Source organism: Pseudomonas sp. NY15437 (assembly GCF_048068435.1).
Taxonomy (GTDB): Bacteria; Pseudomonadota; Gammaproteobacteria; order Pseudomonadales; family Pseudomonadaceae; genus Pseudomonas; species Pseudomonas nitroreducens_B.
The window spans coordinates 225901-339963 of record NZ_JBLUQC010000006.1 but is presented as its reverse complement, the minus strand read 5'-3'; the positions used below and the strand labels follow the sequence as shown (position 1 = coordinate 339963).

Below are 114063 nucleotides of genomic sequence, written 5' to 3'. Positions count from 1 at the left end.
TCGCAGGCCCCCGCGCGCTGGAGCGACCACACCCGATACGACTCGGGCGCCTGCTTCATAGCAGGCCTCCTTCTCCCGCCAAGGTTCTGCTCGCATACCTACGCACTACCGCCCTTCACGGTTTCTTCCAGCTCAGTCCTTCGCCTGAAAACCTCTGAAATCCTGGAATCCATACGCCCGGATACCGCTCCGCGCGCCGTCGAATCGGCACGCGGGTACCGCTTTTTGTTCTTGCCAGTAAGAATTATTTGCAAATAACATTCCGCCGCACATGGATCAACCTGCACGGTAGCTCGCAAGTCCCCACCCGACGCTTCGTCATGGCCCCGCACAGCTGGCGGCCCATTCCAAAAACAAGAGACAAATCATGGAATTCGTTCACGTAGTGACTTCGCTGCTGCAGCGCGAAGCAGTCATGGAGTTCGTTCGCCTGGGTGTGGTCTACACCCACCTGATCGCCTGTTGCGTCGCGATTGGTCTGGTCCTGACCAGTGACTTCGCCATGATCAAGCAGCTCCTGAAAGGTTCGGATTCGATTCACCTCGAGCAGGCGCCCATGGAGACGCTCAAGCGCACCATCACCGTGGCGCTGCAGATGCTCTGGTTTTCCGGCGCGCTCATCGTGCTGCTGGATATGTGCGCCAAGGGGCTGGAGTACCTCCTCAATCCCAAGCTGCAAGCCAAGGTCCTCATCGTCGCCCTGCTCACGGTCAACGGCAGCCTGTTGCATTCAGTGATCATGCCCGCCCTGATGCGGGCGGGCTCCTTGCTCCAGCTTGAACCGGGCATGCGGGCCCTGAGCATCTTTGCCGGCACGGTCTCGGCGGTTTCCTGGTTCTACGCAGCCTTGCTCGGTGTCGGTCGCCCGCTGGCCTGGAAGTACAGCCTGGGCGAATTGCTTTACGCCTACCCGATGCTGATCTTCGCTGGCTTCATCGCCATGAGCCGGCTGGTCAAATGGGCGCGCAAACGCCAGGCACACCCAGTGCCCCAACAGGCTCCGAGTGCGCGGGAGAGCGGGCCGGCGCTGGATGAATCACGCGGGTACTGACGCTCGAACCCGATCCCCCTGCTGCAGCGGCTGGTGAACAAGCGTGCGGCGGTTCCAGTGGCGGAAGCGCTGGCTTGACCTGAGAAACGGACCGCCAGCGGCGCGAATGCCGCTGGTGGTTCTGCTGAGCAATTGCACAACACCCCCCGCCGATGCCCCCGGCCGGTGCTGCTTAGCCGTGCCTAAGAAGGGACTGTGGAGCCGCAACGGCTCAATCGTCGTGCAAGCACCGTTGTCCCCGAACCGGTTCGCCGCCGGGAGCAGGATGACGAAAAGTATTCTTCGTTGTGAAGCCTGATCTTCCGCCATAGGGGGGAGACGCGTGCGCCCCAGAGGCTCAGCCCCAATTAGCGCCAGCCGCTAGGCCCGTGCCTGCGCTGCCCTGAGCAAGGCCAGGGCCATCTCCTCGATATCGTCCCGCTGATGCAGTCGCGCCAGCCAGTGGGCGGGAATACCCTGCTTGCCGTAATAGGCACCGGCGATCTGCCCGGTGATGGCGGCAGTGGTGTCGGCATCGTCGCCGAGGTTGGAGGCTTCCAGCACGGCGGCAGCGTAGCTGTTGGTGGACCAGAAGCACCAGAGCGACGCTTCCAGCGAGGCAATGCAGTAGCCAGTGCCGCGCACGTCTTCCCTGCGCTTGTGGCGGAAGCTGCCGGCGGCAAGTTGCCGAATGGCGGGTTCGCTGTAGCGCTCCGGCGAGAAAGTCAGCAGCTCATCCTTGGATTGGCCGGCCAGGGCATTGGCCAATACCTGCGCCAGCAACTGGCAGGACTCGACCGCCTCCGTCGCACCATGGGTGGTGCGTGAACTTTGGGCGGCGGCCGCTGAGACCTCGCGCAGGTCCGGGTAGTAATACAGCACGACCGGCGCCAGCCGCATGATCGAGCCATTGCCGGCAGTGGCCGGATCGGTAGAACCGGCGAAGGGCTCGCCGGTCTCCTGGAAGGTGCTCAGCGCCTGGCGAACGGTCATACCGATGTCGAAGCACTCCCCGGTCGCGCTCCAGTAGCCCCACTGCCACCAGTTGAGGTAGCGGGTCATCTGGTCCCTGGCGTCGAAGCCATTGCAGGTGAGCAGGCTTTCCCCCAGGCACAGGGCCATGGACGTGTCGTCGGTCCACTGCCCCGGCTTGAGGCCGAACGGCCCGCCGCCAACCATGTCACTGATCGGCGTAAGGCTCGCGCGGTTGGTGAATTCCAAGGTGGTGCCGACGGCATCGCCACAGGCCAGGCCGAGCAGGCAGCCGGTGTAGCGGTCCGAAAGTTCGAGTTGAGCGCTCAAAGGCTGCCTCCAATGCAGAACGGTGTCCTAGGCAGCCATCATAAGATGGGCGTGGAGTGCCGCACCATTCCCGGCGCGCGTCATGCTGATTCGTGCAGCCCCTCAGTTTTCATTCCCACACCCCTGCCCCCACACCGGATACCGCAGCCTGTGCCGCTGCCCGGCGCTGTCTTCGTAGGTCATCTCCACCTCGCGTATCCCGCAGAAGCCCAGGTCCGGCTGTTGCACTACCCGTTTGATGTCGAGCTGCTGACCGTCGTGGTAGTCCTGCGGCGGTGGTGCGTCCTGCGCGGCGAGAACCGCGCAGGGGGTGAAGAGGCAGGCGACAGCGAGCCATGCCTTCATGGTCGATCCCCGGTGGAACGGCGCGGCATGGGGGCGCCGGTCATGCTGGGGAGGACTTCGTCGCGGCGGATGAGCCCGTGGAACAACGCGGCGGCGAGGTGCAGGAGGATGGTCGCGAGCAAGGCGTAGGCGATGAGGGTGTGGGCGCCGCGCAGAACGGTGTGGAGCTGTACCGAAGGCGAGACCAGCGCGGGCAGTTCGACGCCGCCCCAGAGCACGACGGGGTAGCCGCCGGCGGATTGCATGGTCCAGCCCACCAGTGGTTGGGCCAGCAGCAGCCCGTACAGCACGAGGTGCGAGAGGTGCGCGGCGCGGCGTTGCCAGCTGGGCATGTCGCTGGGCAGTGCGGGGATGCGGCTGGTCAGGCGCACCAGGATGCGCAGCAGTACCAGCACCAGCAGCGCGGCGCCCAGGGGTTTGTGGATGGCGACCAGCGCGGCGTGCCGCGGGGAGACGCAGGCGACCATGCCCAAGCCGATCAGCAGCATGGCGAGCACCAGCACGGCCATCAACCAGTGCAGCACGCGCAGGGGGAGCGGGAAGTAGGTCGGTTTCATCAGTGGGTCTCCTGGGCCTGCTCACGGGTGCGGCGGTTGAAGGACTCCGAGTAGGCGGCCGAGCGCGCGCTGAGCAGCGGGTCGTCGGAAGCGCGAATGCCGTCGGGGAGGATCAGCGGGTCGTAGTTGACGTCACGGCAGTCGCCGCCGATTTCCGGTTGCAGGCGCTCGATCACCAGTTCGCCGGCGTCCACGGTGCGGCGGCTGGCGGGCCAGGCCTGGGTGGGGTCGACGGTGCTGTCGCCGGGTTCGCCAAGGGTGAACTGCAGGCGCCAGCGCAGCGGGCCGGCGGCGATGCGCTGGGCCAGTTCGTCGGCGAGGAAGTCGGCGTCGCCACGCTTGTCGGCGGCCAATGGCTCGACCGGCGCTTCGGGCTGCACGGACCAGCGCACCGGCTGTTCCTTGCCTTCCTTGTTCACCAGGTAGAAGGCGTTGAGGCTGTAGTAGGCGCTGTTGGCGTAGCTGGAGGACGGTGTCGAGGACTTGGCCCACTGCAGGAAGGCCTGGGTCTCGGGGTGCGACTTGAAGAAGGCGCCGGCCTTTTCCGGGTCGGGCTTGCCGGTGCCCGGCTGCGGCGCGGTGGCCTGCTGCAGGGCGTAGAAGCTGGCGACGTCGCGCACGACGAAGACCGGCATGGCGTTCATGCCGGTGCGCCATTCCTGGCCGTCGGCCGGCTGGAAGCGCAGGGCCAGGCTGCGGATCGGCGCGGCGCCGTCGCTGGCCTTGGGGTTGCCGCCGGGGATGGCGAGGCGCCCCACCACCGGCACGCGGCCGACGGAGAACAGGCTGGCGCGGGAGAGGTCGGCGGCGCCACCGTTGCTGTCGAAGTGGCCGATCACGCACAGGCCCTTGGCGTGGTTGCGTCGGTAGCCGGGGTAGACGCCGCCGTTGTGCTCCAGGGTGTCGATCACGCCGGCCGGGGTGAGGCGTTGCGGGTCGAGCCAGCCGGCCACGTAGGCGAAGACGGCGGCCACGCCGAGCACCACGGCGCCGATGGCGGCCAGGCGCAGCGGCACGTTGGGTGGGGTTTCTGTCATTTCCAGCTCCTCAGGCTTAGGCTGAATGCGTTGAGCCGGTACGACGCACCGTGCGACGGGTTATTCCCGCCCACCGCGAGAAATTTATTTTTTCGCCTGGCGGGAATAGATCGCCGCAACATTCGTCTTTCACGCTCGAACCCACCCATTCCTGGCGCCCCGATGCATTCACTGGACGACCATTCACTGCGCGAACTGCTGCCCCGGCTGCGGCGCTTCGCGCTGTCGCTGACCCGCAGCGCGAGCAGCGCCGACGACCTGGTCCAGGCCACCCTGGAGAAGGCGCTGTCGGCCTGGACCGGCCGCCGCGACGACGGCGACCTGCGCGCCTGGCTGTTCTCGATCCTCTACCGGCACTTCATCGACGGGCAGCGTCGTGCAAAACGCTATGCGCGCCTGCTCAGCCTGTTCGGCGCCGACAGCGAGGTGAGTGCGTCGCCGGAAGACATCGTCAGCGCGCGCTCGACGCTGGAGGCCTTCGAGCGTCTGCCCGCCGAGCAACGCGCGCTGCTGACGCTGGTCAGCGTCGAGGGTCTGAGCTACCGCGAGGTGGCCGAGGCGCTGGCTATTCCCATGGGCACCGTCATGTCCCGCCTGTCGCGCGCCCGCACGGCGCTGCGCGCGCTGAGCGAAGGACAGGCGGCGACTCCTTCTTTGCGGGTACTGAAATGAACGAACGCATCCCCGAGGGCACTCCCCAGGAACAGGATCTGCACGCCTACATCGACGACCAACTGGACACGGCACGCCGCCAGTGGGTGGAAGCCTGGCTCGCCGCCCACCCGGACGACGCCCGCCGCGTGGAAGGCTGGCGACAGGATGCCCAGCAATTGCGCGCGGCCTTCGCTGGGCAAGCACGTGGTGCGCTGCCGGAGCAGCTCGATCCGGCGCGGATTCGCCGACAGATCCAGCAACGGCGACGTTCGCGGCTGGCCACGGCGGCAGCCTTGCTGCTGGCCTTGGGCGTCGGCGGCATGGGCGGCTGGCAGATGCGCGGCGACGCGATGATGCGCGGCATGCTGCCGATGCAGGATGCGGTGCAGGCCTATCGACTGTTTGCCGATGCCGGCCAGACGGGATTGGACCTGCGCGACGGCGGCGATTTGCGCGGCTGGCTGGCGCGCTACCTGAAAGACGCCACCCCGCCGCCCGCGCTGGAGCAGGTCGGCTTGAAGACGGTGGGCGCACGCCTGCTCGCCACCGAACAGGGCGCGGCGGCGCTGGTGATCTACGAGGATGGCCAGGGTCGCCGGTTGACCTTCTTCATCCGCCCGCCGGGCCCGCGCCACGAGATGTTGCCGCAGGGGCAGCGTACGGACGGCGACCTGCTGGCACGCTACTGGAGCCAGGGCGGCTACAACTACGCGCTGGTCAGCCGCAGCGACGACCCGCAGGCGCAGGCCGTGGGGCAACTGGTAGGGTTCTGAGCGCGGACCTTGTCCGCGGTTCGCGGTTCGCGGGCATGGCCCGCTCCTACACGGGAGGCGCGGTATCAGCCTGTAGGAGCTGGCCATGCCTGCGACCGGCTTCTGCGCAGAAATATCTCGGACGGAGTCCGCTGGCGCGAACGTACGGTGGAACGCAGACGTTGTCCGCGGTTCGCGGGCATGGCCCGCTCCTACAGGAGACATCGTGCCGGCCCGCCCTCTCCCCCGCCCTCTCCCTGAAGGGAGAGGGAGCTGTCCGTGCCGGCTGACGCAATGATTTCACCCTGCGCCGAACGGTCCCCTCTCCCTTCAGGGAGAGGGTTAGGGAGAGGGATGTCCGGGTACAAGGGTCGCAGAATGGCAGTTGCTCCCGCATATGGAATGCCGCCTATGCGTCCCTGAACGCAGGAGCGGACTCCGTCCGCGATTGTCATCCGGCCCTCACGGGCCGGAACGTTACGCCATCAGAACGCAAAGCACGAACAGCCGAAGGCGCCCCAGAAGCCCTGGAAATCACTCACCGGCACGCTGGACTGGCGGGCGCGTTCGTGGCTGTGGCCGTGCACGCCGCAGGAGCCGACGCACTGGTGCACGGCATTCTGCAGCGGCGCCTGCGGGCGCCAGTGGCCGGGGACCTTGGCTACCGGCGACCAGTCCGGCAGCACCGGAATCGCGGTGGGCGCCTGGCGCTCGAAATCGCCGCTGCCGAACACCACACGGCCGTCCACCACGGTCAGCACCGACTCGATGGCCTTGATCTCTTCCTCCGGCACGTTGAAGTAGTCGGCCGAGAGCACCGCCAGGTCGGCCATCTGCCCGACCTTGATCATGCCCTTCCTGCCCTGCTCGTTGGAGAACCACGCGCTGCCGTGGGTGTACAGCTCCAGCGCGGTGGCGCGGGACAGTCCTTCCGGGTACAGCTCCAGGCCGCCCACGGTCTTGCCGCTGACCATCCAGTACAGTGAGGTCCAGGGGTTGTAGCTCGAGACGCGGGTGGCGTCCGTGCCGGCGCCCACGGGCACGCCTTCGGCCAGCATGCGCTTGATCGGCGGCGTAGCCTCCGCGGCCTGCTTGCCGTAGCGATCGACGAAGTACTCACCCTGGAAGGCCATGCGGTCCTGGATGGCGATACCGCCGCCCAGCGCCCTCACCCGCTCGATGTTCATCGGCGAGATGGTTTCGCAGTGGTCGAAGAACCAGTGCAGGCCGTTGAACGGGATGTCGCGGTTGACCTTCTCGAACACGTCGAGCATGCGCGAGATGGATTCGTCGTAGGTGGCGTGCAGGCGGAACGGCCAGCGCTGCTCGACCAGATGGCGCACCACCGGTTCCAGCTCGGCCTCCATGGTGCCGGGCAGGTCCGGGCGCGGTTCGAGGAAGTCCTCGAAGTCCGCCGCCGAGAACACCAGCATCTCGCCGGCGCCGTTGTGCCGCAGGAAGTCGCTGCCCTGGCCGTACTGGACGCTGCTGGTCCAGTTCTTGAAGTCGGCCAGTTCTTCCTTGGGCTTCTGGGTGAACAGGTTGTAGGCGATACGCACGGTGAGCTGGTTGTCTTTCTCCAACTGCTCGATCACCTGGTAGTCGTCCGGGTAGTTCTGGAAGCCGCCGCCGGCATCGATGGCGCTGGTGACGCCCAGGCGGTTCAGCTCGCGCATGAACTGGCGGGTGGAATTGACCTGGTAGTCGAAGGGCAGCTTCGGCCCTTTGGCCAGCGTGGCGTAGAGGATCATCGCGTTGGGCCGGGCCACCAGCATGCCGGTGGGCTCCCCCTTGCTGTCGCGGACGATCTCGCCGCCTGGCGGATTCGGGGTGTCTTTCGTGTAGCCGACGACGCGCAGCGCGGCACGGTTGAGCAACGCGCGGTCATACAGATGCAGGACGAAGACAGGCGTGTCCGGCGCGGCCTGGTTCAATTCCTCGATGGTCGGCATGCGCTTCTCGGCGAACTGGAATTCGTTCCAGCCCCCCACCACGCGCACCCATTGCGGCGACGGCGTGCGCAGGGCCTGCTCTTTCAGCAGGCGCAGGGCGTCGGCCAGGGACGGCACGCCTTCCCAGCGCAGTTCGAGGTTGTAGTTCAGGCCACCGCGGATCAGGTGCAGGTGCGAGTCGTTGAGGCCGGGGATCGCCGTGCGCCCCTTGAGGTCGATGACGCGGGTGGCGCCGGCGCGGAAGGCCATGGCCTCGGCTTCGGTGCCGACGGCGATGAACTTGCCGTCGGCGATGGCCACGGCGGTGGCTTCGGGTTTCTCGCGGTCGACGGTGTGGAAGCGGCCGTTGGTCAGGATCAGGTCGGCGTACATGGCGAAGTTCCTCTTTCGATCAGCGGGCGTTGAGCCAGGCGGAGAACAGGCGCGTGGCCCGTGGCATGAAAACGTAGACCACCAGCAGGACGATGGTCGCGACGATGAGCATGTTGGCGGGCACGAAGCTGCCCAGCAGGGGGATCTGGGCGAACAGCGGGCGCCAGAGCTGCGGTACCAGCATCACCAGCGGCAGGATCACCAGGTAGGAGATGGCCGCCTGCTTCCAGCGCGGCGGCTGCTTCTGCGGGTTGTCCGGGGTGGTGAACCAGAATTCGTGGGCGGTGTGCAGCTCCTTCTGCTCCAGGTCGATCAGGTGCGGGTTGGCGCGTTCGATCAGGTCCCGGCGCTGCGGCGAGTCGAGCCAGGCCTGCAGTTCGTCGGCGCTGGCGAAGCGCAGGACCGAGGTGAAATGGTCGCCCTGGCGCATCACGTCCACCCCCAGATGGCCGGGAAACTCGCTGGCGGCGCGGGTCAGTTCGCGCAGGATGGCTTCGTAGGCGGCGACGCTGTCGGGGCGGGCGCGGTGGCGGATGATCAGGGTGACGGATTCTTGCTGCGTGGGCTGGTTCACGTGGGTTCCCTCCAGAGAAGTGGCCTCCCCCGCCCTGCGGCGAGGGAGGAATGCGGTTTACTGCAGGTGAACCTTCAGCTCCTGGCCGGCCTGGCGCATGGCGGCCTGTACTGCCGGCACCTGGCTGACCACGTTGAGCAGGCCATAGTCGTGGATCATTCCGTTGTAGCGCACGGACGTGACGGCCACACCGGCGGCGTCGAGTTTGCGACCGTAGGCTTCGCCCTCGTCACGCAGCACGTCGGATTCGGCGGTCTGGATCAGGGTCGGCGGCAGGCCCTTGAGCTGGTCGACGGTGGCGCGCAGCGGCGAGGCATAGATTTCCGCACGCTGTTTCGGGTCGGTGGTGTAGCTGTCCCAGAACCACTGCATCATCGGCTTGGTGAGGAAGTGCCCCTGGGCGAACTGGTTGTACGAGCCGGTTTCGAAGCTGGCATCGGTCACCGGCCACAGCAGGGCCTGGAAGCGCAGCTTCGGCGTGCCCTTGTCCTTGGCCATCAGCGCGACCACCGCCGCCATGTTGCCGCCGACGCTGTTGCCGGCCACGGCCAGGCGCTTGCCGTCGACGTTGAGCTCCTTGCCGTGCTCGGCGACCCACCGGGTCACGGCGTAGGCCTGGTTGATCGCCACCGGGTAATGCGCCTCGGGGGACGGGGTGTAGTCGACGTAGACCGCGACCGCGCCGGAATTCACCACCAGGTCGCGGATCAGGCGGGCGTGGGTCGGGTAGTCACCCAGCACCCAGCCGCCGCCATGGAAGTACATGAACACCGGCAGCGTGCCCTTCACGCCGGCCGGGCGGACGATGGTCAGCTTCACCGGGCCGACGTCGGTCTGCACGGTCTTCTCGCTGACCTGGGTGCCGGAGAGGTCGACCTTCACCGACGCCTGTGCGCCAGTCAGCACCGCACGGGCGTCCTTGGGCGAAAGAGTTTCCAGCGGCTGGCCCTTGCCGGCCTCCAGGGCTTCGAGGAAGGCCTGGGTGTTGTGTTCGACGGTGGGGTTGCCCGCGGCGAACACGTTGCCGATGGCCAGGGCGAGGGAAGCGGCGAGCAGGGATTTCTTGGCGTTCATGATTCGGTTCCTTGAAAGTGGGGGGAGGTATTCCGAAAGGACGAACGAATCTTGATCCATGCCCGCAAAGCGCGGAATAGACAGGGTTGCAGGGTCACTTTGCAGTTTTGCAAGGGCCTCGGCAGTGGCGTTGCAGCGCTGCCGGGCTTGGTAATTGCCGGTAGGAGCGCCCACGGGCGCGATCGCGGGCATGGCCCGCTCCTACAGGTCACGTTTCACGCCGCTTTTCGTAGGATCGAGACAGGTTGGCTGCCAAGCCGAGCTGCGGAGTGCACCGCACGGGATTTCGCGGACAAGGTCCGCTCCTACGAAAGCCATCACGCCGGAGCAGACCTGTATGAGCGTGCCATGCACGCGATGGCGGACAAAGTCCGCTGCTACAAGGGGAGACCGGTGTTAGGCGGTTCGCGAGCAAGCTCGCTCCTACGAAAAGCCCGACATCCGCGCCGGGCTCTACCTCTGGCTCACCCAGCAGACTTCCAGAGAAATATCCGCACGCGCCGAACGCCCCGTTCAGGAGGCCGAGAGGAATCGGAGTTCCAGGGGTTGAGCGGCATGGATGCCGCGAGAGCCGCGATGGGCCAGGGATGGCCCTTCGCGGCGTGCCCCTGGAACTTCGATGGAGCAAGGGAACCCCGGCGAAGCCGGGGCCGGATGATGGGGCAAGACCTTTGCCCACTTTGGGTCGTTTGCCAAAGTGGGTCGCCCGAGGGGGCGAAACTGGAAGCCAGCGCGCACGCCGAAGCGGCGCCTAACCCCTTAACCGACGCAGCAGCCCTGCACCACCAGCACAACAGAAAGCGCCGGCCCAGCCGGCGGTTCGCGGGCATGGCCCGCTCCTACACGAACCGCAACCAACCTGTAGGAGCGTGCCATGCACGCGATGGCGGACGAAGTCCGCTGCTACAAGGGGCGTTCACTGTTGGGCGCTTCGCGAGCAAGCTCGCTCCTGCAGTCGAGCGGAGCTGTCTGGCGACCGGGGGTTACGCCGCCCGGCACGCCACGGGTGCCGGCGCGGCGTTTGGCCGGTACAATGCGCGATTGCCCGCTCCATACCTGATAAGCACGCCTGATAAAGAAGAAACCATGTCCTTGCCCAAACACCATCTGGAACTGCTCAGCCCTGCCCGCGATGTGTCGATCGCCCGCGAGGCCATCCTGCATGGCGCCGACGCCGTCTACATCGGCGGCCCGAGCTTCGGCGCGCGGCACAATGCCTGCAACGAAGTGAGCGATATCGCCCAGCTGGTGGAGTTCGCCCATCGCTACCACGCACGGGTGTTCACCACGATCAACACCATCCTCCACGACAACGAGCTGGAGCCGGCGCGCGCGCTGATCCACCAGCTCTACGACGCCGGCGTCGACGCGCTGATCGTGCAGGACATGGGCATCATGGAGCTGGACATCCCGCCGATCGAACTGCACGCCAGCACCCAGACCGACATCCGCACCCTGGAGCGGGCGAAGTTCCTCGATCAGGCCGGCTTCTCCCAGCTGGTGCTGGCCCGTGAGCTGAACTTGCAGGAAATCCGCGCCATCGCCGACGAGACCGATGCCGCCATCGAGTTCTTCATCCACGGCGCGCTGTGCGTGGCCTTCTCCGGCCAGTGCAACATTTCCCACGCCCAGACCGGCCGCAGCGCCAACCGCGGCGACTGCTCCCAGGCCTGCCGCCTGCCCTACACCCTGAAGGATGACCAGGGTCGCGTGGTCGCCTTCGAGAAGCACCTGCTGTCGATGAAGGACAACAACCAGAGCGCCAACCTCAGCGCCCTGGTGGACGCCGGCGTGCGTTCCTTCAAGATCGAAGGGCGCTACAAGGACATGGGCTACGTGAAGAACATCACCGCCTATTACCGCCAGCGCCTGGACGGCATCCTCGCCGAACGCCCGGACCTGGCCCGCGCGTCCAGCGGCCGTACCGACCACTTCTTCGTGCCGGATCCGGACAAGACCTTCCACCGCGGCAGCACCGACTACTTCGTCAGCGAGCGCAAGATCGACATCGGCGCCTTCGACTCGCCGACCTTCACCGGCCTGCCCGTGGGCACCGTGGAGAAAGTCGGCAAGCGCGATCTGCTGGTGGTGACCAAGGACCCGCTGTCCAACGGCGACGGCCTCAACGTGCTGGTGAAGCGCGAAGTGGTCGGCTTCCGCGCCAACATCGCCGAGCCCAGGGGCGAGTTCGAGGAAGACGGCGAGAAGCGCTACCGCTACCGCGTCGAGCCCAACGAGATGCCGGAAGGCCTCTACCGCCTGCGCCCGAACCACCCACTGTCGCGCAACCTCGACCACAACTGGCAGCAGGCGCTGCAGAAGACGTCCGCCGAGCGCCGCGTCGGCCTGTCGTGGGTCGCCACACTGCGCGAAGAACGCCTGGAACTGACCGCCACCAGCGAGGAAGGCATCAGCGCCAGCGTCGCCCTGGACGGCCCGTTCGGCGCGGCCAACAAGCCGGAGCAGGCGCTGGAGCAACTGCACGACCTGCTCGGCCAGCTGGGTACCACCCAGTACCACGCGGACAAGATCGAGCTGGACGCCCCGCAGGCGTTCTTCATTCCCAACTCGCAGCTGAAATCGCTGCGCCGCGAGGCCATCGAGGCGCTCACCGCGGCGCGCGTGCAGGCCCACCCCCGCGGCGGCCGCAAGGCCGAGACCAGCCCGCCGCCGGTGTACCCGGAATCGCACCTGTCCTTCCTGTACAACGTGTACAACGAGAAGGCCCGCGCGTTCTACCACCGCCACGGCGTGCAGCTGATCGACGCGGCCTACGAGGCCCATGAAGAGACGGGCGAGGTGCCGGTGATGATCACCAAGCACTGCCTGCGCTTCTCCTTCAACCTGTGCCCGAAACAGGCCAAGGGCGTCACCGGCGTGCGCACCAAGGTGCAGCCGATGCAACTGATCCACGGCGACGAAGTGCTGACCCTGAAGTTCGACTGCAAGCCGTGCGAGATGCACGTGATCGGCAAGATCAAGGGTCACATCCTCGGCCTGCCGCAGCCGGGCAGCGAAGGCGTGAACACCATCGTCGGGCAGATCAGCCCGGAAGACCTGCTCAAGACCATTCGCAAGCCGGCGCATTGATGTCATCCACCTTGGCTTCGGCGCGACGCTGAAACCCCCTCACCCTAACCCTCTCCCCATGGGAGAGGGGCCAGTCCGAGCGATGGGCGAAGGGGGAGTAAGCCGGGTAGTGCCGAAATATGCGCTCGCGCCGAACAATCCCCTCTCCCCTTGGGAGAGGGTTAGGGTGAGGGGGCCGCAGGCCACAAACGGACACCCCCTGCGCAATTTCCCGATCCCCCGCTATGATCGGGACATGCCCACCACGCCCCCGCTCCGCCAGCAATGCCCGCCCGGCGCCTGCAACTGCGACCGGGAACGCCTGCTGGCAGACCCCATCGCCGACCTGCGCATCCTCCTGCTGACCCGGCACGAGGAACAGCGCCTGCTCGAACGCCTGGAAAACCTCAAGGACCTGGCAGACCTGCAGCGCATGCAGCACAAGCTCTTCGAGCAGCTCGGCATCCGCCTGCACATCGCTCCCGGCTTCAACGAAGTGCGCAGCATGCGCGGCATCGAGTTCGAGTTCGACGATCAGCCCGGCCTTTGCCGTAAGACCCGCCAGGCCATCCCCGCCGCGATCCGCCGCGGCCTGGAGAAGAACCCGGAAATCGCCTGGCGCCTGCTGGACTCCCACGATCTGCTGGGCGGGCTCTGAGCACGTAGATCCTGTAGGAGCGGGCCACGCCCGCGACGGGCGGACAAGGTCCGCCCACAGATTCAGGCTCTAGACCCGGACAACCTGTAACGCCGGACATCCTGGGCAGGCGCGCCCTTGGGCGCTGATCGCGGGCATGGCCCGCTCCTACACAGCCCGCATCGCACCGGCCAGCGCCGTGCTCCCGAGCTGCTCCAGCCGCTCGGCGGCGCCCAGCCGATCGCGGTCTTCCTTGTTCTGGCTGAGCTTGGACTTGCCGACGATCTCGCTGATCTCCACCTCGATGCCGACGATGTTCGCCAGCATGCCGCTGATGAACTCCGGGGTGGAGTCGCTCATCTTCCACGGCTTCGCCTCGCCGGCCTCGTGGGTGCGGGTCAGGCGGCCGACCACGCCGCGTACGAAGCGCTCCTCGTCCATCACCTTGAGGCGGCCGCGCACGTGCACCACCTGATAGTTCCAGGTCGGCACCTGGCGGTGCGCCTCGTGCTTGCTCGGGTACCAGTTGGGCGAAACGTAGGCATGCTCGCCACGGAAGATCACCAGCACCTCCTCACCGTCGGCTTCCTGCCATACCGGGTTGTTGCGCGCGACATGGGCACGCAGCAGCGGCGTCTCGCCGGCGAGCTCCAGCTCGAACGGCAGGTGGTTGGCATCGAGCAGGCCGTCGCGGCCAGTGACCAGGATGCCCAGGGGATGCTCGCGGATCAGCCGGTGCAGCTCGTCCGAGCGGGTTTCCTCGAAATGCGCAGGTACGTACATGGAAAGCCTCGACAGCAGGTAATGGCGGTCATCATGCCGCTGCATTGGCACCCTATAAAGATCCATTAGTAACGATGGCGACAGAGCCAATCGGCGGCTGGCGATGTTTTGCCACGGCCCACGCCTCGCCCCGCTGGACGGCGATGGTGCCGCACCCTAATCTAGCCCTTGGCCAGCATTCGCCCCGGATGGCAGACACAGGCTCCCACTCTCGATGACCGCGCACGAGTTCCCCGCCGCTCCTCCCCGGCAGTCCCAGGGGAGAATCCCGCCGCGCCTGCAGGATGCCTACCAGGCGTACGTGATCCAGCATTACCGACGCTTCCTGCTGGCGATCAACTTCATCGCCATGGCCGCCTACGACTCCTACGTCGTGGCCGATGCCCTGCTCATTCCGGACATGGCCCGGGAGTCGCTGCTGCTGCGCACCGGCCTGAGCCTGATCGGCCTGATCAACATCTTCCTGGTGTTCCGCTTCAGCCGCAGCGTGCTGCTGATGGACCTGCTGATGCCGCTGCACGACATCATCTCCACCATCGCCTGGTTCGAATTGCTCAAGCGCAGCGCCTCGCCGGACGTGCCGTTCTTCCTCTATGCCTCGGTGGTCTTCGTGCTGCTGGGCAACCTTGGCGTGCGCTACTCCTTCAAGGGTATCGCCCTGGTCTCGGCGATCATCACCGCCATCATTTTCTACAACGTCTGGCTGATCCACGGCGGCGCCGCCAAGCCACTGCTGATATTCACCCTGGTCTACCTGCCCATCGCCCTGTTCAGCCTGTTCATCAGCTGGACCAACATCAAGGGCGTACGCCGCGCCTTCCTCGCCGACCTCGAGGAGCGCCGCCAGCGTGCGGAGCTGGCCGCGCTCAACCTGCGCCTGCAGGAGCTGGCCGCCACCGACGGCCTGACCGGCGTGGGCAACCGCCGCGCACTGGACCTGCAACTGAACGAGAGCTGGCACGGCATGCGTGCCCATGGCCGGCCCTTCGCCCTGCTGATGGCCGACATCGACTACTTCAAGCCCTATAACGATCACTACGGCCACCAGGCCGGCGACCGTTGCCTGTGCCAGGTCGCCGAAAGCCTGGTCGGCACCCTGCGCGGCGGGCAGGCCAACGTCTATCGTTATGGTGGAGAGGAGTTCGCCATTCTGCTGGAAGCGACCAACGCCGACGACCTGCGCTGCGTCGCCGAACGCCTGCGCGAGCAGGTGGCGAGCCTGGGCATCGAGCACCTCTACCGGCCCGACAGCCTGCGCCACCTGACCATCAGCCTGGGCGCGGCGATGGCCAGCGAGAGCGGCCTGCACGAGCCCCGCGAATTGCTCGCGCGCTGCGACCAGCACCTGTACGTCGCCAAGCAAAAAGGTCGCAATCGCGTGCAACTCAGCGGCATGCCCGGCGTCTGACCAACGACACGTAACCCGGCACGCGCGGCCGGCGTCTCCCTGCTCTGCCGCCGGGCGATGTCCGCGACGCCTGGCAACCCACAGGGGACGCCCCAACGAGGTCAGTGTGAAACGCGACATCCGCCTAGCCATCCTCCTGCTGTCGATCATCAGCCTCGCCGTGGCCACCGCCACGGCCTGGGAGCTGTGGTCGGCGCGCGAGCGCACCCTGGCGGATGCCACCACCCACAACCTCAACCTGACCCAGGCGCTGGATACCTATGTCGAAGGCGTGGTCACCCAGAGCTCCATGCTCCTGCTGGGCCTCGCCGAACGCCTGGAGAGCGAAGGGACCGGCGCCGCCAACCTGCAGCGCCTGAACGACCTGGTGAAGCGCCAGCAGCACCTGCTCGGGCAGCTCAACGGCGTGGGCATCTACGATGCGAAGGGCAACTGGCTGATGACCTCCACCGGCCCCTTCCCGCCCGGCTCCAACAGCGCCGACCGCGGCTATTTCATCCACCACCGCGACAACCCTTCGCTGGACGCGTACATCGGCGGGCCGATTCACAGCCGCGCCACCGGTGTCTGGGTGATCACCGTCAGCCGCCGCTACAACGACGCCCACGGCAACTTCGCCGGAGTGATCGTCGCGGCCCTCGGCGTGCAGGACTTCCTGCGCCTGTTCGGCAAGATCGACATCGGCAAGACCGGCGCCATCGGCGTGGCCATCAGCAACGGCCAGGTGCTGGTGCGCTACCCGTTCCGCGAGAGCGACATGGGCCAGATCCTCTCGCGCTCGCCGATCTTTACCCGCTACCTGGACAACGCCATGGTCGGCAGCGCGACCTTCACCTCCTCGCTGGACGGCGTCGAACGCATCTACGCCTTCCGCCAGAACGAGCGCTACCCGCTGGTGACCTCGGTCGCCCTGGGCAAGGACGAAGCCCTGGCCGCCTGGCGCGATGACGCCCTGCGCACGGTCGTCATCGCCTTCGGCCTGCTGATGGTCATCGTGGTGATCGGCAGCCTGCTGATCCTCGCCATCCAGCGCCGCATCGGCACCGAGCGGCTGCTGCGCGATGCCCGCGAAGACCTGCTCAAGGCCAACCGCCAACTGGAAGTGCTCGCCTCCCGCGACCCGCTCACCGGCCTGGAGAACCGCCGCAGCTTCGACGACCACCTCGCCGCCGAGCTGCGCCGCGCCCACCGCGAGCGCGCGCCGCTGGGGCTGCTGCTGATCGACATCGACCACTTCAAGCGCTTCAACGACACCTACGGCCACCCGGCCGGCGACGACTGCCTGCGCCGCATCGGCCGCGTCCTGGCCGACAGTGTGCGCCGCCCTGCCGACCTCGCCGCGCGCTACGGCGGCGAGGAGCTGGCGGTGATCCTGCCCAACACCGGCGCCGAGGGCGCACAGGCCGTGGCCGAGCAGTTCATGCAGCGCCTGCAGCAGGCCAACCTCACCCACGCCGGCAGCCCGCTGGGCCGCATCACCGCCAGCATCGGCATCGCCACCCTGCCCGCCGGAAGTGACAGCAGCCCCCACGCCCTGATCGAAGCCGCCGACCGCGCGCTGTACCGCGCCAAGGCTGCCGGGCGCAATCGCCTGGAACGTGCGACCACTGCCCCGGAAGCCGCGCGATGACCGTCGACCCGACGCTGCGCGACGCGCTACGCACTGCCCGTCATGTCGTGGTATTCACCGGCGCCGGAGTCTCCGCCGAGAGCGGTATTCCCACCTTCCGCGACCGGCTCACCGGGCTGTGGGCGCGTTTCGACGCCGCCTCCCTGGCCACCGCCGAGGCTTTTCGCGCCGACCCGGCGCTGGTCTGGGGCTGGTACGAATGGCGCCGCAGCGTCGTCCACCGCGCGCAGCCCAATCCCGCGCACCGCGCCATCGCCGCGCTGGCGGACAAGGTGCCCAAGCTCACAGTGATCACCCAGAACGTCGATGACCTCCACGAACGCGCCGGCAGCCGCGACGTCACTCACCTCCACGGCCAGCTGGAGCGCCCGCGCTGCTTCCACTGCCAACGCGAGCCGGATGCAGCGCTGCCGATTCCGGATGAACCCGAGGCTGGCCGCCGTGTGCAACCGCCGGCCTGTGCCCATTGCGGAGGCCCGCTTCGCCCTGGCGTCGTGTGGTTCGGCGAAAACTTGCCGCGAGACGCCATCACCCATGCCTTCCAGGCCGCCGAACAATGTGACTTGCTCATCTCCATCGGCACCTCCGGCGTGGTCTACCCGGCGGCAGAAATTCCCGAGATCGCCTGGCGCCTTCGAGCGACCGTCGTCCACGTCAATCCCACCCCCGGCCCGCTGCACGGCGAACGCGACTTCGCCCTGCCCAACGCCGCCGGCGAGGCCCTCCCCGCCCTGCTCGCCGCGGCGTTTCCCTGACGCAGCCCCACCAGGACAACCCATTCAGCGGACAGCGTCCGTGATGATGTTCCCCGTGATCTGTCGCAGGCATGGCCAGCTCCTACAGGCAAACTCCGCGCGCTCCGTGTAGGAGCGGGCCATGCCCGCGATCCGCGGGCGAGGCCGGCGTCACACCACCGGTATCTGCAACGTCACACAGTGAATGCCGCCGCCTCCTGCCGCAATCGGGTCGATGTTCAGCTGCACGATCTCCCGGTCCGGGTACAGCTCGCTGAGCAAGGCATGGCAATGTTCATCGGCCGCCGCATCGCCGAACCTGGGCGCGATCACCCCGCCGTTCACCGGCAAATAGTTGATGTAGCCGGCGGCGAAGTCCGGGTTGTCGCGGTTGTAGGCGCTCGGCTTGGGCTTCGTCGGCGGCGGCAGGGTGTGCAGCTGGAGCGTGCGCCCATCGGCATCGGTGGCGTTCTTCAGAATATCCCGGTGCTGGCGAGTGACTTCGTAGTCGTAGGAGCGCTGGTCATTGTCCAGGTTGACCACCACCACGCCCGGCTCGACGAAGCGCGAATAGAAGTCGACATGGGCATCGGTGATGTCCTTGCCGCGGATGCCCGGCAACCAGATCACCTTGCGCAGCCCCAGCACGCGCTTGAGCTCCGCCTCGATGCGCGGGCGCGTCCAGCCCGGATTGCGGTTGTCGTTGAGCCAGGAGCTCTCGGTGAAGATCGCCGTGCCGTGGCCGTCCACCTCGATGCCGCCGCCCTCCCCGCACAGCTCGCTGACCAGGGCTTGCGCCTCCAGGTCCTCGGCCAGCGCCGCTGATACGTGGCGGTCGCGCTCAGCGTGCTGCTTGCCGCCCCAGCCGTTGAAGTTGAAGTCGGCCAGCGCCAGGCCGCCCGGCGCATCGTTGACCAGGAAGCAGCCGCCGTAGTCGCGCACCCAGATGTCATCCACCGGCACCGGCAGCACATCGATGTTATGCCCGGCGCACGCGCGCCTGGCTTCGGCCTCCTGCTCTGGCCGGCACAGCACCGTCACCGGCTGGAACTCGGCGATGGCGCGGGCCAGCCGCGCCACAGTAGCGTTGACGTCTGGGGCGATGTCCCCCCAGACGTCAGGACTCGCCGCGTAAGCAACCAGCACACGCTCCTGCCTGCGGTGCTCGTCCGGCATGTACCAGGGCTTCGCCGCCAGGGCCACACGCCCCAGACCCAGCCCGAGGCCCGTCGCCAGCGTCATGCCGGCGCCGAGCAGGTTTCTGCGCGTCATCATTCTCGCCTCCTCAACCACCGGTCCCGGTTTTGAAACGGGTCCAGGTGCGCATCCGCGAGCGCATGTCGCGCTGAGGGATGTCCTTGCCGGGGATCAACCGCGCGTAGGTCGCTTCGTCGACATAGATATCCGGGTTGTCGCGCATGCTCGCCTCCACCATCGGCCGCGCCTTGGCATTGGACGTCGGGTAGCCGGTGGCATTGCTGATGGCGGCCATCACGTCCGGGCGCATCAGGTAGTTGATCAGCGCGTAGGCATATTCAGGATGGGCCGCGTCGGCGGGAATCGCCATGGTGTCCATCCACACCGTGGTGCCTTCGCGTGGCACGCGGTACTCGAAGCGCTCCGGTTTCTTTGCCTCATCGGCGGCGCGCTGCGACTGGGTGACGTCGCCGCTGTAGCCCAGCGACAGGCACAGGTCGCCGTTGACCAACTGGGTGACCGGCTGCGACTGGAACTTGCGGATGTACGGGCGTATGCCATTGAGCAGCGCCAGGGCATCGGCCAGATCCTGCGGCTTTCCGCTGCGCGGGTCGCGGCCGAGGTAGTTGAGCACCACGGCAAGCACTTCGTCCGGCGAGTCGATCATCGAGATGCCGCAGTCGGCGAAACGCTTGGCCAGTTCCGGCTTGAACAGCAGGTCGAGGCTGTTCACCGGCGCATCGCGCATGCGCTGGTCGATCTTCTCGCGGTTGAAGGTCAGGCCGATGCTGCCCCAGGTGTACGGCACCACGGCATGCCGGGAGTACGGGTACTGCGTCTGCAGGTTCTGCAGGCCCGGCTCGATATCGCCCAGGTTCTCCAGCTTGCTGTCGTCGAGTTTCTGCAGCGCACCGGCGCGCATCAGGCGCTCGGCGACGGTATCGCCGGGGAAGATCAGGTCGTAGCCGCTGTGCCCGGCCATCATCTTGGCCTCCAGCGTCTCGCTGCTGTCCATCACGTCGTAGATGACGCGGATGCCGGTTTCCCGGGTGAAGTTGGTCAGCGTATCGGGGGCGAAGTAGTCCGCCCAGTTGAACAGGCGCAGGACCTTCTCGTCGGCCGCAGCGGCTTGCAGCGTGCACGCCAGGGACAACCCCAGCGTGCCAATCAGCAGGTGCTTGAGCATGGTCAGATTCCTTGCCAGCGCGGGTGCCGATGGCGGCCGTCGAGGCCGAGCAGCGGGCCGTACATTTCCGGGCGGCGGTCGCGGTAGACGCCCCAGGTCAGGCGCTCCTCGCGAGCAAGGCCAAGGTCCAGTTCGCGGACCAGCACGGCCGCTTCGTTGCGCCCGGCCTCGGCCAGCAGCGCGCCCTTGTGGTCGGTGATGAAGGACGAGCCGTAGAAGTGCATGCGCAGCGCGTCGTCGCTGGGCGCCACCTCTTCGCCGATACGGTTGGCGGCCAGCACCGGCAGCAGGTTGGCAGCGGCATGGCCACGCTGGGCAGTCTGCCAGTGGTCGCGGGAATCCAGCTGTTCGGCGCCCGGCTCGGAGCCGATCGCGGTGGGGAACAGCAGCATCTCCGCGCCCTGCAGTGCCAGGCAGCGGGCGGTCTCGGGGAACCACTGGTCCCAGCAGATGCCCACGCCGATGCGGCCGACGGCGGTGTCCCAGACGCGGAAACCGGTGTCGCCGGGGCTGAAATACTCTTTCTCCTGGTAGCCGATGGCATTGGGGATGTGCGTCTTGCGGTAGACCCCGAGCAGGCGGCCGTCGGCGTCGGCCACGGTGAGCGAATTGAAGTAGGCGTAGCCGGCGCGCTCGAACCAGCTGATCGGCAGGACCACGTTCAGTTCCGCCGCCAGCCTGGCAAAGCGCTGCAACAACGGGCTGTCGTCATAGGGCTGGGCCAGGGCGAGGTGGACGTGGTCCTGCTCGATGCAGAAGTACGGCGTGGCGAACAGCTCGGGCAGGAGGATCAGCTTCGCCCCGGCAGCCGCCGCCGCGCGCACGTGGCGCTCGGCTTCGGCGAGGTTGCGCGGCAGGTCCCAGCTGCAGGCGAACTGCAGGACAGCGACGGTCAGCTTGCTCATCACAGGCCTCCCAGCGGCCAGGCCGGCTGCTGCTGGGTGATGCAATGCACACCGCCACCGCCGTGTGCCAGGTTGTTGATGCGCACCGGCACCACCTCGCGACCGGGGAAGGCAGCGGCCAGCACCGCGGCGGCTTCGTCGTCGGCGGCGATGCCGTAGGCCGGCATGATCACCGCCCCATTGGCGAGGTAGAAGTTGGTGTACGACGCGCAGAAGACTTCCGCCTCCGGGTCCACCGCGGCGCTGGCTTCGAACAGTTCGATCAGCTCGAAGGAACGGCCCTTGGCGTCGGTGGCCAGCTCCAGCGCGCGACGGTTCTCCCGCGCCACTTCGGCGTAGGCGCTGGAAGCGTCGCGGGTGGCGTCCACCAGCAGCACGCCGGGGCGGGCGAAGGCGCACACGCCATCGACGTGGCCGTCGGTCATGTCGCCGGTGACGTACTGCGGGTCGCCGGGCAGCCAGATGGTCTTGGTCACGCCCAGCAGGCGGCTGAAGATCTCCTCCATCTCGCGCTTGCCGACACCGGGGTTGCGGTTGGAGTTGAGCAGCACCGACTCGGTGGTGATCAGCGTGCCCTCGCCATCCACGTGGATCGCCCCGCCTTCGTTGGCCAGCGGCGTGCCGAAGCAATCGAACCCGAGGTGATTGAGGATGCGCCGGCCCAGGCCTTCGTCCAGGGTGTGTTCGGACTTGCCGCCCCAGGCGTTGAAGCGCCAGCTCACGCCGGCCACGCCGTGCTGCGGATGGCAGACGAAGGTCGGCCCGGAATCGCGGCACCAGCTGTCGTCGATGGGTAGCGGCACCAACTCGACATTGGCCCCGCACAGTTCAGCGGCGCGGGCCCTGGCGGACGGGTCGACCACTAGCTTTACCGGCTCGAAGCGGGCAATGGCATTGGCGACGCGGGCAAAGTCTTCCTGCACCTGCTCCAGGGTCACGTGCCAGCCGCCCTCCCAGAGCGGACGGTTATGCGGGAATGCCATCCAGGTTGCCGCGTGGTTGATCCATTCGGCGGGCATGCGCCAGCCGTTCTGCCTATCGTCATTGCGATGCATATTCGAACCTTTGGTAAGGAATTTTTATCGGAAGGAAAGGATTCAGCGGCGCCTGACAACCATGCTAGGCCTGTGAAAATGTCAAAACAAACGATAGATTTTGCGCAAAACTGATTAGGCGAACTTATCGATCATGCTCAAGCACTGGCCCCCCCTGAACGCCCTGCGCGGCTTCGAAGCCGCCGCGCGCCTGGGCAGCTTCCACAAGGCTGCCGAGGAACTGCACCTCACCCAGTCGGCCATCAGCCAGCAGATCCGCAGCCTGGAGAGCTTCGTCGAGCAGCCGCTGTTCTACCGCTCCGGGCGCAAGGTGGCACTGACCGACGCCGGCGCGGACCTTCTCAGCACCACGCAATCCATGCTGCAGCAACTGGCCGTGGGCATCCGCCGCCTGGACCAGTACCGCAAGCCCAACCAGCTGGTGGTCAACACCACGCCGGCCTTCGCCCGCCACTGGCTGGTGCCGCGCCTGGGCGACTTCCACGCGCGCCACCCGCAGATCGACCTCTGGCTGCTGACCACCGACGAAACCCCGGACCTGGCCACCCAGACCATCGACATCGCCGTGCGCGACGACCTCACCGCCCAGGCCGAGTGTCGCTTCCGTGTGCTGCTGGAAGACCGCCTCTACCCTGCTTGCCACCCGTCATTGCTGCGACAGCCGCAGACATCGCGAACAACCTTGCATGGAGAGCGGGAAATGGACTGGGCGCACTGGCAATTGCAGGGCGGCGCCGAGGTCGGCCAGCGCAGCGAGGGCCTGAACTTCTCCGACCCCGGTCTGCTGCTGGACGCAGCCAGCCAGGGCCTGGGGATTGCCCTGGTGAGCCGGTTGCTGGCCGGCGATGCCCTCGGCCACGGCCTGCTGGCGCCGCTCAGCGAGCAGACCGTGCGCGGGCCGAACTGGTCGCTGCTGGTGCATCAGCAGAGCGAGCGCACTGCACAGGCAGTGGAGTTTTGCGAGTGGCTGTCCACGGCACTGAGCGTCTCCCTGTAGGGCGCCTAAAGCCTCAGGCGTTATCCGCCAAGCCGGCGGATGACCCGTTCCGGGTTATTCGCCCTACGGGGCAGAGCGCTTCTCTGTAGGAGCGAGCTTGCTCGCGAACCCGCCCAACGTCGGTGCTGCCGACAGCTCCTGTTCGCGAGCAAGCTCGTTCCTACGAAGAGCCCTTCAAGCCGGAAGAGGGCAAGCCCTGCTCCAGCCCCATCAGACAGCACCCCGCCCCTTCCTCAACCTACCCCGCTCCTTCTTCCCTTCCAGTGCACTCTCGCCCGCCGCCTTCACCAGCTTCTGGAACGTCGGGCACCCCGCATGACTGGGCGCCGGGCACGTCGCCGCATGGCGCAACCCGCGGCTCATCGCGCGCAGGCGTCTGATCGTGGCGTCCAGCTCGTCCGCCTTGGCCGAGAGCATCTGCCGGTCGATGTTCGTGGTGCCGTCGCCGGTGAACATCGAGCGGATTTCCTCCAGGCTGAAGCCGGCCGACTGCCCCAGGCTGATCAGCGCCAGCTGGTCGAGGATCTGCGGCGCGAACTGGCGGCGCGCACCGGGCTTGGCCAGCGAGACGATCAACCCCTTTTCCTCGTAGAAACGCAGGGTCGATGCCGGCACGCCGGAACGTCGGGCCACGTCAGCGATATCCATGGAACACCTCTTGACCTCAAGTTCGCTTGAACTTGTAGGTTCACGCCAAAGGCCGCCGAGGTCAATCCACACGCGGCCTTCCCCTTGCGTGAAAACAGCGGAGAAACCATGAAAACCATTGCTATCGTCTACCACAGCGCCAGCGGCCGCACCGAACGCATCGCCCAGACCATCGCCAGCGGCGCGAGCCGGGTGCCAGGCTGCGAAGTCCACCTGCTCAAGGCGCAGGAGCTGATCGAACAGCCGCAGGCGCTGCTTGCCTATCACGGCCTGATCCTGGGCTCGCCCACCTACCTGGGTGGCGTTTCGGCGCCGCTGAAGGCGCTGATGGACGCCACCGGGCCGCTGTGGCGCCAGCAGAGGCTGCGCGGCCGCCTCGCCGCCGGCTTCACCGTCTCGGCGCTGCCGGCGGGCGACAAGCAGTCCACGCTAATCTCGCTGTTCACCTTCTGCATGCAGCACGGGATGCTCTGGGCCGGCAACCCGATCCTCCCCGAGCAGCACCTGGGCGTGCCGGTCGAAGAAGCGGCCAACCGGCTCGGCTCCTGGTCCGGGCTGATGGCCCAGGCCGACAAGACCGCCACGGATTTCTGCCCCGGCGACCTGAAGACCGCGCGACTGTTCGGCGAGCACTTCGCCCAGACCCTGGGCCGCCTGCACTCGCCACAGCTCGAGCATGCAAAGGAGGCCCAGGCATGATCCCGCGCCGCTACGGCCCGCTGCTGTTCGCGCTGATCCTGTCCGGCGTGATGACCTTGCTGGTGTCCGGGCTCTCCACCTGGCGCGCCATCGGCCTGGCACCGGCCTTTGCCCAGCTCTGGCTGGGTGCTTGGCTCACCAGCTGGAGCATCGCCTTCCCGCTGGTGCTGGTCATCGCCCCGCTGACGCGGCGCCTCGTCGAAAAGCTGGCCAGGGCCTGAGATACCCGTGAGCCTCGCCGCAGGGTGGCGTGGCGTGCAGCGATACCCATCCGACAAGGAGCCGGATGCCTGCTCAATGGCGGCCTGGGCAGAGCTACTCGCGCATTCCGTCCGCCAGGCGGCAGAAGCCCTCGCGCACCACGCCGTCGGTGGTGTACATGCCGCCGGAGGTGGTGAAGATGTAGCTCACCTTGCTGCCCTTCCCGGCCTCCTCCACCACGACGCTCATCGGCGCGGTGCGGCTGCTGAGGATGACGCCCTGGTGGGCGGAGATGATGCCGCGCTCGTCGTCTGCGGTATCGATGGAGAAGCCTTCCTTCAGCAGCGCCTTCTGCGCGTTGTGGAAGGCCTTTTCGGGGGCCAGGTGGTCGAATACGACGCTGGAGTTGTAGGTCTTGCCGGCCATGAAACCACCCGAAGTGTTGAAGTTGTCTTCGCACTGGTTGCCGGTTTTCTGGTGTGCGCAGCCTTGCAATAGCGCAGCCGCGAGCAGAATCATCGTGACTCGTCGCATCATCGTTCCTTGATCTCGTGGGGCCGCCATCCCTGCGGGTCTGCAGCGGCGAAGGGGTTTTATAAGCCGAGGGCGCAGGCCCTGGCCAGACTTTTCCGCGTCCGGTGAGACAGCCGGCACGCAGGAAATATCCCCTCGCTCGCTCAAGCACGGGTGTTCACGCCGTTCGTCCTGGCGTGTCCCCCGCGGGTGTCCGGGCCTGCCTGCGCAGCGCCCGGACACCCGTGGGGCAAGCCTCCGATCGCCAAGGACCGGGGGCCCGCCACCCTTACCAGATCGGCAGGGTGTAGCTGACGATGAAGCGGGTTTCGTCCATGTCGTTGCCGAAGCTGCTGCGGAAGGTGCTGTTGCGCAGCTTGAAGCCGACGTTCTTCAGCGCACCGCTCTGCACCACGTAGCCGATGTCGGTATCGCGCTCCCACTCCTTGCCGTTGCCCTGCCCGTTCAGCAGGTCGATGTGGTCGCCGCGCAAGTAGCGCGTCATCAGGCTCAGCCCGGGCAACCCATAGGTGGCGAAGTTGAAGTCGTAGCGCAGCTGCCAGGAGCGTTCGTCCTTGTTGGCGAAGTCGCCGATCTGCACGTAGTTGACCAGGTAAGGGTCGGTGCCGGACAGGTAGGCGAAGCCGGTGTCGCCAGACATACGCTGCAGGCCGAGGCCGAACGCCTGGTTGCCCAGCTTGTAGGTGAACATGGCGTTGAGCGCGCGGTTGTCGACGTTGCTGCCGCCATCGTCGGTGGAGCGTGCCCAGCGGATGTCGGACTTCAGCGACTGGCCCTCGGCGATCGGCAGCGTGTGCACCAGGCTTACGTAGTACTGGCGGTAGAGGTCTTCGAGGTTGGCGTAGTGGTAGCTGGTGCTGAGCTGGCTGTTCCAGCGATAGGTGCCGCCGGCGAGGTTGAAGCGGTCGCTGCTGAGGTGGCTGCCGGCAACGATGTTGCGCTTGTTGCCACGGGTCATCGACAGGTCTTCGTCGTTGGTCGAATCACGCTGCTTCACCTGGCGCAACTGGCCAAGCTGCAGGTCGAGGTCGTCGAGCTCCTTCGACTCCACCAGCGCGCCCTGGAAGGTCTGCGGCAGCAGGCGGGTGTCGTTGTACTGCACCACCGGCAGCTTGGGCAGCAGCGTGCCCACCTTCAGGGTGCTGTTGGAGGCACGCAGCTTGGCGGTCAGGCCGAGCGCGCTGTAGTCGTCGGCGGCGCGGCGGTCGCTGGCGGAATACGGCAGCAGGCCGGAGCCGGAGCGGTCCGGGCTGGAGTCGAGCTTCAGGCCCAGCAGGCCGAGGGCATCCACGCCGACGCCAACGGTGCCGTCGGTGTAGCCCGATTCGTAGCGCAGCAGGAAGCCCTGCGCCCATTCCTCGGCTTTCGACTGGGCGGCGCCGCTCTGGCGGTAGTCGCGGTTGAAGTAGAAGTTGCGCGTTTCGATGCTGGCCTTGCTGTCGGCGAGGAAATCGGCGAGGGCGAACGGGGGCAGCAGCGCCAGTCCGGAGACCAGCACAGGGAGTCGACGAGTATTCATTGTTCTTGTTTCTATCTACGTGAGGTGTTGGCAAAACGCCGGGCCGATGTCGGCTGGCCCGGCACGGGAATGCGCGGGCTCAGACGACCTTTTCCAGCTCCGGTGCGGCTTCGAACAGGTCGGCGACCAGCACGTTCATTCGGTTTTCCTGTGAGTGGCGCCCTCCGGCGTCGGCGCCGGAGGGCAGTGGATTCATGAGCAAGCTCGCTCCTACGGATCGAGGCTTGCGTCGGCGCGCTCTTCAAAGGCCTTGCTCGCCCACGGACTCAACGAGCCTGGGGCACCTGACCGCTTGCGGCGATCCGCCGTCATTCGCGCACGGCGTCAGCCCTGGCCCAGTTGCTCGATCACACCCTCGGCCTTGAGCGCCGCCAGGCGCGCATCGTCCAGCCCGAGGCGGCGCTTGAGCACCTCGTCGGTGTGTTCGCCGAGCATGGGTGCGGGGCGCTGGTATTCCACCGGCGTCTCGGACAGCTTCAGCGGACTGCCGACCATGCGGAAGCCGGGGTTCTGCGCGTGAGGTATGTCCACCAGCATGTCGCGGGCGACCACCTGGGGCTCGTCCAGCGCGCGGCCGATATCGTTGATCACGCCCACCGGCACCTTCATCGCGTGGATGCGGCGCACCCAGTTGTCCGCGGTGTCGCCCTGGAAATGCTCGGCCAGCTTGCCGACGATGATGTCGCGGTTGCGCACCCGGTCGGCGTTGCGGGTGAAGCGCGGGTCCCTGGGCAGCTCCGGCAGGCCGATGGCCTCGCACAGCGAGACGAACTGGCTGTCGTTGCCGCAGGCGATGATGAAATCCATGTCCTTCGCGCTGAACACCTGGTACGGCACGATGTTGACGTGGGCGTTGCCCTGGCGCCCCGGCGAGCGGCCGGTGGCGAGGTAGTTCTGGCTCTGGTTGCCGAGCATGGCGACCTGCACGTCGAGCAGCGCCATGTCGCAGTGCTGGCCGCGGCCGGTCCTTTCCCGCGCCAGCAGCGCCGCCTGGATGGCGACCACCGAGTACAGGCCGGTCATCACGTCGGACACAGCGACACCGACCTTCTGCGGGCCGGCGCCGGGGACGCCGTCCTTCTCGCCGGTGATGCTCATCAACCCGCCCATACCCTGGATGATGAAGTCGTAGCCGGGCTCCTCGGCGCGCGGGCCGGTCTGGCCGAAGCCGGTGATGGAGCAGTACACCAGGCGCGGGTTGAGCTTCGACAGGCTGTCGTAATCCAGCCCGTACTTGGCCAGCGAGCCGGCCTTGTAGTTCTCGATCAGCACATCGCACTCGCAGGCCAGCGCGCGCACCAGCGCCTGGCCTTCCTCGCTCGCCAGGTTCAGCGCCACCGACAGCTTGTTGCGGTTGGTGGACTGGTAGTACGCGGCCTCGGAGCTGTCCGAACCGTCGGCGGTCTTCATGTACGGCGGGCCCCAGCCGCGGGTATCGTCACCCACGCCGGGCCGTTCGATCTTGATCACTTCCGCGCCCAGGTCGGCCAGCACCTGGCCGCACCAGGGGCCGGCCAGCACGCGGCTGAGGTCGAGTACGCGGTATCCGCTCAAAGCACCCATCTTCAACTCCTCGCAGGCGCGCTCACGCGCGCTCGATAACCATGGCGAGCCCCTGGCCCACGCCGATGCACAGGCTGATCACCGCATAGCGTTGACCGCTGCGCTGCAGTTGCCGCGCCACGCTCAGCGCCAGCCTCGCGCCGGAGGCGCCCAGCGGATGGCCCACAGCGATGGCGCCGCCATTGGGGTTGACCCGCGCATCGTCGAAGTCCACGCCCAGGCCGTGCAGGCAGCCGAGCACCTGGGAGGCGAAGGCTTCGTTGATCTCGATGATGTCCATGTCGGCCAGGGTCAGTTCGGCGCGCGCGAGCGCCTTGTTGATCGCCTCCACCGGGCCGACGCCCATGATGCGCGGCTCGACGCCAACCGCCGCCGCCGAGAGAATCCGCGCCAGTGGCTTGAGGCCGTGGCGCTCACCGGCGGCCGCAGAGCCGATCAGCAGCGCGGCGGCGCCATCGTTGACGCCGGAGGCATTGCCGGCAGTGACCACGCCGCCATCGAACAGCGGCTTCAGGCGGGCCAGTGCGGCTTCATCGGAAGACGGGCGCGGATGCTCGTCCTGCTCGATAACGTTCGGCGGCGTCTTGCGCCCGGTGGGCACGCTGACCGGGAGGATTTCCTCGGCGAAGAAGCCGGCCTGGCGGGCGGCCTCGTAGTTGGCCTGCGAACGGGCGGCGAAACGGTCGGCCTGCTCGCGGCTGATGCCGAACTCGCGGGCTACGTTGTCGCCGGTCTCCGGCATGCTGTCGTTGCCGAACCCGGCGATGATCTTCGGGTTGGGGAAGCGCGCGCCGATGGTGCTGTCGAACACGGTGAGATCGCGGCTGTACGCGGCCTCGGCCTTGGCCATGACGAAGGGCGCGCGGGACATGCTCTCCACGCCACCGGCGACGAACAGCTCGCCTTCGCCGCAGGTCACGGCACGCGCTGCGTCGATGACGGCGGCCAGGCCGCTGGCGCACAGGCGGTTGACCGTCTGCCCGGGCACGGTGACGGGCAGGCCGGCGAGCAGCGCGGCATGGCGGGCGATGTTGCGGCTGTCTTCACCGGCCTGGTTGGTGTTGCCGAGGATCACGTCCTCGATGGCATCGCCAGGCACGTGGGTGCGGGCCAGCAGCTCGCGGATCACCTGGGCGACGAGGTCGTCCGGGCGCACCGGCGCCAGGGCACCGGCGTGACGGCCGAAGGCGGTGCGCAGGCCGGCGTAGATATAGGCGTTGAGCATGGAAGTCTCCTTGAAAACGGTGGACGCCGGGTCTCAGCCCAGCGCGGGCTCGGCGTGGCGCAGCGACAGCCCCAGCGCGGCGCGGCGGCGCAGCCAGGGGCCGGGGCGGTAGCGGGCATCGCCGGTGAGGCCGGTCATGCGTTCGAGAATGTGCAGCAGGCGCGCCGGGCCGACGCTGTCGCCCCAGGCCAACGGGCCCTGCGGGTAGCCCAGTCCACGGCGCACACCTTCGTCGAGGTCGTCGACGCTGGCGATGCGCTGCTGGACGATGTCGCCGGCCAGGTTGACGATCAGCGCCAGGACACGCTGGGCAACGAAGCCGACGCTGTCGTTGATGACCGTGACGCCGACGCCGTCAGAGGCGAGCAGCGCGTGAGCCGCATCGCGCATGGCGCTGGAGGTCGCCGGGTTCTGCATCAGGCAGCGGTGGCGCTGCAGGTCCAGCAGCAGGTCGATGCACAGGGTGCGCGCCGGGTCGGTGCCGAAGTGCTGGCAGGCGGTGGTCGCATCCACGCCATAGGGAGCGAGCAGGCACAGCGCCTCGCTGCTCGGCTCGGCGCCCTGCTCCAGGTTCGCGCCCAGGCTTTTGAGCAATTCGCCGAGGCGTTGGCGATCGGGGTCGTTCTCCGCGCCGATCCACACCGGCGGCATGGCCGTCACGCTCGGCACCGGCTGCGGCGCGGGCGGGTCGATCATCTTGCCGTCGGCGTAGCGGTAGAAACCACGGCCGGCCTTGCGTCCGACGAAGCCGGCCTCGAGCATCTGCCGGGTCAGCGCCGCGGGGCGATAGCGCGGCTCCTGGTAGAACTGGTTGTAGATGGATTCGATCACCGGGTGCGACACGTCCAGCGCGGTCAGGTCGAACAGCTCCAGCGGGCCCATGCGGAAGCCCAGGCCCTCACGCAGGATGCGGTCGATGTCTGCCGGCTCGGCGATACCTTCCTTGAGCATCTGCAGTGCTTCGGTGCTGTAGGCACGGCCGGCGTGGTTGATGATGAAGCCGGGGGTGTCCTTGGCGCGGATGCCGCGGTGGCCCATGCGCGTGGCCAGCGCTATCAGGCAATCGCCGACCTGCGGGTCGCCGGCCAGGCCGTCGATGACCTCGACCACCTTCATCAGCGGCACCGGGTTGAAGAAGTGGAAACCCGCCACCCGCTGCGGGCGCTGGCAGCCACGAGCGATGCTGGTGACCGACAGCGACGAGGTGTTGGTGGCGAGAATGCAGTCGGCGCTGACCACCGCCTCCAGCTCGGCCAGCAGCGCCTGCTTGGCGTCCAGCCGTTCGATGATCGCCTCGACCACCAGGTCGGAATCCGCCAGCTCGCCCAGCGAGCCGGCAACCTGCAGACGCGCCAGGGTGGCGTCGGCCTCGTCGGCGGTGATCTTGCCCTTCTCCGCCAGCTTGGCGAGGGTTTGCCCGAGGTGGTCGCGGGCGGCTTGCGCGGCGCCCTCGCGGGCGTCGAAGAGTTTCACCTGGATGCCGGCCTGGGCGGCGATCTGGGCGATGCCGCTGCCCATGACGCCGGTGCCGACGATGGCGATGCGCTGGATGCGCTCGCTGCCAAACGAAAGGGTCATGCTCATTCTCCCAGGAAGCTGGCTTGGCGTTTTTCCAGGAAGGCGGCGGCGCCCTCCTTCTGGTCCTTCGAATCGAACAACAGCTGGAAGGCCTTGCGCTCCAGGGTCAGGGCGCTGTCCAGCGGCAGGTCGGCGCCGGCGAGCATCACCTCCTTGATCTGCGCCACGGCCAGCGGCGGCAGCGCGGCGATCTCGGCGGCCAGTTCCAGCGCGCGGGGCAGCGTACGGGCGTCTTCCACCACTTCGCTGAGCATGCCGATGGCCAGGGCTTCGGGCGCATTGATCAGGCAGCCGGTCAGGGCGATGCGCATTGCCTGGAACTTGCCCACGGCGCGGATCAGCCGCTGGGTGCCGCCGGCGCCGGGCATCAGGCCGAGCTTCACTTCCGGCTGGCCGAAGCGCGCCGATTCACCGGCGACGATGATGTCGCAGTGCATCGCCAGCTCGCAGCCGCCGCCCAGGGCGAAGCCGTTCACCGCGGCGATCACCGGCTTGGGGCAGCGCGAGATGGCTTCCCACAGCAGTTCGGTATGGCGGCGGTACATCTCGATGGGGCTGGCCTGGGCGAACTCGCGGATATCCGCCCCGGCGACGAAACAGGCCTCGCCGCCGGTGAGCACCACCGCACGCACCGCCGGGTTGTCACTGAGCGCGCGGAAATGTTCGGCCAGTTGCTGGCGCACGGCAGCGTTCAGGGCATTTTTGGCTTCCGGTCGGTCGATGCGCACCACCGCCACGCCATCGGCCCGGATATCGAGATGAACCACGCTGGTATTCATGGGAGCTTTACCCTCACACTTGTTTCGTCTGACGAAACTACATTCCGTATTTTGATTTCATCATAGTAACAGGCCATCCAGCCTGTAAACGGTGTTGATCGGAACAACCGCTCAAAGCCTTTATCTACTTGGTCTGCAATATTTTTTAGGTGGCTTCTGTACGAAACCTCTTAGACCCATTACAATTTCGCCTGACGAAACTGCATTTTATTTTATTGATTTTCCGTGAATAGGGGTTCTACCATGCGCCGCAACAAGACGGAGATGGATTCGGCTGCGCCGACAAAAAACGAAGGCGAAATCGGCCTGCTGGAACGGGGCCTGTATGACCCGGCCACCGCGTTGAGCGAAGAGGAAAACAGCGGTCAGTTCGTGACGGCCCTGGCCCGCGGCCTGGAGATCCTGCGTTGCTTCACGCCGCGGGAAAACGTGCTGAGCAACCAGGACCTGGCCCGCAAGACCGACCTGCCCAAGCCGACCGTGACACGCCTGACCAATACCCTGATGCGCCTGGGTTGCCTCAAGCGCGAGGTGCATTCGGGCAAGTACCAGCTGGACGTCGGCGTGCTGGGCTTCGGCTACGCGATGCTGTCGAACCTGTCGATCCGCGCGGTGGCCCACCCGCTGATGGAAGAACTGGCCAACCACGCCCAGGCGGCGGTAGCCATGGCGGCCCGCGACCGCCTTCAGATGGTCTACCTGGACGTCGTGCAGGGGCAGGGAAACATGACGATGCGCCGGCAGATCGGCAGCTACCTGCCGCTGGCGGCGAGCTCGGTGGGCCGCGCGTGCCTCGCGGCGATGCCGGAGAACGAGCGGGAATTCCTGCTCGACCACATTCGCGAACGCGAACCGGAAAACTGGCCGGCCATCCGCAAAGGTCTGGACCGTGCCTTCAGGGACTTCACCGATTACGGCTATTGCCTGTCGATCGGCGAATGGCACCGCGACGTCAACTCCGTCGCGGTGCCCTTGGTACACCCGCAGTACGGGCTGCTGGCCTTCAACTGCGGCGGCCCGAGCTTCCAGCTGACCCGCGAGAAGCTCGAGGACGACATCGGGCCCCGCCTGATCAACATGGTCAACAACATAGGTGCCGCCGCTCGTTGATGCTCGGGTGACGGTGCCTCGCCAGACAGGCCCGCCCGCGGGCCTTTTGAGGAGTGCACATGATCCGAGACCCAGAAACGCTGCAGATACTTCTGGATTCCATCCACCAGTTCGTCGGCGAAGTGCTGATCCCGCGGGAAAACGAGGTCGCCGAGACCGATGCCATCCCCCAGGACATCATCGAGCAGATGCGCGAGATGGGCCTGTTCGGCCTGACCATCCCCGAAGAGTTCGGCGGCCTGGGCGTGACCATGGAAGAAGAGGTGAACATCACCTTCGAACTCGGCCGCACCTCCCCCGCCTTCCGCTCCTACATCGGCACCAACAACGGCATCGGCTCCATCGGCATCCTCATCGACGGCACGCCGGAGCAGAAAGCCCACTACCTGCCCAAGCTCGCCAGCGGCGAACTGCTCGGCGCCTTCTGCCTGACCGAGCCGGACTCGGGCTCCGACGCCGCCTCGCTGAAGACCAGCGCCGTGCGCGACGGCGACTTCTACGTGCTCAACGGCACCAAGCGCTTCATCACCAACGCCCCGCATGCCGGCATCTACACCGTGATGGCGCGCACCAACCCGGCGATCAAGGGCTCCGGCGGCATCAGCGCATTCATCGTCGAGCGCGGCACACCGGGTATTTCCCTGGGCAAGCCGGACCACAAGATGGGCCAGAAAGGCGCGCACACCAGCGACGTGATCTTCGACAACGTGCGCATCCCCGCCAGCCAACTGATCGGCGGCGTCGAGGGCGTCGGCTTCAAGACCGCCATGAAGGTGCTCGACAAGGGCCGCCTGCACATCGCCGCGCTGAGCGTCGGCGCCGCCGAGCGCATGCTCGCCGACGCGCTGCAGTACGCCCTGGAGCGCAAGCAGTTCGGCCAGCCGATTGCCGAATTCCAGCTGATCCAGGCGATGCTCGCCGACAGCAAGGCCGAGATCTACGCCGCCCGCTGCATGGTGCTGGACGCCGCGCGCAAGCGCGACGAGGGCCGCAACGTCAGCACCGAAGCCTCCTGCGCGAAGATGTTCGCCACCGAGATGTGCGGCCGCGTCGCCGACCGCTGTGTGCAGATCCACGGCGGCGCCGGCTACGTCAGCGAATACGCCATCGAGCGCTTCTACCGCGACGTCCGCCTGTTCCGACTCTACGAGGGCACCACCCAGATCCAGCAGGTGATCATCGCTCGCAACATGATTCGCGAAGCCCAGTCCTGACCCCCACGGGGCGGGCGCAGGGCTACTCCCCCACGCCCGCCAGCAGGATTCGTACGCACGCTTACCGAGGGCCGGTCTACCGGCCCGCCAACAACTACAACAGGTAATACGTTCATGGAAAACACTGCTTCCGCCACGGCGGCGACAACCGCCACACAGAGCAAGACCTGGATACTGGTCTTCGCCTTCTGCTTCCTCGGTCTGCTGATCGACGGCGCGGACCTGATGCTGCTCTCCTACAGCCTCACCAGCCTCAAGGCCGAGTTCGGCCTGAGCAACCTCCAGGCCGGCAGCCTGGGCAGCGTCACCCTGGCCGGCATGGCCTTCGGCGGCATCTACGGCGGCTGGGCCTGCGACCGCTTCGGCCGGGTCAGGACGGTGGCCTGGACCATCGTGCTGTTCTCCGTCGGCACCGCCGTCCTCGGGCTGACCCATAACTACTGGCAGTTCGCCGCCGCGCGCTTCGTCGCCTCGCTGGGCCTGGGCGCACTGTACGTCGCCTGCAACACGCTGATGGCCGAATACGTACCGACCAAGTACCGCACCACGGTGCTGGGCACCCTGCAGGCCGGCTGGTCGGTCGGCTACATCGTCGCCACCCTGCTGGCCGGCTGGATCCTGCCGGATCACGGCTGGCGCTACCTGTTCTACATCGCCATCATCCCGGTGGTGCTGGCCGTGGCCATGCGCAAGCTGATCCCCGAGCCCGCCGCCTGGGTCCAGGCGCAGGCCGAACGCCAGCAGCGCAAGGCCGCCGCCCCGTCGAGCCAGCCCGCCGCGCCCCGGCAGAACGCCTACCGCCAGATTTTCAGCGACCCGCGCGCCAGCCGCATGTTCCTGTTCTGGGCGCTGACTGCCGGCTTCCTGCAATTCGGCTACTACGGCGTGAACAACTGGATGCCGTCGTACCTGGAAACCGAGATGGGCATGAACTTCAAGGCGATGACCGCCTACCTGGTCGGCACCTACGCGGCGATGATCCTCGGCAAGGTCCTGGCCGGCATTGCCGCCGACTGGTTCGGCCGCCGCACGGTGTTCTCCTTCGGCGCCCTAGGCACCGCAGTGTTCCTGCCGGTGATCGTGCTGTTCCACAGTCCGGAGAACATTCTCTGGATGCTGGTGGTGTTCGGCTTCCTCTACGGCATCCCCTACGGCGTCAACGCGACCTACATGACCGAGAGCTTCGCCGCCGCCTTCCGCGGCACGGCAGTGGGCGGCGCCTACAACATCGGGCGCATCGGCGCGGCCATCGCCCCGGCGGTGATCGGCTTCCTCGCCACCCAGATGTCCATCGGCGTGGGCTTCCTGGTGATGGGCGCGGCGTACTTCATCTGCGGCGTGATCCCCGCCCTGCTCATCCGCGACAAGCAGTTCGACCCCCAGCAGGAGTGACCTGAAGGCCGCTCCAATGCCTGCGAAAACGCCCGGTGCCTTGCACCGGGCGTTTTGCTTTGCGCGCAGGAAACGCCGCCGCCATGAATCGCAGGCAAAAAAAAGCCCCGCCGAAGCGGGGCTCTTTCGTCAGCGATGTCGATTAGACAGCGCGAACTTGTTCAGCTTGCGGGCCTTTCTGGCCGGCAGTCACAACGAAGCTGACCTTCTGGCCTTCGTCGAGGGACTTGTAGCCGTTGCCTTCGATTTGACGGAAGTGAACGAATACGTCCGGGCCGCTTTCCGGGGTGATGAAGCCGAAGCCCTTCTCAGCGTTGAACCACTTGACGATGCCGTTTTGACGATCGGACATGATGTTGTCTCCTAAAAGAATGCTAAAGGCCGGCCGAATGCCGACCGGCGATGAGCTGAATGCGTAGTGAAGAGGTGCCGAGGAGATGGAGCATCTTGTAGAAGAACATCAAGTCGCGGAACTCGTTACTGGGCAGGCAGCCCATGCAGAATACAAGTTTTGGCGGCGATTCATAGTTTTTTTTCACGTGCCGTGGTGATTTTGACAAATGGTCGAGCAATCTCGGCGTAATTGGCAAAAGACGTGTAGGCTGGCGGGGCCGGTTTGGCGCCCCAACGCATAGGTGACTTCATGACGGATTCACAGCTGATTCGCGAACGTTCGGAGCTCGATGAGAAGATTGCCGCCTTCCTCTCCCAGGGTGGCGAAATCCAGGAAATTCCCGTGGGCCAGTTGGCTGTGAAGGTCGAGCGGAAGTCGCAATGGGCGAAGTCCGAGGGCAAGAAGCCTGCGCCCTAGCCTTCGAAGGCTCAGAGAAAACCCCGCCCAGGCGGGGTTTTTCGTTTCACGGGCAGAACGGCGGGCGCCGATGCGCCCTGTGAGAGCGGGCCATGCCCGCGATCACGCCCGAGCGGGTTCGCGAGCCGGCTCGCTCCTACAGCCCGCCCGGGCTCCGCAGTGTTTTCGTAGGAGCGAGCTTGCTCGCGAACAGTGTCAGCCGCGCGCTCAATGGCCCAGGTAATGGTTCGACAGCCAGTTCAGCGCCCTGCCCGGCCGGGTCAGCGCGTCGATGAAGCTCGGCCCCCAGAAGCGGATATCGTTGGCCTCCAGCACCGCGTACATGTCGCGATGGCGGGCCTGGCGCTCCTTGAGCGGCATGCGCAGGGCCTGGTGCATGGCGTCGGCCAGGGCGTCGCGGTCATGAGGATTGACGATCAGCGCGCCGCCCAGCTCGGCGGCGGCACCAGCGAACTGGGAAAGGATGAGCACGCCGGGGTCGTCCGGATCCTGGGCGGCGACGAACTCCTTGGCGACCAGGTTCATGCCATCGCGCAGCGGCGTCACCAGGCCAATCCGTGCGTGGCGCATGACCATGGCGATATCGGCACGGTGGTGATTGCGCGCCACGTAGCGCAGCGGCACCCAGGACACCGCGCCGAAACGCCCGTTGATATGCCCTACCCGCGCGCTGACGGCTGCGTCGATGTCGACGTACTCGGGAATATCCTGGCGGCTGCCCGGTGAAATCTGCAGGCAGGTGACGCGGTTGTGCCAGCCCGGGTTCCGCTCCAGGAAGCGCTCGTAGCCGTCCAGCCGATTGACGATGCCCTTGGAGTAATCCAGGCGGTCCACTCCTACCATCAGCGCCCGGCCGCCGAGGCTCTCGCGCAGGTCCTGGGCGGCCTGGCTCTGCGCCGCCTCTTCGGCGAGCCGGCGGAACCCGGCGGCATCCACCCCCACCGGGAACACGCCGACGCGAAATTGCTGGTCTTCCAGGTGATAGCGCCGGCCATCGGGCGTCGCCGCGCCCACCACGCGGGTCAGGTAGCGGGCGAAGTTGCTGGCGTCGTTCTCGGTCTGGAAGCCGATCAGGTTGTATTGGGTCAACGCGCGGATCAGTTCGTCATGGTGCGGCAGCGCGGTGATGAGGTCAGCCGGCGGCATCGGGATGTGCAGGAAGAAGCCGATGCGGTTGCCGTGCCCACGCTGCCTGAGCGCGGACGCCAGGGAAATCAGGTGGTAATCGTGGACCCAGAGGACGTCGTCCTCCTCCAGCAGCGGGCTCAGGCGCTCGGCGAAGAACTCGTTGACCCGCTGGTACCCGCCGAACTCGGCCTCGTTGAACTCGGCCAGGTCCACCCGGTAATGCAGGATCGGCCAGAGCACGCGGTTGGCGAAGCCGTTGTAGTACTCGTCGAAGTCCTGCGGGTGCAGGTCGGTGAGGATGTACTGCAGGTTATCGCGCTGGACCACCGTCGGCGGCCCCGGCTCCTCGGCCTTCTCGCCGCTCCAGCCGAACCAGATGCCTTCGCGGTGGCGCATCGCCGCCTCCACCGCCACGGCAAGGCCGCCCGGGGCCGGGCCGTTCTCGTCGGGGATCGCGACCCGGTTGGAAATCACCACGAGGCGCGGCATGGACCCTCCTCCCAGCCGATGGACAGGCGCATGGCGGAGTTGATCAGCCCGGTCATGGAGTAGGTCTGCGGGATGTTCCCCCACAGCTCCCCGGTGTGCGGGTGCGGGTCCTCGGACAGCAGACCGTAGCGGTTGCGCGCGGAGCGAAGTCGGTGATGCGCACCGCGCCGCCGTTGTCGTCGCGCAACACGGTGGTGATGATCACGGTGTTGCGCTGGTAGTCGGAGGTGCTGCTGACCTGGTTCTCCAGCACCACGTCGGCAAAAGCTTTCTCGTCGCCGCCGGCAAGCAGCCGGGAAAATACCGGATCGCTGTCGAAGTTCGGGTAGCACCACCACACCAGGCGCGCCTGCGGGTTGACCAGGGCGGCCACCCGGCAGTTGCCGATCAGGCCCAGTTCCAGCGCACCGTCGTGCCGGTTCGTCATCGGTGAATTCCTCCTGCTTGCATCAATGCGTCGCGGACCTGCTCCGCGTCGCTGAACACCGCGCTGGCGCCGGGCAAGGCGCGCCCGACCGATAGCCCCAGGCCGCCCAGGGTGGGCATCAGCGCGATGGCCGGCTCGTCGGTGACGTCGTCGCCGATGTACAGCGGCAGGCGCCCGGCAAAAGTCGGCGTGCCCAGCAGCCGCTGGATCGCCTGCGCCTTGTCGACGCCTTCGGAAACGACTTCGTAGACCTGCTTGCCGTTGAGCAAGCGCAACCCGATGCCTTCCGGGGCGCGCAGCAGGGTTTGCAGGGCCTCGCGCAGCTCGGTGGCCAGGTCGGGGGCCGCGCGGTAATGCAGCGCGACGCTGGTGCCTTTGTCCTCGATCTGGATGCCGACATGCCGCTGCGCCAACGCGTTCAACTGCCGCCGCAGGTTGGCGGGCAGGTCCGGGGTGGTGCGGCGCAGCGGGCTGTCGCCGCGCTCGCGCCAGTGGGCGCCGTGGCCGCCGCTGGCGGCGAGGCACACGGGTTGCAGGAGCCGGTCGAGTTCCTCGACCGGGCGGCCGCTGATCAGGGCCAGGGCACCGTCGAGACTGCGCTGCAACTGGGCGAGCGCGTCGAGCAAGCCGGGCGGTACGACGACCGCATCCGGCGAGTCGGCGATGTCCAGAAGGGTTCCGTCGACATCCAGGAACAGGGCGGTCTGCTGAGGTCGGCTGAGCCAGAGGTTCAGCAGCGCCGTGGCTGAGGCCTCGCTTTGCGGGACCATGGCGGTGTCGACAGGCCCCCGTGATGTGGGACGTGACATGAGCCATTTCTCCATATTCAGGGCGTGCCGCAGCGCCGTCGTAGCCACTGCGAACGTGAAAGGGAGCCCGAGGACCCTAACACGTGGGACAACAGGGATCGACCTTGGGTTTCACCGGCGTGCGCCGTGGAGAACCCGCAGGCCAGAGCGGGCGGGCGCGCGGGACATCAAGCGAGGAAGCAGAATAATGTTCGCGGAAGAGAACGACGCCGCCCGCCGGGTTCGGCGGGCGGCGTGGGCAGAGCGTCCCGATTACAGCACCAGGTGCCCCGTCCACAGGCCGAGCAGCCCGGCCAGGGCCATGCCGACCACGACCAGGCACACGCCCCATTCAACGGCGCTGAGTTTCGCCCGCTGTTCGCGTTTGCCCAGGATGAACAGCGGCAGGCCAACGGCCCAGACCACCGCGGCCAGCAGCACGTATTTCAGACCGGCGCCGTAGAGCATGAACAGCACGAAGCACACGGCGAAGGCCGACAGCGCCATCTCGCGATAACGACCATGGGCATTGGTGCCTTCATAGCCACGCCCGTTGCAGGCGCACTGGAAGGAATACATCGACGACAGCAGGTACGGGATCAGCGCCAGCGAGGTGGAGAACGACAGCAGCGCGAGGTAGCCGGCATGGCTGAAACCGGCCACCAGCATCATCGCCTGGGCGATCCCGGTGGTCAGCCACATGGCGTTGCGCGGCGCGCCGTTGGCGTTGAGGCGGCCGAGCCAACGGGCGGAGCTGTGGCCGCGGCCGGAGAGCATGACTTCCTCGGCGCTCAGCGCAACCCAGGCGATCAGCGCACCGACCACCGAGACGATCAGGCAGATGTTGATCAGCATGCCGCCCCAGGGGCCGACCATGGCGGCCATGAGCCCCGCCATGGAGGGCTGGTGCAGTTGGGTGATCTGCGCCGCCGGCAGGATGCCCAGCGCCAGCACCGAGGTGCCCACCAGCAGCAGCGAGACGATGATCGCCCCGAGGGTCGACGCCTTGGCCACGTCGGAGAGTTTGCGCGCACGGGTGGCGTAGATGGTGCCGGACTCCAGGCCGATCAGCGTCCACATGGCGGCCAGCAGCACCGTCTTGCTCTGCTCGAAGATCGACGTGCCATGGCTCTGGCCGCGGAAATCGGTGAGGAACACGCGGCTGTCGAAGTGGTAGAGCGCAAGGCCCAGGAACAGCACGATGGGCACCACCTTGGCGACGGTGGCGATGTTGTTCACCGTGGTGCTGGTTTTCACACCGCGCAACACCAGCCCGTTGATCACCCACAGCAGCGCCGAGGCGGCGAATATGGCGGGCCAGGTGGTGCCGTCACCGAACCAGGAGAAGATCCCGAAGGCGCCCAGCGCACTGAAGATCACCACCAGGTAGGAGGCGTTGCCGATGGCGTCGCCGGCGCCGTGGCCGTAGGCGCCGATGAAGCCGCCGATATGCCCGAAGCCGGCCTTCGACCAACCGTAGATGCCGTCGTCGATGTCCGGCTGGCGCAGGGTGAGGTTACGGTAGACCGACACCAGCGCGAGCATGCCGAAGGCCACGATGGCCCAGCCGCAGAGGATACCCAGCGCGCCTGCGCCGCCGGTGAGCGTGGCGGGCAAGGCGAAGATGCCGGAGCCGATGGCGCTGCCGACGATCAGTGAGGTCAGGCCGAACAGACCGACTTTTCCGTCGCCCGTCCCGCCTTCCACGTGACGAAGATGTTTCATGATTCGACTCCTTCCGAAATGGCCCTGGCGGGTCGGTGATTCCGTTGTAATCCCGGGCTGTCGGAAGGAAGCTGACTTGAGGCAGACGAGAACCTGTCCGACCCTCGAACTTGTTCGAGCTTTCTCTCCAGGCTATTGACGGGTCGCGATACCGGTTGGGTGGGCACAGCGCTGAAGAGGCGGATTTATCTGACAAACGAACTGGAATCCTCCTCATCACAGGAAGGACGGCGTTTTCGAGAATGTGTCAGACCAATCCTCCTAGAGAACCAACCATGCCTCCGCTCTCCGCGCTCGTGCTCCAGGCGTCCGGCCTGCATCGTTCGACCGCTGTCACCGCGCTGCATCACCTGGGCTACAGCTTTCTTTCGGAGGTTTCCAGCAATGCCTACGCTCTGGATCGGCTGCGCAGCCAGGGCGGAGTGCACCTGCTGATCTGCGACGTGCGCATCGATCCGGTGGCACGCCTGGAGTTCCTTCAGACCGTCGCCCGCGAGCGCCTGGCCGACGGCGTGGTGGTCAGCGGGGAGATGGCCCCGGGCACCTGGAGCGCCCTCTCCCACCTTCTGCAACTGCAAGGCATGAAGGTGTTCTGGCTGGGCAACGACGCCGCCACCCTGGAGCGCCTGCGCGCACTGCTCAGCGATTTCCAGCCCGCTGGCGCGCAGCTTGGCCTGCCGCTGGCGGAAACCGCCGCCGGCGAGGACGGCGAGCCCGCCGGCCTGCCGACACGGGGCAAGCTGCGCGCGTACCTGCAGCCCAAGGTGCATGTCGCCACTGCCCAGGTGTATGGCTTCGAGGTACTTGCGCGCTGGCAGGGGGACGATGGTGCGGTCTTGCTGCCTGGCGACTTCCTGGCGGCCATGCGCCGTGCCGGCAAGCTCGACTCCATGCTGTTCGAGCTGATGGGTCAGGCGATAGAGGCATTGCGCAATCAGGGCAACAACGAGCTGAAGCTGTCATTCAACCTGGAGGCCGAGCAGGTCGCCCAGACCGACTTTGCCGCCGCGGTGGAGCGCAACCTGCGCACGCTGGACATGGACCCGCGGCGCATCACCTTCGAACTCACCGAGTCCTCGCCGCTGCACGCCCCGCCGCTCAGCCTGGAGAACGTGCTGCGCCTGCGCCTGCTGGGTTGCGGCCTGGCCATCGACGACTACGGCTGCGGCCACTCCACCCTGCAACGCCTGATGGAACTGCCGTTCACCGAATTGAAGCTGGACCGCCACCTGGTCGCCGACGTGAACAATGGCGATCCGCGCCGCCTCGTCGTGCTGCGCAATGCCCTGGCGCTGGGCCGCGACCTGGGGCTGCGGGTGATCGCCGAAGGCGTGGAGAACGCCGCCCAATTGCGCCAACTGCAGCAACTGGAGTGCGATTGCGCCCAGGGCTTCCTGTTCGGCAAGCCAATGGACGCCAGCCAGGTGGGCCATTTCCTGCGCGGCGCGCCGTTGCGCCTGCAAAAGCTCGAAGCCGTGCAGGCCCTGCGCCCGGCGCAATAGCGCGGCGCAAAAGAAAACGGCTGTTACGGACTTCCTGTCCGCAACAGCCGTCTGGATTGTCCTCAGCAAAGGACGACGCAATTGTAGGCCATTGGCCATCAGCGCGTCTTCCCAGTTCGCCCGCATCACAACCAAATACGTACAAACGCGTCAAACAGCCGCTCTTTCCGACGCCGATACCAGCGGATTCGCTGCACAATCGTCCCAATAGTGTCGGCTATATGACGGTCTGCCCCTCGTTTCGGTCTCGCCGCACGTGATGACCGTCACGGCGCTTTGCCCTAGCCCACCGATGAACTGTCTGGTTACCATGCTCGGCCGCGCTGGATGCCAGGAAGGCACGCCTCAACAGGGATAGCCCCAGCGTCGCCCACTTTCATTTTTGGCAGCCGACATGCCCCAGACTTCTTCGCGCACGCCCCGTCGTCCGCTGTTCCGCTTTGCCCTGACCGGCACCAGCCTGGTCATCGCCGCCGCGCTGGCCTTCTTCGCCTGGCAGGACTTCTACCCCGTGCAGGCGGCCGATGGCTGGTCCGTCGAGGTCCTGCACAAGAACGTGGAAAAGGCCGCGTCGCTGGTGCCCCTGGCCGACGGTGGCCTGCTGGTCAGCCAGGAATTGAAGAAGGACAAGGGCAACATCCTGCGCATCGCCGCCGATGGCCAGCGGCGGATCATGGTGGACGGGCTGACCAAACCCGACGGCATGATCGCGGCCCAGGGCGGCTGGGTGTTCAGCCAGGAGTCCGAGGGCCGGCCAGTGCAGTTGCTCAAGGACGGCAAGGTCACCGACCTGTTCATGGGCCAGTCCGTGCAGGGCCTGTGGGATGACGGCGCGAACCTCTACGCCATCGAGGACCGCCGCGAGGATGGCCGGCTGCTGCGCTACCGCTGGAGCGACGGCGAGCTGACGGTGCTGCGCGACAAACTGCGGGAGACCGAATCCGTCACCCGCTGCACCGACGGCAAGCTGCTCTACACCGAGAAGAAAAAAGGCGTGGTGCACCAGTTCAGCGAGGACGGCAGCGACCCGGTGCTGCTCTCCGGCCTGAACCAGCCGACCTTCCTGATGTGCGACGCGCGCGGCCTGTGGATCAGCGAAGACTCCACCCATCGCGCGCGCCTGCTGCTGTGGAACGGCACGGGCGAGCCGCGCACCGTCCTGTCGTTCCTCAAGGCGCCGCAGGCCATAGTGCCCGACGGCAAGGGCGGCTACCTGCTGGCCGAAGGCGGCCGCGACCGCGTGCTGCGCCTCACCCCGGCGAACTGACGCCGCCGCGGGCCCTCGCCCCCACTACTCCGCCAGCCCCGGCATGACCAGGCCGGGGATCACCTCCACCAGCGCATCGATGGCCAGCCGGACCTTGCGCGGCAACTGGGTGGTCTGCAGCCAGGTGGCGTAGACGCCGTAGAGAAAGCCCGGCTGCTGCGGCAGCAGTTCTTCCAGCTCGCCCGCCAGGATGGCGTCGCCCACCAGCCAGTACGGTTGCCAGGCCAGCCCCATGCCGCGCACCGTCGCATCGGCGATGGCCGCCAGGTCGTCGAAACGCAGCCGCGCGTTCGGCGCGAACTCCACCGGTGACTGCCCTTCGCGGGGAAACAGCCACGGGTTGATCCGCCCGGAACGGTGATAGACCAGCAACTGGTGCTCAGCCAGCTCCTCGATGCTGGCGGGCCTGCCATGCTTCGCCAGGTACGCCGGCGCGGCGCACACCACCATGCGCTGGCGCCCGATACGGCGCGCAATCACCCCGGCCCGCGGCTCCGGCTCGCCGGTACGGATGGCCAGGTCGATCCGCTCTTCCGCCAGGTCGGTCAGCCGGTCGCTGAAGCGCAGGTCCAGTTCCAGGTGCGGATAACGCTGCGCCAACTCCAGCAGGACCGGCGCCACACAGCGTCGGCCGAAATGCACCGGCATGGCTACCCGCAGCCGCCCACGCGGCTCCGCCACCTCGCCGGCGGCGAGAACATCCGCCGCCTCGGCATCGGCCAGCAACGCGCGGCAGCGCTCGTAGTAGATCCGCCCGGCCTCGGTCAGGCTCTGCCGCCGAGTGCTGCGCTGCAGCAACCGGACGCCCAGGCGCTCCTCGAGAAAGCGCACGTGCTTGCCCACCATGGGCGCGGACATTTCCAGGGCATCGGCGGCGGCCGCGAAGGACCCGAGGTCCACTGCGCGAACGAACACCGCCATGCTGGTGAGGCGATCCATTCGTAACTCCTGATTTCGACTAAGCGCTTCTATACGCCATTTATCCGCTTAATCCCATACCGGATAGTGCATTTACATCACATCACTTTCGTATAGGAGCTTCTAGATGGAAAATGTCACCGCACGGGCTGTTCGCTTTCACCAGATCGGCGGGCCGGACGTGCTGCGCATCGAACCCCTGGCGGTTCGTCAGCCCGGCCCGGACGAGGTGAGCATCCGGGTCAAGGCCCTGGGGCTGAACCGTGCCGAGGTGCTGCTGCGCACCGACCGATACATCGAGACCCCGCGCCTGCCGTCCGGCCTTGGCCTGGAGGCCACCGGCATCGTCGAGGCGGTGGGCAGCAACGTCAGGGACTTTGCCGAAGGGGACGCGGTGAGCGTGCTGCCGCCCACATCGATGCAGGAACAGCCCACCCACGCCGAGCACCTGGTGGTGCCGCAGGCGCGGCTGGTGAAGAACCCACCCGGCCAGGCCTGGAGCGACGCCGCCGCCACGTGGATGCAGTACCTCACCGCCTACGGTGCGCTGGTGCAGGTCGCCGCGTTGCGCGCCGGCGACTTCGTGGTGATCACCGCCGCCTCCAGCAGCGTTGGCCTGGCGGCCATCCAGATTGCCCGGCGCGTGGGCGCCGTGCCGATCGCGGTGACCCGCGGTTCGGCGAAACGCGATGCGTTGCTGCAGGCGGGCGCCGCCGAAGTGATCGCCAGCGACGAGGAAGACCTGCGCGCGCGGCTGCTCGAGATCACCGGCAAGGTCGGCGCGCGGGTGGTGTTCGATCCGGTGGGCGGGCCGATCTTCGAGCCCCTGATCGCCGCCATGGCGGAGGGCGGCATACTCATCGAGTACGGCGGCCTGAGCCCCGAGCCGACGCCCTTCCCGCTGTTCGAGGTGCTGAGCCGCTCGCTGGTGTTGCGCGGCTACCGCGTCTACGAAGTGCTGGAAGACCCGGCACGCCTGCAGGCGGCCAAGGCATTCATCGTCGATGGGTTGGCGGACGGCTCGCTGCGCCCGGTCATCGCCCGCCGCTTCGCGTTCGAGGAGATCGTCGAGGCCTACCGCTACCTGGAATCCAACCAGCAGTTCGGCAAGGTGGTGGTCACCCTGTAGCCCCACCTCGCTCCGCCGCGCAGGTGGCAGCGGAGCCGGGGCGTCTTGGTAACCAGGGGTGGCACGCCGGGCGTGCCAGGTCAGTTCAGCGTGGCCAGGTCGATGACGAAGCGGTAGCGCACGTCGGAGCGCTCCATGCGCTCGAAGGCGTGGTTGATCTCGTCCATGCGGATCATCTCGCACTCCGGCAGGATGTTCTTCTTCCCGCAGAAGTCGAGCATCTCCTGGGTTTCGGCGATGCCGCCGATGGGCGAGCCGGCGATACGGCGGCGGCCAAGCAGCAGCGGAACACTGCTGAACTCGTCGATGGGGCCGACCTGCCCGACCATCACCAGGGTGCCGTCGATATCCAGCAGGGGCATGTAGGGCTTCAGGTCGTGCCGCACCGGCACGGTGTCGATGATCAGGTCGAAGCTGTTGGCCGCCGCCTTCATCGCTCGCGTATCGGAGGACACCAGCAGCGCATCGGCGCCCAGTTCCATGGCATCGCTGCGCTTGTCCTCGGTGCGGCTGAGCACGGTGACGGTGGCGCCCAGGCCGACGGCCAGCTTCACCGCCATGTGCCCCAGCCCGCCAAGCCCGACGACGCCTACGCGGCTGCCCGGCCCGACGTTCCAGGTGCGCAGCGGCGAATAGGTGGTGATGCCGGCACACAGCAGCGGCGCGGCGCGGCTCAGGTCCAGGCCGTCCGGCACGCGCAGGACGAATTCCTCGCGCACCACCAGGTGCTTGGAGTAGCCGCCCTGGGTCGCCTCGCGGGTGATGCGATCCAGGCCATTGTAGGTCTGGGTGTTGCCCTGCCGGCAGAGTTGCTCTTCGCCCTTGCGGCACTGGTCGCACGCCTGGCACGAGTCCACCATGCAGCCCACCGCCACGGCGTCGCCGACCTGGTAGCGGGTGACCTTGGGCCCCACCGCGGTGACCCGGCCGACGATCTCGTGGCCCGGCACCATGGGGTAGCGGCTGAAGCCCCAGTCGTTGCGCGCCTGGTGCAGGTCGGAGTGGCAGACGCCGCAATAGAGGACATCCATCGCCACATCGTTGTCCCGCAGCGAGCGGCGCTCGAAGGTGAAGGGTGCGAGCGGGTCCCGTGGGTTCTGCGCAGCGTATCCAAGGGTTTTCATCGGTGGTGCTCCTCGATGCTTGAACGGGCCGGGGCGACGACGTTGTTGCCTGTCCGGCCAGCGGGGAACCCTGAAGTAAAGCTCATTACGGAGGCTTCGCCGGGGATTGCTCGGCACCAGCGTCCTGCGGATGCAGAGCCCCTGGGCAGCGTTTCGGCGGAACGGGCGAGCGGCCCCCATCCTGGCGTGGAGCGCAGGTTCGCCGTGGCCGGCCCCGCGGACGGAGTGCGCTCCTACAACGAAACGCCAGCGCTCGGGTACGCCCTCACCCTACCCCTCTCCCAGAGGGAGAGGGAACTCCATGGCGTGGGGTGAAACCTCGGTCGCAGCCGGCACGGGCTGCCCCCTCTCCCTCTGGGAGAGGGCTGGGGTGAGGGAAATCGCAGGCACAAAGTCCCAGCAGAAGGCGGTTGCTCCAAATAAAGTCGCATCCCGACTACTGGTATCGAATCGAAACCTTGACAGCAAATAGCATCTGCCCGATGGTAATAGGTAGTTTTTGATCGATACCATTTACCCGTAAGAGCCTTGCCATGCCACTGCCCGCCGTTTCCCTCGACGCCCTCCTCACCGGCTGCGCCGTGCCTTTCACCCGGCCCGGCTCGCGAAGCGCCATCGCCAAGCAGCCGCGCCAGTCGGCACTGGCGGTCACCACCCTGGGCCTGGAGAGCGACGAACAAGGCGACTTGCGCGTGCACGGCGGCGTGGAAAAGGCCATCCATCATTACCCCCGCGAGCACTACGCGGCGTGGATCGCCGAGCTGGGCGACCACCCGCTGCTGGGCCAACCCGGCGCCTTCGGGGAGAACTTCAGCACCACCGGCTGGACGGAAGCCGACCTCTGCCTGGGCGACCGCATCCGCGCCGGCACGGCGCTGCTGGAGGTGTCCCAGGGGCGCATGCCGTGCTGGAAGCTCAATGATCGTTTCGACGTCGCCCAGATGGCCCTGCGCGTGCAGGAATCAGGGCGCACCGGCTGGTACTACCGGGTACTGGAGCAAGGCACGGTGGCTGCCGGCGCGACACTGGAACTGATCGAGCGGCACCATGCCGACTGGTCCCTGCAACGGCTGGGCGCCGTGCTGTTCGACAAGCAGGTGGACGCCGCGGTGCTGCGCGACTGCCTGGAGCTGCCGCTGCCGCCGAACTGGCGCCGCACGCTGTCGCGGCGCCTGGAGAACGGCGCGGTGGAAGACTGGAGCCCGCGCCTGGACGGCAGCCCGAAGGCCTGACGCGGGACTCCACGGCGGGCGCCGGAACGTCCGCCGGCGCGCGGTGCACGCCAATGGCAGTTAGCCACGGCCGAGCGCACCGGCCACTGGCGCTGCGGCGAGAATGCGCGACAATGGCGCTCATTCGCCCTCTTCCGCCTTGCCGCGAGCCTTCGACCATGAGCGACCTTTCCATCCAGCTGGTGCAGGCCGGCCCCGAGCATCAGGACCTGATCCGCAACCTCTACCAGTTCTACGCCTACGAGTCGTCGGACTGGGAAGACGAGGACGTGGAGGTGGACGGCCGTTTCTACATCCACGAGGAGCACCTGACGCGCTACTGGAGCGAGCCGGAGTGGAGCGCCAACCTGATCCTGGCCGACGGCTTCATCGCCGGCTTCCTGCTGGTGGAAGGCAGCGAGCTGCCCGGCATCGACGCGCTGGAGCTGTCGGACCTGTTCGTGCTGAAGAAGTACCGTCGCCTCGGCATCGGCCGTGCCCTGGCCAACCAGGTGCTGCTGGGCAATCCCGGCCCGTGGCTGGTGCGTTTCTACGCCCAGGACGAGGTGGCGGCGGCCTTCTGGAAATCCGTGTTCGCCGACCTGCCGCGCCCGGTGCAGCGCATCGAGCCGGGGGACGATCCGCAGCTGGTGAGCTACCTGATCAGCCCGGCGACGCACTGAGCCGCTGTTCGTCACGATCAGTCTTCTGTCATTTGCGATCATTGAGCGACCTGGCGGCGCGGCCGTATCGTCCTGAGCGAACAACAAGAAACCCAGGAGCTACTCCCGTGACCGCACTGAACCTGCATCCCCAGGCCGCCGCTTCCCTGGCCAGCTGGCACCAGATGGTGGCCGCCAGGAACCTCTCCAACCTGCCGCAACTGCTGGCGCCCAACGCGGTGTTCCGCTCGCCCATGGCGCATTCGCCCTACCCCGGCGCGCCGGTGGTGTCGACCATCCTCAACACCGTGTTGCAGGTGTTCGAGAACTTCACCTACCACCGCGAGCTGGCCACCGGCGACGGCCTGAACGTGGTGCTGGAATTCAGCGCCACGGTGAACGGCAAGGACCTCAAGGGCATCGACATGATCCGCTTCGACGAGCACGGCAAGATCATCGAGTTCGAGGTGATGGTCCGCCCGCTCAGTGGCCTGCAGGCCCTGGGCGAGGAAATGGGTCGCCGCCTGGCGCCCTACCTGGCGGCCGCGAAGGCGAAGTCGGCCAGCTGAGATTGCCCGCCAGGGGGATTTCTGCTGGGATGGGCCATCCCTGCATCAAGGAAATCCCCATGGCCTCCTTTGAGGAACTCTTCTCCATCGGCGAGGGCTTCGACGCCTTCGTCGCCCACGGCCTGCCCGCCGAGATCGCTGGCGTGCGCAAGGTCCAGCAACAGCTGGCCGAGCCGGGCACGATCAGCGCCGACACCCTGCGCCGCGTCCAGGCCATCGAGGGCCGCTACCGCCTGCTGATCGCCGGCGAAATGTGGTGCCCCGACTGCCAGATCAACGTCACCGTGATGGACTATCTGCAGCGCCTGCAACCGCGCGTGCAGTTGGCGGTAATCACCAAGGGCCGCGCCGAGGACGATCTGCGCGAGCGCATGGCGCTGGAGCGCGTCCTGATTCCGGTGGTGCTGGTGCTCGATGCCGAGTTCCAGCCGGTGGGCCGCTTCATCGAACGACCGCAGGAGGTGGTGGCGGGCGGCGATGCGCTCAAGCCCGCGTACCGCGCGGGGGCATATCTGGAGAGCACGCTGACGGATTTGCTGGCGCTGTTCGAGCAGGCGGAAGGTCGAGCGTAAGCGCAGCCGCCGGAACGACGGCATCGACCAGTAGCGGCGCGCCATGCGCGCGATCGCGGGCATGGCCCGATCCTACAAATCCCCGAACCCGCAGGCCGTTGTAGGAGCGAGCCATGCTCGCGAACCGCCCAACGCCGCAACCGCCGGGCAGATCGTTCGCGAGCAAGCTCGCACCTACGAAAAGCCAAGAAGGCTCCGCCACGCGGGGCTTTTGTTCAGGCCAGGTCGATCACACGGATTCGTAGGCGATAACGCTAGCCCGTGGTGCGCCTGCCGATGTGTAGGAGCGAGCCATGCTCGCGAACCGCCCAACACCGCAACCGCCGGGCAGATCGTTCGCGAGCAAGCTCGCACCTACGAAAAGCCAAGAAGGCTCCGCCACGCGGGGCTTTTGTTCAGGCCAGGTCGATCACCGGGGTGCGTAGGCGATAACGCCAGCACGTAGTGCGCCTGCCGATGTGTAGGAGCGAGCCATGCTCGCGAACCGCCCAACGCCGCAACCGCCGGGCAAATCGTTCGCGAGCAAGCTCGCTCCTACGAAAAGCCAAGAAGGCTCCGCCACGCGGGGCTTTTGTTCAGGCCAGGTCGCTCACCGGGGTTCGTAGGCGATAACGCCAGCCCGTGGTGCGTCTGCCGATGTGTAGGAGCGAGCCATGTTCGCGAACCGCCCAACGCCGTAGTCGCCGGCAGATCGTTCGCGAGCAAGCTCGCACCTACGAAAAGCCAAGAAAAAGCCCCGCGATGCGGGGCTTTTGCGTTCAGATCGGGCGGATCACAAGGAGTACTTCACCGTGAACATCAGGTTGCGCGGCTCGCCGTAGTTCAGGTTGCCGAAGCTGATGCCGCTGTAATAGTACTTGTCGAAGATGTTGTTGAAGTTCACCCGGGTATCGATGTTCTCGTTGACCTTGTAGCCGACCATGGCGTTGGTCACCGTGTAGCCGCCCTGCTGGAAGCCGGTGGAGGTGTCCTCGGTCTGGCTCTGGGTCACCAGGTTGCCGCCCACGCGCCACTGGTGCAGCTCGCCCGGCAGGGTGTAGCTGGTGGCGAGCTTGAACAGATGGCGCGGCTTGGTCGGGTCGAAGGGCTTGCCGACGTTGTCCTCGTTGCTGTCATGCTTGTACTTGGCGTCGACGTAGGTGTAGCCGACCATGGCCTGCCAGTTCTCGGTCAGCGCACCGCTGACCTCCATGTCCACGCCCTGGCTGCGCACCTTGCCCGAGGCGCGCGAGCAGTAGATCGAAGTCGGCGAACTGGGGCACGGCGAGGGGCCGCTGGTGTCGTCGGTGGCGCGGTTTTCCTGGTCGATCTGGAACAGCGCGAGCTGGGTGTTCAGCGTGCCGCCAAAGTGCTCGCCCTTCAGGCCGATCTCGTAGTTCTTGCCGGTGATGGGGTCGACCAGGCTGCCGCTGGAATCGAAGTTGCTCTGCGGCTTGAAGATATCGGTGTAGCTGGCATAGACCGAGTAGACCTCGTTCAGGTCGTAAACCACGCCGGCGTAGCGGGTAACGTTGCGGGTCACCTTCTGGGTGCCGGTGTCGTTGTGCGGGTCGGCCTCGTACCAGTCCAGGCGGCCGCCGAGGATGACTTTCAGCGGGTCGGCAACGTTCAGGCGGGTGGTGACGTAGGCGCCCTTCTGCTCCTGGTCGAGCTTCATGTTCCACAGGCTCATGTCGATGCTCGGCTTCTGCACCGAGCCCGGGTCCCATTTCGTCGGGTCGAACGGGGTCATCGGCGAGCCGTCGTTGTAGGTCAAATCGCCCCAGCCGCCGTGGCCGTCGAAGCGCTCTTCGCGGTAGCTTCCGCCGAACACCAGTTCATGCTCGCGGCCGAAGGCCTGGAACGGGCCGTTGGCGAAGGCGTCGTAGCTCTGGTGGTCGTCGGTGTAGGCGTACTGGCCCGGCCCCTGGATCATGGTCGGGCAGCCTTCGGTGTAGTAGCAGCTGTTGTACAGGCCGAGCATGTCGATGCGCGCCCACAGCTTGTCGGCGGCGACCTTCATCTGCCAGCCGTTGTCGAAGCGGTGCACCACATCGCCGAACAGGTGGGTGGTGGTGGTATCCCAGTAGGACCAGTCGGCGCCGTAGTAGTCGGAGCGCTTGAGGCCCAGGTGACGGCCACCCAGCGGCGCCGGCAGGCCCACCCAATTGTCGTTCTTGTTGTCGTTCTGGTAGGACGCGCCCAGGGTCAGGGTGGTGTCGGGGTTGAGGTCGGCCTCGGTGATGCCATAGAGCACGCCGCGTTCGCCGCTGACCACGTCCTGGAAGCTGTCGTGGGTCTCGTAGGCTGCCACGGCGCGGCCGCGCAGGGTGCCTTCGCTGTTGAGCGGGCCGGACACGTCGACCTGGCTGCGATAGCGGTCCCAGGTGCCGGCACTGCCTTCCAGGCTCAGGTGGAAGTCCTGGGTCGGGCGCTTGCGCACCATGTTGACGGCGGCGGCCGGGTTGCCGGCGCCCTGCATCAGGCCCGTGGCGCCGCGCACCACTTCGACGCGGTCGAACATCGCCAGGTCCGCGGCGGAAATCACGTCCTGGGTGTAGGTGGAAATGCTGGTGGCCAGGCCGTCGTACATGATGTTGTCGACGTCGAAGCCGCGCGCGGCGTAGCTCACCCGCGCGGGGCCGTACTGCTGCACGGTCATGCCGGTGACGCCGCGGATCGCGTCGTCGAGGTCCTGCATGTTCTGGTCTTCCATCTGCTGGCGGGTGACCACGCTGACCGATTGCGGCGTCTCGCGCACCGTCATGTTCAGCTTGGTGGACGTCTGCATCACGCCGGTGGTGTAGGAACCGGTGCCCTCGGTGGTGCCGGGCGCCACGCTGGCGGCGCCGACGATCTCGGTGGCACCCAGGTCGACGCTGTCATCGCTCGACGCAGCGCTTCGCGCGGTGCCGCTGACCTGCGCGCTCTGGCCGGTGACCGTGCCCTGCAAGCCACTGTCCGCCAACAGACGTGCGAGCGCCTCGCCCGGCTCCATGCTGCCCCGAAGCGCCGGCGCGTCGACCTTGGCGACCTCGGCATGATCGTAGGCAATGCGCAGGCCGCTGGCGGACTGCAGTTGCGCCAGGGAAACGGCCAGGGGCTGCCTGGGCAAATCGACCGCCACCGGCGCCGCAGCGGCGGAAAGTGCGAGGGTGGAGAGACTGAGCAGGAGCGCGCCGGAGGCTACGTCTTTCATCTGCAGGAGGATCCTTGGTGCGAGGTTTTACGCTCTGTCGGCGCAATGACTCGGGTTGGCGATGACCGGCGTCGGCCGCCGGCGGGGAGCCAAAGTGTATGCAGATGTAAATTACTTGTAAATGCGAATACGTCTTACTTGATGTGCGCGATCGGCTGTTTTCCTACTCGCGGCCGGCCCATGCCGTAGGAGCGGACTTCGTCCGCGATGGTTACTCGCAACGCCGTGGCTGACCGGAGCGGTGGGGACTCGATCGCGGACAGAGTCCGCTCCTACCTGAAGCATCACGACGGGCCCCGCCCTCTCCCCCGCCCTCTCCCTGAAGGGAGAGGGAGCCGTCCGTGCCGGCCGATGCCATGGATTCCCCCTGCACCGATCAGGCCCCTCTCCCTTCGGAGCGGGGCGCGCAGCCAGGGTTAGGGAAAGGGAAATACACGCACAGACTGCCAGATGAAGACAGTTGCTTCCTACGCGCGATCTGGGCGCGCCTCCAGCATGAACTCGATGAACGCCCGCACCCGCGACGGCACGTGGCGCGCATGGGGGTAGATCAGCAGGAAGGGCCGCGTCGTCTGCCCGTAGTCCTTCAGTACCTCCACCAGCGCGCCTCGTTCGAGTTCTTCCTGCACGGTGAAGCGGTAGGCCTGCATCAACCCGCCGCCGCACTTGGCCAGGGTCGCGGTGGCCAGGTAGTCCTCCAGCACGGTGACGCTGCCGGGCGTCTCGATCTCCACCGCCTTGCCGTTGATACGGAAGGTCCAGGGCACACGCCGCCCGGTGCTGGGCAGCTCGAACTGGATGCATTCGTGCCCGGCCAGGTCCTCCGGCGTTTGCGGCGTACCGGCACGCGCCAGGTAGTCCGGCGTGGCCACCACCACCTCCTCCGCGTCTTCCAGGTGTCGCGCCACCAGGCTGGAATCCGCCGGGTCGCGGCCGCGGATCGCCAGGTCGAAGCCCTCATTGGCGAAGTCGATGTTGCGGTTGCTGACGTGCACGTCCACCTGTACTTGCGGGTAGCGCCGGCGAAACGCCGGCAGCCGCGGGAACAGCCGGTAATGCGCATAGGGCGTGGGTACGCTGATGCGCAGGCGCCCGGCGGCGATGCTCTGCCCGCCGCTGACGGCACGCTCGGCGTCCACCAGTTGGGTCAGCGCCTGCCGGCATTGCTCGAAGTAACTGCGGCCGTCGTCGGTCAGGCGCATCTGCCGGGTGGTGCGGACGAACAGGCGCACGCCCAGGCGCTCTTCCAGCCGCGCCACCGAGCGGCTCACCGCGGCGGGCGTGATGCCCGCCTCGTTGGCGGCCGCCGTGAAGCTGCCGGTTTCCGCCGCCAGGCAGAACAGCTCGATGCTGCCCAGTTGCAGGTCGTCGAAGTGGCGGGTCATGGGGCGGCTCGATTGATTACATGAGGTATCAATTCAAATGCCATGCGCCTCATTTTTCAAGCCGCTGTTGCAGCCTAGATTCACCTCCACGACGCGGGCACCCCGCCCCGCCTCACTTCGGAGACATCACCATGAGCAAGACCGTCATCGTCACCGGCGCCTCCAGCGGCCTCGGCTTCGCCATCGCCCGCGCCTACCTGGAGCGCGGCTACAACGTGGTCGGCAACGCCCGCACCCAGGCGCGCCTGGACGAAGCCGCCGCCCGCCTGGGCAACCCGCACAACTTCCTCGCCGTGGCCGGCGACATCGCCCGGGCGGACACCGCCAAGCGACTGTTCGCCCAGGCCATCGAGGCCTTCGGCAAGGTGGACATCCTGATCAACAATGCCGGCATCTTCATTCCCAAGCCGGTCACCGAGTACACCGAGGACGAGGTCAACGCCATCGTCGGCACCAACCTGATGGGCTTCTTCTACCCCTCCCAGGCGGCCGCGCAGCACATGGCCGCCAACGGCTCGGGGCACATCGTCAGCATCACCGCCTCCATCGCCCTGCAGCCCAACGTGAAGGTCCCGGCACTGCTGCCGGTGCTGATCAAGGGCGGCCTGAACAGCGCAGTGCGCGGCCTGGCCCTGGAGCTGGCCGCCTCCCACGTGCAGGTCAACGCGGTGGCGCCGGGGATCATCGAGACCCCGCTGCACGCCGATGACGAAGGCACCCGCGCCTTCCTGCGCGGCCTGTCGCCCAGTGGCACGATCGGCTCCCCCCAGGACATCGTCGACGCCGTGCTATACCTCACCGACTCGACCTTCGTCAGCGGAACCATCCTCAACGTCGACGGTGGCTCCACCACCGGCGTCTTCTAACCCTGACCACCCTGAAACGGAGAACCGCCATGCCCTACGTGAACATCCAGGTGACCGACGAAGGCGTGACCGCCGACGAGCGCCGCCAGCTCATCGAAGGCGTCACCGAACTGCTGGAGCGCGTCCTGCGCAAGCCGCCCGCGAGCACCTTCGTGGTGATCCAGGAGATCCCCACCGACAGCTGGGGCGTCGGCGGCGAAACCGTGAAGGCGCTGCGCGCCAGGCAGAAAGCCGGCAGCTGACGCAGCGGGCACGCCGGGGGCCGCACGACGCCTCCGGCGCTTGCCATGCACCAAGCTGGTGCTGATAGGATCGCAAGGCTTATCCGCACCCATCGACAACCGAGGCATGGAATGCTCGCCGCGCTCAAGCGTTATCCGCTACAGGTCAACCTGCTGCTCAGCGGCGCTTTCCTGCTCACCCTGGGGCGCGCCATCACCCTGCCCTATCTGGTGATCTACCTTTCCACCCAGTTCGGCCTCCCCGTCAACCACATCGGCCTGGTCATGGGTGGCGCGCTGTTCGGCGGCTCGCTGCTCAGCCTGTACGGCGGCTTCCTGATCGACCGCCTGCCCGGCTTCCGCCTGATCCTGGGCTTCGGCAGCTGCTTCGTCGCGGCCTTCGCCGGCATGCTGCTGACCCACCAGCTGTGGCTGTTCTTCCTGTTCCTGCTGGGCTTCAACTTCGCCTATTCGGTCACAGACGTGGTGGTGAAGACCATCTTCGGCCGACTGCTGCCGGCCGGCGAACAGGGCCGCGCGTTTTCCATCCGCTACACGCTGATCAACCTCGCCTACGCCATTGGCCCCTTCATCGGCGCCGGCCTCGCGCACTGGAGCCTGCACCTGCCGTTCGTGCTCTCGGCGAGCCTGGGCATAGTGTTCCTGCTGGCCTTCGCCCGCTATGGCGACCGCAACATGCGCCCGGCCGAAGGCGTGGCGCCGCCCTCCTTCCTCGCGGTGATGGGCGTGTTGGCCAAGGACCACCGGCTGATGTTCTTCACCATCGGCGGGGTGCTCACCGCCGTGGTGTTCGGCCAGTTTTCCGCCTACCTCTCGCAATACCTGGTGGCCACCGGTACGGCGGAGTACGCCTATCAGGTGATCCAGACGCTGCTGGGGGTCAACGCGGTGACGGTGATCGCCCTGCAGTACCTGCTGGGCAAGCGCATCGGCAATGCGCACCTGCAACGCTGGCTGATCGTCGGCCTGGGGCTGTTCGTGCTGGGCATCGTCGGCTTCGGCCTGTCCCACAGCCTGGTGCACTGGGGCCTGGCGATGGTGGTGTTCACCCTGGGCGAGATCATCGTGATCCCGGCGGAATACATGTTCATCGACCGCATCGCGCCGCCGCACCTGCGCGGCGTGTACTACGGCACGCAGAACCTGGCCAACCTGGGCGGTGCTTTCGGGCCGATCCTGGTGGGCTACTTCCTCGCGCTGTTCGCGCCGCACTGGGTGTTCGTCATGCTCAGCGCCTTCATCGTCGGCGGCGGGGTGTTCTACGTGCTTGGCTCGCGGCTCAGCCAACGCCAGGCCGACGGGGGTTGACCTCAAGTCCGCTTGAACCGGGATGCTGGTTGCCTCGACTGACGCGAAGGAACCCGCCATGCCCTGCACCCTTGCCCTTTTCACCCTTGCCATCGGCCTGGGCGCCACGCTGCTGATGGACGGCTGGGCCCTCCTGCGCCGCCACCTGCTGGGCGTGCCGGCGCTGGACTATGCCCTGGTCGGCCGCTGGGTAGGGCACATGCCGCGCGGCCAGTTCCGCCACACCGCCATCGGCAAGGCCGCGCCGGTGGCCGGCGAACGCGCGCTGGGCTGGGCGATCCACTACCTGACCGGCATCGTCTTCGCCGCCGCCCTGGTCACCTTCACCGGCAGCGACTGGCTGTGGCAGCCCACGCTGTTGCCGGCGCTGCTGCTGGGCGTGGGCACGGTGGCGCTGCCGTTCCTGCTGATGCAGCCGGCACTGGGCCTGGGCATCGCCGCAGCGAAAACCGCCAACCCGGCCAGGGCGCGCCTGCACAGCCTGATCACCCATGCGATCTTCGGCCTGGGCCTGTACCTGACGGCGAGGTTGCTCGCAGCCTTGACCTGAACTCCCTGAACCGGCGCCTTCTGGGCTACCCTTTCTGCACGACCGAGAGCAGGAAAGCCCAAGGATGAGCCGAATCGTCATAGCCGACCCACACCCGTTCATGCTCGCCGCCCTGAATCGACGCCTGGTGGATGCCGGGCACGAGGTGGTCGGCGAGGCCAGCGATGGCCGCGAAGCGCTGGAGCTGGTGAAACGCCTGCACCCCGACCTGCTGCTTTTCGAGCTGGACCTGCCGCGCCTGGGCGGCCTGGAATTGCTGCGGCGCCTACACCGCGACTGGCCGCAGCAGAAGACCCTGGTCTTCACCCATCTGCCCGCGGCGCACTACCAGGGCATGTGCCTGGAGGCCGGCGCGCGTGGCTTCGTCCACAAGAGTGACCGCCCGGAAGAGCTGGACGATGCCGTGCGCCTGGTGCTCGGCGGGCGCAGCGTGTTTCCTGCCCAGGCGCCGCACGCGGCCAGCGAGGCGGCTGGCAGCGACGAACACATTACCCCGCGCGAACTGACGGTGCTGCAGTACCTGTCCCAGGGCTTCCGGGTCAAGGACATCGCCGAGGAACTGGCGATCAGCGACCGCACCGTCAGCACCTACAAGGCGCGCCTGCTGGAGAAGACCCAGACCGACTCGCTGGTGGACCTGGTGCAGGCCGCCAAGGTCAAGGGCCTGCTCAACAACAGCGTGATGGAAGGCCTGGCGCAGAAACCCACGGCGCCGGCGAGCAAGTCCGAGGACCTCGCGCGGCTGCTGGACATTCTGCCCAACCCCGTCAGCCTCTGGAGCCGCGAGGGCAAATTGCTGGCGTGCAATCCCGAGTTTCTCGCCCTGCACGAAGGCAGCGAGGAAGAGTTGCTCGGCTCGCCGATCTTCAAGCTCGGGCTGGTGGCCGAGGAAGACGTCGCCCAGGCTCGCCGCGTCTTCCTCTCCGGCGCCGCCGGCAACGAGCCCTTCACCCTGATCACCAACGCCACCGTGCGCGGCGAACAACGGATCGTCCGGCTGATTGCCGTGCCGCTGCAGGAGGACAACGGCCACCCCATCGGCGTGCTCGTTTCCTTCGTCGACATCACCGAGCACGAGCGCGATGTGGAACGCCTGCAGCAGGAGAACGCCTACCTGGACAGCCTTCGCACCTCACGCTCGCGCTATCTGGAGCAAGGCTTCAACGACCTGCTCAAGGAAGCCCGCCAGTTGCAGAGCCTGCTCCCCGAGACCAGCCAGCGAACACCGACCCTGGTCGATATCGCCAAAGGCGTCGACCGGATCGAGGAAAACCTGGTAATCCTGCGCGAACTGCTGCGCACCGAGTCCAACAGCGAGCCCACCGTTCCGCAGGTTTACGAGCTCAACCAACTGACCGCCAGCCTGCTCACCCACGTCGCACTACAGCCCACCGAGACGCCGCACTTCGCCTGGATCGACCCCGCGCGCTACCGCAACATGCTCAAGGCGTTGCAGTTCTCCCTGGAGCGCTCCGCACTGAAGCTTCGCGAGGCGCAGGCCAGCGTGGAGAACCTGCCCCATGGCGAACTGATCTGGCGCCTGCAGTTCATGCTGCTCCCGCAGGACAACCTGGCCGAGCGCCTGGCCGACTTTGTACAGCGCCCCAGCATGCAACTGGTGCGGATGATCTGCGAGTTGTTCAACGGCCAGTTCCAACCCGGCCGTGCGGACGAGCCGGCCAGCGCCGGATTGATCCAGCTCAAACTCGTTCGAAGTAGTTCCCCGCACTAGTGCTGGCACTACACGGCTTTCAGGCGCCCACGATGGGGACGCCGCCCGCCTGATCCGATGCTTGCCCCATAGCCCTCTCGCTATGGAGCAGCATCATGAAATTCCTACCCTCGCACACCCAACCCCACACCTCCTGCCCCAGCCACCTGCGCGTCCTGTGCATTGCCGTGGCGCTGGGCAGCGCCGGCCTGCCGCTGACGATCATGGCCAGCGACGCCCTGCCCCAAGGCGGCAGCGTCGTCTCCGGCAGCGGCAGCATCACCCAGAACGGCGCCGAGATGACGGTGAACACCCAGGGCGCGCGCACCGCAATCAACTGGCAGCGCTTCAACGTCGGCCCGGACAACAAGATCACCTTCAACCAACCCGACGGCAAATCCGTCACCCTCAACCGCGTCATCGGCAGCGACCCGTCGAAAATCTACGGCGCGGTCACGTCCAACGGCCAGCTGATCCTGGTCAACCCCAACGGCGTGTGGATCGGCCCCAAAGCCCACATCAGTTCCAGCGCCCTGGTGGCCAGCGCCGGCTTCCTCACCGAGGAACAGGCCAAGCAGTTCGCCGAGACCGGCAAGCTGGATATCCAGCTCACCGGCAACGTCACCAACCAGGGCCGCATCACCGTGCACGACAATGGCATGGTCGCCCTGCTCGGCGCCCAGGTGAACAACGCCGGCGTCATCCAGGCACGCAAGGGCATGGTGCAACTGGCCACCGGCCCGCAGGCGACCCTGGACTTCCACGGTGACGGCCTGCTGAACATCGCCGTGAGCGGCGAGCCGGGTGAACCCGGCAGCGTCGATTCCAGCGTGACCGGCGGCGTGCACAACAGCGGCGAGATCGATGTGGGCAATGGCACCGTGGCCATGAGCGCCGCCCGCGCCGCCAAACACCTGGACTCGGTGATCAACGTGGGCGGCAACGTCGTGGCCGACTCCGTCTCCACGGACGGCGGCACCATCGTGCTAGGCAACTCCGCGCAGACCAACGTCACCGGCAACCTCAGCGCCAAAGGCGTCAATGGCGGCCAGATCAAGGCCCTGGGCGACGAGGTGAACATTGCAGGCTCCGCCAAACTCGATGCCAGCGGCACTCAAGGAGCTGGCGGCAAGGTACTGGTGGGCGGCAGCTACCAGGGCCAAGGGCCCGAGCAAGCGGCCAGGAACACCACGGTCGCCAAGGGCGCACAGCTGAAAGCTGACGGCAAGACCGATGGCGGCCAAGTGGTGGTCTGGAGCGACGGGAAGACCCATTTCGCTGGGAGCATAAGCGCCCAGGGTGGCCAGAAAGGTGGTGATGTAGAGACCTCAGGGAAACAGTTGACCATTGCTCACGAGGCACAGGTGAACGCTTCCGGCGGCAAGCAGCCTGGCAAATGGCTCCTCGACCCCGATACGGTGACAGTCGATAGCAGTGGCAACCCCGACACAGTCTCAGCATCGGCAATCGTCGCCGGACTTAGAAACAACGATGTGGAAATCACGGCGACCAACCGCATCAACGTGAATGAGGCCATTGTGGCCCAGGATGCGGGCTATCACGTGCTGAAACTGATGGCCAACGGCACGGCCGCGCCCCTCTCCGTCTATGACGATTCTCAGAGCCCCTTCAACGCCGCTAAGCGTAACGACAGTGGCTCGGTCTACATCAACGCGCCGATCCTTCTCAAGAATGGACATCTGTTCATCCTCGCTACGGGCGACGTTGTGCTCAAGAACAACACTCCTGGCGCGACCGGTGATGCTGGTTACATGGGCCGGGCGATCATCGACGTCAGTGACGGTACGATCTGGATCAAGACCTCCAACAGCGCCTCAGTCCTTCAGGATCAAGGCACCGCGCTGATCGGCAAGAACGTCGCCGTCCAAGGTTCCAGTGTGCTGCTCGACAGCCATCTGAACTACGCCGGCACGCTGGCCGGCAAGGCTACCAACGGCAAGTTCATCTACAACCAGACTTCCAATGGGCCGGTGAACACCGGCAAGGTGCAGATCTCCCAGGACGGGATCACTCAGAGCATGGACGGCGTTACCTCCGAGACGCTTTCCAAAGTCGGCGAACAGACGATCTGGGAGCCTGAAGGCCGCGTGACCCATACTCTTACCCTCGGAGACGGAACACAGTTCCAATATCTCGTTTTCGAGGCGCTTGGATATGTCAAAAAGCAAACCGGGGAGCCTGTTGCCGGAGACACCAAGAACAATGACTACTGGGTCAGCGACCTGACCTTCTACAACCCAAGCACCGGCGACACCTGGAAGATCGGCACTGATAATTCCAACGGCCAGATTGTCGTCACCCGCAACGGCCAACCGACTACCGAATTACCTCCCGGCTTCAGCTTTGGAACCAACCAGGGAGCCGTTAGTACTTCGCAAGAAGGTATCGGTGTCATTGGAGGGTCTGGCGACCAGAACAATCCGAATGCCTCGAACTCGATCAACAGAAATGGTGTGACAGGCCAGAGCGATCAACTGATCGTCGATCTTGGCGCCTCGACTTCCTCCGTCGACGCAAACCTCACCGAGCTGAGGAATAAGGGCAACGAATACCAGGCAGGGAAAATCACCTTCCTTGGCGGCAAAGACACCACCAACAGTGGTGGCGTGCAGCTGGGCAACCAGACGAGCACCCTTCAAGGCCAGGTACAGGACGCTCATCGCGAGTATGGCGATCAGAACCCGACCTTTAGTGCATCTGTTGCACCTGCCGGCGGCAACTCGGACGCTTTTGCTGTCGACCAATTCGTGGATAGACAACTGGGCCAGGATCGCTTCGCTGTCACCCCCTCCACCGCCGCTACCGAGCACTCCAATGTCGGTACGTACACAGTCGACGGCAAGCTGAATCCTGAAGGAATTATGGCTGACCGGCACCAGGCTTCAATCAGTGCCGGCACACTCACGGTTACTCCCGCTGAGCTGACAGTGCGGGCAGACAACCAAACTAAGACCTATGGCGACAAGGACAATGAGTTCACCTACAGCGTGGACGGAGCCAAGCTGGGACAAGACGGTAAAGACTTGCTCAACGATGGCAAATTGAGCCGTGAGACCGGTGAGAATGTGAGACCTGGTGGCTATGGTATTAACCAGGGAGACCTAGACCTGAACAACGGTTTGGGTGGCAATTACACCTTGAAATTCATCGATGGCCGATTGGAGATTGTGCCAGCAGATCTATTATTAGTCGCCGGTAGTGGGAGTTACGTCTATGACGGCACCACTCACAAAATAGTTAATTACGATGTTAGTGGTCTGAGAAATGGCGATACCATTTATGCCGAGGTTAATGGCGAAGGTCGAAATGTCGGCGCATACGAAACTTTCATTTCAAATGTAATGTTGAGTAACGGGACTCTTTCCAACTACAACATTCATATCAGAAATGGCGTTTTGGAAATAACCCCGGCGCCGTTAACGATTACCGCTGGAAGTGGGAAGTATTCCTATGACGGAAAGCACCATACTGATTCTTCATTCACTGTTCAAGGCTTGGTAGCTGGTGATGCTGTTGGGAATGTACTTTTCGACCCCAGTAGCGGCGGCTTGAATGCTGGGGTTTATGACAACGCCATTGAGTCGGCCGGTGTTTATAGCGGTGGAATGGATGTTGCCTCGAATTACATGATTACCTTTGTTAAAGGAAAAATCACTATCGTACCTGCTGACTTGACAATCAAAGCAAACGATACTGGTAAAATTTATGGAGGCGAAGATCCTGGGCTGACTTGGACTGTTTCTGGACTGGTCGATGGGGATAGCCTTAGTGGTGCCCTGGCCCGTCAGGCGGGAGAAAACGTCGGTAAGTACGATATCACCCAAGGCTCGTTGGGTTTGGCTGGAGACCAAGCGCAAAACTACATTCTGCATTTCGTCAATGGCACGTTCACGGTGAGCCCCGCCACCCTCACAGTTGAAGCGGATGGCAAAACTAAGTTTTATGGAGATTTCGATCCTGAGTTGACCTATAAGGTCTCTGGCCTCAAGGGGACTGACCAGGAAAGCGATGTACTTCACGGCAATGTCGTCAGGCAACCAGGTGAAAATGCAGGGACATATTCCATTGACAAAGGCACCTTAGGTCTCAATGACGGTATTGGCCAGAACTACATCCTTGAATACAAGGCAGGTAAATTTGTCATTACTCCGGTCACACTGACTGCCCAGGCGAACTCTCAAACCAAGGTGTATGGTGAGATCGATCCCACACTCTCTTATACCGTTTCCGGACTAAAAGGCACCGACAAAGAAGGTGACGTCCTGCAGGGGAGTCTCGCTCGGCAATCCGGGGAGAATGTTGGGAGCTATGGTATTCAACAGGGAAGTGTCGGCCTGAAGGATGGCGCTGCTGGTAACTACGTACTTACCTTTGTTGACAACCAGCTTGCAATTACCCCGGCCACTCTGAAAGTCAAAGCTGATGATCAGACTAAGGTATATGGCGAGGCTGATCCTAAACTGTCCCATGTAATCTCCGGGCTCAAATATGATGATACCGAGGCATCCGTTCTGAAAGGTGCTCTCGGCCGAGAAGACGGTGAAGATGTCCGGGCGGGTGGCTACACCATCCACCAGGGCAGCTTGGGCTTGAACAACGGCCAAGGCAGCAACTACATCCTGGAGTTCGAGAACGGTACGCTGACTGTCACCCCTGCGAGCCTGAAAGTCACCGCCAACAACGACGGCAAGGTCTATGGCGAGCTTGATCCGACACTGACCTTCAAAGTCGATGGTCTGAAAGGCGCGGACAAAGCGACTGAGGCGTTGGCTGGCCAGCTGGTACGCCAAGCCGGCGAGGATGTGAAGGGAGGCGGCTATGCCATCGATCAGGGCACCCTGGGCCTGACCGGCAAGGCTGCGCAGAACTACATCCTGACCTACGAGAGTGGCACCTTTAATATCACCCCTGCCACTCTCATGGTGCGCGCCGATGACAAGACGAAGGTCTATGGCGAGATTGACCCGACCCTCAGCTACCAGGTCACCGGATTCAAGCATGGTGAAGACCAAGCAACTATCGTCACGGGCAACGTTGCACGCCAAGCCGGCGAAGATGTGAAGACCGGTGGCTACGCCATCGGGAAAGGCGACCTGCAGAGCACGAGCCAGAACTACATCCTGCACTACGAGGACGGCACCTTCACCATCACCCCGGCGTCGCTGCAGATCGACTTCGACGACCACTCCAAGGTCTACGGCGAGATCGATCCGTCCCTGACCTACCGGGTGAGCGGGCTGAAGAACGGCGACAGTGCTGCATCGGTCATCAGCGGCAGCGCCGGCCGCGCAGCTGGCGAGAACGTCGGAAACTACGCCATTGGCCAGGGTTCGCTGAGCTCCAACGGCAACTACATCCTGACCTTCAACGAAGGCAAGCTGGCGATCACCCCGGCCGAACTGACCGTCACCGCCGACCACAAGACCAAGGTCTACGGCGACCTCGACCCGACGCTCACCTACAGCGTCAGCGGGCTGAAGAACGGCGACAGCGCCGCCTCGGTCACCACCGGCAGCCTGGCGCGCGTCTCCGGCGAAAACGTCACGCCCGAGGGCTACGCCATTACCCAGGGCAACGTGACCCTCACCAGCGGCAACTACCGCATGGTGTTCCGCGACGGCAACCTGCAGGTCACGCCCGCGCCGCTGGAAGTCCGCGCCAATAACCAGAGCAAGGTGCAGGGCGCGGCAGACCCGGCCCTGAGTTGGAGCGTCAGCGGCCTGAAGGCCGGCGACACCGCGGCCATCGCCCAGGGCTCGCTGCAACGCGCGCCAGGTGAAGACCCTGGCACTTACGCCATCAGCCAGAACCAGGCGTTCAGCGCCGGCAACAACTACACCGTCACCTTCAAGGGCGGCGCGATGACCATCACCGGCCCGCTCGCCCCCGTGCCGCCGGAGCAACCTGGTCTGCCGCCGCTGCCGATGACCGCGCAATCCCCCGGCAACGCCCGCTGCACCGCGCTGGAGTCGCCGTCGGCGGCCTCGGCAAACTACTCGGTCTCCCCTGCCGTGGTGCGCAGCTACGCCGTGCAACTGGTGTGCAAACCGCGTTCCTACGAAGGCCAGACCAGCACCACGCCCGATATTCGTGACGTGCTCACCTACGCCAACAGCCTGTTCAAGGATGGCCACTTCATCGTCCCCGAGGCCAAGCGCAGCGTGATTCCCCACGACCTCACCCCCACTACCAAGGGAGGGAAATAGCCATGAAAGGCATTCCTTCGAAACTGCACATCCTCGCGGTGGCCGTGTGCTCCGCCCTGCTGCTGGTCCAGGCCCCGGCATTCGCCGGGCCCAAGGCCCAGCTGGACCCCGGCCGGGTGGAAATCCCGCGCCCCGATGGCACCCGCGAAAGCGCCACCCAGATGCCCTCGATCCTGCAACTGCCCGACACCGTCGTGGTGCCCGGCGTCGAGGCGCCGCCCGCCGAAATGGTGGTGAACCCCAATGACACCACCCGCTTCCAGGTGGACAAGGTGGTCATCCGCGGCACCACGCTCTACGCACCGGCCGCCTTCGCACCGCTCACCGCGAGGCTCGAGGGCCACCGGGTGACCCTCGGCGAGGTCAATGCCGTGGTCGCGCAGATCACCCAGCGCTATCGCCAGGCAGGGTTCCTGCTGGCCCGCGCCTACCTGCCCGAACAGCGCCTGGAGAATGGCGAACTGGTCATCCAGGTGTTCGAGGGCCGGGTCAACGAGGTCAAGCTGCAAGGCGACAGCAACAAGGCGGTGCAACGCTATGCCGACAACATCCGCCGCGAAGTGCCGCCGAAAAGCGCCACCATCGAGCGCAACCTGCTACTGATGAATGACCTGTCCGGCCAGCAAAGCCGCGCCACCCTGGCCGCCTCGCCGGTGGAACAGGGTACCGACCTGATCGTCGACAACCAGATTCGCAAGTACGAAGGTTTCTTCGGTTTCGACAACCGTGACAGCCGCTACTTTGGCCCCTGGCAGGTGTACGGCGGGGTCGGCGTCAACGACCTCACCGGCCATGGCGATCACCTGGGCATCCGCGCCGGGCAGTCGGTGGAAGGCGACAAGATGACCTTCTTCGAAGGCCAGTACGACCTGCCGGTAGGCGGCCAGGGCGATGTGGTGAGCTTCCTCGCCCAGCACAACGACGGCCATGCCGACACCTACTCCTTCCTCAACGCCAACAGCTCCGGCGACACCTTCGCGGTGCGCATCACCCGCCCGTGGGTCCGCCAGCGCGACCAGACCTTCAAGACCTCGGCAGCCTTCACCTGGTACAACGGCAAGTCCGAATACCTGGACGACCCGCACAATCCGCCCTCCAGCGACGACCGCATCCGCGCCATCCGCCTGGGCGCCAGCTACGACTTCTTCGATGATTTCGGTGGCAAGAACCTGGTCAAGGCCGAGCTGAGCAAGGGCCTGAAGATCATGGGCGCCAGCCAGGAGGACCGCGCCAACCCGTCCCGCGAGGGTGGCAAGACCGACTTCACCAAGCTGCAGGTGGACGCCCAGCGGCTGCAGGATCTTTCGAAAATCATGGATGGCCTGAACCTGTATGTTGCCGCCACCGCGCAGACATCGTTCGGCCAGGCGCTGCTCAGCCCCGAGCAGTTCGGCGTCGGCGGCAGCGAGTTCGGGCGCGGCTACGACCCGTCGGAAATCACCGGGGACAAGGGCTTCGCGATGAAAACCGAGCTGCAGTACAACCGCATCCACACCTTCAGGGACTACGCCGTGCCGACGCAGTACTACGCCTTCTGGGACTTCGGCAAGGTCTGGAGCGAGGATCCGAACTGGATCAGCAGCGAGAGCCTGTCGTCCACCGGCGTCGGCGCTCACCTGCAGGTCTACAAGGACACCTATGTGTCGCCGGAAGTCGCCTTCCCGTTGACCCGTTCGGTCTCGGCCAAGGAGCTCGATGACGACAACGGCAAGGCGCCGCGTTTCTACCTGAACTTCCTCAAGCTCTTCTGAGCACTCACCCGGCGGCCGGCACGGCCGGCCGCCGCCAACCGGAGGCTACCGCCATGCAAAACCCGGATCTCCTCACCCTGCGCTGCGTGCGCTCCACCGCCTACAACAACGAACTCGCGGCAGAGCTGCTGCGCGAGCTCGCCCCCTTCATCGAAAGCGACGAGCTCAACCGCCGCCTGCGCTGCGCCGCGCGCCAACTGATACGCGACGCCGATGCGCTGGAAGGCGCGTATCAGCAGATGGCTTCGTCGAACGAGTGAGCCAAGGCTGATCGATCGCGGACGGAGTCCGCTCCCACCTCGGTTACTCCGCTTGAATTGTTCGTAGAAGCGACGGTCGTCCTCTGGTGTCGCGTACCGAGAATCTCCTTCCCCCCTCTCCCTGACCCTGGCTGCGCGCCCCGCTCCGAAGGGAGAGGGGACCGTTCGGTGCCGGATGAAACGACCACAGCGTCAGCCGGCACAATCTGCTCCCTCTCCCTCCGGGAGAGGGCTGGGGTGAGGGGCAAGCGTCGGCACAAACTTGCCAGAAAGAAGACAGTTCCCCTACCCAACCGCCCCTGCCGGCACGCCGTCGATGGGGCCTTCGCAGGAGCGGACGGCGTCCGCGATGGTTCCAAACCAACCCATGCAACTCTCGGTAGGTACGCGCTGCGCGATCGCGGGCATGGCCTGCGCCTACAGGATCAACGATTATGCGTGCTGCGCACCGGCGCGCTTGAGCAGTTGCTTGCAACGCTCGGACAGGTGCACCACCCGCAGATGCTTTCCAGCCTTGGCGTAGCGCTCGCGCAGGGTCATCAGCGCGGCGATCGCCGAGTAGTCGACGAAGCTCAGGTGCGCGCAATCCAGGGTCACCTGCTGCGGGTCGCCGGCCGGGTCGAACTGGTTGAGAAAGGACGTGGTGGACGCGAAGAACAGCGTGCCATGCAGGCGGTACAACTTGCTGCCATCAGCCTCGTCATGGACGTCGGCGTACAGCTCGCGGGCATGCTTCCAGGCGAAATCCAGCGCGGCCACGACGATGCCGCAGAACACCGCGACGGCCAGGTCCGTCGCCACGGTGATGGCGGTCACCGCGACGATCACCAGCACATCGCTGCGCGGCACCTTGTTCAGCACCCGCAGCGAGGCCCAGGCGAAGGTCTGCTGGGACACCACGAACATCACCCCCACCAGCGCCGCCAGCGGAATGCGCTCGATCAGCGGCGAAAGGAACAGCACGAAGAGCAGGATCATCCCCCCGGCCACCACGCCGGAAAGCCGGCCACGGCCACCCGAGCTGAGGTTGATCACGGTCTGCCCGATCATCGCGCAGCCCCCCATGCCGCCGAACGCGCCCGAGACCATGTTGGCCGCGCCCAGGGCCACGCATTCGCGGTCGGGGAAGCCGCGGCTCTCGGTGATCTCGTCGGTGAGGTTGAGCGTGAGCAGGGTTTCCAGGATGCCGACCATGGCCATCAGGAAGGCGTACGGCGCGATAATCCGCAGGGTCTCCAGGTTCCAGGGGATTGCCGGCCATGCGAACTGCGGCAGGCCGCCGGCGATGTGCGCCATGTCGCCCAGGGTGCGCGTGGGCAGGCCGAGCAGGTAGACCAGCAGGCCGACGCCGAGGATCGCCACCAGCGCCGGCGGCACCGCCCGGGTCAGTTTCGGCAGCCCGTAGACCACCGCCATGGTCAGCGCCACCAGACCCAGCATCAGGTACAGCGGGTTACCGCTGAGCCAGTGCCCGCCGTCCTTGAAGTGTTCCAGCTGGGCCAGGGCGATGACGATGGCCAGGCCGTTGACGAAACCGAGCATCACCGGGTGCGGCACCATGCGCACCAGCTTGCGCAGGCGCAGCAGGCCGAACAGGATCATCACCACGCCGCCCAGCAACACCGTGGCCAGCAGGTACTGCACGCCGTGCTGGACCACCAGCGCGACGATCACCACCGCCATCGAACCGGCGGCGCCGGACACCATGCCGGGACGGCCGCCGAACAGCGCGGTCAGGGTGCAGAGGAAGAAGGCGCCGTACAGGCCCATCAGCGGATTGAGGTGGGCGACCAGGGCGAAGGCGATGCACTCGGGCACCAGCGCGAAGGACGTGGTGAGTCCGGCCAGGACATCGGCACGCAGGCGGGCGGGTTTCATGTTTCTACTCGGAGCGGGGATCACGAAGGGCCGGCAATGGTACGGAAATCCGCCCTGCCCGGCCACCCGCCCATCCCGTTTCGAGGCAGGTCAGGCCTTGGCGGGCGCCGCTGCACCGTTGAGGAACAGTTGCTCGAGCACGGTCGCCGAGCTGGAACTGGCCGCCCGCCCGCGCCGCTCGGCATCGACCATGCCGTAGATCATCGAGAGGAAGAGTTCGGTGAACACCGCCGCGGTGACATCGATGCGCAACGCACCGGACTGCTGGCCGCGAAGGAAGAAGGCATCCAGCGCGTTGCTGTAGGACTGCCAGCGAGCGTCGACGCACGGATCGAGGCTGTCGGGGCTGTACTGGAACATCAGGAACACCAGCACCTCGCGATGCGTCAGGTGCTCCTGGATCAGCTTGCGCAGCGCGGTCAGCGGCTCGGCGGTCTCCAGCTCGCAATTGCTAACGACCTGGTTGAGCACCCGCTCGCCGTACCCCATGAGCATTTCCACCAGGTTGTCGCGCGTGCCGCAGAAGCGGTGCAGCGTCGCCTTGCTCACCCCTGCCGACTCCGCGAGCTCCTTCAGCGTCGCCCGCGGGCGGTCGACGATAGCGGCGGCAAGCGCCTTCAGGAGTCGTTCATCGTGGGCTGAGAGTGTCATGGAGGGCCTCTTGTCAGGTGGCGGATCGTCTCATTGTGCAGAAAAAGACCTTTCTTTTGAAAGGTCGTGACACATTTTATACCCACAGGAAGCATATGAGACTTTATTGACTCATTTTGAATTTAAAAGGATCATACGCGCCTTTCCAGATAGACAGACCCCGGGTGAAACATGGGCAGGTTGCGTGCAGTAGGGACAATCAGTGCGTTGGTCGCCGCGTTGGCGCTGGCGGGATGCGGCCAATCCGGCGAGCCGCAGGCGGCCGCCGAAACGGCGCGCCCCGTGGATGTGGTGGCGGTGACGACCGAAGCCCTCACCTTGACCTCGGAATTGCCAGGGCGCATCGAACCGATGCGCGTCGCCGAGGTGCGCGCGCGGGTGGCGGGCATCGTGGTGCAGAAACGCTTCGAGGAAGGCGCCGACGTCAAGGCCGGCGACCTGCTGTTCCAGATCGACCCGGCCCCGCTGAAGGCCGCCGTGGCCCGCGCGGAAGGCGACCTGGCGCGCGCCCAGGCGGCACAGCAGGAGGCCCAGGCCCGGGTGAAGCGCTACGAACCGCTGGTGAAGATCGAAGCGGTCAGCCAGCAGGACTTCGACACCGCCACCGCCGACCTGCGCAGCGCCCAGGCGTCGGTGCGCTCGGCCCAGGCAGACCTGGAAACCGCACGGCTGAACCTGGGCTATGCCTCGGTGAAGGCGCCGATTTCCGGGCGCATCGGCCGCGCGCTGGTGACCGAAGGCGCGCTGGTCGGCCAGGGCGACGCCACGCTGATGGCGCGCATCCAGCAGCTCGACCCGATCTACGCCGACTTCAACCAGCCGGTGGCCGACGCCCTGCGCCTGCGTGAAGCACTGAAGAGCGGCAACCTCGCCGCCGGCCAGAGCCAGGCCCTGACCTTGCGCGTCGAGGGCACCCAGTACGAGCGCCAGGGCGAGTTGCTGTTCAGCGATATCTCGGTGGACCGCGGCACGGGCCAGGTCTCCCTGCGCGGCAAGTTCGACAACGCCGATGGTCTGCTGCTGCCGGGCATGTACGTGCGCGTCACCGCCCCGCAGGGCACCGACGCCAAGGCCATTCTCGTGCCCCAGCGCGCCGTGCAGCGCGCCACCGATGGCACCGCCCACGTACTGGTGATCGGCGCAGACAGCCGCGTCGAGACCCGGCCGGTGGTGACCGGCGCCATGCAGGGTTCGCGCTGGCAGATCAGCCAGGGCCTGGCCAGTGGTGACCAGGTCATCGTCGGCGGGCTCACCGGCCTGCAGCCGGGCGCCAAGGTCGAAGCCCGTCAGGCACAGCAACAGCAGGCGTCGCGCCAGTAAGGCGAAAGTCGCCGCGAGGTATTCCCATGTCACTGTTCTTCATCAAGCGCCCCAACTTCGCGTGGGTGGTGGCGCTGTTCATTTCCCTGGCCGGCCTGCTGGCCATCCCGCTGCTGCCGGTGGCCCAGTACCCCAGCGTGGCGCCGCCGCAGATCACCGTCACTGCCACCTACCCCGGCGCCTCCGCGCAGGTGCTGGTGGACTCGGTCACCAGCGTGATCGAGGAAGAGCTCAACGGCGCCAAGGGCCTGCTCTACTTCGAATCCACCAGCAACTCCAACGGCATGGCCGAAGTGGTGGTCACCTTCCAGCCCGGCACCAACCCGGAACTGGCCCAGGTGGACGTGCAGAACCGCCTGAAGAAGGCCGAGGCGCGCCTGCCGCAAGCCGTGCTCACGCAAGGGCTGGAGGTGGAGCAGACCAGCGCCGGCTTCCTGCTGATCTACGCGCTGAACTACAAGGAAGGCGCCCAGCGCACCGACACCACGGCGCTGGGCGACTATGCCGCGCGCAACATCAACAACGAGCTGCGCCGCGTACAAGGCGTCGGCAAGCTGCAGTTCTTCTCCTCCGAAGCGGCCATGCGGGTGTGGATCGACCCGCAGAAGCTGGTCGGCTACGGGTTGTCCATCGATGACGTGGGCAACGCCATTCGCGGGCAGAACGTGCAGGTGCCGGCCGGCAGCTTCGGCGCCTCCCCCGGCAGCGCCGAGCAGGAGCTGACCGCCACCCTCGCCGTGAAAGGCACCCTGGACGACCCGGCGGAATTCGGGCGCATCGTCCTGCGCGCCAACCCGGACGGCTCCAGCGTGAAACTGGCCGACGTCGCACGCCTGGAAGTGGGCAGCGAGAGCTACAACTTCACCGCGCGCCTGGACGGCAAGCCCACCGTGGCCGGCGCCATCCAGCTCTCCCCCGGCGCCAATGCCCTGCAGACCGCCGCGCTGGTGAAGCAGCGGCTGGCCGAGCTGTCGGTGAACTTCCCCGCCGACGTCGAATACTCGGTGCCCTACGACACCTCGCGTTTCGTCGACGTGGCCATCGAGAAGGTGATCCACACCCTGCTCGAAGCCATGGTGCTGGTGTTCCTGGTGATGTTCCTGTTCCTGCAGAACGTGCGTTACACGCTGATCCCGGCCATCGTGGTGCCGGTGTGCCTGCTCGGCACGCTGACGATGATGTACCTGCTGGGCTTCTCGGTGAACATGATGACCATGTTCGGCATGGTGCTGGCCATCGGCATCCTGGTGGACGACGCCATCGTGGTGGTGGAGAACGTCGAGCGGATCATGGCCGAGGAAGGCCTCTCCCCGGCGGCCGCGACGGTCAAGGCGATGGGCCAGGTCTCCGGCGCGATCATCGGCATCACGCTGGTGCTGTCGGCGGTGTTCATGCCGCTGGCGTTCATGGCCGGCTCCGTGGGTGTGATCTACCAGCAGTTCTCCCTGTCGCTGGCGGTGTCGATCCTGTTCTCCGGCTTCCTCGCCCTCACCTTCACCCCGGCGCTGTGCGCGACGCTGCTCAAGCCGATCCCCGAAGGCCACCACGAGAAGCGCGGCTTCTTTGGCGCCTTCAACCGCGGCTTCGCCCGCCTGACCGAACGCTACACCCTGCTCAATACCGCGCTGGTGAAACGTGCCGGGCGCTACATGCTGATCTACGCCGGCATCGTCGCCCTGCTCGGCTACAGCTACCTGCGCCTGCCGGAGTCCTTCGTGCCGGTGGAAGACCAGGGCTACATGATCGTCGATATCCAGCTGCCGCCGGGCGCCACCCGTGCGCGGGCCGACGTCACCGGCCAGGAGCTGGAGCAGTTCCTGAAATCCCGCGAGGCCGTGGCGTCGTCCTTCCTGGTGATGGGCTTCAGCTTCTCCGGCATGGGCGAGAACGCCGCGCTGGCCTTCCCGACCCTGAAGGACTGGTCCGTGCGTGACAAGTCGCAGTCCGCCGAGGCGGAAACCGCGGCAGTCAACGAGCGTTTCGCCGGTATCAGCGACGGCGCGATCATGGCCGTCACCCCGCCGCCGATTGATGGCCTGGGCAACTCCGGCGGCTTCTCGCTGCGCCTGCAGGACCGCGCTGGCCTGGGTCGCGACGCGCTGCTGGCGGCCCGCGACCAGTTGCTCGGCCAGGCCAACGGCAACCCGAAGATCCTCTACGCCATGATGGAAGGCCTCGCCGAGGCGCCCCAGCTGCGCCTGGAGATCGACCGCGAAAAGGCACGCACCCTGGGCGTGAGTTTCGAGTCCATCAGCAGCGCGTTGTCCACCGCCTTCGGCTCGGCGGTGATCAACGACTTCGCCAACGCCGGCCGCCAGCAACGCGTGGTGGTGCAGGCCGAACAGGGCGACCGGATGACCCCGGAAGCCGTGCTCAAGCTCTACGTGCCCAACAGCGCCGGCGAGTTGGTGCCGCTCTCCGCCTTCGTCAGCACCCGCTGGGAAGAAGGCCCGGTGCAGCTGGCGCGCTACAACGGCTACCCGACCATCCGCATCGCCGGCGACGCCGCACCCGGCGTCAGCACCGGCGAAGCCATGGCGGAAATGCAGCGCCTGGTGAGCGAACTGCCGCACGGCATCGGTTACGAATGGACCGGCCTCTCCTACCAGGAGAAGGTCGCCAGCGGCCAGGCCACGCAGCTGTTCGCCCTGGCGATCCTGGTGGTGTTCCTGCTCCTGGTGGCGCTCTACGAGAGCTGGGCGATCCCGCTGTCGGTGATGCTCATCGTGCCCATCGGCGCCCTCGGCGCGGTGCTCGCGGTGACGGTCACCGGGCTGCCCAACGACGTGTATTTCAAGGTCGGCCTGATCACCATCATCGGTCTGGCGGCGAAGAACGCGATCCTCATCGTCGAGTTCGCCAAAGAGCTCTGGGAACAGGGCCACAGCCTGCGCGACGCCGCGATCCAGGCCGCGCGCCTGCGCTTCCGCCCGATCATCATGACCTCCATGGCCTTCATCCTCGGCGTGGTGCCGCTGGTGATCGCCAGCGGCGCCGGCGCCGCCAGCCAGCGCGCCATCGGCACCGGGGTGATCGGCGGGATGCTCAGCGCCACCCTGCTGGGGGTGATCTTCGTGCCCATCTGCTTCGTCTGGCTGCTGTCGCTGCTGCGTCGCCAGCCCAAACCTGCGCATCAACCCACGGAGGCCGCGCAATGATCACCCTGCGCACACCCGCCTTTGCCAGCGCGCTCGCCCCAAGCGCGCTGGTGCTGGCGATGATTCTGGGCGGTTGCTCCCTGGCGCCCACCTACGAGCGCCCCGAGGCACCGGTTGCACAGCGCTGGAGCGGCCCCGCCGCCCAGCCCGGCGCCGCCGCCAGCCACCTCGACTGGCAGACTTTCATCGTCGACAGCGAACTGCGCGAACTGGTCAGCGTGGCGCTGGACAACAACCGCTCCCTGCGCCAGACCCTGCTGGACATCGAACAGGCCCGCGCGCAATACCGCATCCAGCGCGCCGACCGCGTGCCGGGGCTGAACGCGGCTGCCAACGGCAATCGCCAGCGCCTGCCGGCGGACCTGTCCAACGGCGGCGGCTCGGCGGTGAGCAGCAGCTACCAGGTCGGCCTGGCGCTGCCCGAGTACGAACTGGACCTGTTCGGCCGGGTGAAGAGCCTGACCGACGCGGCGCTGGAGCAGTACCTGTCCAGCGAGGAAGCCGGGCGTAGCGCGCGCATCGCGCTGATCGCCGAAGTCAGCCAGGCCTATCTCACCTACGACGGCGCCCAGCGCCGCCTGCAACTGACCGAGCAGACCCTGGCCAGCCGCGAGGATTCGCTCGGGTTGATCAGCCAGCGGCGCAGCGCCGGCGCGGCCACCGCGCTGGACTACCAGGAAGCGCTGGGGCTGGTGGAACAGTCCCGCGCCGAGCTGGAAAGCAACGCGCGGCAGAAGCAGCAGGCGCTCAATGCCCTGGTGCTGCTGCTCGGCACCCGCGATGCCGCGCAGCGCATCCCGCAGGTGCCGCAGGCCACGCCCATGCTGATCCAGGACATCGCACCCGGCACCCCGTCCGAGCTGATCGAGCGGCGCCCGGACATCCTCGCCGCCGAGCACGTGCTCAAGGCGCGCAACGCCGACATCGGCGCGGCCCGCGCGGCGTTCTTCCCGCGCATCAGCCTGACCGGCAGCTTCGGTACCTCCAGCGCGGAAATGTCCGGGTTGTTCGACGGCGGTTCGCGTTCGTGGAGCTTCGTGCCGACCCTGTCGCTGCCGATCTTCGACGCGGGGCGCAACAGCGCCAACCTGGACCTGGCCAAGGTGCGCAAGGACTCAGCGGTGGCCGCCTACGAAGGCACCATCCAGACGGCGTTCCGCGAAGTCGCCGACGCGCTCGCGGCCACCGACACGCTGCGCCGCGAAGAGGCCGCGCGCCGCGCGCTGGCCAACACCACCGGCGAAACCCTGAAGCTGGCCAAGGCGCGTTACGAAGGCGGCGTCGACAGCCACCTGCGCTACCTCGACGCCCAGCGCAGCCACTTCGTCAACGAGTCGGCCTACATCGAGACCAGCACCCAGCGGCAGATCGCCCTGGTGGATCTGTTCCGCGCGCTGGGCGGCTGGAGCGGTGACGTGACGGCGCGGCGCTGATCCTTCGCCGCTGTAACGCAAAGGCCCCGGCAATCTGCCGGGGCCTCTTCTTGTGCAGCGCAACGCTTCAGGCGAGCAGCGACTCCAGCACCCGGTTCAGGTGCAGCACGCCGATCCTGCCCAGTTCCTCCCGGTCGGTGATCGGCTGGTCGTCGCGCAGGAAGCCCAGCCGCCCTTCGGCAACCGCCTCGGCGATGGCTTCGAGCAATTCGTCCTGGGTGTGGCAGCCATCCAGCAGCGGCAACAGCAGCGCGGAAAACGCATCCAGGGTGATCGCCTCGTGCCAGGGGTTGAAGGTCACGCTGCCCTCGCCGCCTCCGCCCAACTGCGCAAAGCCGATGACTTCCGGATCGACCCGTGGCATGCCCGCCGCGCCCGGCCCGCCGATCACCGGCACCAGGCGATAGCGGCCCAGATCGGCCACCACGATGTGCTCGAACAGGTCGAGCAACTGCGGCTCGGCCCTGGCCGGCAGCGTGCCCAGTTGCTGCTCGATGTAGGCCAGCAGCGCCGGCAGGTTCTGCGTGCGCGGCCAGACCTCGTTGAGGCGGTAGGCGGCGACCTTCATCGCGGCGCCGCGCAAGCCGATACGGCGCCCGTCGGCCACCAGGAACTGCTGCTCGCTGTCGTCCAGCTGCACCGCGCCTTCGCATTCGAAACGGCCGGCCACGTGCAGCTTGACCAGGCGGTCGGCGGTCATCCGGTAGCGGATCGCCCCGGCCTTGTCGGCGTGCACCAGGAGCGTCTGCCGGGTGCTGCGGTTGGTCAGGATGTCCATGTACTGCTCCATGGCCACCTGGCTGTGCCCGCACTCGTTGAGCAGCGCCTGCTGCACCCCCTCGGGGAAATGGCTGATGAACATGCCCGCCGCGCGGGTATCGGCCAGGTACGCCAGGCCGTGCTGCTCGAAGCGCTGCACGAAGTCGGAGAAGTAGAACGGCGTGTTGTTCGGTTCGAGGAACGCCGACAGGCGCGCCGGGTCCCCACGCAGCGACTCGCACTCCTCCACCGCCCCCTTGAGCGCGTTGCCACCCAGGTTCGCCCAGCGCTTGAGGAAATCGAACATGCCCTGCGCCTCGGCCAGCGCCTGCGCGTCGAGGGCGCGGCCATCCAGGCGCAGCAGCATGGCATCGCGCACCATCTCCCGGGACTTCCAGCCCGGATAGGTATTGCAGCTGACATAGGCGACGCCATTGGCCGCCAGGTTCTCCTTGCAGATGCGCATGACCTCGCGGCGATCCATCGCGGACAGATGGCTGTAGAGCCCATGGCAGATGATGTAGTCGAACTCGCCGAACTCCGCGGTGATCTCCTCCAGCGCGGCGGCATGCAGGCGCAGGTTGCCCAGCCCGAGCTGGCGGACCGTCTGCTGCCCTTGCTTGATGCGCTCGGCCGACGCATCGACACCCAGCACCTTGGCGCGGCGGTGGCGCACCGCGAACGGCACCAGGTTGCTACCCGCGCCGCAGCCCAGCTCCAGCACCCGGGCCTTTTCCACCTTCGGCGGCTCCAGACCGAACAGCCAGGCCAGCACGGCCAGGTGCTCGGGCGCGTAATGCGGGTGACAACGGAAGATCTGGGCGGAATTGACCTGGGAAGACGGAAGCGGCGTAGCGGATGCGGACACGGAAGGGTTGCCTACTGGATGCGGGGTATGACCTCGTCGAATGCGCCGACAAGACTTGCGCGCATTCTGCCGCCCCGCCCAACGCGGTACTGCACCTCAAAACCGATTAAGGATTTTTCTGACAGGATATTCGTCCGCCCGCCGACGAATCACTCAGCGGCTGGTTTCCGTCCCCGGCGGCGCCAGCATCGCCGCGGCCTGGCCGTCGAAGTAAGCCACCTGCAGCGGGCGATTCAGGCCATGCAGGCGACCCTCGCCATAGGCCAGCGCACCATGCTGGCGAAGGCTCAACTGACCGTTGCACAAGGTGAGTTCGGCGCCATCGGACGAGGTGAATTCCAGCGAGTTTTTATCCAGGTGCAACACCTCGATGGTGGTGCCCGACGCCGGGAACTGCGCGCGCACCCGCGCCAGGTAGGTCGGCGCCAGGCGGCCGAACAGCTGCTGCGCCTGCTCGCGGATCTCCAGCGGATTGAGTCCGGGGCGCCGCTGCAGCTCGCTGGCGATCAACGTGAACACATCGGCGTTGGCACGGGCGATGGCCAGGCGCACCGACAGCAGCATCGTCAGGCTGGCCTGGTCAGTGACCGTCTCCGCGGCGGCGTCCGTCTTTGCCTTGCCGTGGGCGGAGCCGCCCTGCGCCGCCTGCAAGAGCTGCAGGTCGGCCAGGGAGAATGCCGTGCTCGCCAGGTGCGCCGCGCACAGCGTGGCCTGCCCCGCGCGGTCACCATTGCTCAGCAACGCCAGGGCTGGATTGCGCTTGGCCGCTGCCGCGGTGTCGACCTTCTGCTGGGCCAGGAAGGCATTCACCTGGTCCTGGGTGGCGTTGCCACGGGCCAGGCCGCAAATCTGGTTCATCAATTCCGGCGTGAGGCCATCCTCGAGCTTGGGCGCCAGCGCCAACACCGCGCCCTGCAGGAACGGCAAGGCCGGCAGAGTCAGCCACTCGCGGTGAACGGCCTCAGCCGGGGGCGACTGCGGCGGTTGCGGGTCCTTGCAGCCGGACAGCGCCAGGGAGCCCAGGAACAGGGCGAAGCAGAAATATCGGGAGATCATCGAAGGCAGCGCAATGGAGGAATGAAAAAAAGGAAGTTCGGTGGAAATAAAAAAAGGCGCGGCAGTGAGCCGCGCCTGGCGATTACCTCGCCTGGACCGCCACGCTGGTGCGGCGGTTGGGTGCCAGACAGGCGATCACCTCGGGCGTCGCCGCGCCCGGGCAGTTCACCAGCGGCTCGGCCGGGCCACGGCCTTCGGCGCTGATCAGCGCGCCGGATACGCCGTGCTGGATCAGGTAGCTGCGCACCGCATTGGCGCGGGCCTGGGACAGCTGGATGTTGCTCTGCACGCTGCCGATGCGGTCGGTATAGCCGACGATGTCCAGGGAAATCAGCTCGGCGCCCTTCAGGCCTTCGGCCAGCTCGTCCAGCTTCGCCTTGCCTTCCGGACGCAGCACCGCGCTGCCGAAGGCGAACGAGGCATCCGCCGCCAGGTTCAGGGTGCGCGCACGCGGTTGCGGTGTGGGCGCAGGAACCGGCGCCGGCGCCTGCTGCAGGCAGTCGGCCGGGTGGAAGTAGAAGGACTGGGCCATGTAGTCGGTGTCGTAGAGCACCTTGTACTGGCAGACCTTGTCCGGCTGGCCCTCGGCCTGGCGGAACTTGAAGATGTAGTCCCACTCGCGCACGCCGAACATGCCTTCGGAGAACTGCGGGTGGCCCAGCAGGTCCTGCACCTGGTGCTTGGTCATGCCGGAGCGCATCTTGCCCAGGTTCTCCAGGTTGACGTAGCTGCCTTCGGGCATGCTGGCGTCCTTCATCGCCGGGAATACCGGCTCCTGGGTGTGCCCTGCCGAATCCACATCGCTGACGGTACCGCAGGCGGTCAGCGCAGCCAGCGCGGAAGCCGCCAGGGCGAGCTTCAGGCCGCCCAGTTTGTATTGCTCGAACATCTGATAAACCTCGAAAGATCCGCGAGGGGCCCGGCAGCGCCGGGCCCTTCGTTCAGGAAGGAATTACCACTGGTAACCCACGCCGACCGACACGCCGAACTGGCCCTGGGTGTCGGTGTTGCCCGACAGCTTGGTGACCCATTTGCCGTTGTCGGAGATGCGCGACACACCGATCGCCAGGGCGTTCTGCCCGCGGTAGTTGCCCATGCCGACCGAGGCCATGCTGGCGCCCGGCGTATACGGCTGCGGCAGCGTGGCGGCGGCCAGCGCTCCGGCGATGCCGGCGCTCAGGGTGTCGTCCTGTTTCTTCAGGTCGCGCTTGAGGTCGGTGTAGACGCCGTTGATGTTGTTGTTGATGTCGCCGGTCGCCTTGTTCAGCTGGGCGACGTTGACGGCATCGGTATCGGCGCTGCCCGCGGCCAGGTTGGTGATCTGCCGCTCGGCGCCGGCGCTGCCGACGGACACCGAGTTGGCGCGATCAGCCACCGAGTCGTTGCCCAGGGCCACCGAGTTGCTGGCGGTCGCCTTCGAGCGCGTACCGACGGCCACGGCGTTGTCGCCCGAGGCCTGGGCACCGGCGCCACCGGCCACTGCGTCCTTGCCGGTCGCCTTGGGCTTGGCCAGGTTGCTGGTGTTGTTCACCTGGAACATGCCGTCCTTGCCGTCAGCGACATTGCTGATGCTGGCATTGGCGTTGTTCGCCACGCTCTTCAACTGGGCAACGTTGACCGCATCGCTGTCTTCGCTGCCGGCGGCTACGCCGGTGATCTGGCGATAAACACCGTTGTCGGCGTCGCCCACGCTCACCGCGCCGCGAGTGCTGGTGGTCGCGGCGATGGCCTTGGCCTGCTCGTCGGTCGCCGTGGCCGGCACATACCCGGCAGTGCCCGCGTCACGCTTGGCCACCGAGTCGCTGCCCAGCGCCACGCCGGCGTCGGAAGTGGCGCTGGCGTTGACGCCGGCAGCCAGGGAGTTCTTGCCCTGGGCGCCGTCGTTGGCGTAGTTGCCGCCCTTCTGCCCGTTGTCGTTGACGCTGTAGTAGTGCGTCTCGGCGTTGGACATCGCGACGTTGAGCTGATCGACGTTGACCGCGTCGCCGCCGTCCACGCCCGCCGCCACGTTGGTGATGCGCGTGCCGCCGGTCCTGGTGGTGCTGTCGTAGGTGTCGCCACCCAGGTTGACGGTGCTGTAGTCGATGCTGCCGTCAGGCTTGGTCACGTACTTGACCGCGCCCTTGTCCAGCGTACCGACGCCCGCGGTGATGGTTTCCAGGGCCTGGTTGGTCGCATACAGCTGCGAGCCGTTGACGGCATCGGTGCTGGTCTCGCTCAGGCGGCCGGCCGCGACGTTGGTGATGGTGCGCTCGTTACCGACGCTGCCGACGCTGACGGTGCTGGTCGGCGAGGTGCCGGCGAAGGTGTAGTTCACTCCGCGAAGCGTGGTGCCGGTGGTGGCTACGGCAGCGTCGGTGACCGAGCCTGCGCCCAGCGCCACGCTGTTGGCCTGACCGGAGACCGCGCCCATGCCGATGGCCACGGAATCCTGGCCGGAGGCCACGGCGTCGGTGCCGGTGGAATTGGCGTGGAAGTACTTGGTGCCGGTGTCATAGATATTGGTGACGCGACCGTCCACATCACCGATGTTGGTGGTGTTCTGCGCGACCTGGGCGTTGGTCTCGTTGAGCTGAGACATGTTCACCGCATCGCTGTCATCCACGCCGCGCGCGACGTTGGTGATGCGCGTGCCACCGGTCTTGCTGCTCTTGTCGTAGGTGTCACCACCCAGGGTGACGCTGTTGTAGTTGATGCTGCCATCAGCGTTCAGGTCGTACTTCACCGCACCGGCATCGAGGTGATCGATGGCCGAGTTGGTGGCGAACAGCTGCGAGCCGTTGACCGCATCGGTGCTGGTGGCGCTCAGGCGGCCAGCGGCAACGTTGGTGATGGTGCGCTCGTTGCCGACGCTGCCCACGCTGACGGTGCTGGTCGGCGCAGTGCCAGCGAACTGGTAGCTGGTGCCGGCAATGGTGGTGCCGGTTGTGGCGACGGCCGCATCGGTGACCGAGCCGGAGCCCAGCGCCACGGCGCCATCCTGCGCCGCCTTGGCGCCCACGCCGGCGGCCAGTGCGTTCACACCGGTGGCACCGTCGTTGTTGTAGTTGTCGCCCTGCACGCCGTTGTCGTTGACGCTGTAGTAGTGCGACTTGGCGCCATCGACGCTGCTGTTCAGTTGGTCGACGTTGACGGCATCGCCGCCATTCACGCCGGCAGCGACGTTGGTGATGCGCGTGCCACCGGTCTTCGTGGCGCTGTTGTAGGTATCGCCACCCAAGGTGACGCTGCCGTAGTTGATGCTGCCATCCGGGTTGGTGTCGTACTTCACCGCGCCGGCATCGAGGTGATCGATGGCGGAATTGGTGGCGAACAGCTGCGAGCCATTGACCGCATCGGTGCTGGTGGCGCTCAGGCGGCCAGCGGCAACGTTGGTGATGGTGCGCTCGTTTCCGACGCTGCCCACGCTGACGGTGCTGGTCGGTGCGTTGCCGGCGAACTGGTAGTCGGTGCCGGCAATGGTGGTGCCGGTGGTGGCCACGGCAGCGTCGGTAACCGAGCCGGAGCCCAGCGCCACGGCGCCGTCCTGCGCCGCCTTGGCGCCCACGCCGGCAGCCAGTGCGTTCACACCGGTGGCACCGTCGTTGTTGTAGTTGTCGCCCTGCACGCCATTGTCGTTGACGCTGTAGTAGTGCGACCTGGCGCCATCGACACTGCTGTTCAACTGGTCGACGTTGACGGCATCGCCGCCATTCACGCCGGCAGCGACGTTGGTGATGCGCGTGCCGCCGGTCTTCGTGGTGCTGTTGTAGGTATCGCCACCCAGGGTGACGCTGCCGTAGTTAATGCTGCCATCCGGATTGGTGTCGTATTTCACCGCGCCGGCATCGAGGTGATCGATGGCCGAGTTGGTGGCGAACAGCTGCGAGCCGTTGACCGCATCGGTGCTGGTGGCGCTCAGGCGGCCAGCGGCAACGTTGGTGAGGGTGCGCTCGTTGCCGACGCTGCCCACGCTGACGGTGCTGGTCGGTGCGTTGCCGGCGAACTGGTAGCTGGTGCCGGCAATGGTGGTGCTGGTGGTGGCCACGGCGGCGTCGGTGACCGAGCCGGAGCCCAGTGCCACGGCGCCATCCTGCGCCGCCTTGGCGCCTACGCCGGCGGCCAGTGCGTTCACACCGGTGGCGCCGTCGTTGTTGTAGTTGTCGCCCTGCACGCCGTTGTCGTTGACGCTGTAGTAATGCGTCTTGGCCGAACGGTTGATGGAGTCGTTCAGTTGGTCGACGTTGACCGCGTCGGTGCCATCGGTGCCCTGGGCCACATGCTTGATCTGCTGGCCGCCGGCATCGATGCCGGCCGTGGTCACGCTCGGGCCATTGGCAATGGTCAGGCCGGAGGCGTCCAGGGTCGTGGTGCCGCCCGCCGTCACGCTGGTGAAGGCCGGGTTGTCCGCCATCAGCAGGTTGAGCTGGCCGTTGGCGTCGACCTCGGTTTTCAGGTTCGCGCCGCTGTAGGTGCCGGCCGTGCTGCCAGCGCCCTGGATGGTCAGGGTATCGCCCAGTTGCTTGGCGGTGCTGCCGGTATTGCCAGCGAAGGTGAGCGGCGTGGACGCGACGTCTTCGACTGCCGAGGTGACCGCGAACAGCTGCGAGCCGTTGATGGCATCGGTACTGGTGCGGCTGATGCGGCCGGCGGCGACGTTGGTCAGGGTCCGCTCGTTGCCCACGTTGCCGATACTGACGGTGCTGGTCGGCGCCACACCGGCGAAGTCGTAGGTGGTGTTGCCGATCTGGATGTTCTGGGTGGCGACCGCCGCGCTGGTGGTCGAGCTGACGCCCAGTGCCACCGAGCGCGCCTGCTGTGCCGCCGCGCCGTTACCGATGGCGACCGCGTCGACCGCCGTGGCCTTGGCCTTGGCGCCCACGGCCACGGCGTTGTCCATGGTCGCCGAGGCGGAGTTGCCCAGCGCGGTGCTCAGCTTGCCGGCCGCATTGGTGCGCTCGCCGATGCCGACGCCGCCCTTGTCGGCGAACGACTCGTTGCCGACAGCGGTGGACGCCTCGCTCGGATCGGACAAGCTGTTGGTCGCGTGCGCCATGCGGCCGATAGCGACGTTGCCGGTGAAGGCACTGGGTGGGTTGGCCTCGTCTGCCAGCGCCTGGTAACCGATGGCCACGCTGCCGCTGTTCAAGGCCTGGGCTTCGTTGCCCAGCGCGACCGAACCCGGGCCGAGGATGGACTGCGCAACGGTGTCCTTGCCGATGGCGATGCTGGCGTCGTTAGCCTTCGTCTGGGCATTGGTGCCAATGGCGATGGAGTCGTTGGGCGTCGCGGTGGCGCCGAAGCCCTGGGCGATAGCGTTCACCCCGGCGGTGGATGCCCCGGTGCCGATGGCCATGCTGCCGATCGCCGTGGTGCTCGAGCCCGAGCCCAGCGCCAGGCTGTCGATGGCGCCCGCGCTGGTGTTGTAACCCAGCGCAGTGGCGCGCGCGCCATTGGTTTTCGCGCCTACGCCGGCGGCCGTCGCATTGGTGCCGACCGCGCCGTCGTTGAGGTAGTTGGCGCTTTGGACGTTGTTGTCGTTGACGCTGAAGTAATGCGACTCCGTGCTGCCGGCGGAGCTCTTCAGGGTCGCGCCCAGCAACGCGGTTTTCGTGCTGGGGGTGGCGTCGGCGCTGGATGCCGGCGCGACGGAATAGCTGGTGCTGGCGAGCGCAGCAGACGGGGTTTCCTCCGTCGCGCGGTAGTCGCCCAACGCCGTCGAATAGGCCAGCGCCGCCGAGGACGAAACCGCACTCGGCGCGGCGACGGCGTTGCCGACCGCCACGCTGGAATCGATCAGGTTGCCGACCTGGACATCATCGGCCCAGACGGCTTGCGAGGCGCCGATGGCCAGCGCCAGCGAGGTGGCTGCCAGGCCCGCCCCGCGTACCTTCTTGCGGCGCGAGCCGCTCTTGCCCTTGCCCTTGGCAGTGGCGAATTCACAGGCGACCACCCACGCATTGAGGGCGGCGTTCCACACCAAACGATACACCTTGTTCATCATGACTCCTGGGAAAGCAGAATCCGTTGGCACTCGCCGCGCCCAGTGCGCGTCCATTCGCAACGCACTGGTTCAACGCGGGTGTCTGGGGCATCACTCGGCTTGCGGCGTGAGCGTCTGGAACAACAGCTGCCGCCCGCCAGGAGGTGCCCGACGTCAACTCGATTCAGGAAAAACGCACCGGCAGCCCGCGCTGAACGTGCAGGGGGATGCCGCGATTTACAGGACACGAGGCGAGCTCGTCAGAGCAGGGCTCGGAGCGCTCAGGCGCGGAGGTACGCGCCGTAGGCAAGCCCGAGAGCCCAGTGATCGGAGAGGGACGATGATCAACGGCAAATTCGATAGGGCCGACGCGGGGAGCCAGGACAACGCCGCCCCCACTGTGGCGATGAACGAGCGGGCTACGCCACTTGCAGCTGGCGGCGCCGGATACGGCGCGCGCACGCGGGTTCATCTCATTAGAAATCACTTTAAGTTCTGCCGTTAATGACATGAATTATCTCCAGATAATCCTGACGAAAAGCATGCTAGCGACGGCAGGAATCCTGGGACATGAAGCCAACCCTGATTGGCCGGAAGGAATTTGCTGGTGCTGGAAAACGGGGCTTTTTCTGCCCGCCGCGACGACCGGTGCGCGCCAGCGTCAGGGCGAATCGGACCGGCTTTTTACGGGGAGGCGAAAAACAAAAATCCCGGCCGGAGCCGGGATTTTCGTCAGGGGTCTGGCGCGCTCTTCTGTGCGGCGCCGGGCAGCGAGTACTCAGGGCTTTCTGGCACTCAGCAGTTTCGCGACATCTGCGGAGAAGTAGGCCGCACGTAGACGATAAGCAGTGCCCAGCAGGTGCCCGTTGCCATACCAGAGCAGGCCGTTCTGGCTCAGCACCAGGCCGTTTTCCACGGAGTAATCGAAGCGCGCGCCAAGGTTGTTGCTGAAGACGAAACGCCGCGCATCCATCTGCTGCACCTGGTAGCTGGCGTTGGTCGGCGGCATCTGCTGGGCGACGCGATCCAGGTAGGTCGGCGCCAGGCGGATGAACAGGTTGCGCGCCTTGTCGCGGTATTCCTGGATGCTCAGGCCCGGCGTGCGTTGCAGCTGCTCGGCGATCAGCGCGAAGACATCCGCGTCGGCGCGGGCCCGCGCAATGCGCAGCGGCAGTACCTGGGCAACGCGGGTGGCATCGACTTCGGCCGGCTTTGCCTTGTCCTTTTCCTTGCCGGCCTCGGCAGCCTTTTCATGCTCTTCCGGCTTGGCGGCCGGGTTGGCGGGCTTGATGAACTCGCGCATGTCCACCGGGCTCAGGACCTCGGTGGCCTGGTAGGCGGCGCACGCGATGACCTGGGCGGCGGAGTTGCCATTGACCAGCAGGGCCACGGCGTCATTGCTGGTCAGCGGCAGGCGGGTCGGTTCGATGTTCAGCTTTCTGAGCTGCTCGTTGACCTGGTCCTGGGTGGCCTTGCCGGTGGCCAGGGCGCAGATCTGCTGGCTCAGCACGCCATCGCGCTGGCCATTGAAGGTGGGCGCCAACGGCAGGATGGCATCCTGGATGATCGGTAGCGTCGGCACACTGAGCCAGTTGGCCGGGTCGGCAGGGGTCTTGCTCGCCTGATCACAGCCGACCAGCGCGCTGCCGAGGAAGAGAGAGACGACGACTACCTTGAACTTCATGGACAGGCCTTACCACCGGGATGAATGGATGCAGCGCCCGTGAAAGGCAGCGCCGACAGCTGTCGAATTCTAGAGATCGCCTGCGTAGCGGAGAGGCCCGTCAGGCCTGAGATAGGTATGGGAATATTCCCAACAAGCCCACTGACCGTGCGCCATCCTTGCCGACGCATGAAAAAAAGGGAGCCCTGGGGCTCCCTTTTTCATCGCGCCGTGCCGGCACGCTGCGGCTCAGGCAAAGACGAAGTACTTGCGCACGGTCTCCACCACCTCCCAGGTGCCCTTCATGCCCGGTTCGATCACGAACACGTCGCCGGCGCGCAGGTGGATCGGCTGTTCGCCCTCAGGGGTGATGACGCAGTAGCCGTCGAGGAAGTGGCAGTACTCCCACTTCTCGTAGTTGACCTCGAACTTGCCGGGGGTGCAGATCCAGGTGCCCATGATCTTGCTGCCGTCCGCCGACAGGTAGGCATTGAGGTTGACGGTGTGCGGGTCGCCGCCGATGCGCTTCCACTTGGTGGCGTCCAGCACGGGCGTCGGGCAGGTGTCGCGCAATACGGTAATGAAGTCGGACATGACAGCTCCAGTCGTTCCGGTGAGGGTCCGCCACCATAGCCACCGCACCGTTCCCGCAGTTGCCTGGATTCGACATCGGTATGCCTGACAGCGCTGCCGCCCCGTTGCCTCTCTCTATTGCCGCTTCTGTTCCTGCCGCGATGCCCGCTTATCCGTACAAATTCCTACCGGTGAACTCTCGGCGTCTGACAACTGTCTGTCTGCTGTCGGCCCTCCGGGTGGGTTTCTGGCCATTGGCCACCCGGTCAGTTCTGAACCCTCGTATCCAAGCAAGTCGCCCGGCCGGCGTTTTCGCTCCCGCACGGCGGGTTTCGTTTCAAGTCATGTGAAGATTGCCCATGTCCCTATTGCGTCGCTTCCCCGCACGAGTTTCTTCCCTTCAGACCCGCGCCCTCGGTGCCTGCCTGTTTGCCGGCCTGCTGGCGGCCGGCGCCGCTGCCCAGGCCGAGGAGCCCGCCAGCAACGCGCGCTGGGTGAACGACAGCCTGAGCACTTACGTGCGCAGCGGCCCCACCGACGGCTACCGCATCGTCGGCACGCTGACGTCGGGGCAGAAGGTCCAGCTGGTCAGCACGTCCGGCGACTACAGCCAGGTACGCAGCGACAGCGGCAATACCGTGTGGATCGCCAGCAAGGACCTGCAGGACAAGCCCGGCCAAGCCGAGCGCCTGCCCGCGCTGGAACAGAAGGTCAGCGAGCTGACCACCCAGCTGCAGACCATCGACGACTCCTGGAAGAACCGCGTGCAAGGCATGCAGGAAACCCTGGATGCGCGCAAGAAGCTCATCGATGAATTGCAGGCCACCCGCAGCGCACTGGACGCCGAACTGAACCAGGCGCGCGCACAGCTACGCGATACCCAGGCGCAGTTGGGCGATGAAAACAAGCAGGTGCTGATGCGCTACATGGCCTACGGCGGCAGCATCGCCGGCGCCGGCCTACTCGCCGGGCTGATCCTGCCGACCATGCTGCGCGTGCGCCGCAAGCGTTCGACCGAGTGGGTCTGACCCCCCGCGATCCGTGCCAGGCTGAACCGATCGCGGACGAAGTCCGCTCCTACGCACGAGCCAACCTTACGTAGGAGCGGACTCCGTCCGCGATGGCCCGCCGCCACTCCACGCGTCAACGGGACGGATCCATCCCGAAACAATGCCGCGCCTGCGGGAACCGGCCCTGGTGCACCTCGTTGGCGAAGCGTTCGGCCGCCGCGCTGATCAGCTCGTCCACCCGCACGTATTGCTCGGCAAAACGCGGAATCTGTTCGCCGGAGAGCCCGAGCATGTCCTCGGTCACCAGCACCTGGCCGGCGCAGGCAGGTGAGGCGCCGATGCCGATCACCGGAATCTCCAGGCGCTCGCAGACCTGCCGCGCCAGCGGCTCCAAAACGCCTTCCAGCACCACGCTGAATGCCCCGGCGGCCGCGACAGCATTCGCATCGCGCAGCACCCGGGCAGCACCGCCCTCCTCCTTGCCCTGGACCTTGAAGCCGCCGAGGGCGTTGACCTTCTGCGGCATCAGGCCGATATGCGCCATCACCGGGATGCCGCGCTCGACGAGGAAGGCGATGGTCCCGGCCATCTCCGCGCCGCCTTCGAGCTTGACCGCCTGCGCGCCGCTTTCGGCGAGCACCCGCGCCGCCGCAAGGAAGGCCTGCTGCGGCGAGGCCTGGTAACTGGCGAAGGGCATGTCCACCACCACGCACGCCCGCTGCGAGCCGCGCACCACGGCCGCGCCGTGGGCGATCATGGTGTCGAGGCTGACGGCCAGGGTATGCGGCATGCCGTAGAGCACCATGCCCAACGAATCGCCCACCAGCAGTACGTCGACATGTGGGTCGAGCAGCCGTGCCATGGGCGCCGAATAGGCGGTGAGCACCACCAGGCTGCCGGGTTCGCGGCGCTGGCGGATGTCGAGGGTGGACAGGCGTTGTTGCGGACGATGGCTGCTCATGGTGCGCTCCCGGTCGGGCTGCTATTGGCTGAGCAAGACGCTACCATCGCCCTCCATGACCCACTTCCGACAGTGAGACAAGCTATGCCGTCAGCGGGACAGGACGCTCCGACACTTCCCGGCTTCACGTCGCTGCCGCGCCCCGTCTGGCTGCGCGCCTTCGACATGCCCGCCGGCCACGAGGTCGAACTGCACTCCCACCCCTGGGGCCAACTGATGTACGCCGCCAGCGGCGTGCTCGAGGCGAGCACCGAGCAGTACGCCTGCGTGATTCCGCCACGCCGGGCGATGTGGCTGCCGGCAGGCGTGCGCCATAGCGCCCGGGCGCGGACGCCGGTGGTGCACCGCAGCTTTTACCTGGCACCGGATCTAGCCGTCGCGCTGGGGCCGTGCCGGGTGCTGGAGATCTCGCCGCTGCTGGACAATCTCATCCAGCGCGCCAGCGAATACCCCCGCCTCTACCCCGACGACGGGCCGGAAGCCCGGCTGATGCAGGTGCTGGTGGACGAACTGCACAACGCGCCGGACTCCGGCCTCGCCCTGCCGCTGCCACGCGACAGCCGCTTGCGGCGGGTCACCGATCACCTCCAGCAACATCCCGGCGAGCGGCTGGGCATCGAGGACTGGGCACAGCGCGTCGGCGCCTCGCGGCGCACCCTGGCGCGGCTGTTCCGCGATGAAACCGGGCTGTCGTTCCGCGAATGGCGCGAGCGCGTGCGTTTGCTGGCCGCGCTGCCGCGTCTGGAGCGCGGCGAGTCGGTGACGCTGATCGCCGGTGAACTGGGCTATGAATCCACCTCGGCATTCATCGAGCTGTTCCAGCGGCAACTCCATACCTCGCCCGGCGCGCTGGCGCGGCAGATGCGCGGGCGTGACGGCTAGCCTGGCGTGCAGGACGTCGCGGGCAAGGTGCGCTCTTGCACGGTTCAGCACGGTCATCGACCCGAGCCTGTAGGAGCTGGCCATGCCTGCGACAGAGCTTGCGCCGAGCAGTCTCGGACGGAGTCCGCTGTGGCGACCCGGGTCATCGGACGAATCGAGGTAACACCTCACGGCGGACCTTGTCCGCCATCGCGGGTATGGCCCGCTCCTACAAATGGGCGCTGATCAACATGAGAGTTCCTTATATTGATCACGAGAACATTGAGTTTGTTTCATGAATGAGGTACCGGGAGAATTTCGCCATTGTTGATTCACTGGAGAGATTCACATGGCGTTGGCACACAACCTCGGCTTCCCCCGCATCGGCCGCGACCGCGAGCTGAAGAAGGCCCAGGAAGCCTTCTGGAAGGGCGAACTGGACGAAGCCGGCCTGCGTGCCGTCGGCCGCGAACTGCGCGCCGCTCACTGGCAGGTACAGAAGAACGCCGGCATCGACCTGCTGCCCGTGGGCGATTTCGCCTGGTATGACCAGGTGCTGACCCACTCGCTGACCTTCGGCGTGATTCCCGAGCGATTCCGTACCGAGGGCGATGCCAAGCCGACCTTGCAGACCCTGTTCGCCATGGCGCGCGGCGCCGCCGCCGGCTGTTGCGGCGCGCACGCCCACCCCCTTCTCGCGCAGGAGCTAACCAAGTGGTTCGATACCAACTACCACTACCTCGTCCCCGAATTCAGCGCTGACCAGCGCTTCGAGTTGAGCTGGGAGCAGTTGTTCGAGGAAGTGGACGAGGCCCACGCCCTCGGCCACAGGGTGAAGCCCGTGGTAATCGGCCCGCTGACCTACCTCTGGCTGGGCAAGGCCAAGGGCGCCACGCCTGGCCAGGAAGGCTTCGACAAGCTCGAACTCATCGAGCGCCTGCTGCCGCTCTACGGCCAGATCTTCCGCCGCCTGGCCGCGCAGGGCGTGGAGTGGGTGCAGATCGACGAACCCATCCTCGCGCTCGACCTGCCCCAGGCTTGGAAGAACGCCTTCGAGCGCACCTACAACCTGCTGCAGAGCGAGCCGCTGAAGAAGCTGGTGGCCACCTATTTCGCTGGCCTGGACGACAACCTGGGCCTGGCCGCCGGCCTGCCGGTGGACGGCCTGCACCTCGACCTGGTACGCGCGCCGGAGCAGTTCCCGACCATCCTCGACCGCCTGCCGGCCTACAAGATTCTGTCCCTGGGCGTGGTCAACGGCCGCAACGTCTGGCGCTGCGACCTGGAGAAGACCCTCGAGGTGCTGCGCCACGCCCATGACCGGGTGGGCGAACGCCTGTGGGTGGCGCCGTCCTGCTCGCTGTTGCACAGCCCCGTGGACCTGGAGCGCGAAGACCAGCTGGATGCCGAACTCAAGAGCTGGCTGGCCTTCGCCGTGCAGAAGTGCGCCGAAGTCGCCCTGCTCGCCCGCGCCATCGACCAGCCCGACGCGCCGGACGTCGTGGCCGCGCTGGAACGCAGCCGCGCCGTGCAGGCCAGCCGCGCCGCCTCGCCGCGCATCCACAAGGCCGCGGTGAAGGCCCGCCTGGCCGCCGTGAAAGCCGCCGACAGCCAGCGCCAATCCCCCTTCGCCGAGCGCATCGTCAAGCAGCGCGCCGGCCTGGACCTGCCGGACTTCCCCACCACCACCATCGGCTCCTTCCCGCAGACCTCGGCCATCCGCCTGGCGCGCCAGGCCTTCAGACAGGGCACGCTCAGCGCCGCCGACTACACCCAGGCCATGCAGAACGAAATTCGCCATGCCGTGGAAATCCAGGAGCACCTGGGGCTCGACGTACTGGTGCATGGCGAGGCCGAGCGCAACGACATGGTGGAGTACTTCGCCGAGCAGCTCGACGGCTACCTGATCACCCGTTTCGGCTGGGTGCAGAGCTACGGTTCGCGCTGCGTGAAACCCGCGGTGATCTATGGCGACCTGAGCCGCCCCAAGCCGATGACGGTGGAGTGGATCCGCTACGCCCAGAGCCTCACCCGCAAGGTGATGAAGGGTATGCTGACCGGCCCGGTGACCCTGCTGGCGTGGTCCTTCCCGCGGGAGGACGTCTGCCGCGAGACCCAGGCGCGGCAGCTGGCGCTGGCGATCCGTGACGAGGTACTCGACCTCGAAGCCGCCGGCATCCGCATCGTGCAGATCGATGAGGCCGCCTTCCGCGAGGGCCTGCCGCTGCGCCGCAGCGAATGGAGCCGCTATCTCGACTGGGCGACCGAAGCCTTCCGCCTGTGCGCCTCGGGCGTGCGCGACGACACCCAGATCCACACCCACATGTGCTACAGCGAATTCAACGACGTGATCGAGGCCATCGCCGCCATGGACGCCGACGTCATCACCATCGAGACCTCGCGCTCGGACATGGAGTTGCTGGCAGCCTTCGAGACGTTCGAGTACCCCAACGAGATCGGCCCTGGGGTCTACGACATCCACTCGCCGCGCGTTCCGGCCACCGAGGAAATGGTCAAGCTGCTGCGCAAGGCGGCCCAGCGCATTCCCGCCGAGCGCCTGTGGGTCAACCCCGACTGCGGCCTGAAGACCCGCGCCTGGCCGGAGACGGAAGCGGCGCTGGTGAACATGGTCGCGGCCGCCCGCGAGCTGCGCCGCGACGTGCGCCTGTTGGGCTGACGGGCCGGGGTGCGTTCGCCCCTGGTTCCTCACGGGCAACACCGCGGCCGACGCTGTCACGTAGGGCGCATAACGCCCCACGTTTATCCGCCATGGCAGATGACCCTTCCAGGTGATTCGCCCCGCCTTGCTGCCCAGGCCCCTGTAGGAGCACGCCATGCGCGCGATCGCGGGCATGGCCCGCTACTACATGGGATATCGTGCCGACCCGCCCTCTCCCCCGCCCTCTCCCTGAAGGGAGAGGAGCCATCCGAGCCGGCTGACGCCACAGTTTCAGCCGGCACCGGCCCAATCCCCTCTCCCTTCAGGGAGAGGGTTAGGGAGAGGGGAGATAGCCAGTACGGGGTTTCAGATGAAGACAGTTGCTCCTACACCCCGCTCGACAGGCGTAGTCTTGGAGCTCTTCGAACCAGGCAAGCGGCCCCCACATGAAGCAACTGCTCATCATCGGCATCGGTGCCGGCGACCCCGAGTACCTCACCGTGCAGGCCATCAACGCGATGAACCGCGCGGACGTGTTCTTCCTCCTGGACAAGGGCGCCAGCAAGCAACCATTGCTGCAGCTGCGTCGGGACATCCTGCAGCGCTACGTCACCCATGACCGTTACCGCCTCGTCGAGGCCGACAGCCCCGAGCGCGTGCGCGAAGGCGATTACGCCGGGCAGGTGCACGACCTGAACCGCGCCAAGCAGCAGGTGTTCGAGCGGCTGATCGACCGCGAGCTGCAGGACGGCCAATGCGGCGCCTTCCTGGTCTGGGGCGACCCCTCGCTGTACGACAGTACCCTGCGCATACTCGACGCCATCCAGAGCGCCGGCAGGCTGGACTTCGACTACCAGGTGATTCCGGGCATCACCAGCGTCCAGGCGCTCGCCGCGCGGCACAAGGTGCCGCTCAACGCCATTGGCCAGTCGGTGCAGATCACCACTGGCCGCCGTCTGGCCGAGGGCTTCCCGGCCAACGCCGACAGCGTGGTGGTGATGCTCGATGCCCAGGATACCTACCGCCAGCTGGACGACCCCGAGCTGGAAATCTACTGGGGCGCCTACGTCGGTACCGAGAACGAAATCCTCCGCAGCGGGCGGCTGGTGGAAGTCGGCGAGGACATCCAGCGTACCCGCCGCGAGGCCCGCCAGACCCACGGCTGGATCATGGACACCTACCTGCTGCGGCGCACACCAAAGGACAGCTGAGCCGTGGGCGCAAGCCGCCACACCACCGCCCGACAGCGAAGCCAGCCGCGCGCGGCTGAAAAAAGCGGTAGCCGCGCCGCGCAACGGCGGGCATCGCGACGGCTTCGACGGCGAACGGGCGCTGGAGCGACTGCAAGGGTTCATGAGCGAGGCGTCGGCGCCCGGTCCAGGCGCCGTCCTGAGCGACCTTACAACGTGCGGATCGAGGTGCTGATCGCCCGCGCACACTCGATGGCTGCCGGGGCCAGACGGCGTTCCGCGTCCTCGCGGGTCCAGCGGCTGGTCGGCGCCACCACGTGCACCGACGCTACCGGGCGGCCCTGGCTGTTGCGCACCGGCGCGGCCACCGCCATGTCCCCCAGGAACAGCTCCTCGCTGTTGATCGCGTAGCCCTTGCGGCGGATCTCGGCGATCTCGGCGAGGATCTCCTCCAGCGAAGTCCGGGTGTACTGGGTGTGGCTGGACAGGTCGCTGTCCTGCAGCAGCGTCAGCACCTCGTCATCACCCAATGCACTGAGGAAGGCGCGACCCGACGCGGTGCAGTACATGGGAATGCGACTGCCGATGGGCAGGTGGATGGGAATGAACTTGGGCCCCACGAAACGCGCCACGTAGAGCATGTCGGTGCGCACCGGCTCGGTGAGATTGGTGGTCTCGCCGGTGGTCTGCGCCAGCTCGGCGAGGAAGGGATTGGCAACATCCACCAGGGTATCGGCAGCGAGGTAGTTGTAGCCGATCTCCATTACCTGCGGGGTCAGCTGGAAGCGCTTGGTCTGCGGGTGCTTGCTGACGTACCCGAGCGCCTCGAGCGTGTGGATCATCCGCTGCGCCGAACTCTTGGTGATATCGGCGGCCTCGGCTACCTCGGCGAGATTCATGGTGCGATTGCGCGCATTGAAGGCGCGCAACACCGCCAGGCCCTTCTCCAGCGACTGGTTGAACAGGCTGTTTTCGTTGTCGCTCATGTCTCGTCCTTGCGAGGGTTTGCATGGGGATCAGGTCCTGGATCGGTCCCTGTGCCGGCTTTAAATATCGATATGCGATATTTATAAATCTCTTTACGATTTTTGTAAATCATTTATATTGCGACCAGAGCCTCCTGCCGATACCTGGGGCTATCCATAACGCATAACGACAACAAACCGCGTCACATGGGAGTTCACCAATGCATCCTCGCCTCCGCGTGTTTTCCTGCGCCCTCGCGCTCGTCGCCAGCTGCGCTGCATCCCTGGTCGCCCAGGCCGAAACCCTGAAGGTAGGCGCCACCGCCACCGGCGTGCCGTTCACCTTCCTCGACGTCAAGACCAACAGCATCCAGGGCATGATGGTCGATTCCGCCCAGGCCGTGGCCAAGGCCGGCGGCTTCGACGTGGAAATCGCCCAGACCACCTTCGCCGCGCTGATCCCCTCGCTGACCGCGAAGAAGATCGATCTGATCTCCGCCGCCATGCTGCGCACCCCCGAGCGGGAAAAAGTGGTGCAGTACTCCGACCCGGTGTTCGAGTACGGCGAGGGCCTGGTGGTGCGTGCCGACGACGACAAGGCCTACACCAGCATGGATGACTTCAAGGGTGAAGTGGTGGGCGCCCAGGTTGGCACCATCTTCATCGACAAGCTCAACCAGCGCGGCATCTTCAAGGAAGTGCGCGGCTACGACTCCCTCGCCGACCTCACCCGCGACCTGGCCCTGGGCCGCATCAAGGCCGGTTTCGGCGACCACCCGATCCTCGCCTACCAGATGGCCAAGGGCACCCTGAAGAAGGTCCGCCTGGTGGACAGCTACCAGCCGCAGATCAAGGGCGAGGTGTGCCTGATCCTGCGCCAGGGCGACCCGCAGCTGCTCGCCCAGGTCAACAAGGGCATCGCCAGCATCAAGGCCGACGGCACCCTCGCCGCCATCATCGGCAAGTGGCACCTGGACTGACGTCCGCCGCTCTTCACGCCGCCCACACGACTTACCCGCACCTTTCGCCGCGGCCCCGCGCCCGGTGAAGGGTGACGGCCGCCCTGATTTCCGCTGACGGACATCCCTATGTTTCTCCAGAACGCCCTGGACTTCCTGCCCATTCTCCTGAGTGGCGCGGTGGTCACCGTGCAGGTCACGATTGCCTCGTTCCTGCTCAGCTCGCTCATCGGCCTGGCCTTCGCCCTGATGATGGTGTCGAAGGTCCGCGCCGTGGCGCTGTTCGGCATCTCCGTGGTCAACGTGATCCGCGGCCTGCCGATCATCGTGCAGCTGTTCTACATCTACTTCGTGCTGCCGGATTTCGGCGTGCAGCTGTCCGCCATGCAGGCCGGCATCATCGGCCTGGGCATCGCCTACTCGGCGTACCAGGCCGAGAACTTCCGCGCCGGCATCCAGGCCATCCAGCAGGGGCAGATCGAAGCCGCCGAGTCCCTCGGCATGCGCGGCCCGATGATCATGCGCCGGGTGGTGCTGCCGCAGGCTTTCCGCATCGCCCTGCCGCCCTATGGCAACACCCTGGTGATGATGCTCAAGGACTCCTCCCTGGTGTCCACCATCACGGTGGCCGAGATGACCCGCGCCGGCCAGCTGATCGCCTCCTCGACCTTCGAGAACATGACCGTCTATACGCTGGTCGCCCTGCTCTACCTGGCCCTGAGCCTGCCGCTGTCGTTCGCCCTGCGCCGCCTCGAAGCGCGCATCGCCACGAGGAAGAAAGCATGATCCGCATCCAGTCCCTGCACAAAAGCTACGGCAGCACCCGCGTACTCGAAGGCATCGACCTGTCGGTGGAGAGCGGCCAGGTGGTGTGCCTGATCGGCCCGTCCGGTTCGGGCAAGTCCACCCTGCTGCGCTGCATCAACGGGCTGGAGACCTACGAGGGTGGCGACATCCTGGTTGGCGAGGAGCGGGTCGACCGCCACGCCCACTCCATTCATGAGATCCGCACGCAGGTAGCGATGGTGTTTCAGCGCTTCAACCTGTTCCCCCATCGCACCGCGCTGCAGAACGTCATGGAAGGTCCGGTCTACGTGAAGAAGGAGCGCCCGGACGCCGCCCGCGAGCACGCCCGCGCCCTGCTGGAGAAAGTCGGCCTGGGCCACCGCATGGACGCCTACCCGGACGAGCTCTCCGGCGGCCAGCAGCAACGCGTGGCCATCGCCCGCGCCCTGGCCATGCGCCCCAAGGCGATTCTCTTCGACGAGCCGACCTCCGCGCTGGACCCGGAGCTGGTGGGCGAAGTGCTGGCGGTGATGCGCAAGCTGGCCGACGAAGGCATGACCATGGTGGTGGTGACCCACGAAATGGGCTTCGCCCGCGACGTGGCGGACAAGGTGTGTTTCCTCTACGGCGGCCGTATCGTCGAGGAAGGCGCGGCCAAGGACGTGCTCTGCGCGCCGCGCCAGCCGCGCACCCAGGAGTTTCTACGGCGTCTGCTGAACACCGACGGGGGCCAGGCATGAAAACCCAGCCTCTGGCATTGCCGCCCTCGCTGTGGGCGGCCACCGCCAACCCGGCCGCAGCGACCCCGCCCCTGGCGCAGGACAAGCAGGTCGATGTGGCCATCGTCGGCGCTGGCTATACCGGGCTGGTCACCGCCCTGCACCTGGCACGCAATGGCGTGCGCGTCTGCGTGCTGGACGCTGGCGAGCCGGGCTGGGGCGCCTCCGGGCGCAACGGCGGGCAGGTGATCCCCGGCCTCAAGCATGACCCCGACGACCTGCGCCGACTGTTTGGCGGTCACCAGGCCGAGCGCCTGATCGAGGTCGCCGGTGGCGCCGCCGACGAAGTCTTCGAGCTGATCCGCCGCTACGACATCGACTGCGACGCCACCCGCAAGGGCTGGATCCAGCCGGCCGCCTCGCCCGCCGCCCTGCGCGCCATCGAGAAGCGCGCGGAGCAGTGGCGCCGACACGGCGTACCAGTGGAACTGCTCGATCAACGCAGCGTCGCCCAGCGCATCGGCAGCCAGGACTACCTCGGCGCCTGGGTCGACCCGCGCGCCGGCAGCGTCCAGCCGCTGAGCTACGTGCGCGGCCTGGCAGGCGCCGCGCTGAGCGAAGGGGCCGCCATCCACGGCCATAACCGCGTGACCGCCCTGCGCCGCCACGGCGACGGCTGGCAGCTGACCACGCACACCCAGCACAGCGTGACGGCCGAAAAAGTCATCCTCGCCACCAACGGCTACACCGACGACCTCTGGCCACGGCTGCGGCAGACGGTGATCGCCGCCAACAGCTTCATCGTCGCAACCAAACCCTTGCCGGACCATCTGCGGCGCAGTGTGCTGCCCAATGGCGAGGTCTGCTCGGACGCGCGGCGCCTGCTGCTCTACTTCAAGCAGGACGCCCACGGCCGCCTGCTGCTGGGCGGCCGCGGGCCGTTCGCCGAGCCGCGCTCGCCCGGCGACTGGCTGCATCTGAAGCGCTCGCTGCTGGGGCTGTTCCCGCAACTGGCCGGCGTCGAGTTCGAGTACCAGTGGAGCGGCCGCGTGGCGCTGACCCCGGACTTCATGCCAAGGCTGCATGAACCGGCGCCGAACCTGAGCATCCTGCTCGGCTACAACGGTCGCGGCATCGCCATGGCCTCGACCCTGGGCCGGCATCTGGCAGAGCGCCTGCTGGACCGCGAGAAGGACTTCCCCTTCCCCGTCACGCCGGTGCGGCCGATCCCCTTCCACAGCCTGCAGCGCCTGTACCTGGGCGTGGGCATCGCCTGGTACCGCCTGCTCGACGCCGTGTTCTGACGGCGGCCAACCTGCCCCACCAGCCCTGGCGCGAGCTTTTTCACGCCAATTCCCACGCCTTGCGGAAAGTGGATAGAACGCCCCCGTGCTGCCAGCCGACACTAGTCCGGCCTGGCAGCACGATGCTGCGTGCGCATCCCTTATAAAACCAAGAAACCTTCCGAGGCTTGTATGACCACCCCCGCCGAGCAACTGGAGCAACGGCTGAAGCAACAGAAAATCACCGAAGTCGAATGCGTGGTGAGCGACCTCACCGGCATCGCCCGCGGCAAGATTTCCCCCACCAACAAGTTCCTCGGCGAAGGGGGCATGCGACTCCCCGAAAGTGTCCTGTTGCAGACCGTCACCGGCGATTTCGTCGATGACGACATCTACTACGACCTGCTCGACGAAGCGGACATCGACATGGTCTGCAAGCCCGACCCTAACGCCATCTTCCTGGTGCCGTGGGCGCTGGAGCCGACCGCGATGGTCATCCACGACACCTTCGACAAGGTCGGCAACCCCATCGAACTGTCCCCGCGCAACGTCCTCAAGCGCGTGCTCAAGCTCTACGCCGACAAGGGCTGGAGCCCGGTGGTGGCGCCGGAGATGGAGTTCTACCTGACCAAGCGCAGCAGCGACCCGGACTTCCCGCTGGAAGCCCCCGTCGGCCGCTCGGGTCGCCCGGAAAGCGGCCGGCAGAGCTTCTCCATCGACGCCGCCAACGAATTCGACCCGCTGTTCGAAGACGTCTACGACTGGTGCGAACTGCAGGGCCTGGACCTGGACACGCTGATCCACGAGGACGGCCCGGCGCAGATGGAAATCAACTTCCGTCACGGCGACGCGCTGAGCCTGGCCGACCAGATCATCGTGTTCAAGCGCACCATGCGCGAAGCCGCGCTCAAGCACGACGTCAGCGCCACCTTCATGGCCAAGCCGATCACCGACGAGCCGGGCAGCGCCATGCACATCCACCAGAGCGTGCTGGACATCGCCACCGGCAAGAACATCTTCGCCGCCGAGGATGGCTCCATGAGCCAGCTGTTCCTGCACTACATCGGCGGCCTGCAGAAGTACATCCCGAAAGTGCTGCCGATGTTCGCGCCCAACGTGAACTCCTTCCGCCGCTTCCTGCCCGATACCTCCGCGCCGGTGAACGTCGAATGGGGCGAAGAGAACCGCACCGTGGGCCTGCGCGTGCCCGCCGCTCCGCCAGCCGCCATGCGCGTGGAAAACCGCCTGCCCGGCGCCGACGCCAACCCGTACCTGGCGCTGGCCGCCAGCCTGCTCTGCGGCTACCTGGGCATGATCGAGCAGGTCAACCCCAGCGCCGCCGTCCAGGGCCGCGCCTACGAGCGCCGCAACCTGCGCCTGCCGATCACCATCGAGGACGCGCTGCAGCAGATGGAAGACTGTACCGTGCTCAAGGAATTCCTCGGCGAGAAGTTCGTGCAGGGCTACGTGGCGGTCAAGCGCACCGAGCACGAGAACTTCAAGCGGGTGATCAGCTCCTGGGAGCGTGAGTTCCTCCTGCTGAGCGTCTGATCCCTCATCCCTGACTTCACAACAACAATTCGGGAGTCCCCATGAGACTGCTGCGCACCCTTGCGCCCTTCGCCCTGGCAGCCATCGCCTCGGCCGCACACGCTGCACCTACCGTCAGCATCTACAACTGGACCGACTACATCGCCCCGGACACCCTCGCCGGCTTCCAGAAGACCACCGGGATCAAGCCGGTGTACGACGTCTTCGACTCCAACGAGACCCTGGAAGGCAAGCTGCTGGCGGGCCGTTCCGGCTACGACGTGGTGGTGCCGTCCAACCACTTCCTGACCCGCCAGGTGCAGGCCGGCGTGTTCCTCGAACTCGACCGCACCCAGTTGCCGAACTGGAAGCACCTGGACCCGACGCTGCTCAAGCTGCTGGAACAGAACGACCCGGGCAACAAGCACTCGGTGCCCTACCTGTGGGGCACCAACGGCATCGGCTACAACGTCGCCAAGGTCAAGGAAGTGCTGGGCGTGGACCGCATCGACTCCTGGTCGGTGCTGTTCGAGCCGGAGAACATCAAGAAGCTCAGCGCCTGCGGCGTGGCGTTCATGGACTCGCCCGACGAGATGATCCCCTCGGTACTCAACTACCTGGGCCTGGACCCCAACAGCACCAACCCGGCGGACTATCCCAAGGCCGAGGCGAAGCTCGTGGCGGTGCGTCCGTACGTCACCTACTTCCACTCCTCCAAGTACATCTCGGACCTGGCCAACGGCAACATCTGCGTCGCCTTCGGCTACTCCGGCGACGTGTTCCAGGCCGCCGCCCGCGCCAAGGAAGCCAAGAACGGCATCGAGATTGCCTACAGCATTCCCAAGGAAGGCGCGAACCTGTGGTTCGACCTGATGGCGATCCCCTCGGATGCGACCCATCCCGAGCAGGCCCTGGCGTTCATCAACTACGTCCTCGACCCGAAGGTGATCGCCGGCATCAGCGAATACGTCGGCTACCCCAGCGCCAACGCGGACGCCAAGACGCTGCTGCCCAAGGAGATGCAGAACAACCCCGAGGTCTACCCGAGCCAGGCCGTGCTCGACAAGCTGTACATCGCCAAGGCGCCGCCGCCCAAGATCATGCGCCTGATGACCCGCAGCTGGAGCAAGATCAAGTTCAACCAATGAGCCGAGACCGACCCATGAAACACACCGAGGAGCACGCCGCGTCCTATTACGCGGCGACCGCCCGCGACCGCCAGCAATACCCCTCCCTGAGCGGGGACCTGCGCGCGGACGTCTGCGTCATCGGCGGCGGCTTCACCGGCGTGAACGCCGCCCTGGAGCTGGCTCGCCGCGGTCACTCCGTGGTGCTGCTGGAGGCCCGGCGCATCGGCTGGGGCGCCAGCGGGCGCAACGGCGGGCAACTGATCCGTGGCATCGGCCACGACGTCAGCGGCTTCGCCAAGTACGTCGGCGAGGAAGGCGTGCGCTACCTCGAGCAGGCGGGTGTGGACTCGGTGGCGCTGGTCGCCGAGCGCATCCGTGAACTGGCTATCGAGTGCGACCTGCGCTGGGGCTTCTGCGAGCTGGCCAATACCCCGGCGCAGTATGCCGCGATGGTCCAGGAGCAGGAGTCGCTGAGCCGTTCCGGCTACCCCCACGAAACCCGCCTGGTGCCGCCCGAGCGCATCCGCGAAGTCGTCGCCAGCGACTGCTACGCGGGCGGGCACATCGACATGGGCTCGGGTCACCTGCACCCGCTGGACCTGGTCAAGGGCGAGGCGCGCGCGGCGCAAGCGTTCGGCGCACAGATCTTCGAACAGAGCCCGGTGCTGCGCATCGAGCACGGTTCGACCGCTGTCGTGCACTGCGCCCAGGGCCGCGTGCTGGCGAAGAACCTGGTGCTCGGCTGCAACGCGCACCTGGACGAGCTGGAGCCGAAGCTGACCGGCAAGGTCCTGCCGGCCGGCAGCTACGTGGTGGCGACCGAACCGCTGTCCGAGGAACTGGCGGCGCAGCTGATCCCGCAGAACATGGCGCTGTGCGACCAGAAGGTGGGGCTGGACTACTACCGCCTGACGGCCGACCGCCGTCTGCTGTTCGGCGGCGCCTGCCACTACTCCGGGCGCGACCCGAAGGACATCGGCGCCTACATGCGGCCGAAGGTGCTCAAGGTGTTCCCGCAGCTGGAACAGGTGAAGCTCGACTACCAGTGGGGCGGCATGATCGGCATCACCGCCAATCGCTTCCCGCAGGTCGGGCGGCTCAAGAGCCAGCCGAACGTGTACTTCGCCCAGGGCTATTCCGGCCACGGGCTGAACGTCACGCACTGGTCGGCCAAGCTGCTCGCCGAGGCCATCCACCAGGGTGAAAGCAAGGGGCTGGACCTGTTCAGCGCCGTGCCCCACCTGACCTTCCCCGGCGGCAAGCTGCTGCGCTCACCGCTGCTGGCGCTGGGCATGGCGTGGTATCGGGTGCGGGAGCTGATCGGCTGAGCGACGTTGCCGGAGACGCATCGCGGACGGAGTCCGCTCCTACGCCAGCCGGTCAGGTAGGAGCGGTCTCCGTCCGCGATGATTCACCGCCTGCTCCGCCGCTGGGACCAGTGTAGGAGCGGGCCATGCCCGCGAGCCGCGGACAGCGTCCGCGCCATTCCCCAACAATCGAACGGCCGAGCCATTACCCGACGGGTTCGCGAGCAAGCTCGCTCCTACAGGTCAGGCCGGGTGCTCTTCGTAGGAGCGAGCTTGCTCGCGAACCGCACGGCACCGTTTCGAAAGAAAACGCAGCCCCGTCTCAGCCGCGCCCGCCCAGCTTTGCCGTGGTCTTGGGATACTCCCCGAACAGCGCGAAATACGACTGGGAAAACCGCCCCAGGTGCCAGAACGACCACTTCATCGCCACTTCGGCGACGGTCATCCCGGACTCGGCGGCGGCCAGCAGGTCGCGGCGCGCCGCATTCAGGCGACGGTTGCGCAACCAGACGATGGGCGGGATGCCCGCGTAATGCAGGAACGACTGCTGCAGCGTGCGCGGCGAGACGCCCGCTTTCGCGGCCAGGTCGCCCATGCCGAACTGCTCGTCGGGGCAGTCGTTGACCACTTCCTTGACCCGCTGCACCACGCGCTTGGCCTGGACGATGGAGCGCGCGCGGCGCTCTTCTTCCAGCGGCGCCTCGCAGAGCAGCGAGAAACAATGGGAGACGATGCTCTGCGCCACACCCGGCGCGTCCATCGGATCGTCGCCCCGGGTCGCACCGGCGAGCAGGTTGCTCAGCGAAGTCGCCACCGACTGGCAATGGCCCGAGCGCAGCGGCGTGAGCACCAGTTCGGCAAAGGTATCGGCGGGTTGGCCCCAGTTCGCCGCGTCCTTGATCACCACCGCCACCTCGCGGTAGTTCTCCGGCGTGACCCAGGCGTTGCGGGTGTCCCCGTCGAGCAGATAGAGGGCGTTGTCGGACATGTCGAAACTGAACACCAGCGCACCGGGCGGGGCGTGGAACTCCTGCTCCACGCGCAGGTTCATCTGCTCCTCGTAGAGCTCGATGCCCTCGACCTCCGCATGCAGGATGCGCCCGGCGAACCGCCCGGCGGACATCTGCGTGTACTGCTGCTCCCAACCAGGAATGGCTATGCGCTGCTGGTCTACTTCCTGTGCTTCGACAACCCGGATCGTCATACCCAGCCCTGCTGGTTTTTTCAGATGCGCAAGGCTAACAACCAGCGCTTTCCCGGCGCAAGCCAAACACAGCAGCCATCGGCCCTGGAGCTACTGACGACGGCTCCGTTCGTCGCCTATAGTCAGCCCCACTACTCCCGGCGCAAAGGACCCTCCATGCACCCGCTCATCCTGCCCATGGCCGCACAGGTGGCATGGGCCGCCTTCCTCTACGTGCTGCTTACCGTGGCGCGCGCACCGAAGATCTGGGGCATCGGACAGCGCGCCGATGGCAGCAACCCCTGGGCGGAGGTGGAGCCGCGCATCAGTGCCAACCTGTCCAATCAGTTCGAATGGCCGCTGTTCTTCTTCGCCGCCTGCCCAGCACTCGCTCAACTTCAGCGTCGCTTCCTGGCTCGCCTGGTTGTTCATCGCTGGCCGAGTGGCGCACAGCGGCGTGCAGATACTCACCCGCAACGTCCGCCTGCGCGGGCTGGTGTTCACCATCAACTTCCTGGCCGTGCTGGGATTGTGGGCGGCGGTTGTGCTGGCGCTCGCTGGCAAGCCCGCTGCCTGAGCGGCTACTGCAGCGAAGGGCCGCGCCGTCGCGTGGTGGCGATCAGCCCGGCCGCCCGCGCCCGCAGTTGCCCGCAGCCGCCCTCGACTTCCTGCCCGGCGCTGTTGCGCACCTTGGTCAGCACACCCCGGCTGTGCAGGTAGCGGACGATCTCGACGATCCGCTCGCCATCCGGCCGCTGGTACTGGTCGCCCTCCAGCGCGTTGAAGGGAATCAGGTTGAGCACGCCGAACTTGCCCTTGAGCAGGCGCAGGATGCCGTCGAGCTCTTCCTGGCTGTCATTGATGCCCTTGAGCAGCGTCCACTGGTACTGGATGGGGTAGTCCGTGGCGCGCGCATAGGCTTCGCCCTGCTCCACCAGTTCCTCGGGCGAAAGCTTCGGCGCGCGCGGCAACAGGTGCTCGCGCAGCGCGGCGTTGCTGGTGTGCAGCGACAGCGCCAGGGCCGGCTTGATCCGCTGCTGCGGCAGGCGTTCGAAGACGCGCGGGTCGCCCACGGTGGAGAACACCAGGTTCTTGTGGCCGATGCCGCCGTCGGTGCCGAGGCGGTCGATGGCCTCGAGCACGTTGTCGAGGTTGTGCGCCGGCTCGCCCATGCCCATGAACACCACCTTCTTCACCGGCCGCACGCGCCGCGCCAGCACCAGCTGGGCGACGATCTCGGTGGTGGAAAGCTGGCGCAGCAGGCCGCTCTTGCCGGTCATGCAGAAGCGGCAGCCCACGGCGCAACCGACCTGGGTCGATACGCACACGCCGCCGCGTGGCAACAGCACACTCTCCACCATCTGCCCGTCGGCCAGGCGCACCAGCAGGCGTTCGGAATGGTCGCCCGCCGGATGACGGGAATGGAGAGTCGCCAGCGCATCCAGCTCGGCGGCGAGCGGCCCGACGCCCTGGCGCACGCTCAGCGGCAGGAAGTCCTCGGTGGCCTGGCGCCTGGTGCCGGCATCCAGCGGCTTGCCCTGCAGCCAGGCACGCAGCATCCGCGCGCGGTGCAGGGGCAGCGCGCCAAGGTCGGCGAGGCGTTGGTCAAGGTCATGGATGTGCATGGGGCGCGAATCCTAACACCAGCGCAGGTCCGGGCGTAGCGCTGTCGGTCGCGTACCCGAACGACACGCGCAGAGGCTCATTCCAGAGCCGCCCCAGCGGTATTTTTGAGATGTTTCTTATTCAGTCGCCCGAGCCTGCGCCCTACAGTGCCGCCGCCCCGCCTCACCAGGAAGTGCGGGACATTGCACACAAGGAGTAAGCATGAAGAAGTTCCTGAGCGCCGCCGCACTGGTTTCGGCGACCGTCTTGGCCAGCGGCTGCACCAGCTACAACGTCAGTCAGCCCATCGCCCCGGTAGCGGGCGCGGTGAAGACTGACCTGAAGGCCGACGTCGCCGTCGGCGGCCCCATCAGCGGCCAGTCGCAGGTCAACATCCTGTTCGGCTTCATCAAGTTCGGAGGCGACAGCCAGTTCGCCGACGGCGTGACCTATGGCGCCGAAAGCGGCTCGGGCATGAGCCTGGCTGCATTCGATCCGGTGTCTTCGGTCAAGGCTGCTGCAGCCTACAAGGCCGTGAAAAGCTCCGGCTCCGACCTGATCGTCGCGCCGCGCTATGAAGTGTCCGTTCAGGACTACTTCTTCTTCAAGAAGGTCGACGTCAAGGTGACCGGCAACAAGGGCAATATCAACAACATCCGTTGATGCCCTGCGGGCGGGGCGCAATGCCCCGCCTTCGGCTGGAGCGAATGCGGCGGCAATGCTAGGGTCTGCCCATCGCACTGCCAGGACGTCGTCATGCACCGGATCGCCCCACTCCTCTTCCCGCTTCTGTTCGCCAGCCTCGCCCAGGCCGCCCCGCCGGACTTCGACGCCAAGGTGAACACGCTCGCCCAGCAGGTGATGCGTGACAACGGCATCGCCGGCCTCGCCATCGGCGTGACCGACCGCGGCGAGCAGCGTTTCTACAACTTCGGCGTGGCATCGAAGCAGAGCAGGCAACCGGTGAGCAGCGACACGCTGTTCGAGATCGGCTCGGTCAGCAAGACCTTCACCGCTACCCTCGCCGGCTTTGCCCAGGCCGTCGGCAAGCTCAAGCTGCAGGACAGCCCGACACGCTACCTCAAGGAACTGCGCGGCAGCGCCCTGGACAAGGTGACGCTGATCCAGCTCGCTACCCACACCGCCGGCGGCTTCGGGCTGCAACTGCCCGAGGAAGTGAAAACCCCGCAGCAACTCACTGACTACTACAAGGGCTGGCAGCCGCAGTACCCCGCCGGCAGCCAGCGCAGCTACGCCAACCCGAGCATCGCCCTGCTCGGCATCGCCACCGCGCGCGCGCTCGACGTACCGTTCAAGACGGCCATGCAACGCAACGTCTTCGCCCCGCTGGGGCTGAGCAATACCCACATCGACGTGCCGGTGACGCGTCAGGCCATCTACGCCCAGGGCTACGACAAGGACGACGCTCCGGTGCGGGTCAACCCCGACCAGATCGCCGACGAAGCCTATGGGGTGAAGTCCAGCAGCCGCGACCTGCTGCGCTTCGTGCAGATCCAGCTGGGCGAAGTCACGCTCGGTGACAAGCTGCGGGCAGCCGTGGATGCCACCCGCACCGGGTACTACCAGGTCGGCCCGATGACCCAGGACCTGGTCTGGGAGCAGTACGCCTATCCGCCCACGCTGGCAGAGCTGCAGCAGTACAACGGCAGCAGCATGCTGGACACCCAGCCGGTGACCGCGCTGCGCAAGCCACTGCCGCCGCAGCAGGCGGTCTGGGTGAACAAGACCGGCGCCACCGGCGGCTTTGGCACGTACGTGGCCTTCATCCCGTCGAAGCAGCGCGGCATCGTCATCCTCGCCAACCGCAACTACCCCAACGAGGTACGGGTCAAGCTGGCCTGGGACATCCTCTCGAAGCTCGACTGAGCGTTTGCTCATCATCTTTCTGTAGGAGCGAGCTTGCTCGCGAACCGTCTGTCCCGGCGCAGGACGGTCGCGAGCGTGGCTCGCTCCTACAGGCCAACCTCCGCGCCCCTGTAGGAGCGGGCCATGCCCGCGATCCGCGGACACAGTCCGCGCCCACCGCTGATACCGAAGCCGCGGGAAACCCTCGCGGACGGAGTCCGCTCCTACGCTCATGGGTAAGGTTCGGCGCAAGGGTTGGTCGCGAGCGTGGCTCGCTCCTACAGGCAACCTCCGCGCCCCTGTAGGAGCAGGCCATGCCCGCGATCCGCGGACACAGTCCGCGCCCGCCGGTCGCCTCCATCGATATCGGTGATGTTCTGAATCAAAATGCCGGTAATGCCCGCTGGCGGGCGAACCTGTAGCGTGGTCCCCTGACGCATTCCGCCACCCGAGGATCAGTGCCTTGCCCCGCCTCCCACTGCAACGCGCGCCCATCGACGACTACAGCCATTCCCCGCAGTACATCGCCGGCCGATTCCGCAACCTCAAGGCGCGCCCCGCCGACATGCCGGAGCCGGGCGCCGGCGTGCTCTGGGACCTGCTGTTCAACAAGCCGCGCAATACGGTGCCACGAGCCCCGGTGCCGGTGCGCGCGCTGAGCCCTGACGAGCTGCAACGGGCCCCCGACCACAGCCTCTACCGCCTCGGCCATTCCACCCTGTTGCTCAAGCTGCGCGGCGGCTGGTGGCTGACCGACCCGGTGTTCTCCGAACGCGCCTCGCCGTTTTCCTTCGCCGGCCCCAAGCGCTTCCACGCGCCGCCGATTGCCCTGCAGGACTTGCCGCCGATCCGCGGCGTGATCCTCTCCCATGACCATTACGACCACCTCGACCGCGCCACTATCGCCGTGCTTGCCGAGCGCGCGGACGTCTTCCTCACCCCGCTGGGCGTGGGCGACCGCCTGCTCGACTGGGGCGTGCCGGCGGAGAAGATCCGCCAGCTGGACTGGTGGCAGAGCACCACGGTGGACGGCCTGTGCCTGACCGCCACGCCGGCGCAGCATTTCTCCGGCCGCGGCGTGCGCGACGGCAACCGCACCCTGTGGTGCTCCTGGGTGATCGAGGACGATAGCCTGCGCCTCTTCTTCAGCGGCGACACCGGCTACTTCGACGGTTTCGCCGAGATTGGCCGGCGCTTCGGCCACTTCGACCTGACGCTGATGGAAACCGGCGCCTACAACGAACACTGGCCCTACGTGCACATGCACCCGCAACAGACCGTGCAGGCGCACCAGGACCTCAACGGCCGCTGGCTGCTGCCGATTCACAACGGCACCTTCGACCTGGCCATGCATGCCTGGTACGAGCCGTTCGAGCGCGTGCTGGCCATCGCCGCCGAGCGCGGGCTCAGCGTTACCACGCCGATGATGGGCGAGCGCATCGATATCCAGGCGCCGCACCCGGGCGAGCGCTGGTGGCGCGGCGTGGTCGCCGAGGAAGCACGCGCACCGGCGCCTCGCTGCGGCTGCCGCACCGCCCGCGAGAGCTGAGGCTGCAAGAGGCGAGGTCAAAGCGGACGGAGGCCATCGCGGACAGTCCGCTCCTACAGTGATACCCCAGCGCTCGGGCCCACCCCAACCCTGGCTGCGCGCCCCGCTCAGAGGGAGAGAGACCCTTCGGTGCAGGATGAAACTGCAGCGTCAGCCGGCACAATCTGCTCCCTCTCCCTCTGGGAGAGGGCTGGGGTGAGGGGGAGAACGTCGGCACAAACTTGCCAGAGAGAAGACAGTCACTACTACGCGAGATTGCACCACGAAACCATCAGCGTAGGAGCGAGCTTGCTCGCGAACAGCCCAGCTCCAGAGCCAAGGGTTCGCGAGCAAGCTCGCTCCTACGAAAAGCCCATTGGCGCAACTCGGTTTCAATCGCTGGCCAGCTCGAACAACTGCCAGCGCACCGAGCTGACACCCTTCTCCAGGCTGATGCGGCTGACCATGCGCTCCAGTTGCCCGGCAGCGCCGTGGCCACCGAGCAGTTCGGCGCGCACCTCCAGTTTCGCCGGGTTGGCCTGGTCTTCGCTGTGCAGCGATTGCAGGCGCAGTTCGCTGCTGTCCAGGCTGTGCAACATCAGGCTGCGTACCTGGATTTCATCCTCGGCGCGGCAAACGATGGCGACGCCGTAACGCTGCTCCGCCTCGCTGGCCGGCACCACGTCCTGGTGATTGATGCGCTGGGCGATGTCGCGCAGCAGGATGTTGGCGCAGAGCACCACCACACTGCCCAGCGCGGCCTCCAGCAGCAGCCCCATGCTGCACAGCACACCGATGGCGGCCGTGCACCAGAGCGTGGCGGCAGTATTCAGACCGCGCACGTTCAGGCCGTCGCGCATGATCACGCCGCCACCCAGGAAGCCGATCCCCGAGACCACGTAGGCGGCGATGCGCGGGGCATCCGCCGAGAGTCCCGGCATGGCCTGGGTCATCAGCACGAACAGGCAGGCGCCGGTGCTGACCAGCGCGTTGGTGCGCAGGCCGGTGAGGCGCTGGCGCAGTTGGCGTTCGGCGCCGATCAGGGCGCCCAGCAGGAGTGCCGCGGCGACCCGCAGCAGGAAGATTTTCCAATCCATGTTCCACCTCGTTCGCGGCGCTTGGCCGCTCCATGCGCCGGCCGGACGGCGCGCATTCGGGGGATGGATCGCGAGGGAGCGAAGGGCCGGGTGGCCCCGCAGGGGATGTGTGAAACGTCATCCGCAAGGATGCGTCTCGCCACTGTCCGCAACGCAGCGAGACAGGGGCAGGGTTCTGCCGGACGGCTCGCTGTTCAGACCTGTCGCAATCGACCAGGGCAAGTGTCCAAGGCAGGACTCCTCTTCAGATTCAAAAAAAAGCGACCGGACCCGGTGTGAGCACTGCCCGGGACAGCTCCGGCCGCGAGTCGTCATCATCCCCCGGCTGGCTTAAGGTTTTCTTAGGACACCATCGGCCCTACCATGACCCGCCCGCCACCTCGCACTGGAGAGCCGCATGCCGTCTGCCATCAGCACCCGAGAACACTGGATCGGCAGCGACCAGGGCCAGCTGTTCGCCCAGGACTGGACACCTGCCGGCGCGCAGGGCGAGCCGATCCTGCTGCTGCATGACTCGCTGGGCTGCGTGACCTTGTGGCGCGATTTCCCGGAGCACCTGGCGCACGCCACCGGCCGCCAGGTGATCGCGTACGACCGGCTGGGCTTCGGCCGCTCCGAGCGCTACCCCGGCACCCTGCCGCTGGATTTCATCGACGACGAGGCGCGGCGCTTCTTCCCCCTGCTGCGACAGCATTTCGGCTTCGAGCGCTGCGTGGTGTTCGGCCACAGCGTCGGCGGCGCCATGGCCGTGGCCTGCGCGGCGCAGCATGGGCAGGCCTGCGCGGTGCTGATCACCGAGTCCGCGCAGGCATTCGTCGAGCACCGGACCCGCGACGGCATCCGCGCGGCGGAATTGGAGTTCGCCCGCGAGGGCCAGCTGGAGCGCCTGCGGAAGTACCACGGCGACAAGGCCTTCTGGGTGCTGCGGGCGTGGGTCGATACCTGGTTGTCGGACGACTTCAGCGACTGGAACCTGGACGCCGAATTGGCGCAGGTACGCTGCCCGATCCTCAGCCTGCATGGCGAGCAGGACGAGTACGGCTCAGCGGCGCACCCCGAGCGCCTCACCGCTGTGCCCGGCGTCCCCAGCCAGCTGCGCCTGCTGCCCGATTGCGGTCACGTCCCGCACCGCGAGCAACAGCCAGCGGTGCTCCAGGCGGTGACCGAGTTCCTCCAGCACTATCTGCCCTAGGCCCCGTCCGCTGCCGGCTGCGGGGTTGCCGTCTGGCTGGAAAGTTGAATCAAAGGGCGCGCGGCACGGTCACTGACAACAGGCCCAGTCGCCTCCCGACATTCGGTGACGGGAGTGGGCCTCAAGGGCGCCGTTGCGATGACTCCACGGGGAACCCGCGCAACGGCCGGATGCTTCTTTGTGCGCAGGTAGGTTCGAACATGTGCCGCCTTGTTCCGCTGTTGTTGCTCATCGTGTGGACACCCGCCTCCCTCGCCGCCAGCCTCGGCTCCTCTTCCGACGAGAAAGCCCAGGCCGCGGTGACCAAGGCCGAAGCGCTGGAGCAACAGGTCGCCCATCCGGCCACGGCGGTGACCAGCCTGGCGCCCATCAGCAAAGCCGAAGTCAAGGCGCTGGACCCGGCCGGCAAGGCGCCGCTGGACGACGCCCTCACCTGCCTGTCCCGGACCATCTACTGGGAAGCCAAGGGCGGCGGCAAGGCGGACATGGAAGCGGTGGCCAACGTGGTGCTCAACCGCACCGGCCACAACGGCTTCCCCGACACCGTGTGCGGTGTGGTCAAGCAGGGCCAGGCGCAGAAGCATTGCCAGTTCTCCTGGTGGTGCGATGGGCGCTCCGACCAGGTGGAAGAAAAGAACCGCTATGACCTCGCCAAGGAAATCGCCCGTCGCGCGCTGAATCAGCAGCTGACCGACCGCACCCGCGGCGCCATGTACTTCCACGACCGCCACGCCTCGCCCGGTTGGGCGAAGACCTATATCCGCACGGCCGAGACCGACGAGTTCGTCTTCTACAAGCCGCGCGGCGGCGATGCGCGCTAGCTGGCGGAGCCGTCGCGCTGGGAGTCCATCCAGCGCACGAGGGCTTCGCCGAATTCCGGCGGCGCCTTGCGCCCGACGCGGCGCGCCAGGTCGAGCACGGTGTGTTGCGCCAGGGCCTCTTCCATGCGCTTCTGCGCGGTCAGCATGACCGCGTGGACCGAGCAGGTGCCGCAGGTCGCCCATTCCGGCGGCGAGCCGTCGAACACGGCGCAGCGGCCACGGATGTCACGGCATTCGAAGATCAGCTTGTCGCCATCGATGGCCTTGACGATGTCCAGCACGCTGATCTCGTCCGCCGGCCGCGCCAGGCGGAAGCCGCCACGCACGCCTTCGGTGGCCGCCACCAATCCGGCCTTCGCCAGCTTGGTGAACACCTTCGCCAGCAGTTCCTGCGGCACGCCCTGCAACTCGGCCAGCGCACGCACGCTGGAGTCGCGGCTGTCGCCTTTCTCGTCCGTCAGGAAGAGCAGGCAGTGAATCCCATACTCCACGCCCGCGCTGTATAAAGCCATCAAAAACTCCGACTAAATCAGTCGCACTATTATCGCGCCACGGCGGGCGTCCGATAAGCACTAAAGCATGCCGTCAGACGGGCTGTCACCCGCCAACCGTGAAGCTCAGGGCATTTGCGCGTTTGCCAAATCGACAGGCGTCAGGGGCCTTTGCTCAGGCGACGGCGACGAGCAGTCGGAGTTTGCGAGAAAAATCGGTTGCGCCGCATAACTACGACCAATATAGTCGTAGTTACTCGAGACGAGCCGGGAAGCGAACCGCTCCGATGTCAGGCACTCGGGAACCCCACCCTGGATTCACACTTTTCGTCGGAGACCACCATGAAACAACGCATCCTGATCGTCGGCAGCGGCTTCGCGGGCATGTGGAGCGCCCTGAGCGCGGCGCGCCTGCTCGACCTGCACCAGCGTGACGACATCGAGGTCGCGGTGCTCGCGCCCCAGGCCGAGCTGCGCATCCGCCCGCGCTTCTACGAACCCGACGTGCACCGGATGGCCGCACCGCTGGGCGAGCTGTTCGGCGCCGTGGGCGTGACCTTCATCCAGGGCAGCGCCGAGCAGATCGACGTCGATGGGCGCCAGCTGGATTACCGCAACGCCCGCGGCGAGACCGCTACCCTGGGCTTCGATCGCCTGATCCTGGCCAGCGGCAGCAAGGTCGCCCGCCCCGCCCTGCCGGGCATCGAACACGCCTTCGACGTGGACGACATCGACCAGGCGATGCGCCTGGAAACCCATCTGCGTTCGCTGCAGCAGTTGCCGGAATCGGCCGCGCGCAACACCGTGATCGTCGCCGGCGGCGGCTTCACCGGCATCGAGACCGCCACCGAGATGCCGGCCCGCCTGCGCGACGTGCTGGGCGCGCAGGCCGAGGTGCGGGTGATCGTGGTCGATCGCGGCGCCGAGATCGGCAGCGCGCTGGGCGCCACTTCGCAGTCCGTGGTCGAAGAAGCCTCGGCCGAAGTGGGCGTGGAATGGCGCCTGAAGGCCTCGGTGGAAGCCATCGACGAAAACGGCGTGACCCTTTCCAGCGGCGAGCGCATCGAGGCGAAAACGGTGATCTGGACCGCCGGCGTGCGCGCCAGCGCGCTGACCGAACAGGTGGCCGCCGAGCGCGACCGCCAGGGCCGCCTGCACGTGGACCGCAACCTCCAGGTGATCGGCCAGGACGCGGTGTACGCCACCGGTGACGTCGCCTATGCCGCCGTGGACGAGGCCGGCAACCACGCCCTGATGACCTGCCAGCACGCCATCTCCCTGGGCCGCTCGGCCGGCAACAACGCCGCCGCCGACCTGCTCGGCGTGGCGCCGATCCCCTACAGCCAGCCCAAGTACGTGACCTGCCTGGACCTGGGCGCCTGGGGCGCGCTGTACACCGAAGGCTGGGATCGCCAGGTGCGCTTCCTGCGGGAGGAAGGCAAGAAGATCAAGACGGAGATCAACACCGTGTGGATCTACCCGCCGGCGGCCGACCGCGCCACTGCGCTGGCGGCGGCTGACCCGATGATTCCAGTCGTGGCGTGATACATCGAGCCATGCCCGGCATCGCACGCGATGGCGGGTGTTTTCACGGGCTCCCCAGGCTGGCCGGGTTCGCGAGCAAGCTCGCTCCTACAACCTGCATGTAGGAGCGGGCCATGCCCGCGATCACTATCGCGGCGTATTCCGATCCCACCCGGCAATACCGAGGTCCCCGCCACATTGTAGGAGCGAGCTTGCTCGCGAACCTGCCCGAAACGCCGCCCTCGCCGGCGGTTCGCGGGCATGGCCCGCTCCGACAGTGAGCCCGACGGTCGTCAGACCAACCGCCATTGACGGCTCCACGCCACCGGATAAACTGTATATCCATACAGTTATTTCGAGCAATCCCATGTCCCGCCATCCCATCTCCCTTCCCCGGCCCTCGCGCCGGGTGCATGACCGTCGCCGCGCGGCGGGCGGGAGGTCGTGATGGGTAGCGTGGTCGCGCTCGACACCCTGTTCCACCAGCGCCAGGTATGGAAGGGCCAGCCGCAAGGCCTGCCGCCGAGCCAGCAGCCCACCGGCCATGCCACGCTGGACGCCGC

At 66.5% G+C, this 114063-nt stretch carries 95 protein-coding genes (2 of these 95 cut by a window edge); 53 read left to right on the top strand and 42 right to left on the bottom strand.

Annotation, left to right across the window (positions count from 1 at the left end; genetic code table 11):
* Positions 1-61, top strand: partial view of a sterol desaturase family protein gene (locus ACNFIA_RS16470; protein ID WP_416786671.1) — the 3' end only. It extends 980 nt beyond the left edge of the window; 61 of the gene's 1041 nt are visible here — the last part of the coding sequence; its start codon lies beyond the left edge, outside the window; the stop codon is at positions 59-61.
* 306 nt (positions 62-367) lie between these two features.
* Positions 368-1051, top strand: coding sequence for a hypothetical protein (locus ACNFIA_RS16465; RefSeq protein ID WP_416786668.1), 684 nt, complete (start codon positions 368-370; stop codon positions 1049-1051).
* 360 nt (positions 1052-1411) lie between these two features.
* Here ACNFIA_RS16465 and ACNFIA_RS16460 read toward each other — a convergent pair whose 3' ends face one another.
* The 4 genes from ACNFIA_RS16460 to ACNFIA_RS16445 all read right to left on the bottom strand — a co-directional run bounded on the left by ACNFIA_RS16460 (position 1412) and on the right by ACNFIA_RS16445 (position 4271).
* The gene (locus ACNFIA_RS16460; protein WP_416786666.1) at positions 1412-2332 is read right to left on the bottom strand and encodes an ADP-ribosylglycohydrolase family protein; all 921 of its coding nucleotides are present in this window, start codon (positions 2330-2332) and stop codon (positions 1412-1414) included.
* Between the two features lie 102 nt (positions 2333-2434).
* On the bottom strand, positions 2435-2677 hold the full coding sequence (locus tag ACNFIA_RS16455) for a DUF2790 domain-containing protein (protein WP_416786663.1): 243 nt from the start codon (positions 2675-2677) through the stop codon (positions 2435-2437).
* Positions 2674-3234, bottom strand: a complete 561-nt coding sequence (locus ACNFIA_RS16450; RefSeq protein ID WP_416786660.1) for a cytochrome b — start codon at positions 3232-3234, stop codon at positions 2674-2676. Before ACNFIA_RS16450 ends, ACNFIA_RS16455 begins: the two co-directional genes overlap by 4 nt.
* Positions 3234-4271: a catalase family peroxidase gene (locus ACNFIA_RS16445; RefSeq protein ID WP_416786657.1), complete on the bottom strand. Its 1038-nt coding sequence runs from the start codon at positions 4269-4271 to the stop codon at positions 3234-3236. Before ACNFIA_RS16445 ends, ACNFIA_RS16450 begins: the two co-directional genes overlap by 1 nt.
* Before the next feature lie 162 nt (positions 4272-4433).
* Here ACNFIA_RS16445 and ACNFIA_RS16440 point away from each other — a divergent pair, with 162 nt between their 5' ends.
* Positions 4434-4943 (top strand): sigma-70 family RNA polymerase sigma factor, encoded by a 510-nt coding sequence (locus ACNFIA_RS16440; RefSeq protein WP_259754656.1) that lies wholly within the window; start codon positions 4434-4436, stop codon positions 4941-4943.
* Positions 4940-5698, top strand: coding sequence for an anti-sigma factor family protein (locus ACNFIA_RS16435; protein WP_416786655.1), 759 nt, complete (start codon positions 4940-4942; stop codon positions 5696-5698). The genes ACNFIA_RS16440 and ACNFIA_RS16435 overlap by 4 nt, the downstream gene beginning before the upstream one ends.
* 464 nt (positions 5699-6162) lie before the next feature.
* Here ACNFIA_RS16435 and ACNFIA_RS16430 read toward each other — a convergent pair whose 3' ends face one another.
* From ACNFIA_RS16430 to ACNFIA_RS16420, 3 genes are read right to left on the bottom strand one after another with little or no spacing between them, the layout of a single operon-like run.
* The gene (locus ACNFIA_RS16430) at positions 6163-8001 is read right to left on the bottom strand and encodes an amidohydrolase (RefSeq protein ID WP_416786652.1); all 1839 of its coding nucleotides are present in this window, start codon (positions 7999-8001) and stop codon (positions 6163-6165) included.
* A 19-nt stretch (positions 8002-8020) separates the two neighbouring features.
* Complete coding sequence (locus ACNFIA_RS16425; RefSeq protein WP_416786650.1) at positions 8021-8575, bottom strand: antibiotic biosynthesis monooxygenase; 555 nt, start codon at positions 8573-8575, stop codon at positions 8021-8023.
* Positions 8576-8632: 57 nt separating this feature from the next.
* The gene (locus tag ACNFIA_RS16420; RefSeq protein ID WP_416786647.1) at positions 8633-9649 is read right to left on the bottom strand and encodes an alpha/beta hydrolase; all 1017 of its coding nucleotides are present in this window, start codon (positions 9647-9649) and stop codon (positions 8633-8635) included.
* A gap of 1086 nt (positions 9650-10735) precedes the next feature.
* On the opposite strand from ACNFIA_RS16420, the gene ACNFIA_RS16415 reads away from it, so the two are divergent.
* Complete coding sequence (locus ACNFIA_RS16415) at positions 10736-12739, top strand: peptidase U32 family protein (RefSeq protein WP_416786645.1); 2004 nt, start codon at positions 10736-10738, stop codon at positions 12737-12739.
* Between the two features lie 235 nt (positions 12740-12974).
* Complete coding sequence (locus tag ACNFIA_RS16410; RefSeq protein ID WP_416786643.1) at positions 12975-13376, top strand: hypothetical protein; 402 nt, start codon at positions 12975-12977, stop codon at positions 13374-13376.
* A gap of 147 nt (positions 13377-13523) precedes the next feature.
* Here ACNFIA_RS16410 and ACNFIA_RS16405 read toward each other — a convergent pair whose 3' ends face one another.
* Positions 13524-14138, bottom strand: coding sequence for an FMN-binding negative transcriptional regulator (locus tag ACNFIA_RS16405; RefSeq protein WP_416786641.1), 615 nt, complete (start codon positions 14136-14138; stop codon positions 13524-13526).
* Between the two features lie 214 nt (positions 14139-14352).
* Between ACNFIA_RS16405 and ACNFIA_RS16400 the strand changes: the two genes are divergently transcribed.
* From ACNFIA_RS16400 to ACNFIA_RS16390, 3 genes are all read left to right on the top strand, one after another.
* Positions 14353-15546: a GGDEF domain-containing protein gene (locus ACNFIA_RS16400; RefSeq protein ID WP_416786639.1), complete on the top strand. Its 1194-nt coding sequence runs from the start codon at positions 14353-14355 to the stop codon at positions 15544-15546.
* 106 nt (positions 15547-15652) lie between these two features.
* Positions 15653-17176, top strand: a complete 1524-nt coding sequence (locus ACNFIA_RS16395) for a diguanylate cyclase (protein ID WP_416786637.1) — start codon at positions 15653-15655, stop codon at positions 17174-17176.
* Entirely contained in the window at positions 17173-17931 is a 759-nt protein-coding gene (locus tag ACNFIA_RS16390) for an SIR2 family NAD-dependent protein deacylase (RefSeq protein ID WP_416786635.1), read from the top strand. The genes ACNFIA_RS16395 and ACNFIA_RS16390 overlap by 4 nt, the downstream gene beginning before the upstream one ends.
* A 150-nt stretch (positions 17932-18081) precedes the next feature.
* Here the strand turns inward: ACNFIA_RS16390 and ACNFIA_RS16385 are convergent, their stop codons facing one another.
* From ACNFIA_RS16385 to ACNFIA_RS16370, 4 genes are read right to left on the bottom strand one after another with little or no spacing between them, the layout of a single operon-like run.
* Entirely contained in the window at positions 18082-19185 is a 1104-nt protein-coding gene (locus ACNFIA_RS16385) for an agmatine deiminase family protein (protein ID WP_416786633.1), read from the bottom strand.
* A gap of 10 nt (positions 19186-19195) precedes the next feature.
* Positions 19196-20293: an extracellular solute-binding protein gene (locus tag ACNFIA_RS16380; RefSeq protein ID WP_416786631.1), complete on the bottom strand. Its 1098-nt coding sequence runs from the start codon at positions 20291-20293 to the stop codon at positions 19196-19198.
* A gap of 2 nt (positions 20294-20295) precedes the next feature.
* Positions 20296-21198 carry an N-carbamoylputrescine amidase gene (aguB, locus tag ACNFIA_RS16375; RefSeq protein ID WP_416786628.1) on the bottom strand — a complete coding sequence of 301 codons (903 nt, stop codon included), beginning with the start codon at positions 21196-21198 and terminating at the stop codon, positions 20296-20298.
* A complete protein-coding gene (locus tag ACNFIA_RS16370; protein WP_416786626.1) occupies positions 21198-22253 on the bottom strand; it encodes an agmatine deiminase family protein in 1056 nt (351 codons plus the stop codon). The genes aguB and ACNFIA_RS16370 overlap by 1 nt, the downstream gene beginning before the upstream one ends.
* A gap of 133 nt (positions 22254-22386) precedes the next feature.
* On the opposite strand from ACNFIA_RS16370, the gene ACNFIA_RS16365 reads away from it, so the two are divergent.
* Complete coding sequence (locus ACNFIA_RS16365) at positions 22387-23250, top strand: LysR substrate-binding domain-containing protein (RefSeq protein ID WP_416786624.1); 864 nt, start codon at positions 22387-22389, stop codon at positions 23248-23250.
* A 210-nt stretch (positions 23251-23460) separates the two neighbouring features.
* Here the strand turns inward: ACNFIA_RS16365 and ACNFIA_RS16360 are convergent, their stop codons facing one another.
* A complete protein-coding gene (locus ACNFIA_RS16360) occupies positions 23461-23898 on the bottom strand; it encodes a helix-turn-helix domain-containing protein (RefSeq protein WP_416786621.1) in 438 nt (145 codons plus the stop codon).
* A gap of 108 nt (positions 23899-24006) precedes the next feature.
* On the opposite strand from ACNFIA_RS16360, the gene ACNFIA_RS16355 reads away from it, so the two are divergent.
* Together ACNFIA_RS16355 and ACNFIA_RS16350 are read left to right on the top strand one after the other, a co-directional pair.
* Positions 24007-24597: a flavodoxin family protein gene (locus tag ACNFIA_RS16355; RefSeq protein WP_416786618.1), complete on the top strand. Its 591-nt coding sequence runs from the start codon at positions 24007-24009 to the stop codon at positions 24595-24597.
* Positions 24594-24818 carry a DUF2798 domain-containing protein gene (locus tag ACNFIA_RS16350; RefSeq protein ID WP_416786616.1) on the top strand — a complete coding sequence of 75 codons (225 nt, stop codon included), beginning with the start codon at positions 24594-24596 and terminating at the stop codon, positions 24816-24818. Before ACNFIA_RS16355 ends, ACNFIA_RS16350 begins: the two co-directional genes overlap by 4 nt.
* A gap of 94 nt (positions 24819-24912) precedes the next feature.
* On the opposite strand, the gene ACNFIA_RS16345 is transcribed toward ACNFIA_RS16350, so the two are convergent.
* The 6 genes from ACNFIA_RS16345 to ACNFIA_RS16320 form a co-directional block, all read right to left on the bottom strand.
* The gene (locus ACNFIA_RS16345) at positions 24913-25332 is read right to left on the bottom strand and encodes a hypothetical protein (protein ID WP_259754639.1); all 420 of its coding nucleotides are present in this window, start codon (positions 25330-25332) and stop codon (positions 24913-24915) included.
* A gap of 268 nt (positions 25333-25600) precedes the next feature.
* On the bottom strand, positions 25601-26851 hold the full coding sequence (locus ACNFIA_RS16340; RefSeq protein WP_416786613.1) for an OprD family porin: 1251 nt from the start codon (positions 26849-26851) through the stop codon (positions 25601-25603).
* A 324-nt stretch (positions 26852-27175) separates the two neighbouring features.
* Positions 27176-28414 carry a CaiB/BaiF CoA transferase family protein gene (locus tag ACNFIA_RS16335; protein WP_416786610.1) on the bottom strand — a complete coding sequence of 413 codons (1239 nt, stop codon included), beginning with the start codon at positions 28412-28414 and terminating at the stop codon, positions 27176-27178.
* Positions 28415-28436: 22 nt separating this feature from the next.
* On the bottom strand, positions 28437-29639 hold the full coding sequence (locus ACNFIA_RS16330) for a 3-oxoadipyl-CoA thiolase (protein WP_416786608.1): 1203 nt from the start codon (positions 29637-29639) through the stop codon (positions 28437-28439).
* 33 nt (positions 29640-29672) lie between these two features.
* On the bottom strand, positions 29673-31223 hold the full coding sequence (locus tag ACNFIA_RS16325) for a 3-hydroxyacyl-CoA dehydrogenase (RefSeq protein ID WP_416786605.1): 1551 nt from the start codon (positions 31221-31223) through the stop codon (positions 29673-29675).
* Entirely contained in the window at positions 31220-31996 is a 777-nt protein-coding gene (locus ACNFIA_RS16320) for an enoyl-CoA hydratase (protein ID WP_416786603.1), read from the bottom strand. The genes ACNFIA_RS16325 and ACNFIA_RS16320 overlap by 4 nt, the downstream gene beginning before the upstream one ends.
* Before the next feature lie 243 nt (positions 31997-32239).
* On the opposite strand from ACNFIA_RS16320, the gene ACNFIA_RS16315 reads away from it, so the two are divergent.
* From ACNFIA_RS16315 to ACNFIA_RS16305, 3 genes are all read left to right on the top strand, one after another.
* Complete coding sequence (locus ACNFIA_RS16315; RefSeq protein ID WP_017518408.1) at positions 32240-33106, top strand: IclR family transcriptional regulator; 867 nt, start codon at positions 32240-32242, stop codon at positions 33104-33106.
* A gap of 59 nt (positions 33107-33165) precedes the next feature.
* Positions 33166-34320 (top strand): acyl-CoA dehydrogenase family protein, encoded by a 1155-nt coding sequence (locus ACNFIA_RS16310; protein WP_416786600.1) that lies wholly within the window; start codon positions 33166-33168, stop codon positions 34318-34320.
* A 114-nt stretch (positions 34321-34434) separates the two neighbouring features.
* On the top strand, positions 34435-35712 hold the full coding sequence (locus tag ACNFIA_RS16305) for an MFS transporter (protein WP_416786598.1): 1278 nt from the start codon (positions 34435-34437) through the stop codon (positions 35710-35712).
* 142 nt (positions 35713-35854) lie between these two features.
* On the opposite strand, the gene ACNFIA_RS16300 is transcribed toward ACNFIA_RS16305, so the two are convergent.
* Entirely contained in the window at positions 35855-36064 is a 210-nt protein-coding gene (locus tag ACNFIA_RS16300) for a cold-shock protein (protein WP_017518411.1), read from the bottom strand.
* Positions 36065-36355: 291 nt separating this feature from the next.
* Here ACNFIA_RS16300 and ACNFIA_RS16295 point away from each other — a divergent pair, with 291 nt between their 5' ends.
* Entirely contained in the window at positions 36356-36523 is a 168-nt protein-coding gene (locus ACNFIA_RS16295) for a hypothetical protein (RefSeq protein WP_184596138.1), read from the top strand.
* A 207-nt stretch (positions 36524-36730) separates the two neighbouring features.
* On the opposite strand, the gene otsA is transcribed toward ACNFIA_RS16295, so the two are convergent.
* The 4 genes from otsA to ACNFIA_RS16275 form a co-directional block, all read right to left on the bottom strand.
* Positions 36731-38140 (bottom strand): alpha,alpha-trehalose-phosphate synthase (UDP-forming), encoded by a 1410-nt coding sequence (gene otsA, locus ACNFIA_RS16290; protein WP_416786595.1) that lies wholly within the window; start codon positions 38138-38140, stop codon positions 36731-36733.
* Positions 38141-38192: 52 nt separating this feature from the next.
* The gene (locus ACNFIA_RS16285) at positions 38193-38567 is read right to left on the bottom strand and encodes a trehalase-like domain-containing protein (RefSeq protein WP_416786593.1); all 375 of its coding nucleotides are present in this window, start codon (positions 38565-38567) and stop codon (positions 38193-38195) included.
* Positions 38564-39376 carry a trehalose-phosphatase gene (gene otsB / locus ACNFIA_RS16280; protein WP_416786590.1) on the bottom strand — a complete coding sequence of 271 codons (813 nt, stop codon included), beginning with the start codon at positions 39374-39376 and terminating at the stop codon, positions 38564-38566. The genes ACNFIA_RS16285 and otsB overlap by 4 nt, the downstream gene beginning before the upstream one ends.
* Before the next feature lie 252 nt (positions 39377-39628).
* A complete protein-coding gene (locus tag ACNFIA_RS16275) occupies positions 39629-41080 on the bottom strand; it encodes an amino acid permease (protein WP_416786588.1) in 1452 nt (483 codons plus the stop codon).
* Between the two features lie 275 nt (positions 41081-41355).
* Here ACNFIA_RS16275 and ACNFIA_RS16270 point away from each other — a divergent pair, with 275 nt between their 5' ends.
* Both ACNFIA_RS16270 and ACNFIA_RS16265 read left to right on the top strand, forming a co-directional pair.
* Positions 41356-42582 carry an EAL domain-containing protein gene (locus ACNFIA_RS16270; protein ID WP_416786585.1) on the top strand — a complete coding sequence of 409 codons (1227 nt, stop codon included), beginning with the start codon at positions 41356-41358 and terminating at the stop codon, positions 42580-42582.
* Positions 42583-42976: 394 nt separating this feature from the next.
* Complete coding sequence (locus ACNFIA_RS16265) at positions 42977-43849, top strand: hypothetical protein (protein WP_416786583.1); 873 nt, start codon at positions 42977-42979, stop codon at positions 43847-43849.
* Between the two features lie 24 nt (positions 43850-43873).
* Here the strand turns inward: ACNFIA_RS16265 and ACNFIA_RS16260 are convergent, their stop codons facing one another.
* Complete coding sequence (locus ACNFIA_RS16260; RefSeq protein ID WP_416786580.1) at positions 43874-44788, bottom strand: LysR family transcriptional regulator; 915 nt, start codon at positions 44786-44788, stop codon at positions 43874-43876.
* Between the two features lie 106 nt (positions 44789-44894).
* On the opposite strand from ACNFIA_RS16260, the gene ACNFIA_RS16255 reads away from it, so the two are divergent.
* Positions 44895-45896, top strand: a complete 1002-nt coding sequence (locus ACNFIA_RS16255; RefSeq protein WP_416786578.1) for a zinc-dependent alcohol dehydrogenase family protein — start codon at positions 44895-44897, stop codon at positions 45894-45896.
* Positions 45897-45976: 80 nt separating this feature from the next.
* On the opposite strand, the gene ACNFIA_RS16250 is transcribed toward ACNFIA_RS16255, so the two are convergent.
* Complete coding sequence (locus ACNFIA_RS16250; protein WP_416786576.1) at positions 45977-47020, bottom strand: NAD(P)-dependent alcohol dehydrogenase; 1044 nt, start codon at positions 47018-47020, stop codon at positions 45977-45979.
* A gap of 533 nt (positions 47021-47553) precedes the next feature.
* On the opposite strand from ACNFIA_RS16250, the gene ACNFIA_RS16245 reads away from it, so the two are divergent.
* The 4 genes from ACNFIA_RS16245 (at position 47554) to ACNFIA_RS16230 (ending at position 50034) form a co-directional block, all read left to right on the top strand.
* Entirely contained in the window at positions 47554-48252 is a 699-nt protein-coding gene (locus ACNFIA_RS16245; RefSeq protein ID WP_416786574.1) for an MOSC domain-containing protein, read from the top strand.
* A gap of 158 nt (positions 48253-48410) precedes the next feature.
* Complete coding sequence (locus ACNFIA_RS16240; protein ID WP_416786572.1) at positions 48411-48914, top strand: GNAT family N-acetyltransferase; 504 nt, start codon at positions 48411-48413, stop codon at positions 48912-48914.
* A 107-nt stretch (positions 48915-49021) separates the two neighbouring features.
* Positions 49022-49462: a nuclear transport factor 2 family protein gene (locus ACNFIA_RS16235; RefSeq protein ID WP_416786570.1), complete on the top strand. Its 441-nt coding sequence runs from the start codon at positions 49022-49024 to the stop codon at positions 49460-49462.
* Between the two features lie 59 nt (positions 49463-49521).
* Positions 49522-50034, top strand: a complete 513-nt coding sequence (locus tag ACNFIA_RS16230; RefSeq protein WP_416786568.1) for a thioredoxin family protein — start codon at positions 49522-49524, stop codon at positions 50032-50034.
* Positions 50035-50806: 772 nt separating this feature from the next.
* Here ACNFIA_RS16230 and ACNFIA_RS16225 read toward each other — a convergent pair.
* Together ACNFIA_RS16225 and ACNFIA_RS16220 are read right to left on the bottom strand one after the other, a co-directional pair.
* Positions 50807-53212, bottom strand: a complete 2406-nt coding sequence (locus tag ACNFIA_RS16225; protein ID WP_416786567.1) for a TonB-dependent siderophore receptor — start codon at positions 53210-53212, stop codon at positions 50807-50809.
* A gap of 467 nt (positions 53213-53679) precedes the next feature.
* Positions 53680-54597 carry a LysR family transcriptional regulator gene (locus ACNFIA_RS16220; RefSeq protein WP_416786565.1) on the bottom strand — a complete coding sequence of 306 codons (918 nt, stop codon included), beginning with the start codon at positions 54595-54597 and terminating at the stop codon, positions 53680-53682.
* 131 nt (positions 54598-54728) lie between these two features.
* Between ACNFIA_RS16220 and ACNFIA_RS16215 the strand changes: the two genes are divergently transcribed.
* The 8 genes from ACNFIA_RS16215 to ACNFIA_RS16180 all read left to right on the top strand — a co-directional run bounded on the left by ACNFIA_RS16215 (position 54729) and on the right by ACNFIA_RS16180 (position 67512).
* Positions 54729-55463: an SDR family NAD(P)-dependent oxidoreductase gene (locus ACNFIA_RS16215; protein ID WP_259754614.1), complete on the top strand. Its 735-nt coding sequence runs from the start codon at positions 54729-54731 to the stop codon at positions 55461-55463.
* A gap of 29 nt (positions 55464-55492) precedes the next feature.
* Entirely contained in the window at positions 55493-55705 is a 213-nt protein-coding gene (locus ACNFIA_RS16210) for a tautomerase family protein (RefSeq protein ID WP_259754613.1), read from the top strand.
* Between the two features lie 111 nt (positions 55706-55816).
* Positions 55817-57013: an MFS transporter gene (locus ACNFIA_RS16205; RefSeq protein WP_416786562.1), complete on the top strand. Its 1197-nt coding sequence runs from the start codon at positions 55817-55819 to the stop codon at positions 57011-57013.
* Positions 57014-57071: 58 nt separating this feature from the next.
* A complete protein-coding gene (locus ACNFIA_RS16200; protein WP_416786559.1) occupies positions 57072-57563 on the top strand; it encodes a DUF2938 domain-containing protein in 492 nt (163 codons plus the stop codon).
* A 64-nt stretch (positions 57564-57627) separates the two neighbouring features.
* Entirely contained in the window at positions 57628-59295 is a 1668-nt protein-coding gene (locus ACNFIA_RS16195; protein ID WP_416786556.1) for a response regulator, read from the top strand.
* Positions 59296-59390: 95 nt separating this feature from the next.
* A complete protein-coding gene (locus ACNFIA_RS16190; RefSeq protein ID WP_416786554.1) occupies positions 59391-65501 on the top strand; it encodes an MBG domain-containing protein in 6111 nt (2036 codons plus the stop codon).
* A gap of 2 nt (positions 65502-65503) precedes the next feature.
* Positions 65504-67252 carry a ShlB/FhaC/HecB family hemolysin secretion/activation protein gene (locus ACNFIA_RS16185; RefSeq protein ID WP_416786552.1) on the top strand — a complete coding sequence of 583 codons (1749 nt, stop codon included), beginning with the start codon at positions 65504-65506 and terminating at the stop codon, positions 67250-67252.
* Between the two features lie 53 nt (positions 67253-67305).
* Positions 67306-67512: a hypothetical protein gene (locus ACNFIA_RS16180; RefSeq protein ID WP_259754606.1), complete on the top strand. Its 207-nt coding sequence runs from the start codon at positions 67306-67308 to the stop codon at positions 67510-67512.
* A gap of 432 nt (positions 67513-67944) precedes the next feature.
* Here the strand turns inward: ACNFIA_RS16180 and ACNFIA_RS16175 are convergent, their stop codons facing one another.
* Together ACNFIA_RS16175 and ACNFIA_RS16170 are read right to left on the bottom strand one after the other, a co-directional pair.
* The gene (locus ACNFIA_RS16175; RefSeq protein WP_416786549.1) at positions 67945-69390 is read right to left on the bottom strand and encodes a SulP family inorganic anion transporter; all 1446 of its coding nucleotides are present in this window, start codon (positions 69388-69390) and stop codon (positions 67945-67947) included.
* A gap of 90 nt (positions 69391-69480) precedes the next feature.
* Positions 69481-70041: a TetR/AcrR family transcriptional regulator gene (locus tag ACNFIA_RS16170; RefSeq protein ID WP_259754604.1), complete on the bottom strand. Its 561-nt coding sequence runs from the start codon at positions 70039-70041 to the stop codon at positions 69481-69483.
* Between the two features lie 171 nt (positions 70042-70212).
* On the opposite strand from ACNFIA_RS16170, the gene ACNFIA_RS16165 reads away from it, so the two are divergent.
* The 3 genes from ACNFIA_RS16165 to ACNFIA_RS16155 are packed head-to-tail and all read left to right on the top strand — an operon-like array spanning position 70213 to position 75952.
* Positions 70213-71361 carry a MexC family multidrug efflux RND transporter periplasmic adaptor subunit gene (locus ACNFIA_RS16165; RefSeq protein WP_416786546.1) on the top strand — a complete coding sequence of 383 codons (1149 nt, stop codon included), beginning with the start codon at positions 70213-70215 and terminating at the stop codon, positions 71359-71361.
* Between the two features lie 26 nt (positions 71362-71387).
* Positions 71388-74519, top strand: a complete 3132-nt coding sequence (locus ACNFIA_RS16160) for a multidrug efflux RND transporter permease subunit (protein ID WP_416786543.1) — start codon at positions 71388-71390, stop codon at positions 74517-74519.
* Between the two features lie 5 nt (positions 74520-74524).
* Entirely contained in the window at positions 74525-75952 is a 1428-nt protein-coding gene (locus ACNFIA_RS16155) for an efflux transporter outer membrane subunit (RefSeq protein WP_416786714.1), read from the top strand.
* A 67-nt stretch (positions 75953-76019) separates the two neighbouring features.
* Here the strand turns inward: ACNFIA_RS16155 and ACNFIA_RS16150 are convergent, their stop codons facing one another.
* The 6 genes from ACNFIA_RS16150 to ACNFIA_RS16125 form a co-directional block, all read right to left on the bottom strand.
* Entirely contained in the window at positions 76020-77579 is a 1560-nt protein-coding gene (locus ACNFIA_RS16150; protein WP_416786541.1) for a methyltransferase regulatory domain-containing protein, read from the bottom strand.
* A gap of 153 nt (positions 77580-77732) precedes the next feature.
* On the bottom strand, positions 77733-78635 hold the full coding sequence (locus tag ACNFIA_RS16145; RefSeq protein WP_416786539.1) for a hypothetical protein: 903 nt from the start codon (positions 78633-78635) through the stop codon (positions 77733-77735).
* Between the two features lie 82 nt (positions 78636-78717).
* Positions 78718-79524 (bottom strand): OmpA family protein, encoded by an 807-nt coding sequence (locus ACNFIA_RS16140; RefSeq protein ID WP_416786537.1) that lies wholly within the window; start codon positions 79522-79524, stop codon positions 78718-78720.
* 63 nt (positions 79525-79587) lie between these two features.
* Positions 79588-84615 (bottom strand): YadA-like family protein, encoded by a 5028-nt coding sequence (locus tag ACNFIA_RS16135; protein ID WP_416786534.1) that lies wholly within the window; start codon positions 84613-84615, stop codon positions 79588-79590.
* Between the two features lie 760 nt (positions 84616-85375).
* Positions 85376-86281 (bottom strand): hypothetical protein, encoded by a 906-nt coding sequence (locus tag ACNFIA_RS16130; protein WP_259754596.1) that lies wholly within the window; start codon positions 86279-86281, stop codon positions 85376-85378.
* A gap of 228 nt (positions 86282-86509) precedes the next feature.
* Positions 86510-86854, bottom strand: coding sequence for a cupin domain-containing protein (locus ACNFIA_RS16125; protein WP_184595441.1), 345 nt, complete (start codon positions 86852-86854; stop codon positions 86510-86512).
* Between the two features lie 338 nt (positions 86855-87192).
* Between ACNFIA_RS16125 and ACNFIA_RS16120 the strand changes: the two genes are divergently transcribed.
* On the top strand, positions 87193-87861 hold the full coding sequence (locus tag ACNFIA_RS16120) for a TIGR04211 family SH3 domain-containing protein (RefSeq protein ID WP_259754594.1): 669 nt from the start codon (positions 87193-87195) through the stop codon (positions 87859-87861).
* A 115-nt stretch (positions 87862-87976) separates the two neighbouring features.
* Here ACNFIA_RS16120 and panB read toward each other — a convergent pair whose 3' ends face one another.
* Complete coding sequence (gene panB, locus ACNFIA_RS16115; RefSeq protein WP_416786531.1) at positions 87977-88804, bottom strand: 3-methyl-2-oxobutanoate hydroxymethyltransferase; 828 nt, start codon at positions 88802-88804, stop codon at positions 87977-87979.
* An 84-nt stretch (positions 88805-88888) separates the two neighbouring features.
* Here panB and ACNFIA_RS16110 point away from each other — a divergent pair, with 84 nt between their 5' ends.
* The 3 genes from ACNFIA_RS16110 to cobF all read left to right on the top strand — a co-directional run bounded on the left by ACNFIA_RS16110 (position 88889) and on the right by cobF (position 93535).
* Complete coding sequence (locus ACNFIA_RS16110) at positions 88889-89686, top strand: helix-turn-helix domain-containing protein (RefSeq protein ID WP_416786528.1); 798 nt, start codon at positions 88889-88891, stop codon at positions 89684-89686.
* A 328-nt stretch (positions 89687-90014) separates the two neighbouring features.
* Complete coding sequence (gene metE, locus ACNFIA_RS16105) at positions 90015-92342, top strand: 5-methyltetrahydropteroyltriglutamate--homocysteine S-methyltransferase (RefSeq protein ID WP_416786526.1); 2328 nt, start codon at positions 90015-90017, stop codon at positions 92340-92342.
* A gap of 428 nt (positions 92343-92770) precedes the next feature.
* On the top strand, positions 92771-93535 hold the full coding sequence (gene cobF, locus ACNFIA_RS16100) for a precorrin-6A synthase (deacetylating) (RefSeq protein WP_416786523.1): 765 nt from the start codon (positions 92771-92773) through the stop codon (positions 93533-93535).
* A gap of 188 nt (positions 93536-93723) precedes the next feature.
* Here the strand turns inward: cobF and ACNFIA_RS16095 are convergent, their stop codons facing one another.
* Positions 93724-94500 (bottom strand): IclR family transcriptional regulator, encoded by a 777-nt coding sequence (locus ACNFIA_RS16095; RefSeq protein WP_259754585.1) that lies wholly within the window; start codon positions 94498-94500, stop codon positions 93724-93726.
* 200 nt (positions 94501-94700) lie between these two features.
* Here ACNFIA_RS16095 and ACNFIA_RS16090 point away from each other — a divergent pair, with 200 nt between their 5' ends.
* The 7 genes from ACNFIA_RS16090 (at position 94701) to ACNFIA_RS16060 (ending at position 102214) form a co-directional block, all read left to right on the top strand.
* Positions 94701-95459, top strand: a complete 759-nt coding sequence (locus ACNFIA_RS16090) for an ABC transporter substrate-binding protein (protein WP_259754584.1) — start codon at positions 94701-94703, stop codon at positions 95457-95459.
* Positions 95460-95567: 108 nt separating this feature from the next.
* Positions 95568-96224, top strand: a complete 657-nt coding sequence (locus ACNFIA_RS16085; protein WP_192295640.1) for an amino acid ABC transporter permease — start codon at positions 95568-95570, stop codon at positions 96222-96224.
* Entirely contained in the window at positions 96221-96964 is a 744-nt protein-coding gene (locus ACNFIA_RS16080; protein WP_416786519.1) for an amino acid ABC transporter ATP-binding protein, read from the top strand. Before ACNFIA_RS16085 ends, ACNFIA_RS16080 begins: the two co-directional genes overlap by 4 nt.
* Complete coding sequence (locus ACNFIA_RS16075; RefSeq protein WP_416786516.1) at positions 96961-98247, top strand: NAD(P)/FAD-dependent oxidoreductase; 1287 nt, start codon at positions 96961-96963, stop codon at positions 98245-98247. The genes ACNFIA_RS16080 and ACNFIA_RS16075 overlap by 4 nt, the downstream gene beginning before the upstream one ends.
* A gap of 171 nt (positions 98248-98418) precedes the next feature.
* Complete coding sequence (locus ACNFIA_RS16070) at positions 98419-99777, top strand: glutamine synthetase family protein (protein ID WP_259754580.1); 1359 nt, start codon at positions 98419-98421, stop codon at positions 99775-99777.
* A 41-nt stretch (positions 99778-99818) separates the two neighbouring features.
* Positions 99819-100904, top strand: coding sequence for a polyamine ABC transporter substrate-binding protein (locus tag ACNFIA_RS16065; RefSeq protein ID WP_416786513.1), 1086 nt, complete (start codon positions 99819-99821; stop codon positions 100902-100904).
* A gap of 14 nt (positions 100905-100918) precedes the next feature.
* Positions 100919-102214: an NAD(P)/FAD-dependent oxidoreductase gene (locus ACNFIA_RS16060; protein WP_416786510.1), complete on the top strand. Its 1296-nt coding sequence runs from the start codon at positions 100919-100921 to the stop codon at positions 102212-102214.
* Positions 102215-102515: 301 nt separating this feature from the next.
* On the opposite strand, the gene ACNFIA_RS16055 is transcribed toward ACNFIA_RS16060, so the two are convergent.
* On the bottom strand, positions 102516-103397 hold the full coding sequence (locus tag ACNFIA_RS16055; protein WP_416786507.1) for a helix-turn-helix domain-containing protein: 882 nt from the start codon (positions 103395-103397) through the stop codon (positions 102516-102518).
* Between the two features lie 307 nt (positions 103398-103704).
* On the opposite strand from ACNFIA_RS16055, the gene ACNFIA_RS16050 reads away from it, so the two are divergent.
* The gene (locus ACNFIA_RS16050; RefSeq protein ID WP_416786505.1) at positions 103705-103953 is read left to right on the top strand and encodes an MAPEG family protein; all 249 of its coding nucleotides are present in this window, start codon (positions 103705-103707) and stop codon (positions 103951-103953) included.
* A gap of 4 nt (positions 103954-103957) precedes the next feature.
* On the opposite strand, the gene ACNFIA_RS16045 is transcribed toward ACNFIA_RS16050, so the two are convergent.
* Complete coding sequence (locus tag ACNFIA_RS16045) at positions 103958-105001, bottom strand: RNA methyltransferase (RefSeq protein WP_416786502.1); 1044 nt, start codon at positions 104999-105001, stop codon at positions 103958-103960.
* Positions 105002-105203: 202 nt separating this feature from the next.
* Between ACNFIA_RS16045 and ACNFIA_RS16040 the strand changes: the two genes are divergently transcribed.
* From ACNFIA_RS16040 to ACNFIA_RS16030, 3 genes are all read left to right on the top strand, one after another.
* Positions 105204-105644, top strand: a complete 441-nt coding sequence (locus ACNFIA_RS16040) for a hypothetical protein (protein WP_259754575.1) — start codon at positions 105204-105206, stop codon at positions 105642-105644.
* Between the two features lie 93 nt (positions 105645-105737).
* Positions 105738-106868, top strand: a complete 1131-nt coding sequence (gene ampC / locus ACNFIA_RS16035) for a class C beta-lactamase (RefSeq protein ID WP_416786499.1) — start codon at positions 105738-105740, stop codon at positions 106866-106868.
* A gap of 442 nt (positions 106869-107310) precedes the next feature.
* A complete protein-coding gene (locus ACNFIA_RS16030; protein ID WP_416786496.1) occupies positions 107311-108396 on the top strand; it encodes an MBL fold metallo-hydrolase in 1086 nt (361 codons plus the stop codon).
* 371 nt (positions 108397-108767) lie between these two features.
* Here the strand turns inward: ACNFIA_RS16030 and ACNFIA_RS16025 are convergent, their stop codons facing one another.
* Positions 108768-109472 carry an MgtC/SapB family protein gene (locus tag ACNFIA_RS16025; RefSeq protein WP_259754573.1) on the bottom strand — a complete coding sequence of 235 codons (705 nt, stop codon included), beginning with the start codon at positions 109470-109472 and terminating at the stop codon, positions 108768-108770.
* Between the two features lie 397 nt (positions 109473-109869).
* Here ACNFIA_RS16025 and ACNFIA_RS16020 point away from each other — a divergent pair, with 397 nt between their 5' ends.
* Positions 109870-110664, top strand: a complete 795-nt coding sequence (locus ACNFIA_RS16020; RefSeq protein WP_416786493.1) for an alpha/beta fold hydrolase — start codon at positions 109870-109872, stop codon at positions 110662-110664.
* Between the two features lie 200 nt (positions 110665-110864).
* Complete coding sequence (locus tag ACNFIA_RS16015) at positions 110865-111485, top strand: cell wall hydrolase (protein ID WP_416786490.1); 621 nt, start codon at positions 110865-110867, stop codon at positions 111483-111485.
* Here the strand turns inward: ACNFIA_RS16015 and ACNFIA_RS16010 are convergent.
* Entirely contained in the window at positions 111482-111997 is a 516-nt protein-coding gene (locus ACNFIA_RS16010) for an RrF2 family transcriptional regulator (protein ID WP_416786488.1), read from the bottom strand. The genes ACNFIA_RS16015 and ACNFIA_RS16010 overlap by 4 nt on opposite strands.
* A 321-nt stretch (positions 111998-112318) precedes the next feature.
* On the opposite strand from ACNFIA_RS16010, the gene ACNFIA_RS16005 reads away from it, so the two are divergent.
* Both ACNFIA_RS16005 and imuA read left to right on the top strand, forming a co-directional pair.
* Positions 112319-113521, top strand: coding sequence for an NAD(P)/FAD-dependent oxidoreductase (locus ACNFIA_RS16005; protein ID WP_416786487.1), 1203 nt, complete (start codon positions 112319-112321; stop codon positions 113519-113521).
* A 426-nt stretch (positions 113522-113947) separates the two neighbouring features.
* Positions 113948-114063 carry the beginning of a translesion DNA synthesis-associated protein ImuA gene (gene imuA / locus ACNFIA_RS16000; protein WP_416786484.1) on the top strand. The gene runs 499 nt beyond the window's last position, so the window shows 116 of its 615 coding nt (coding positions 1-116); it begins with the start codon at positions 113948-113950; its stop codon lies off the right edge, out of view.

Coding starts and splice junctions, on each gene's coding strand:
- otsA (WP_416786595.1), bottom strand. CDS start 38,140: ATGCCGCGCCTCGTGGTGATTTCCAACCGGGTCGCGATCCCCGACGAG.
- ACNFIA_RS16365 (WP_416786624.1), top strand. CDS start 22,387: ATGCTCAAGCACTGGCCCCCCCTGAACGCCCTGCGCGGCTTCGAAGCC.
- ACNFIA_RS16360 (WP_416786621.1), bottom strand. CDS start 23,898: ATGGATATCGCTGACGTGGCCCGACGTTCCGGCGTGCCGGCATCGACC.
- ACNFIA_RS16240 (WP_416786572.1), top strand. CDS start 48,411: ATGAGCGACCTTTCCATCCAGCTGGTGCAGGCCGGCCCCGAGCATCAG.
- ACNFIA_RS16325 (WP_416786605.1), bottom strand. CDS start 31,223: ATGAGCATGACCCTTTCGTTTGGCAGCGAGCGCATCCAGCGCATCGCC.
- ACNFIA_RS16335 (WP_416786610.1), bottom strand. CDS start 28,414: ATGGGTGCTTTGAGCGGATACCGCGTACTCGACCTCAGCCGCGTGCTG.
- ACNFIA_RS16225 (WP_416786567.1), bottom strand. CDS start 53,212: ATGAAAGACGTAGCCTCCGGCGCGCTCCTGCTCAGTCTCTCCACCCTC.
- ACNFIA_RS16285 (WP_416786593.1), bottom strand. CDS start 38,567: ATGACGAACCGGCACGACGGTGCGCTGGAACTGGGCCTGATCGGCAAC.
- ACNFIA_RS16370 (WP_416786626.1), bottom strand. CDS start 22,253: ATGCATCGCAATGACGATAGGCAGAACGGCTGGCGCATGCCCGCCGAA.
- ACNFIA_RS16140 (WP_416786537.1), bottom strand. CDS start 79,524: ATGTTCGAGCAATACAAACTGGGCGGCCTGAAGCTCGCCCTGGCGGCT.
- ACNFIA_RS16350 (WP_416786616.1), top strand. CDS start 24,594: ATGATCCCGCGCCGCTACGGCCCGCTGCTGTTCGCGCTGATCCTGTCC.
- cobF (WP_416786523.1), top strand. CDS start 92,771: ATGAAGCAACTGCTCATCATCGGCATCGGTGCCGGCGACCCCGAGTAC.
- ACNFIA_RS16250 (WP_416786576.1), bottom strand. CDS start 47,020: ATGAAAACCCTTGGATACGCTGCGCAGAACCCACGGGACCCGCTCGCA.
- ACNFIA_RS16345 (WP_259754639.1), bottom strand. CDS start 25,332: ATGCGACGAGTCACGATGATTCTGCTCGCGGCTGCGCTATTGCAAGGC.
- ACNFIA_RS16055 (WP_416786507.1), bottom strand. CDS start 103,397: ATGACGATCCGGGTTGTCGAAGCACAGGAAGTAGACCAGCAGCGCATA.
- ACNFIA_RS16200 (WP_416786559.1), top strand. CDS start 57,072: ATGCCCTGCACCCTTGCCCTTTTCACCCTTGCCATCGGCCTGGGCGCC.
- ACNFIA_RS16320 (WP_416786603.1), bottom strand. CDS start 31,996: ATGAATACCAGCGTGGTTCATCTCGATATCCGGGCCGATGGCGTGGCG.
- ACNFIA_RS16125 (WP_184595441.1), bottom strand. CDS start 86,854: ATGTCCGACTTCATTACCGTATTGCGCGACACCTGCCCGACGCCCGTG.
- ACNFIA_RS16160 (WP_416786543.1), top strand. CDS start 71,388: ATGTCACTGTTCTTCATCAAGCGCCCCAACTTCGCGTGGGTGGTGGCG.
- ACNFIA_RS16230 (WP_416786568.1), top strand. CDS start 49,522: ATGGCCTCCTTTGAGGAACTCTTCTCCATCGGCGAGGGCTTCGACGCC.
- ACNFIA_RS16165 (WP_416786546.1), top strand. CDS start 70,213: ATGGGCAGGTTGCGTGCAGTAGGGACAATCAGTGCGTTGGTCGCCGCG.
- ACNFIA_RS16405 (WP_416786641.1), bottom strand. CDS start 14,138: ATGTACGTACCTGCGCATTTCGAGGAAACCCGCTCGGACGAGCTGCAC.
- ACNFIA_RS16020 (WP_416786493.1), top strand. CDS start 109,870: ATGCCGTCTGCCATCAGCACCCGAGAACACTGGATCGGCAGCGACCAG.
- ACNFIA_RS16440 (WP_259754656.1), top strand. CDS start 4,434: ATGCATTCACTGGACGACCATTCACTGCGCGAACTGCTGCCCCGGCTG.
- ACNFIA_RS16130 (WP_259754596.1), bottom strand. CDS start 86,281: ATGAAGTTCAAGGTAGTCGTCGTCTCTCTCTTCCTCGGCAGCGCGCTG.
- ACNFIA_RS16190 (WP_416786554.1), top strand. CDS start 59,391: ATGAAATTCCTACCCTCGCACACCCAACCCCACACCTCCTGCCCCAGC.
- ACNFIA_RS16300 (WP_017518411.1), bottom strand. CDS start 36,064: ATGTCCGATCGTCAAAACGGCATCGTCAAGTGGTTCAACGCTGAGAAG.
- ACNFIA_RS16435 (WP_416786655.1), top strand. CDS start 4,940: ATGAACGAACGCATCCCCGAGGGCACTCCCCAGGAACAGGATCTGCAC.
- ACNFIA_RS16265 (WP_416786583.1), top strand. CDS start 42,977: ATGCCCCAGACTTCTTCGCGCACGCCCCGTCGTCCGCTGTTCCGCTTT.
- ACNFIA_RS16305 (WP_416786598.1), top strand. CDS start 34,435: ATGGAAAACACTGCTTCCGCCACGGCGGCGACAACCGCCACACAGAGC.
- ACNFIA_RS16175 (WP_416786549.1), bottom strand. CDS start 69,390: ATGAAACCCGCCCGCCTGCGTGCCGATGTCCTGGCCGGACTCACCACG.
- ACNFIA_RS16075 (WP_416786516.1), top strand. CDS start 96,961: ATGAAAACCCAGCCTCTGGCATTGCCGCCCTCGCTGTGGGCGGCCACC.
- ACNFIA_RS16070 (WP_259754580.1), top strand. CDS start 98,419: ATGACCACCCCCGCCGAGCAACTGGAGCAACGGCTGAAGCAACAGAAA.
- ACNFIA_RS16400 (WP_416786639.1), top strand. CDS start 14,353: ATGACCGCGCACGAGTTCCCCGCCGCTCCTCCCCGGCAGTCCCAGGGG.
- ACNFIA_RS16180 (WP_259754606.1), top strand. CDS start 67,306: ATGCAAAACCCGGATCTCCTCACCCTGCGCTGCGTGCGCTCCACCGCC.
- ACNFIA_RS16040 (WP_259754575.1), top strand. CDS start 105,204: ATGAAGAAGTTCCTGAGCGCCGCCGCACTGGTTTCGGCGACCGTCTTG.
- ACNFIA_RS16420 (WP_416786647.1), bottom strand. CDS start 9,649: ATGAACGCCAAGAAATCCCTGCTCGCCGCTTCCCTCGCCCTGGCCATC.
- ACNFIA_RS16410 (WP_416786643.1), top strand. CDS start 12,975: ATGCCCACCACGCCCCCGCTCCGCCAGCAATGCCCGCCCGGCGCCTGC.
- ACNFIA_RS16145 (WP_416786539.1), bottom strand. CDS start 78,635: ATGATCTCCCGATATTTCTGCTTCGCCCTGTTCCTGGGCTCCCTGGCG.
- ACNFIA_RS16380 (WP_416786631.1), bottom strand. CDS start 20,293: ATGCTCAAGCACCTGCTGATTGGCACGCTGGGGTTGTCCCTGGCGTGC.
- ACNFIA_RS16355 (WP_416786618.1), top strand. CDS start 24,007: ATGAAAACCATTGCTATCGTCTACCACAGCGCCAGCGGCCGCACCGAA.
- ACNFIA_RS16015 (WP_416786490.1), top strand. CDS start 110,865: ATGTGCCGCCTTGTTCCGCTGTTGTTGCTCATCGTGTGGACACCCGCC.
- ACNFIA_RS16315 (WP_017518408.1), top strand. CDS start 32,240: ATGCGCCGCAACAAGACGGAGATGGATTCGGCTGCGCCGACAAAAAAC.
- ACNFIA_RS16270 (WP_416786585.1), top strand. CDS start 41,356: ATGCCTCCGCTCTCCGCGCTCGTGCTCCAGGCGTCCGGCCTGCATCGT.
- ampC (WP_416786499.1), top strand. CDS start 105,738: ATGCACCGGATCGCCCCACTCCTCTTCCCGCTTCTGTTCGCCAGCCTC.
- aguB (WP_416786628.1), bottom strand. CDS start 21,198: ATGAGCAAGCTGACCGTCGCTGTCCTGCAGTTCGCCTGCAGCTGGGAC.
- ACNFIA_RS16390 (WP_416786635.1), top strand. CDS start 17,173: ATGACCGTCGACCCGACGCTGCGCGACGCGCTACGCACTGCCCGTCAT.
- ACNFIA_RS16185 (WP_416786552.1), top strand. CDS start 65,504: ATGAAAGGCATTCCTTCGAAACTGCACATCCTCGCGGTGGCCGTGTGC.
- ACNFIA_RS16085 (WP_192295640.1), top strand. CDS start 95,568: ATGTTTCTCCAGAACGCCCTGGACTTCCTGCCCATTCTCCTGAGTGGC.
- ACNFIA_RS16415 (WP_416786645.1), top strand. CDS start 10,736: ATGTCCTTGCCCAAACACCATCTGGAACTGCTCAGCCCTGCCCGCGAT.
- ACNFIA_RS16330 (WP_416786608.1), bottom strand. CDS start 29,639: ATGCTCAACGCCTATATCTACGCCGGCCTGCGCACCGCCTTCGGCCGT.
- ACNFIA_RS16220 (WP_416786565.1), bottom strand. CDS start 54,597: ATGACCCGCCACTTCGACGACCTGCAACTGGGCAGCATCGAGCTGTTC.
- ACNFIA_RS16430 (WP_416786652.1), bottom strand. CDS start 8,001: ATGTACGCCGACCTGATCCTGACCAACGGCCGCTTCCACACCGTCGAC.
- ACNFIA_RS16340 (WP_416786613.1), bottom strand. CDS start 26,851: ATGAATACTCGTCGACTCCCTGTGCTGGTCTCCGGACTGGCGCTGCTG.
- ACNFIA_RS16095 (WP_259754585.1), bottom strand. CDS start 94,500: ATGAGCGACAACGAAAACAGCCTGTTCAACCAGTCGCTGGAGAAGGGC.
- ACNFIA_RS16455 (WP_416786663.1), bottom strand. CDS start 2,677: ATGAAGGCATGGCTCGCTGTCGCCTGCCTCTTCACCCCCTGCGCGGTT.
- ACNFIA_RS16245 (WP_416786574.1), top strand. CDS start 47,554: ATGCCACTGCCCGCCGTTTCCCTCGACGCCCTCCTCACCGGCTGCGCC.
- ACNFIA_RS16080 (WP_416786519.1), top strand. CDS start 96,221: ATGATCCGCATCCAGTCCCTGCACAAAAGCTACGGCAGCACCCGCGTA.
- ACNFIA_RS16120 (WP_259754594.1), top strand. CDS start 87,193: ATGTCCCTATTGCGTCGCTTCCCCGCACGAGTTTCTTCCCTTCAGACC.
- ACNFIA_RS16385 (WP_416786633.1), bottom strand. CDS start 19,185: ATGATGACGCGCAGAAACCTGCTCGGCGCCGGCATGACGCTGGCGACG.
- metE (WP_416786526.1), top strand. CDS start 90,015: ATGGCGTTGGCACACAACCTCGGCTTCCCCCGCATCGGCCGCGACCGC.
- ACNFIA_RS16255 (WP_416786578.1), top strand. CDS start 44,895: ATGGAAAATGTCACCGCACGGGCTGTTCGCTTTCACCAGATCGGCGGG.
- ACNFIA_RS16090 (WP_259754584.1), top strand. CDS start 94,701: ATGCATCCTCGCCTCCGCGTGTTTTCCTGCGCCCTCGCGCTCGTCGCC.
- ACNFIA_RS16135 (WP_416786534.1), bottom strand. CDS start 84,615: ATGAACAAGGTGTATCGTTTGGTGTGGAACGCCGCCCTCAATGCGTGG.
- ACNFIA_RS16465 (WP_416786668.1), top strand. CDS start 368: ATGGAATTCGTTCACGTAGTGACTTCGCTGCTGCAGCGCGAAGCAGTC.
- otsB (WP_416786590.1), bottom strand. CDS start 39,376: ATGTCACGTCCCACATCACGGGGGCCTGTCGACACCGCCATGGTCCCG.
- ACNFIA_RS16045 (WP_416786502.1), bottom strand. CDS start 105,001: ATGCACATCCATGACCTTGACCAACGCCTCGCCGACCTTGGCGCGCTG.
- ACNFIA_RS16005 (WP_416786487.1), top strand. CDS start 112,319: ATGAAACAACGCATCCTGATCGTCGGCAGCGGCTTCGCGGGCATGTGG.
- ACNFIA_RS16010 (WP_416786488.1), bottom strand. CDS start 111,997: ATGGCTTTATACAGCGCGGGCGTGGAGTATGGGATTCACTGCCTGCTC.
- ACNFIA_RS16060 (WP_416786510.1), top strand. CDS start 100,919: ATGAAACACACCGAGGAGCACGCCGCGTCCTATTACGCGGCGACCGCC.
- ACNFIA_RS16025 (WP_259754573.1), bottom strand. CDS start 109,472: ATGGATTGGAAAATCTTCCTGCTGCGGGTCGCCGCGGCACTCCTGCTG.
- ACNFIA_RS16295 (WP_184596138.1), top strand. CDS start 36,356: ATGACGGATTCACAGCTGATTCGCGAACGTTCGGAGCTCGATGAGAAG.
- ACNFIA_RS16205 (WP_416786562.1), top strand. CDS start 55,817: ATGCTCGCCGCGCTCAAGCGTTATCCGCTACAGGTCAACCTGCTGCTC.
- ACNFIA_RS16445 (WP_416786657.1), bottom strand. CDS start 4,271: ATGACAGAAACCCCACCCAACGTGCCGCTGCGCCTGGCCGCCATCGGC.
- ACNFIA_RS16310 (WP_416786600.1), top strand. CDS start 33,166: ATGATCCGAGACCCAGAAACGCTGCAGATACTTCTGGATTCCATCCAC.
- ACNFIA_RS16215 (WP_259754614.1), top strand. CDS start 54,729: ATGAGCAAGACCGTCATCGTCACCGGCGCCTCCAGCGGCCTCGGCTTC.
- panB (WP_416786531.1), bottom strand. CDS start 88,804: ATGAGCAGCCATCGTCCGCAACAACGCCTGTCCACCCTCGACATCCGC.
- ACNFIA_RS16110 (WP_416786528.1), top strand. CDS start 88,889: ATGCCGTCAGCGGGACAGGACGCTCCGACACTTCCCGGCTTCACGTCG.
- ACNFIA_RS16210 (WP_259754613.1), top strand. CDS start 55,493: ATGCCCTACGTGAACATCCAGGTGACCGACGAAGGCGTGACCGCCGAC.
- ACNFIA_RS16275 (WP_416786588.1), bottom strand. CDS start 41,080: ATGAAACATCTTCGTCACGTGGAAGGCGGGACGGGCGACGGAAAAGTC.
- ACNFIA_RS16260 (WP_416786580.1), bottom strand. CDS start 44,788: ATGGATCGCCTCACCAGCATGGCGGTGTTCGTTCGCGCAGTGGACCTC.
- ACNFIA_RS16065 (WP_416786513.1), top strand. CDS start 99,819: ATGAGACTGCTGCGCACCCTTGCGCCCTTCGCCCTGGCAGCCATCGCC.
- ACNFIA_RS16170 (WP_259754604.1), bottom strand. CDS start 70,041: ATGACACTCTCAGCCCACGATGAACGACTCCTGAAGGCGCTTGCCGCC.
- ACNFIA_RS16450 (WP_416786660.1), bottom strand. CDS start 3,234: ATGAAACCGACCTACTTCCCGCTCCCCCTGCGCGTGCTGCACTGGTTG.
- ACNFIA_RS16195 (WP_416786556.1), top strand. CDS start 57,628: ATGAGCCGAATCGTCATAGCCGACCCACACCCGTTCATGCTCGCCGCC.